The 87,087-nt window shown below is 33.4% G+C and carries 86 protein-coding genes, 2 pseudogenes, 1 riboswitch and 2 other annotated features; of the genes and pseudogenes, 47 read left to right on the forward strand and 41 right to left on the reverse strand.

What is annotated here, in order from left to right; genetic code table 11:
- Both ACO1DI_RS21995 and ACO1DI_RS22000 read right to left on the reverse strand, forming a co-directional pair.
- A partial coding sequence (locus ACO1DI_RS21995; protein ID WP_423145614.1) for a permease prefix domain 1-containing protein occupies window positions 1-773 on the reverse strand: 773 nt, incomplete at its 3' end.
- Entirely contained in the window at window positions 770-1,108 is a 339-nt protein-coding gene (locus ACO1DI_RS22000) for a PadR family transcriptional regulator (RefSeq protein ID WP_423145615.1), read from the reverse strand. The genes ACO1DI_RS22000 and ACO1DI_RS21995, both read right to left, overlap by 4 nt.
- 249 nt (window positions 1,109-1,357) lie before the next feature.
- Here ACO1DI_RS22000 and ACO1DI_RS22005 point away from each other — a divergent pair, with 249 nt between their 5' ends.
- From ACO1DI_RS22005 to ACO1DI_RS22015, 3 genes are all read left to right on the forward strand, one after another.
- A complete protein-coding gene (locus ACO1DI_RS22005) occupies window positions 1,358-2,140 on the forward strand; it encodes a hypothetical protein (protein ID WP_423145616.1) in 783 nt (260 codons plus the stop codon).
- A gap of 324 nt (window positions 2,141-2,464) precedes the next feature.
- Window positions 2,465-2,875: a thiol-disulfide oxidoreductase DCC family protein gene (locus ACO1DI_RS22010; RefSeq protein WP_423145631.1), complete on the forward strand. Its 411-nt coding sequence runs from the start codon at window positions 2,465-2,467 to the stop codon at window positions 2,873-2,875.
- The gene (locus tag ACO1DI_RS22015) at window positions 2,868-3,356 is read left to right on the forward strand and encodes a hypothetical protein (RefSeq protein WP_423145617.1); all 489 of its coding nucleotides are present in this window, start codon (window positions 2,868-2,870) and stop codon (window positions 3,354-3,356) included. The genes ACO1DI_RS22010 and ACO1DI_RS22015 overlap by 8 nt, the downstream gene beginning before the upstream one ends.
- Before the next feature lie 272 nt (window positions 3,357-3,628).
- Here the strand turns inward: ACO1DI_RS22015 and ACO1DI_RS22020 are convergent, their stop codons facing one another.
- Window positions 3,629-4,327 (reverse strand): FadR/GntR family transcriptional regulator, encoded by a 699-nt coding sequence (locus ACO1DI_RS22020; RefSeq protein WP_423145618.1) that lies wholly within the window; start codon window positions 4,325-4,327, stop codon window positions 3,629-3,631.
- A gap of 1,036 nt (window positions 4,328-5,363) precedes the next feature.
- On the opposite strand from ACO1DI_RS22020, the gene ACO1DI_RS22025 reads away from it, so the two are divergent.
- The 3 genes from ACO1DI_RS22025 (at window position 5,364) to ACO1DI_RS22035 (ending at window position 9,709) form a co-directional block, all read left to right on the forward strand.
- On the forward strand, window positions 5,364-6,836 hold the full coding sequence (locus ACO1DI_RS22025; protein ID WP_423145619.1) for a M81 family metallopeptidase: 1,473 nt from the start codon (window positions 5,364-5,366) through the stop codon (window positions 6,834-6,836).
- Between the two features lie 4 nt (window positions 6,837-6,840).
- Complete coding sequence (locus ACO1DI_RS22030; protein ID WP_423145620.1) at window positions 6,841-8,064, forward strand: DUF819 domain-containing protein; 1,224 nt, start codon at window positions 6,841-6,843, stop codon at window positions 8,062-8,064.
- Between the two features lie 853 nt (window positions 8,065-8,917).
- Complete coding sequence (locus ACO1DI_RS22035; RefSeq protein WP_243557679.1) at window positions 8,918-9,709, forward strand: STAS domain-containing protein; 792 nt, start codon at window positions 8,918-8,920, stop codon at window positions 9,707-9,709.
- A gap of 256 nt (window positions 9,710-9,965) precedes the next feature.
- Here the strand turns inward: ACO1DI_RS22035 and ACO1DI_RS22040 are convergent, their stop codons facing one another.
- On the reverse strand, window positions 9,966-11,177 hold the full coding sequence (locus tag ACO1DI_RS22040; RefSeq protein WP_423145621.1) for a macrolide family glycosyltransferase: 1,212 nt from the start codon (window positions 11,175-11,177) through the stop codon (window positions 9,966-9,968).
- 387 nt (window positions 11,178-11,564) lie between these two features.
- Here ACO1DI_RS22040 and ACO1DI_RS22045 point away from each other — a divergent pair, with 387 nt between their 5' ends.
- Window positions 11,565-12,155 (forward strand): TetR/AcrR family transcriptional regulator, encoded by a 591-nt coding sequence (locus ACO1DI_RS22045; RefSeq protein ID WP_098197715.1) that lies wholly within the window; start codon window positions 11,565-11,567, stop codon window positions 12,153-12,155.
- Window positions 12,156-12,221: 66 nt separating this feature from the next.
- Window positions 12,222-13,430 (forward strand): YhgE/Pip domain-containing protein, encoded by a 1,209-nt coding sequence (locus tag ACO1DI_RS22050; protein ID WP_299634211.1) that lies wholly within the window; start codon window positions 12,222-12,224, stop codon window positions 13,428-13,430.
- A 142-nt stretch (window positions 13,431-13,572) separates the two neighbouring features.
- Here ACO1DI_RS22050 and ACO1DI_RS22055 read toward each other — a convergent pair whose 3' ends face one another.
- Both ACO1DI_RS22055 and ltrA read right to left on the reverse strand, forming a co-directional pair.
- Window positions 13,573-14,163, reverse strand: a complete 591-nt coding sequence (locus ACO1DI_RS22055) for a DUF4030 domain-containing protein (RefSeq protein ID WP_299634209.1) — start codon at window positions 14,161-14,163, stop codon at window positions 13,573-13,575.
- 225 nt (window positions 14,164-14,388) lie between these two features.
- Window positions 14,389-16,038 carry a group II intron reverse transcriptase/maturase gene (gene ltrA / locus ACO1DI_RS22060; RefSeq protein ID WP_226556484.1) on the reverse strand — a complete coding sequence of 550 codons (1,650 nt, stop codon included), beginning with the start codon at window positions 16,036-16,038 and terminating at the stop codon, window positions 14,389-14,391.
- Window positions 16,039-16,916: 878 nt separating this feature from the next.
- On the opposite strand from ltrA, the gene ACO1DI_RS22065 reads away from it, so the two are divergent.
- From ACO1DI_RS22065 to ACO1DI_RS22090, 6 genes are all read left to right on the forward strand, one after another.
- Window positions 16,917-17,438 (forward strand): PadR family transcriptional regulator, encoded by a 522-nt coding sequence (locus ACO1DI_RS22065; RefSeq protein ID WP_243557752.1) that lies wholly within the window; start codon window positions 16,917-16,919, stop codon window positions 17,436-17,438.
- A 3-nt stretch (window positions 17,439-17,441) separates the two neighbouring features.
- On the forward strand, window positions 17,442-19,151 hold the full coding sequence (locus ACO1DI_RS22070) for an MFS transporter (protein WP_279400987.1): 1,710 nt from the start codon (window positions 17,442-17,444) through the stop codon (window positions 19,149-19,151).
- Window positions 19,152-19,633: 482 nt separating this feature from the next.
- Entirely contained in the window at window positions 19,634-20,347 is a 714-nt protein-coding gene (locus tag ACO1DI_RS22075) for an MBL fold metallo-hydrolase (RefSeq protein WP_243557748.1), read from the forward strand.
- Window positions 20,348-20,372: 25 nt separating this feature from the next.
- The gene (locus ACO1DI_RS22080; protein WP_243557746.1) at window positions 20,373-20,966 is read left to right on the forward strand and encodes a TetR/AcrR family transcriptional regulator; all 594 of its coding nucleotides are present in this window, start codon (window positions 20,373-20,375) and stop codon (window positions 20,964-20,966) included.
- A 42-nt stretch (window positions 20,967-21,008) separates the two neighbouring features.
- Window positions 21,009-21,320: a YrdB family protein gene (locus tag ACO1DI_RS22085; RefSeq protein ID WP_405105709.1), complete on the forward strand. Its 312-nt coding sequence runs from the start codon at window positions 21,009-21,011 to the stop codon at window positions 21,318-21,320.
- Window positions 21,321-21,668: 348 nt separating this feature from the next.
- On the forward strand, window positions 21,669-22,133 hold the full coding sequence (locus ACO1DI_RS22090) for a MarR family transcriptional regulator (protein WP_243557744.1): 465 nt from the start codon (window positions 21,669-21,671) through the stop codon (window positions 22,131-22,133).
- A 70-nt stretch (window positions 22,134-22,203) separates the two neighbouring features.
- On the opposite strand, the pseudogene ACO1DI_RS22095 reads toward ACO1DI_RS22090, so the two are convergent.
- A pseudogene (locus ACO1DI_RS22095) lies at window positions 22,204-23,428 on the reverse strand (cytochrome P450, cyclodipeptide synthase-associated).
- A gap of 32 nt (window positions 23,429-23,460) precedes the next feature.
- Window positions 23,461-24,174, reverse strand: a complete 714-nt coding sequence (locus tag ACO1DI_RS22100; RefSeq protein WP_243557740.1) for a tRNA-dependent cyclodipeptide synthase — start codon at window positions 24,172-24,174, stop codon at window positions 23,461-23,463.
- A gap of 268 nt (window positions 24,175-24,442) precedes the next feature.
- On the opposite strand from ACO1DI_RS22100, the gene ACO1DI_RS22105 reads away from it, so the two are divergent.
- The 7 genes from ACO1DI_RS22105 (at window position 24,443) to ACO1DI_RS22135 (ending at window position 32,956) form a co-directional block, all read left to right on the forward strand.
- Window positions 24,443-24,928, forward strand: coding sequence for a MarR family transcriptional regulator (locus tag ACO1DI_RS22105; protein WP_098113967.1), 486 nt, complete (start codon window positions 24,443-24,445; stop codon window positions 24,926-24,928).
- Between the two features lie 73 nt (window positions 24,929-25,001).
- Complete coding sequence (locus ACO1DI_RS22110) at window positions 25,002-26,216, forward strand: MFS transporter (RefSeq protein WP_243557738.1); 1,215 nt, start codon at window positions 25,002-25,004, stop codon at window positions 26,214-26,216.
- Window positions 26,217-26,306: 90 nt separating this feature from the next.
- Window positions 26,307-26,534: a binding site (T-box leader), on the forward strand.
- 38 nt (window positions 26,535-26,572) lie between these two features.
- Window positions 26,573-26,799, forward strand: a binding site (T-box leader).
- Window positions 26,800-26,849: 50 nt separating this feature from the next.
- Window positions 26,850-28,775 carry a threonine--tRNA ligase gene (gene thrS / locus ACO1DI_RS22115; protein WP_299634186.1) on the forward strand — a complete coding sequence of 642 codons (1,926 nt, stop codon included), beginning with the start codon at window positions 26,850-26,852 and terminating at the stop codon, window positions 28,773-28,775.
- Between the two features lie 344 nt (window positions 28,776-29,119).
- A complete protein-coding gene (locus ACO1DI_RS22120; RefSeq protein WP_221817024.1) occupies window positions 29,120-30,070 on the forward strand; it encodes an ABC transporter substrate-binding protein in 951 nt (316 codons plus the stop codon).
- Between the two features lie 80 nt (window positions 30,071-30,150).
- Window positions 30,151-31,158, forward strand: coding sequence for a FecCD family ABC transporter permease (locus ACO1DI_RS22125; RefSeq protein WP_299634369.1), 1,008 nt, complete (start codon window positions 30,151-30,153; stop codon window positions 31,156-31,158).
- Entirely contained in the window at window positions 31,155-32,141 is a 987-nt protein-coding gene (locus ACO1DI_RS22130; RefSeq protein WP_299634180.1) for a FecCD family ABC transporter permease, read from the forward strand. The genes ACO1DI_RS22125 and ACO1DI_RS22130 overlap by 4 nt, the downstream gene beginning before the upstream one ends.
- A 14-nt stretch (window positions 32,142-32,155) precedes the next feature.
- Window positions 32,156-32,956, forward strand: a complete 801-nt coding sequence (locus ACO1DI_RS22135) for an ABC transporter ATP-binding protein (RefSeq protein WP_299634178.1) — start codon at window positions 32,156-32,158, stop codon at window positions 32,954-32,956.
- A gap of 132 nt (window positions 32,957-33,088) precedes the next feature.
- Here the strand turns inward: ACO1DI_RS22135 and ACO1DI_RS22140 are convergent, their stop codons facing one another.
- On the reverse strand, window positions 33,089-33,730 hold the full coding sequence (locus ACO1DI_RS22140; RefSeq protein WP_299634175.1) for a hypothetical protein: 642 nt from the start codon (window positions 33,728-33,730) through the stop codon (window positions 33,089-33,091).
- A 587-nt stretch (window positions 33,731-34,317) separates the two neighbouring features.
- Between ACO1DI_RS22140 and ACO1DI_RS22145 the strand changes: the two genes are divergently transcribed.
- Window positions 34,318-34,665 carry a hypothetical protein gene (locus ACO1DI_RS22145; RefSeq protein ID WP_047751948.1) on the forward strand — a complete coding sequence of 116 codons (348 nt, stop codon included), beginning with the start codon at window positions 34,318-34,320 and terminating at the stop codon, window positions 34,663-34,665.
- 381 nt (window positions 34,666-35,046) lie between these two features.
- On the opposite strand, the gene ACO1DI_RS22150 is transcribed toward ACO1DI_RS22145, so the two are convergent.
- Window positions 35,047-35,247, reverse strand: a complete 201-nt coding sequence (locus tag ACO1DI_RS22150) for a hypothetical protein (protein ID WP_299634162.1) — start codon at window positions 35,245-35,247, stop codon at window positions 35,047-35,049.
- Window positions 35,248-35,951: 704 nt separating this feature from the next.
- Between ACO1DI_RS22150 and ACO1DI_RS22155 the strand changes: the two genes are divergently transcribed.
- Entirely contained in the window at window positions 35,952-36,224 is a 273-nt protein-coding gene (locus ACO1DI_RS22155) for an HU family DNA-binding protein (protein WP_025753496.1), read from the forward strand.
- A gap of 105 nt (window positions 36,225-36,329) precedes the next feature.
- Here ACO1DI_RS22155 and ACO1DI_RS22160 read toward each other — a convergent pair whose 3' ends face one another.
- From ACO1DI_RS22160 to ACO1DI_RS22175, 4 genes are all read right to left on the reverse strand, one after another.
- On the reverse strand, window positions 36,330-36,611 hold the full coding sequence (locus ACO1DI_RS22160) for an AbrB/MazE/SpoVT family DNA-binding domain-containing protein (protein ID WP_115653600.1): 282 nt from the start codon (window positions 36,609-36,611) through the stop codon (window positions 36,330-36,332).
- Window positions 36,612-36,875: 264 nt separating this feature from the next.
- Window positions 36,876-37,157: a L,D-transpeptidase gene (locus ACO1DI_RS22165; protein ID WP_279401098.1), complete on the reverse strand. Its 282-nt coding sequence runs from the start codon at window positions 37,155-37,157 to the stop codon at window positions 36,876-36,878.
- Between the two features lie 615 nt (window positions 37,158-37,772).
- Window positions 37,773-38,057 (reverse strand): hypothetical protein, encoded by a 285-nt coding sequence (locus ACO1DI_RS22170; protein WP_141483547.1) that lies wholly within the window; start codon window positions 38,055-38,057, stop codon window positions 37,773-37,775.
- 66 nt (window positions 38,058-38,123) lie between these two features.
- Window positions 38,124-38,411: a hypothetical protein gene (locus ACO1DI_RS22175; RefSeq protein ID WP_098113494.1), complete on the reverse strand. Its 288-nt coding sequence runs from the start codon at window positions 38,409-38,411 to the stop codon at window positions 38,124-38,126.
- Window positions 38,412-39,535: 1,124 nt separating this feature from the next.
- On the opposite strand from ACO1DI_RS22175, the gene ACO1DI_RS22180 reads away from it, so the two are divergent.
- From ACO1DI_RS22180 to ACO1DI_RS22205, 6 genes are all read left to right on the forward strand, one after another.
- A complete protein-coding gene (locus tag ACO1DI_RS22180) occupies window positions 39,536-40,228 on the forward strand; it encodes a MerR family transcriptional regulator (protein WP_048022402.1) in 693 nt (230 codons plus the stop codon).
- 566 nt (window positions 40,229-40,794) lie between these two features.
- Window positions 40,795-42,096 (forward strand): hypothetical protein, encoded by a 1,302-nt coding sequence (locus ACO1DI_RS22185; RefSeq protein ID WP_048021902.1) that lies wholly within the window; start codon window positions 40,795-40,797, stop codon window positions 42,094-42,096.
- Window positions 42,097-42,205: 109 nt separating this feature from the next.
- Window positions 42,206-42,994, forward strand: coding sequence for a plasmid stabilization protein (locus ACO1DI_RS22190; RefSeq protein ID WP_299634359.1), 789 nt, complete (start codon window positions 42,206-42,208; stop codon window positions 42,992-42,994).
- Window positions 42,995-43,077: 83 nt separating this feature from the next.
- Entirely contained in the window at window positions 43,078-43,425 is a 348-nt protein-coding gene (locus ACO1DI_RS22195; RefSeq protein ID WP_299634356.1) for a hypothetical protein, read from the forward strand.
- A gap of 160 nt (window positions 43,426-43,585) precedes the next feature.
- Complete coding sequence (locus ACO1DI_RS22200) at window positions 43,586-44,419, forward strand: hypothetical protein (RefSeq protein ID WP_423145622.1); 834 nt, start codon at window positions 43,586-43,588, stop codon at window positions 44,417-44,419.
- A 269-nt stretch (window positions 44,420-44,688) separates the two neighbouring features.
- Window positions 44,689-44,916: a helix-turn-helix domain-containing protein gene (locus ACO1DI_RS22205; RefSeq protein WP_251440878.1), complete on the forward strand. Its 228-nt coding sequence runs from the start codon at window positions 44,689-44,691 to the stop codon at window positions 44,914-44,916.
- Window positions 44,917-44,984: 68 nt separating this feature from the next.
- Here the strand turns inward: ACO1DI_RS22205 and ACO1DI_RS22210 are convergent, their stop codons facing one another.
- On the reverse strand, window positions 44,985-45,164 hold the full coding sequence (locus ACO1DI_RS22210) for a hypothetical protein (protein WP_423145623.1): 180 nt from the start codon (window positions 45,162-45,164) through the stop codon (window positions 44,985-44,987).
- A gap of 348 nt (window positions 45,165-45,512) precedes the next feature.
- On the opposite strand from ACO1DI_RS22210, the gene ACO1DI_RS22215 reads away from it, so the two are divergent.
- Entirely contained in the window at window positions 45,513-46,058 is a 546-nt protein-coding gene (locus ACO1DI_RS22215; RefSeq protein WP_423145624.1) for a hypothetical protein, read from the forward strand.
- Window positions 46,059-47,186: 1,128 nt separating this feature from the next.
- On the opposite strand, the gene ACO1DI_RS22220 is transcribed toward ACO1DI_RS22215, so the two are convergent.
- The 5 genes from ACO1DI_RS22220 to ACO1DI_RS22240 form a co-directional block, all read right to left on the reverse strand.
- Window positions 47,187-47,342 carry a Spo0E family sporulation regulatory protein-aspartic acid phosphatase gene (locus ACO1DI_RS22220; protein ID WP_299634349.1) on the reverse strand — a complete coding sequence of 52 codons (156 nt, stop codon included), beginning with the start codon at window positions 47,340-47,342 and terminating at the stop codon, window positions 47,187-47,189.
- A 557-nt stretch (window positions 47,343-47,899) separates the two neighbouring features.
- Window positions 47,900-48,220 (reverse strand): hypothetical protein, encoded by a 321-nt coding sequence (locus tag ACO1DI_RS22225; protein WP_299634347.1) that lies wholly within the window; start codon window positions 48,218-48,220, stop codon window positions 47,900-47,902.
- Window positions 48,221-48,509: 289 nt separating this feature from the next.
- Window positions 48,510-49,205 carry a hypothetical protein gene (locus tag ACO1DI_RS22230; protein WP_299634344.1) on the reverse strand — a complete coding sequence of 232 codons (696 nt, stop codon included), beginning with the start codon at window positions 49,203-49,205 and terminating at the stop codon, window positions 48,510-48,512.
- Entirely contained in the window at window positions 49,202-50,335 is a 1,134-nt protein-coding gene (locus ACO1DI_RS22235; RefSeq protein WP_299634342.1) for an FtsK/SpoIIIE domain-containing protein, read from the reverse strand. The genes ACO1DI_RS22230 and ACO1DI_RS22235 overlap by 4 nt, the downstream gene beginning before the upstream one ends.
- Before the next feature lie 12 nt (window positions 50,336-50,347).
- Window positions 50,348-50,647, reverse strand: coding sequence for a hypothetical protein (locus ACO1DI_RS22240; protein WP_299634340.1), 300 nt, complete (start codon window positions 50,645-50,647; stop codon window positions 50,348-50,350).
- A 672-nt stretch (window positions 50,648-51,319) separates the two neighbouring features.
- Here ACO1DI_RS22240 and ACO1DI_RS22245 point away from each other — a divergent pair.
- Window positions 51,320-51,559 (forward strand): MerR family transcriptional regulator, encoded by a 240-nt coding sequence (locus ACO1DI_RS22245; protein ID WP_048022390.1) that lies wholly within the window; start codon window positions 51,320-51,322, stop codon window positions 51,557-51,559.
- Between the two features lie 634 nt (window positions 51,560-52,193).
- On the opposite strand, the gene ACO1DI_RS22250 is transcribed toward ACO1DI_RS22245, so the two are convergent.
- Window positions 52,194-52,403, reverse strand: coding sequence for an alpha/beta-type small acid-soluble spore protein (locus tag ACO1DI_RS22250; RefSeq protein WP_047934289.1), 210 nt, complete (start codon window positions 52,401-52,403; stop codon window positions 52,194-52,196).
- A gap of 528 nt (window positions 52,404-52,931) precedes the next feature.
- Here ACO1DI_RS22250 and ACO1DI_RS22255 point away from each other — a divergent pair.
- The 5 genes from ACO1DI_RS22255 (at window position 52,932) to ACO1DI_RS22275 (ending at window position 58,091) form a co-directional block, all read left to right on the forward strand.
- Window positions 52,932-54,116 carry a membrane protein gene (locus ACO1DI_RS22255; protein ID WP_048022176.1) on the forward strand — a complete coding sequence of 395 codons (1,185 nt, stop codon included), beginning with the start codon at window positions 52,932-52,934 and terminating at the stop codon, window positions 54,114-54,116.
- Between the two features lie 17 nt (window positions 54,117-54,133).
- The gene (locus ACO1DI_RS22260; protein ID WP_048022173.1) at window positions 54,134-54,511 is read left to right on the forward strand and encodes a hypothetical protein; all 378 of its coding nucleotides are present in this window, start codon (window positions 54,134-54,136) and stop codon (window positions 54,509-54,511) included.
- Between the two features lie 403 nt (window positions 54,512-54,914).
- The gene (locus ACO1DI_RS22265; RefSeq protein ID WP_299634327.1) at window positions 54,915-55,751 is read left to right on the forward strand and encodes an STAS domain-containing protein; all 837 of its coding nucleotides are present in this window, start codon (window positions 54,915-54,917) and stop codon (window positions 55,749-55,751) included.
- Window positions 55,752-55,950: 199 nt separating this feature from the next.
- Entirely contained in the window at window positions 55,951-56,283 is a 333-nt protein-coding gene (locus tag ACO1DI_RS22270; protein ID WP_048022170.1) for a hypothetical protein, read from the forward strand.
- A gap of 498 nt (window positions 56,284-56,781) precedes the next feature.
- A riboswitch (SAM riboswitch) is annotated at window positions 56,782-56,882 on the forward strand.
- An 81-nt stretch (window positions 56,883-56,963) separates the two neighbouring features.
- On the forward strand, window positions 56,964-58,091 hold the full coding sequence (locus tag ACO1DI_RS22275) for a 5-methyltetrahydropteroyltriglutamate--homocysteine S-methyltransferase (RefSeq protein WP_048022168.1): 1,128 nt from the start codon (window positions 56,964-56,966) through the stop codon (window positions 58,089-58,091).
- Between the two features lie 135 nt (window positions 58,092-58,226).
- Here the strand turns inward: ACO1DI_RS22275 and ACO1DI_RS22280 are convergent, their stop codons facing one another.
- From ACO1DI_RS22280 to ACO1DI_RS22290, 3 genes are all read right to left on the reverse strand, one after another.
- Window positions 58,227-58,436: an alpha/beta-type small acid-soluble spore protein gene (locus ACO1DI_RS22280; RefSeq protein WP_013084404.1), complete on the reverse strand. Its 210-nt coding sequence runs from the start codon at window positions 58,434-58,436 to the stop codon at window positions 58,227-58,229.
- Window positions 58,437-58,660: 224 nt separating this feature from the next.
- Window positions 58,661-59,527 (reverse strand): Rpn family recombination-promoting nuclease/putative transposase, encoded by an 867-nt coding sequence (locus ACO1DI_RS22285; RefSeq protein ID WP_048022166.1) that lies wholly within the window; start codon window positions 59,525-59,527, stop codon window positions 58,661-58,663.
- Window positions 59,528-60,270: 743 nt separating this feature from the next.
- Complete coding sequence (locus tag ACO1DI_RS22290; RefSeq protein ID WP_048022164.1) at window positions 60,271-60,909, reverse strand: LysE family transporter; 639 nt, start codon at window positions 60,907-60,909, stop codon at window positions 60,271-60,273.
- 224 nt (window positions 60,910-61,133) lie between these two features.
- Between ACO1DI_RS22290 and ACO1DI_RS22295 the strand changes: the two genes are divergently transcribed.
- Together ACO1DI_RS22295 and ACO1DI_RS22300 are read left to right on the forward strand one after the other, a co-directional pair.
- Window positions 61,134-61,451 (forward strand): DUF3243 domain-containing protein, encoded by a 318-nt coding sequence (locus ACO1DI_RS22295; protein ID WP_048022162.1) that lies wholly within the window; start codon window positions 61,134-61,136, stop codon window positions 61,449-61,451.
- A 308-nt stretch (window positions 61,452-61,759) separates the two neighbouring features.
- Window positions 61,760-62,542 carry a PAS domain-containing protein gene (locus ACO1DI_RS22300; protein WP_251441007.1) on the forward strand — a complete coding sequence of 261 codons (783 nt, stop codon included), beginning with the start codon at window positions 61,760-61,762 and terminating at the stop codon, window positions 62,540-62,542.
- Window positions 62,543-62,814: 272 nt separating this feature from the next.
- Here ACO1DI_RS22300 and ACO1DI_RS22305 read toward each other — a convergent pair whose 3' ends face one another.
- Window positions 62,815-63,381, reverse strand: a complete 567-nt coding sequence (locus tag ACO1DI_RS22305; protein WP_299634280.1) for a hypothetical protein — start codon at window positions 63,379-63,381, stop codon at window positions 62,815-62,817.
- Window positions 63,382-63,864: 483 nt separating this feature from the next.
- On the opposite strand from ACO1DI_RS22305, the gene ACO1DI_RS22310 reads away from it, so the two are divergent.
- Window positions 63,865-64,224 carry a DUF5412 family protein gene (locus tag ACO1DI_RS22310; protein WP_299634278.1) on the forward strand — a complete coding sequence of 120 codons (360 nt, stop codon included), beginning with the start codon at window positions 63,865-63,867 and terminating at the stop codon, window positions 64,222-64,224.
- A 591-nt stretch (window positions 64,225-64,815) separates the two neighbouring features.
- On the opposite strand, the gene ACO1DI_RS22315 is transcribed toward ACO1DI_RS22310, so the two are convergent.
- The 6 genes and pseudogenes from ACO1DI_RS22315 to ACO1DI_RS22340 all read right to left on the reverse strand — a co-directional run bounded on the left by ACO1DI_RS22315 (window position 64,816) and on the right by ACO1DI_RS22340 (window position 69,673).
- Complete coding sequence (locus tag ACO1DI_RS22315) at window positions 64,816-65,082, reverse strand: hypothetical protein (RefSeq protein ID WP_252282364.1); 267 nt, start codon at window positions 65,080-65,082, stop codon at window positions 64,816-64,818.
- Window positions 65,083-65,111: 29 nt separating this feature from the next.
- Entirely contained in the window at window positions 65,112-65,855 is a 744-nt protein-coding gene (locus ACO1DI_RS22320; protein ID WP_299634261.1) for an ABC transporter permease, read from the reverse strand.
- A 13-nt stretch (window positions 65,856-65,868) separates the two neighbouring features.
- On the reverse strand, window positions 65,869-66,627 hold the full coding sequence (locus ACO1DI_RS22325) for an ABC transporter permease (protein ID WP_299634259.1): 759 nt from the start codon (window positions 66,625-66,627) through the stop codon (window positions 65,869-65,871).
- Window positions 66,624-67,544, reverse strand: a pseudogene (locus ACO1DI_RS22330) (ABC transporter ATP-binding protein). The gene ACO1DI_RS22325 and the pseudogene ACO1DI_RS22330 overlap by 4 nt, the downstream one beginning before the upstream one ends.
- Window positions 67,545-67,856: 312 nt before the next feature.
- Entirely contained in the window at window positions 67,857-68,867 is a 1,011-nt protein-coding gene (locus ACO1DI_RS22335; RefSeq protein WP_423145625.1) for a sensor histidine kinase, read from the reverse strand.
- Window positions 68,868-68,962: 95 nt separating this feature from the next.
- Window positions 68,963-69,673: a response regulator transcription factor gene (locus tag ACO1DI_RS22340; RefSeq protein ID WP_423145626.1), complete on the reverse strand. Its 711-nt coding sequence runs from the start codon at window positions 69,671-69,673 to the stop codon at window positions 68,963-68,965.
- An 884-nt stretch (window positions 69,674-70,557) separates the two neighbouring features.
- On the opposite strand from ACO1DI_RS22340, the gene ACO1DI_RS22345 reads away from it, so the two are divergent.
- The 6 genes from ACO1DI_RS22345 (at window position 70,558) to ACO1DI_RS22370 (ending at window position 74,290) form a co-directional block, all read left to right on the forward strand.
- Window positions 70,558-70,821 (forward strand): hypothetical protein, encoded by a 264-nt coding sequence (locus tag ACO1DI_RS22345; RefSeq protein WP_299634250.1) that lies wholly within the window; start codon window positions 70,558-70,560, stop codon window positions 70,819-70,821.
- Window positions 70,822-70,966: 145 nt separating this feature from the next.
- Window positions 70,967-71,581, forward strand: a complete 615-nt coding sequence (locus ACO1DI_RS22350; RefSeq protein ID WP_299634248.1) for a VanZ family protein — start codon at window positions 70,967-70,969, stop codon at window positions 71,579-71,581.
- A gap of 326 nt (window positions 71,582-71,907) precedes the next feature.
- Window positions 71,908-72,327, forward strand: a complete 420-nt coding sequence (locus tag ACO1DI_RS22355) for a MarR family winged helix-turn-helix transcriptional regulator (RefSeq protein WP_299634245.1) — start codon at window positions 71,908-71,910, stop codon at window positions 72,325-72,327.
- 20 nt (window positions 72,328-72,347) lie between these two features.
- Window positions 72,348-72,740: a rhodanese-like domain-containing protein gene (locus tag ACO1DI_RS22360; protein ID WP_299634243.1), complete on the forward strand. Its 393-nt coding sequence runs from the start codon at window positions 72,348-72,350 to the stop codon at window positions 72,738-72,740.
- Window positions 72,741-72,897: 157 nt separating this feature from the next.
- Window positions 72,898-73,038 (forward strand): hypothetical protein, encoded by a 141-nt coding sequence (locus tag ACO1DI_RS22365; RefSeq protein WP_423145627.1) that lies wholly within the window; start codon window positions 72,898-72,900, stop codon window positions 73,036-73,038.
- Window positions 73,039-74,104: 1,066 nt separating this feature from the next.
- Window positions 74,105-74,290 (forward strand): hypothetical protein, encoded by a 186-nt coding sequence (locus ACO1DI_RS22370; protein ID WP_299634240.1) that lies wholly within the window; start codon window positions 74,105-74,107, stop codon window positions 74,288-74,290.
- 315 nt (window positions 74,291-74,605) lie between these two features.
- On the opposite strand, the gene ACO1DI_RS22375 is transcribed toward ACO1DI_RS22370, so the two are convergent.
- From ACO1DI_RS22375 to ACO1DI_RS22400, 6 genes are all read right to left on the reverse strand, one after another.
- Window positions 74,606-74,770 carry an IDEAL domain-containing protein gene (locus tag ACO1DI_RS22375; RefSeq protein WP_423145628.1) on the reverse strand — a complete coding sequence of 55 codons (165 nt, stop codon included), beginning with the start codon at window positions 74,768-74,770 and terminating at the stop codon, window positions 74,606-74,608.
- 118 nt (window positions 74,771-74,888) lie between these two features.
- Window positions 74,889-75,260, reverse strand: coding sequence for a DUF1304 domain-containing protein (locus ACO1DI_RS22380; protein WP_257042681.1), 372 nt, complete (start codon window positions 75,258-75,260; stop codon window positions 74,889-74,891).
- A 497-nt stretch (window positions 75,261-75,757) separates the two neighbouring features.
- Window positions 75,758-76,858, reverse strand: coding sequence for a GerAB/ArcD/ProY family transporter (locus ACO1DI_RS22385; protein WP_299634235.1), 1,101 nt, complete (start codon window positions 76,856-76,858; stop codon window positions 75,758-75,760).
- Between the two features lie 12 nt (window positions 76,859-76,870).
- Entirely contained in the window at window positions 76,871-77,989 is a 1,119-nt protein-coding gene (locus tag ACO1DI_RS22390) for a GerAB/ArcD/ProY family transporter (protein ID WP_243557791.1), read from the reverse strand.
- A gap of 21 nt (window positions 77,990-78,010) precedes the next feature.
- Entirely contained in the window at window positions 78,011-79,237 is a 1,227-nt protein-coding gene (locus tag ACO1DI_RS22395) for a Ger(x)C family spore germination protein (protein ID WP_154992576.1), read from the reverse strand.
- Window positions 79,227-80,849 (reverse strand): spore germination protein, encoded by a 1,623-nt coding sequence (locus ACO1DI_RS22400; protein ID WP_154974539.1) that lies wholly within the window; start codon window positions 80,847-80,849, stop codon window positions 79,227-79,229. The genes ACO1DI_RS22395 and ACO1DI_RS22400 overlap by 11 nt, the downstream gene beginning before the upstream one ends.
- A 132-nt stretch (window positions 80,850-80,981) precedes the next feature.
- On the opposite strand from ACO1DI_RS22400, the gene ACO1DI_RS22405 reads away from it, so the two are divergent.
- Window positions 80,982-81,206 (forward strand): hypothetical protein, encoded by a 225-nt coding sequence (locus tag ACO1DI_RS22405; protein ID WP_154992552.1) that lies wholly within the window; start codon window positions 80,982-80,984, stop codon window positions 81,204-81,206.
- A 90-nt stretch (window positions 81,207-81,296) separates the two neighbouring features.
- Here the strand turns inward: ACO1DI_RS22405 and ACO1DI_RS22410 are convergent, their stop codons facing one another.
- The 4 genes from ACO1DI_RS22410 to ACO1DI_RS22425 all read right to left on the reverse strand — a co-directional run bounded on the left by ACO1DI_RS22410 (window position 81,297) and on the right by ACO1DI_RS22425 (window position 86,398).
- A complete protein-coding gene (locus tag ACO1DI_RS22410; RefSeq protein ID WP_154974544.1) occupies window positions 81,297-82,073 on the reverse strand; it encodes a hypothetical protein in 777 nt (258 codons plus the stop codon).
- 169 nt (window positions 82,074-82,242) lie between these two features.
- Window positions 82,243-83,391, reverse strand: a complete 1,149-nt coding sequence (locus ACO1DI_RS22415; protein ID WP_154974547.1) for a tyrosine-type recombinase/integrase — start codon at window positions 83,389-83,391, stop codon at window positions 82,243-82,245.
- Between the two features lie 692 nt (window positions 83,392-84,083).
- A complete protein-coding gene (murJ, locus tag ACO1DI_RS22420) occupies window positions 84,084-85,586 on the reverse strand; it encodes a murein biosynthesis integral membrane protein MurJ (RefSeq protein WP_423145629.1) in 1,503 nt (500 codons plus the stop codon).
- Window positions 85,587-85,726: 140 nt separating this feature from the next.
- A complete protein-coding gene (locus ACO1DI_RS22425; RefSeq protein ID WP_423145630.1) occupies window positions 85,727-86,398 on the reverse strand; it encodes an HAD family hydrolase in 672 nt (223 codons plus the stop codon).
- Between the two features lie 191 nt (window positions 86,399-86,589).
- Between ACO1DI_RS22425 and ACO1DI_RS22430 the strand changes: the two genes are divergently transcribed.
- Window positions 86,590-86,856, forward strand: coding sequence for a YesK family protein (locus tag ACO1DI_RS22430; protein ID WP_224980770.1), 267 nt, complete (start codon window positions 86,590-86,592; stop codon window positions 86,854-86,856).
- The last annotated feature ends 231 nt before the right edge of the window (window positions 86,857-87,087 follow it).

Below are 87,087 nucleotides of genomic sequence, written 5' to 3' on the forward strand. Positions count from 1 at the left end.
AAAACATTAAACAATAAAAATATTAAAATCCATTTAATATGTAACCTTTTTTGATGATAAGCATTGATAATTGCCCAAATTGTAAACAGTGTCCAGTAAATAGCTCCACCCATAAATAATATAATTACCTGTAATTGATCAAAACTTCTACTTTCTATTAGTACAAACCATTGTTCATTTCCATTTCCAGACGCGGAAGAATCAACACCTAGCCATTTTGGAGCCCAAATCGTTCTTTGATATTGAAAATCTGGTTTCTGTGATTTCCAATGATACTCAACAGAATTTTGGCTAACACTTCTTATATCTTTTGAATTATAGATAGTGACTTCAGATATATAATTCGTATCCTCTACTACAGTTTCAATTTTTCTTTTCATACTGAAGGTCATAACGTCTTTATTTTCTAATTCATTAGATATTAATGTGCTGGTTTCAGATATTCCTTGAGCTGTTGAATCATCAATTTTCCAAAGAAAGCTCCCAATTGATATGGTTATAATTAAACATACTATTGCTATGTAAAGCACGCGCTTTGCAAATATTTTTTGTATCTCAAACAATTGTCCAATAACAGCGCGCATTTCTTTTTCTTCACCAAACCGTTCAATCGCAATTGTAATAGCTTGTTGTTCCGTTTTTCCTTCTGCTTTTAACTCCTGAACTGATTCAAACAAATGATTTTTCATTTCTGCTTTTAGTTCGCGAATTTCTTGTTTATCTCCCTCTACATTTAAATACACAGAATCCACAAATGCTTCTATTCTCTTCACTTCGTTCCTCCCCATAAAAATGAATCCATCAGTTTCTTTATAAATTGCCATTCTAAACGCTTATTTTCAAAGCCTTGCTTACCTAATGAGGTGAGCTTATAATACTTTCTTCTTCCACCAGGACCTTGCTCACTCCCCCAGTAAGAAGAAATCCAATTATTCTTTTCTAATCTCTTTAAAGACAGATAAAGAGTTCCTTCTTTCAGCTCAAATTGTTCTTCACTTTTTTCTCGAACAATCTTAGCCAATTCATAACCGTACATGTCCCTTTGATAAAGTAACGACAAGATCAACGTATCAATATGACCCTTTAAAATTTCTCTATTAATTTCCAAATTACCCACCTCTTAGTTGATTATAAAAAATAATACCTTTTATTACAAGGTATTATTTTTTATAATTTATAGTTACCATAGTGTAGTTTCTAGGAACCTAATATCTAAAAACACTTTTTATCTCATGAAGGATTTTTAGGTATTTTAAACGTGTAAAACAGAATAAATATATCAAAGTATGTTAATTATGGATTAAAGATGTAAAAAACGTCTTTTTCACTCCCCTAATAATTCCATAGGAGAACATACATGAAAAACTATACAAACGATAACACAGCAAGACGCTATATAGCTCACGTTAGTATATTTGGAACCACTCAGATTCACTTAAGAAATCCCTACATCATAGCCTGGTGGTCAGCAGCCTTTCCTGGCTTCGGACATTTACTTTTATCTAAATATCTTCGAGGATTTGTTTTATTTATTTGGGAGGTTGTTATTAATCTCCAGTCAAATATAAACGTGGCTATGATTCATTCCTTTCAAGGGGACATAGACATGGCGAAAGAGTCACTAAACACTAGGTGGCTTCTCATTTATATTCCTGTTTATATCTTTGCCATATGGGATAGTTATCGAACGACGGTTGATTTAAATAAAATATATCTCTTAGCTGAAAGAGAAAATCACACCTTTAATTCCTTTAGTATGGGAGCTATGGAGATTAACTACTTGGATAAAAGAAATCCTATGATGTCTATCATATGGTCCTTATTTATGCCAGGTTTAGGTCAGCTTTATATTCATCGAATAATCGTTGCTTTTTTTATTGTTACTTGGACCGTTGTTTTCTTTTACTATTCTCATCTTCTTGAAGCTATTTCTCTTCTCTTTTTAGGCGAAATCCAGAAAGCTACCAACGTATTAAATCCAGAATGGTTACTGTTTTTCCCTTCTCTTTATGGGTTCGCCACTTATGATGCTTATATCAATACAGTTGAAAATAATAAGCTTGCTGAAAAAGAACAAAAGAACTTTCTAAAGAAAACCTATCAAAACCCAGACTTTTATATCGAAAAGGGAAAAAGGTGAAAAGATGACATGCAGATCTTTGCTACATTTGGATGGGTTGAATCATCAAAAAATATGATTGAGTTACAGAAAAGCTACCTTTCCCAGAGGTGGTTTTTCTGTTTTTTACGCTGTATACGATATACAGAAGTAGTTAACATAATCAAAATTCTAGGAACTTTTAACAAAAAATAAAGCTCATCTAACAAAATTGTAAGCCCGTCTTACATTATTGTTAGGTGAGCTTTATTAAATCTCGTATTATAATTGTTTGTAAGAAATATTTACAATTAACTAAAGGGATGAGATATATTGAAGGTGAAAAAAGACAATCAACCTATTATTATGTTTGATGGTATATGTAACGTATGTAATCATTGGGTTCAATTTGTGATAAAAAGAGATCCTAAAGGCATATTTAAATTTTTGTCTCTTCAATCAGATTTGGCACGTTCATTGATAATAAATCACAATCCGAATAATACGCAATTGGATTCCATTATCTTAATTGACAACGGTCAAATATATACGGAATCTACAGCAATCTTACATATCATGAATAAGCTTACCGGACCTATAAGGTTTTTCATTCTCTTTTGGATAATACCTAAAAAAATCCGAGATAGAGCGTACCGTTTTATTGCAAAGAATCGATATCGATTCTTCGGGAAAAAAGAGAGTTGTCTCGTCCCTAGCAAAGAAATACAAAATAGGTTTATTAAAACGAAAATAGAAAGTGGGAAAATCAATGAATAGAAGTACATTTCTAAAAAAGCTTAGAATGACAATTATCACTACATTTAGATGGTCTTTAGCATTAACTTTCTTGATTTACGGCATTTCCAAAATCTATCCAGGCCAGTTCTCTACTGGCGACTTTATATATGACTCGACAAAGGACTCAGCAATGCAATTGGCTTGGCACTTCTTTGGATATTCGGATACATATAATCTTTTTATTGCTTTTGGAGAAATAACAGCAGCCTTATTATTAGTGATTCCAAAGACAGCAACTTTAGGAAACATTATTTATTTACCTATCACAGTAAATATTACTATTCTTGATTTTTGTTTTGAGATACCAGCTCGTTCTGTTACCACGTTGTTAACCTTTATGAGTATAGCTTTACTTTTCTTTGAATATAAAAAATTAAAAAGAGTCTTTTTTGACTCTCCAGTAACAGCTGAAACGTCTACCCCAACAGGTTTTATGAAAAAGAAGGTGAACATACAATGATTGTTCTACCTATTATATTTGTCAGTTTAGGAATTTCTTCTTTTTACTATTTTATTCTTAAAAAAGAAGCTTGAGATGAATACAATATACAAATCCAGTTAACATAATGTCTCATTTCGGAACGCAAAAAAAAAGAAAACCCTTGGGAGGCAAGGATTCTTTCATAACTTTTTTAGCAACTAATTTTCTTTTGATTTTACCTCTCTTTTCCATCATTTGATTAACAATTTAGGAAATGCCATATAATAAATTTTCTGAATGGCTATTAAAAGTTAGTTAATATCTTTATAAAAATTCTTAGACTCTAAATAGATATAATCTAAAACCTCTTGTAGTTGCTTTTTGTCCTTACTCTTAAAAGACTTAACTAATTCCGTCCTCTGCTTAATTGCAAAGTCCCAAGAATCTTCAACTATAATTAATTTTTCATATGTTTCTCTTCTTAAGTGGATAATTGTTTGCATTAATTTAAAAAAGACTTTGTTTTCAGTTATTTCCCCTAGATAAAAGTCCATTTTATCAATTAGGTCAACAAATCCTTTAACGTCAGATCGAGGGTAAGTTTTTAAGTTTTCTATTAGTACATTTAAATCTTTAATATTTTTTACTTCCAATTTATCAATTGCTAGCATATAGACTTCTAATTCAATAAGTTTTCTGGCTCTGTAAACCTCTTCAATGTTGAACTGTTCTTGGTAAAATAGCAAGGTAACAGTCTGGCTAGGCATGATAGAATGATTTCTTCTTACAAAGTTACCTTCTCCGGGTCTAATCTCTATAAAGCCTATAAGTGAAAGAGATCTTAACGCTTCCCTAACTCTACCTCGACTTACATTATACATCTCTGCTAGGCTTCTTTCATTAGGCAATTGCTCTCCTTCTTTTAATTGCCCGGATGTAATGAGGCTTGCTATTCTCTCCATAACCTGTTCTGTAATTGTAGTTTTCTTTATAGGTTGATATAGTGACAAACTTGTTTCCCCCTAGAGAATCATTTAAAGATGTTAACGTTTCTATTCTCCACATTTATTTCGTATAAAGATATCTGACTTTTCTTTAGTTTAATATAGTTACTTGAAGAAATACAAAGATAATTTTGTTTTGTTTACTTTCATATTTAATTTTTAGTTAAATTCTAAACCCTTTTTAACTCTTTAGGTACACTACATCAATAGCATTTTCAACTCAGTAAATTTACGCCTGGTACTAGTCTGAACATACTGCAAAACATCAAATATCACTGTAATAATGCTAATTCATTCGCGGTTATTTTGCCACTAAAAACATTGCGCCATATTAGAGTTAAGAAAAAAATTATATAAGTATGAAGAATAAGAAATATTAAAAGAAGGGGAGGTAAAACAACCAGAGGGAGAGTTGACTAGAAAAGGCACTTATGTTTGTTATCCAAACGGGAACGGTTCTGGCAAACTCGGAAGAAAATAAGAATCATTTATCGTTTAAGACAAAAGACTAACTATATTATAAAAAAGCAAAGCTTACTTTTTTCTTACTAGAAAGGCTGAAGTTTAATAAGGTAAGAAGAAACCTTTTATTAGGAGAGGCGATGTTTCATATTGTGCGTGTATTGAAAAAAAGCCGCCATTAGGTTTATAGAAACGCGAACGCTATATTAATTGTTAAAATAATATTTAGGGAACACTGGTGCCTATAAAACCTGATTTTAATTATCCAAATGACAATCGTCAAATATGTTGTCAGGGAATATGACACGTAATCTTATTTAATTATGTAAGATTTATTAAGTGGCAAATAAACTAGGTGGATTATAGGACTAGGGAAACAGTAAGAATTCATTGTCCTTAGCCGATGCTTATCTCAAGCGTTTTAAAAAAATTGTTGACTTTTTTTAATTTCTTTTGCAATAATTTATGATATGAATATTCTGAAATTTTTAAAACTTGTTTATGCATCTTTGAATTAAAAGGAAGCTATTAATTTCATTGGTACTACCATACTACCTCATAACATTAAAGGAGTGAGATTTTGAGAATAGCTGTAGGACAAGTAACCCACGAAACAAATACATTTAGTCCCATAAAAACAACTATTAATACGTTTAAAGAAACTGAATGGGGAACTGGAAACTATATTTTTGAGAAACATGAAGGGGTAAATGATTATCTAGGTGGAATGATAGACTGCTTTAAAAGTTATAAAGTAGATATATTACCGACATTTAGTGCCTATACTCCTCCTTCGGGAATCATTACATATGATACATATCTATCTTTAAAAAATGACCTTCTTGCTCAGTTAAAGAGAGTAGAGCCTTTTGACGGCATATGTCTTAGTTTGCATGGAGCTGGAGTAGCAGAAAGCGTGGATGATTTAGAGGGAGCACTGCTAAAAGAAATTAGAAATAATTTTGGATATGATATTCCGGTTGTTGTCGCTCTTGATCTACATGCAAACGTAACAGAGCTTATGGTAAATGAAGCAACCATGTTACTTGGTGTGATGGAATACCCCCATATCGATTCATATGAATGTGGATTTAAGGCAGCATTATCTTTAATTAAAATTATTAATCATGAGTTTAATCCAGTCATGAGCATAGAAAAGCTCCCTTTACTTATACCCACATATCCAACAGATATGGAACCAATGAATTTATTAAATGATTTCTGTAAAGAAATAGAGACATTAGATGACGTAGTAGGTTGTACCATTTTTCATGGTTTTCCCTACACGGATATACCAAATCTAGGTGTTTCTGTCCTCACTATTACAAATTCTAATAAAGTAAAAAGTATACAGATTTCAAAATTAGTCTCACAAGAAATATGGAAATATAGAAAGGACTTCAATCTTAAATACCCGTCGCCTGATCAAGGAGTTCAAGAAGCACTAAAAAGGGATACAGCACCGGTTTTAATAAACGAAACGTCAGATAATCCAGGTGCTGGAACACCGGGGGATGGCACGCACCTTTTAAAGGCGCTATTAAATCATGGCGACATAAAAAGTTGTTTTGGCTTCATTAGCGATAAGAAAGTTGTGAATACAGCAATCCACCATGGTATAGGTTCTTACATTGAGGTTTTACTTGGAGGTAATACAGATAATCTTCACGGGGATCCATTAAAGATAAGGGCTTATGTTAAAAGTATTACAGATGGAAAGTTTATACAGAGTTCGCCAATGTGGTCTGGTCTGGAAGTAAATATAGGACCAACTGTAAGACTTCAAGTAGGGAAAACCGACATTATCGTCTCATCTTTACGAAATCAGACTTTTGATGAACAAGTCTTCTTACTGCATGGAATTAATATATTGGATTATAAAATTATAGGGATTAAATCAAGCGTTCACTTCAAAGCATCTTTTAAAGAGAATATTAAAGACATTATCACTGTAGATTCACCAGGACTAAGCACTTGTAATTTACATATCTTTAATTACAAAAAACTAAACAAATCTATTTATTACCCTATATCTGATAATTTGGAGGATTAAGTTGATGATTTACACTATTGTTCAATCTAACGACACATGGACGCTTTGGGGTATATTAGCAATCTGGGCAACTATAAGTATATTTCTAGAACAAAAGTATAAGTGGGCCGCAATGGTTTCTGGAGCTATTATTGCCTTGCTTGGTTCACTAATACTTTCAAATTTAAATGTTATTCCAACTGAATCACCCGTTTATGACGCGGTGTGGACATATCTTCTGCCTCTAGCAATACCTATGCTACTGCTTCAAATAGACATAAGACAGTTGTTCAAAGAAAGTCACAAACTCGTAGTAATTTTTCTAGTGTGTTCTTTTGGAACTATTGTAGGTACTACTTTAGGATTCATGTTATTAAGGGATTACATCCCTGAATTGGACAAAATCGCTGCAGCAATAGGAGCTTCATACGTAGGTGGGGGCGTCAATTTTGCGGCAGTCACTGCGAAATTTCAGCCATCCAGTGATATAGTATCTGCTACTGTTGTTGCTGACAATATGGTCATGGCCGCAATATTTGCACTTTATATGCTAATCCCATCCCTACCCTTTTTCAGAAAGAAGTATAATACACCTTCCATTGATGCCGTGGAAAAACAACAGAAAAATGGATCTAGTTCATCAGCAGATGATTATTGGAACAAAAAAGAGGTATCATTAAAAGACATTGCTGCCACGGTGGGTATTGCCTTCTTTTTGGTTGTAGTATCTTTTAAACTGGCGGACTTCTTTAATGAAGTTATACCCGATACTGAAGGAACTTCCATCTTTCTTGTATTATTAAATAATATATTAGGTGAAAAATACCTGTTACTTTCTACTATTACCTTTTTAGCAATTTATTTATTTCCTACCTTTTTTAAACAAATTAATGGCAGTCAAGAAATTGGAACGTACCTCATTTACATTTTCTTTGTAGTAATCGGTGCGCCAGCTTCAGTTTCATTAATTATCGAAAAAGCACCACTTTTAATCGTTTTTGTACTGATTGTTGGTCTATTCAACCTAGCAACTGGATTGATAGCTGGTAAGCTATTTAAGTTTGATCTTGAACATATTTTATTAGCAAGTAATGCATCTGTAGGTGGTCCTACTACCGCGAGTGCCATGGCTATTGCAAAAGGGTGGGGAAGCTTAGTAGGCCCGATTCTTGTTGTTGGTACTCTTGGCTATATAATTGGAAACTATGTAGGAATTAGCTTAGGTTATTGGTTTATGTCAATGAATTAATCTACGTATCTAACTGTAGTTTAATGGTTAGATACTGAATAAAAGGCACACTACATAGTGATAATAACGGTATAGTGAGTATTTTTTCTAAGGTATACTACTGTAACAATTTGAACAAACTACTCAAGATGCTGCGAAGCTTCTATTTGGCAATCCTTACTACTTTCTTGAGTTCACAACATGCTTCTTGACCGAGCTACTGATCCCCGTTCAGTAGCTTGGTCTTTTTAAATTGTATATGATATAAATCTTTAGTTAACATAAAACAAAATATCGGAAGTGAAATATATTTTATAAAAAATATCATATTCCATGTTTCATTTTAATTAAAACGGGTATGGAAACCAATACGGACTGGAATTTTACAGGAAACAGCCTTAATTGGATCCGTTTGCTTTTTTATTTAAATTTATACAATGAATAACAAGTAGCAACATGAGCAAACTATTCTAGACGCCGTGAGGCGTCAGCGAAAATCCTTAAAGCAATAGAGCAGAAAAAAACTACCTCTTTAGATTGGAAAGAGATAGGTTTTTTTCTGTTTTTAGGCTGTATATGATATACAAAAGTAGTTACCATAATGGATTTTTCAGGTATCACCACATACTTTTAAGTTGCCTTTATATATTGATAAATAGCGCCTTTTCAGCAAGTACGAGTTATGCTATTAACGGAAGAATAGTCAACAAGTTAGGTATGATATGATGACAAAAGCCCTCTGCTTCTAAATAGGTTAGAGGGCTTTTGTATCTTATAGAAAAAATATAGTATTTTCTCCATATAACTAAAAAATAAAGGGAGCTATATGAACATGCAACTTATAAATATAGAGCAATTACAGCCCATTAGAAATATGATTATCCAACGTAGAGAAGAACTAGCAGAAATGAAAAAACAAAACCTCGAGGTTGTTCATGATGTTTATACAGAATTAACCACGTTTAGGCTAAACCTTCTTACTATTTATGCGGATTCTATTCTTGTAGAGAAAGATATTGCTGCTGATATGATTAAAGAATGGGGAGAAAATATTTCTGCGCTACTCGTTAACCGTGGACTTCCTTTAGACCTAGCACTAGAAGAAATCAGTTACTATAGAGATATTATTGGAGAAGTAATTAAAGATGAAGCAAATGATAAAAGGTTCTCTCTTGACGTTTTCTATGAGATTATTTCACATTTTAATACCATTGTAGATGATGCTGTACAATGGGTCAGTAAATCCTATATAGAAGACTATGCTAAACAAATAAAACATGCTCAATACGCAATCGATGAGCTGTTAATACCTATTGTTCGTATGACAAAAGAAACGGGTATCCTTCCTTTAGTAGGCGATTTAGATACCCAAAGAGCCCAAATACTGATGGAAAATGCATTGACCAAAGGCAGTGAGTATCAATTAAAATGGCTCATTATTGATTTGTCAGCTGTTCCTATTATTGATACGATGGTGGCCGATCAACTCTTTAAGGTCATTGCAGGATTACAACTAATAGGCGTACGTGTTGTTCTAAGTGGCATCCGTTCTGAAATTGCCCAAACTATGGTCGGTTTAGGCATAACAATTGATCACATTAAAACGTTTGGTAGCTTACATCAAGCTGTTTCTTATACAAATTCTTTTACCCCATCAGTAGGATAAATTATTTGTATTAAGTATAAAAGACAGGTACACTAGACAAACTACCCAAGACGCCGTGAGGCATCTACCACTACAAAACCATATTTGCTATTTAAAACAAAGCCCCTCTATCCTACATAGAATAAAGGGGCTTTGATAACCTAATGTTTAATATAGACAGTAAGTAAAAGAAGTCTCCCATTGAGACTTCTTTTTTATCTTCATTAATTTTTCTTTTTAGACTGATTTAAATGTTAGGGTTAAAAATCTGATGAAATTAAATAAGACCTTCTATTTTATCTTTCTTTTTAAATTCTAAAATGGCTTCTACTGCCTTTTTGTATCCTCCAGAATCCCTTAACGATTTTCCAATTTCCAAGCTTTTTTCTCTAAATGAAGAGTTCGATAGCACTTGTTCTGTTGCATTTCGTAAGGTAATAGCATCTAATTCTTGACGATTAAGTTGTAGACCAGCTCCTAATTCTTCAATCCAATTAGCCACTATTAGCTGATCGCCCACAACAGGCATAACAACAAGAGGAACTCCAAAATAAAGCCCTTCACTTGTACTATTCATTCCACCATGAGTAATAAAAACATCTGCTTGTTCTAGTATTTCTAACTGAGGTACATAATTACGTATAATGAAATTAGATGGAATATCTTTAAACTGGCTAATGTCCGTTTGTTTTCCTACTGATAATACAACTGTAGCCTGTATTTCTTGAAATGCTTCAAAGCAAGTAGTATATAACTCAGGTTGCTGGTTAAATATTGTTCCCATTGAAATAAAGATAAGCTTATTACCAGAAATATTTTTTAATGAAAGAGTTTCTACATCATTTCGAGGCGCAATAGAAGGACCAACAAAGATAAAAGAGTTATCAAACTTTTCAGCACGAGGTTGATATGATCTTGAAGTATATACAAGAGTAATATTGCCAGGGCAAGACATAAGCTTATGATTATCGTTGATTGTTATACCATATTTTTGTCTCCATTTTTTTAATATCTCTTCAAGTTCTTGATATGTTGGAGATGTCTTATTAATTTCTCCTCGACTTTTCATCACGTTCGAAAAGACCTCTTCATCAATAGCAAACGTTGTACAAGACGATATTTTAGGTATATTCAATATATCAGCAATCATCCATCCTGCGGCGAAATTATTATCATAAATAACGTAGTCGTATTTTTCAGCTCCTATGTCCTCTAGAACACCTTCTATGACTGTATCCGCAGAGCGTACCATATATAATAGCATTTCAAGAGGGTCCATTCTTTTCGCCATTTTTTTCACTAGATCTGCATTGCGTGTAAAATTTTTATAAGGACGAAATGTAGCTCCCGTTTTCTCAATTTTATTTCTATATTCCTCTACACAGTAATAGACAACCTCTTCACCCTTTTTTAGGAGTTCTTCCACTAATGCAATGGTAGGATTGACGTGACCTTCTCCAGGATAATTAAGGAATAAAACTTTTCCCATCTTAATTCCTCCTTTTATAATATAAATAGTTCATGTCATTATACCATTTGTTGTTTTTCTACACATTATTACATCTTTTTTAAGGTCAGTTTACTAAAGAAAAGAATTAGAGGTGTCTAGTATGAAGTATTTTACTTTCATTGTCTCTACACCATCCATTGTAATGGTTAATTTCTTTAGTATATTAGTCGACCCTGCTTATCATATAGTTTCTAATTAACATAATGTAGCTTCTAGGTAGAAGAAATATTAACTAATTGCACTTGATCAAAATTAAATAAATCACCAAAAAATATATTGACAATTTTAATTTGGTAATTTATGCTATAAAAGCAAGTGATTGCTTGCATTTACTGTTTTTAAAACTTTTTCAAGGGTAGGTTGAATATGAATAAAATGAAAGACACATCAGATCGTATTATAGAAGCGTTTTTAGAACTATTCAGTACTCAAGGATATAAAGGAACAACGACACGTGCCGTGGCAGAATTAGCAGGTGTAAACGAAACAACTATTTTCAGGAATTTTGGAAGCAAAAAGAAGATAATGGAAAAATCAATAAGTTATATATCGCGTAATATTGTATTAAACAAATTAATGCATGAGGAAATTACATGGAACTTAGAACATGATTTGTTAGTAATCTCAGATGGTTATCATCAATATATTGAGAACGAGAAAATGAGAAATCTAATTTTCATTAGTTTACAAGAAGCTCGAATGTTTCCAGAGCTCAGTGAAGCTATTGCATTAATTCCCAATCAGTTGAAAGACGAGTTGGTTTCATATTTTACTGAAATGTACAAGAGAGGTAAACTCATTGAAACTAACATGGAAGCTCAAGCCATGAATTTTATTTGGATGAATTTTGGTTACTTTCTCTCTAATTCTCGCTTTAGTAAAAATTCATTTTCTGATTCAAAGGAAAATTTTCTAAAATACAGTATTCAGCTTTTTTCTAGGGGGTTAACTCCCTAATATTTTTTGCAACAAAAGCAAGTGAATACTTGCTTTAGGTAGTTAAATAAAAAGGAGTGTATAATGATGAAAACTTTTAAAAATTTCTTTAAGCACCGCGAGACTTATATTGGAATTGCAACAGCTTTTGCTTTTTTACTAATCTTTTTCTGTGTATGGATGACTGCCTATGATGGTGTTACAGACCGTGTAGACCAATTAAAAGTTGGGTTAGTTAATAATGACACTCAAATGGGAAACAATATTTCAAAGAACCTAGAGAAAAATTTACCTTTCAAAGTTAAAGCTTATAATTCTTTAACATCTGCTAATGGAGATATGAATAAGCGCAATTTAGATATGGTTATAAACATTCCTGCAAATTTCTCCAGTTCATTAAAAGAGAATAACAAAACAGAGATAAAATATTTTATTAACCAAGCAAATTCATCTTTAACAAAACAAATTATGTCTGGAGCAGCAAAAGATATTACACAAACCATTAACAAAGGAGTATATACGTACAAACAAGAACTTATCCTTTCCAATCTATCTACAGGACTAAGTACATCATTGCCATCAGAAGAGTTGGCACAAAAGTTATCAAAAAACATTACAAATGTGCTAAATTCTTTAACTGTTGATCCTGTTCAATCATCTGTTAAGAAAACCAACAATACAGAAGGTTTTGCAGCAACTATGCTTCCATTATTAACTGTTCTCGCTTCATGGGTTGGTGCTATGATTATGAGTTTGAACCTTAATGGTGTTTCAATGCAATTAAAGAAAACCCATGGTAAGTGGCCTATCTTTTTCACAAGACAGTTTATTAATATCGGCGCATCTATTATTTTAGCTTTTGTTACCTTATTATTTATGTACGCATTTGATATAAAACTGAATACAAACTTATTTCAAACTTGGATATTTCAAACTTTAGTAGTTTTCTCTTTCTTATGCCTAACACAGATGTTTGTTGTTATATTTGGCCCAGCTGGTATGGTATTTAATATTATTTCACTTTCATTGCAGCTAGTTACTTTTGGAGTTATTGTTCCAAAAACGATGTTATCAAACTTTTATCAAACTGTAGGTTCCTATTTTCCCGCAACATACGTGGCAGATGGATACTACACAGTAATTTTTGGAGGAACAAGTTTATCACACGACATGAGCATCCTTCTTCTTATGTCACTTGTTACTGTATGTATCGCAATTGGAAAAGTAGCTATACAGCCAGGTGCTAAATTTGAATCAAAACCCTTACCTGCCGAAAAAAATGCTATGGTGCACTAAAATAAACACATATAGATTTGCTTACTTTATCAAATGGATTTAAAGAAGAAACCTTGTTTACATAGTCCACGTTATCGGTAGAAATAAAGCTCCCAGAAGCGTTATATACTTCTGGGAGCTTTATTGTGCCGTTATGTATTTTTTAGCTAATGACCTGATCATCTTGATCATAAATAACAATCTTGTAAGAATCACCTTTAGATTGTTTCTTTATATCTTTAGTTTGGATAAAGGTATTTACTTCTTTTTTAATTTTTTCACTATACTCTTGAGCACCGTCATCAGACTTATTTATAGGAGTAACAATAGCGACTGTAACAGGCTGTTTCAATGTAACGTCAGTCTTTTTATATGTTACATTTTTATACTCTTTATTCTCTTTCAAATCTACAAGAACCTTATTCTCGATATCCAGCCAACGATTCTCTTTTTCTAATTGTTTAACATTTCTCTCGCGAACGTCAACTTTATAAGCACTTAAACCATTTTCTTTTAATTGACGTTTAATATCTGCTTTTACTTTGTTTGCATCTTCAGTGTCCTCTACCTCAACTTTTACATCTTTTGATTTCAAGTCTTGTCCAATACTTAAAACGACGTATTTATCAGATATATCACTAAGGATAGTATCTAAATTCTTATCTTTAATAGTTGAAGTTGTATCAGCATTTTGACAAGCTGCAAGTAGTAATGCAAAACAAATAAAAAATACGATGTTTCTTATTAATTTCATTCTTTCCTCTCCTTATAGATATGATTGTTCTCTCTGAAACGAACCATACAATTATTTCATAAAATAGAAAAAAATAAAAATAAAATCTTCATTTTAAGTTGAATACGATATACAAAGTTAGTTAAGTCGGGTAGGCAGGCACTCTCACGAGCGCCCGCCCCCCTAAGAACCGTACGTGACAGATTTCCCGTCATACGGCTCAAGCCTTCTTTTTATCCGAACAACTTATTTAATACATGGTACATGTACTAATTTAGTCAATTCACCTATAGAAACCTCTAGGTTTCGCACTGTAACTTTCTCTCCATTTTGTAGAGTCTGCTTACACAATGCACAACGATATCCTTGTTTCCTTGCGAGTTTCATCCTATCTAAAGTGTTTTCGCTATTAAAGACCTTTCGGTCTCGCTTTTCCCAATACTCTTTTAGATTCGGATCATCTGGGCTGTTCTTGTAGGCTACCATGACATGTCGTTCTATTTTAATCCAAGACATCTTCAACAATTGAATATTAGTAAGTGGACATGTGAGAATCCATTTATTATTTCCGCCATGGTGGGGTTTCTTAAAATAGCGCTTATTAATCCACTTCCAAGACTTCCTTGGATGCAATTGTCTAAGATGTTTCCTTATTTTCAAGAAGACGTAGTTGTCTATATAACCAAACGTCTTTTTAGAAACGACATGTTTCCAATACTGTCCGTAACCACGAATAATTGGGTTTAAAACACGTATTAGTTCTTTTACTGGTCGTCCTCGCATCACTGCGAACGTATCTTTTATCTTGCTTTTTGCTTTTCTGATACTGTCTTTACTGGGTTTGATTAATAACTTATTGCCTTGTTCCGTTTTGTATTGTCGGAGTGAAAAACCAAGGAAATCAAACCCATTCTCGATATGTGTAACTCTGGTTTTATCTTCACTCAGTTTAATTCCTCGCTTTTGTAAGTAAGGATTGAGTTTCTGATACATACTTTCAGCTTGTTCCTTCGTTTCCGTTACGATGACGAAGTCATCTGCGTAGAGAATACGTCCTATTTTACATTTTGGATCAATTTTATATCCTCCATTTGATTTGTATGTCTTCCTATAGACGATACCAATCTCTTCTTCCATCCCACATAACGCGATATTGGCCAGAAGAGGGGACACAATACTTCCCTGAGGAGTTCCTTCTTTTGTTTTATGAAGCATATCCTGCTCTATGTATCCCATTTTGAGCCATCTTTTAATGAGAGTATTTCCTGAGAACGAAGATGTTTGTTCTACTATCCAATTATGACTAAGATGGTCGAAACATCCTAAGAAGTCTCCTTCAAATACCCACTTTTTCTTACTATTCGTGTTCAGCTTGTTAAAGAGGTTACTTATAGCATCATGGGTGCTTCTTTTAGGACGAAAACCGTAGGAAGTGGCTTCAAATCTAACTTCCCATTGCGGTTCCAGTGCATTCTTTACTACGTTTTGATACACTCGATCTCGTATCGTCGGAATACCGAGAGGTCTTAGCTTCCCATTTTTTTTAGCGATAAATGTTCGTTTCGCTGGCTTTGGGCGATGCTTAAAGACATTATATTTTAGCAGTTGTTGATATAGTGTGATACGTTCATTTGATTTTAAGACCGTACAGCCGTCTACACCAGGTGTTCGCTTTCCGGTATTTTGTTGCGTCACTCTGCGAATAGAGAGTAGTAGATTTGCTTTACTCCTAAGGAGTAAACGTTGAAGTTTTCGTACTCTTCTTCGTTGATTCTGTTGTTCGGCACGATAAATTCTTTGTCGTAACTTCGCTACATATTTTTGTATAATACTCCAATCAATAGAGTACCAATCTTTATGCGAGACGTGCGCCGACGCTCGTAGAGAGGTATTCATAACAGCACGCTCCTTTTCGTTAGAAGATAGCCACAAATTTATTTTCGTGTTGAAGACCCACGAGAAGTGAGCGCTCTTTCGAGCCTGTCATTGTCAATAGAGACGACAGTATCCGTCCAGTTATACGATGTTTCTGCTTTCCTGTTCCTTTTCAGGGTAACGGCTTTCGCTTTTTCTCATATCCCATACCCTCTGCCACATCGTTTGACTTTACAGTCATCCTACTGCTGATGCAGATGACATAGGGCTTACCAAGTTCCACATTCTACAGATACGATAGGGGTAGGTAGGTTCTTTACTCCGGGTAAGATGCGGGACGCATCAGAGTAGCATTATGATTCTACTGTTCCTCTTACCAAGACCCAAGCCAATCTATGCATTATCTTGAGCTAAGAGTAACGAAGCTTACAAACCTTCACTTTCGTTTACCATGCCTATCTTCTCCTAGCAGTATTCTGGACCATGCATTTGTCCTCTGTTTCCGCATTTCCTCATGCAACCGACAAACTCGTTACCAAGAATGCCGTTTTGGATGGAGATCATCTCTACGTCTAGATGAGTAGCGTTAGCTACACTGTAAGAAAGCGACTTCTTGTCGCACCATAATGTCTCTTTCCGGAAGACATCAAAAAAACGAGTCCTTGATACAAAAGGGCTCGTTCGCTTTTTACATTTATCATTTATACACGATTTTATACATCGTTGATTTAGTGACTTTTATAGCTTTCTAAAAAGACAAACAAATGCATAAAAAGGCAGATATTTATACATCAATTACTTTTACTAACTGTGGTGAAAAAATCCATTGACGTCTATATTAACATTGTTTATATTAATATTATACATATAAACAATGTTAATATAAAGGTGGAATGAAAATGAATATACAAAATGTTATTTTAGGTTTTCTAGCTGAAAAACCAATGAGTGGCTATGATATTAAACAAATGATGGAAAATTCGGTTTCATACTTTTTTGAAGCTTCTTATGGGGCCATTTATCCGGCACTTCGAAGAATGGAAAAAGATGAGCTTATTGAAAAGGAAGTTATTCAACAAGAAGGAAAACCTAATAAGAATCTATATGTCATTACCTCAAAAGGAGAAAAAGAATTTCAGGAATATATGAATAGTCCCTTAAATCCTACGTTAATTCGATCGGATTTGCTAATACGTATATTTTTTGGACAATATACAAGCTTCGATAAAATTAAAGAATGGTTAAATACAGAGAAACAAAAAGCTCAAGCACAATTAGACAATTTGACATCTCTTAATGAGAAATATCCTAATATGGAACGTCATAAGAAAATTACACTTCTTTATGGAATTGATGAAGCAAAGTTTACCTTGGTTTGGATAGAAAGAGAATTACAGCAATTAATGAGTAAAGGTAATTAAATGATGAGGAAGAAAAGCCATACAAAAATTTTATTATTAATGTGTTTAGGAATTTTTATATGTATGATTGATTCTACAATAATGAATATTACCTTGCCTGCTATCCAAGAAGACTTACATACTACGTTAGAAACGAGTTCTTGGATGCTTAATGTCTATACAATGACTATTGCAGTCCTTGCCATACCCATGGCTAGGTTTGCAGATATGTTTGGGAGAAATAAGTTTTATTTACTAGGATTAATAGTATTTGGTTTAGGGTCTTTATTATGTGGCTTATCCATGTCTGCAAATTTTCTACTCATAGCTAGATTTACTCAAAGTCTGGGGGCAGCTATCCTTATTCCACTTAGTATGGTTATAGGGGTAGGAATAATGCCTACAGAGAAAAGAATGATTTCACTAACTTTATTAGGTGCAACACAAGGTTTATCTACAGCATTAGGTCCAACAATTGGGGGAATTATAACAGAAAAATTAGACTGGCATTGGGTCTTTTATGTTAATATCCCCATTTGTATGATTGGAGTTATCGCTTGTGTATTCTTACTTCCTTTAAAACAAGAAAAGACAGTTAAAGCTAAGATTGATTGGGGAGGATTAATTTTTTCAACCATTGCCTTGTTCACCGCAACATTAGTATTAATTAAAGGAAACTCTTGGGGCTGGACTAGTCAAGAGGCTCTAATTTGCTATCTCACTAGTATGATCTCGCTCGTTTTATTTATTGTAATAGAAAAAAGAGTACAAGATCCTATGATTAAATTGTCCCTCTTCCAAGACCGCCAGTTTCTAGGATCCGTATTAACTGTATCGGCAGGATATGTCTTTTTAATTGGAGTGATGGTGTTACTACCACAATTTTTGACAAGGTTTCAAGGAAAAACGGAATTAGAGGCAGCTCTTCTTGTTACACCTGTATCAGCAGCAATCTTCTTTTTTTCACAGTTAGCAGGGTTATTGGTTAAAAAAGTTGGCTTTATTGTTCCTGTTATTCTAGGATTTCTTATTATGGGGAGTGCTTACTACCTTCTAGAAAATTTAAGTATTAATAGTACAACAACGGAAATCATTACATTATGTACATTATTAGGGGTTGGATTTAGCTTTATAATTGCTACTGCTACAATAGCAAGCACCTCTTCATTTGAAGGTGAATTATTAACAGCTTCACAAGGGGTATTCTCCATGCTTCGACAAGTTGGTGTTGTTCTAGCAGTCGCCATTTTTGTTGGAGGATTAACCAATAAAATCTATCAAAATCAAGACAAAGTAATGAGATATGCTCAAACACAATTGAATCAACTCAATATAGAGAAAGCTGAACAAACTAGGGTATTACGACATACAAAGAACGCTCTTTATTCCGATAAAGAACATGTGGAAGTAGATAGTCAACTTTCTAAAAAGCAAATAGATAGAATGATTAACCAGAATGCAGAAGATATATTAAAGGACATGCCTTTAAACAAGAGGAAGGTAGCTAAGCCGTTAATATATAAACAAGTATCTGAGAAGATAGAAAAAAAACAAACAGAAATAGATAAATATTCGAAAAAAGTCAATGAGTATGGAACAGATAAAATTGCGAGTAGCTTTAGTAACCTTTATAAATCTACCGTTCCCTTTGTATTTGTTTGTGCCTTTTTAGGATTTACGTTCAGAAAGAAGAATCAGAAAAAAATAGTTACAGAGCAACTGAAAATAAATTAACGTGATAATTGTCTATTAATAGCTAATAATAACTTATATGCAAAAGCCCTAAATAAAGGGCTTTTTTGTGATGTTTCTGGTAGTGTAACTACTTTAAATAGAAAAGAATTAAATGCTTAAAACGTTGAAGCTTACATCGAATAATTTATTATACATAAACAAAAGTTAATTTTCTCAGAGATTATATCTCTGTGTATTAATTACAGCTACTTGGGGTTTTTCTCCCTTAATTCAATATCTTTAATGAACATATAGCCACTTATGTAGATACCTTTTAATAAATTGATTAGTGTTCGTAAAAGTATACGTCTGTGACCTTTTCTTCTGTTTTAACACCTTAAAATATAAAATACCCATCTAATTATTGGGCATTTATCTTAATTTTAACAAATAAAATGTATATTAACTTGCGTTAACTAATGACATTAGTTAATATATAAATGGAAATAGTTTTAAAGCTAATACCAGAAGGAGGTATTCCTATGAGAATCAGTCATGAAGCATACTTGCATCAATTGACTTTTCTACCAGGATTTTTCCCAGTTAATTGTTACTTAGTTGAAGAGAGTGATAGTTTAACTCTAGTTGATGCTGCGCTTCCTTACAGTGCTAAGAAAATATTAAAAGCTGCTAAAAAGATTAACAAACCTATTACACGTATTCTTCTAACCCATGCGCACGACGATCATGTAGGAGCACTTGATAAAATAAAGCAATTACTTCCCAATGTTCCTGTACATATTTCAAGTAGAGATGCCCGATTAATGGGTGGGGATATTACGTTGGATCCTAATGAACCGAATACTCCTATACGTGGCGGAGTACCTAAAAATCTAAAAACCCGAGCAGACATTTTATTACAAGATGGTGACCAGATTGGTTCACTAATTGCGATAGCTGCTCCTGGACATACGCCAGGTTCAATGGCTTTTTTTGATACCCGTACTAATACCTTAATTGCTGGTGATGCCTTTCAAACACGGGGTGGTATGGCAGTAACTGGCCAGCTTCAACCTTTATTTCCCTTTCCAGCAATGGCTACATGGAATAAGGAAGTTGCACTTCAGAGTGCTCACAAGTTATTGAATTACAATCCTTCATTGCTTGCTGTAGGGCATGGAAAAATGATAAAACGACCGGAAAAAGCTATAAACAATGCAATTACAAAAGCTAGGTTAAATTTGGAACAAATTTAACCTATAGTAAGAAAGGAATTTAACTATGGGCACAAGACCGGGACTTGATTTAGACACTATTTTAAAGGCCACTACAGAAATGGCAAATACGCAAGGATTAGATGAAGTAACATTAGCTTCACTTGCTAAAAAATTAAATATTCGTCCACCTTCTTTATATAATCATATAAATGGCTTACCAGCATTACGGAAAAAGTTAGCTGTTTATGGTTACGAACAACTTTATAAAGTATTAATACATGCAACCGTAGGACGTGCAAAAGATAATGCAGTTCGTGCATTAGGCGAAGCTTACATAGTTTTTGTTCGTAATCATCCAGGGTTGTATGAAGCAATGCTCCGTTCTCCTAATTCTGATGACCTGGAACTTAAGCACATACAGAACGAAACCATTAATATCGTCATTCAAGTACTTAACGAATACGGCTTAGGAGAAGAGCAAACTTTACACGCCACACGAGGACTACGAAGTATTTTACATGGCTTTGCTTCACTTGAGCAGAAAAAAGGATTTGGTCTCCCCCATGATCTTGATGTAAGTCTTCTCATGTTAATAGATATTTTTTTAAGAGGAATAAATGCGATGAAACAAGAGAGTAAAAACAATGAAGACGATTAATTTAATATGAATCTTCTTCCTTTCATCAAAACTTTAAATTTGATGTTGCGATTTTCTTTGGAATTGTTCGCACTTGGCTCACTAGCTTACTGGGGATTTCAAACTGGAAAAGGGTCAATGAGAGTGCTTTTATCAATAGGTGCTCCGTTAATAATTGCAGTAGTTTGGGGGATTTTTGGTTCTCCTCGTTCTTACGTTCAACTATCTACCCCTATTCATATTTTGCTCGAACTTCTTATATTTGGGCTTCCTTCTGTTGCCCTATACACTAGTGGTAAGCATTCTCTGGCACTTATTTATATTACAATTGCTATAATAAACCGCATTTTAATGTATATCTGGCAGCAACAATGACACTAAAACGTATAGATGGTTAAAACCCAAAAAACGATTACTCAGATTAGAGTAATCGTTTTTTGGGAAGTTTCTTTTACACCCTATGCGTTACATAAAATAGTTTTTTAATTAGTTCGCAAAGGTTTACTTCTATAGTTAACATAAGACATGTTTCCGGAACCTATTATAAAAAGGCAGCCGTATATATTAATTTTTTTATAAACAAAGAAGGCTAATGTATCCTATCAATCAGTTATATTGTATGCAAAGCCTAAATCAAATAAACTTGACAATATAAACGTTAACCAGTAAACTATTATATATAGTTAACCAGTTAACAATTATATTGAAGAAGGTGTGTTTCTGATGGAAGCTCTTCATAAGCAAGCGTTCCAAGCTATTGAATCTCTAATTATGACTAGAGAAAAAAAGGTTCAAAGTAGGAAAATGCTAGCTAATAAACTAACTCAAAGTGTAAATAGTACGAATAAAAAATGGACAATTACTCAATTACATATTGTTTCATTAATAAATAAAGACCAATATGTAAACAATGCTCTTCTTTCTAAAGAACTTAATATCTCAAAACCTGCTGTATCTAAGGCTATTAATACACTTGTGGGACATGGCATTGTTCTAGCAAACAAGAATATCCATAATAATAGGGAAACCTTTTATTCCTTGACAAAGGAAGGGGAGGAGTTAGCTGAAGTTCATGATAAAATGCATGAAATAGCAGAGAAAAGATATGTAGAATTACTTAATAAATTTTCAGAAGTAGAGTTAAAAATAATTATTAAATTTTTAAATGAGTGGACCAAACAAATATAGAAGTAGGTTTACGACATGCCTAATGAGCATGTCGTAAATCCACTTGCTTAATTGTATACAATTTATTATCTTAGCCTTTAATAGGATTAAACGTTAATGGAAGAGAAACGGGTCCACGTGTATAAAGACCACTTTCCGTGTAATGAAATCCTTCTTCTAATTTCATGTTTTGTAGTTGATCTAAAACAATGTTAGCTACTACTTCAATTTCTGTTCCTGCAAAGGCAGCTCCTACACAGTTGTGTATGCCAGAACCGAAAGCCACATGTTCGAGCAATACCTGTGAAAGCCGTTTTGACGTCAAGGTCAGGACGATGAATGTTAAAAGTATCAGGATTATCAAACGCTTCAGGATCTCGATTGGCAGCCCCAATCATACAGAATACGGTTGAACCTTTAGGTAGTAATCTATCGGCTATTTTCGCATCTTGCGATAATTGCCTTGGTATAAGTTGTACTGGTGGTTTAAACCTTAGAGTTTCGGCAATTGCTCTTGATAATAATGAACGATCTTCCATCACATCTTGCATTTGTAACGGATTATTTAATAAATAATACATTAACAATGCCAATGTCTTGTCTGCAGGTTCGGTAGCTGCTAATAGTATATTAAGGATAAGTGCCAAAATGTTCGTGTCGGACATCTCAACTCCTTCATACTCAGACTGACATAATATTGAAATGAGATCTGATTTTGGGTTTTGTCGACGCTCTTCTATAATGGGTAAAAGGTAGTTTGCTAGTTGTTCACTGCACCATAATGAATGATCACGTTCTTCAGATGACAACTGTATAGTAGTGATAAAGTTAGCAACTCCACTGTGCCAATCTGCGATAAGTTGATGATCTTTTTTGTTAAGTCCTAGCATATCCATCGTGACATATACTGCAAAAGTTTTTCCAAAATCGTTAACTAAATCGATTCTCCCTTTACTTAAGTGTGGTGACAATAAAACTTCTGCGTTTTCTTTAATTAAAGGAATGAGTCTCTTAAGTGAATCACCTATAAAGCTTTTTACTACAATTTTACGTTTTGCTGTATGTTCCTTTCCTTTCATTTGTGCAAGGACAGGTCCACGCATTACAGGTTCAGCACGTTTAGCAAGAGATTTAGTCGTAAAGATTTCTGTATTCTGTAATACATACCTTACGTCTTTATATCGGCTAATAAAATAGCTATCAATATCTTGCTCATAATGGATAGGATCGAAATCGCGAAGTTCTGAAAAATATTGGTATGGATCTTCATGAAACTGTTCTGATAAGATACTAAAGGTTTTAAATGATGTATTCAAGACTGTTCCTCCTAAAATTTAAAGGTGTAAATTTAATGAATTTCATCGACAGTTATATATCCTTGATTTTGTTGCATTCTAATTGAAAATTGCTCATCTTTTATTTGTTCACCTAGTCTCCAAGGTTTATGGTAAGCAAGTACAGTTTCTTGAATACCCAAGATGTTAGGTGCTCCAATAAAGAACGGCAGTTCAGCCAAAACATATTGCACAGCATTATGTAACATTTCTGAAGTAATAACTGAAATATCCATATTTGTCCCAGATGCTCTTCCTACAATTGCTGCATGTGACATTTCTAAACAAGCATTTTGAAAGTTTGGTTGATGTAAAAAACTTTCTTCAATCTTAGTGCGCATATCACAATATACCGGTTGAGTAATAAAGTCTGAAAATGTATAAATAGCTTCAGGGTTACCACCATGAGCTTTGAGAGCTCTTTCGGCAAATCGACGATTTCTGTTTACTTCTTTTCTCACTTTACGCTCAGCTTTCACCCTAGAAGTTCCTAAAGCTTCCAAAAGATTTGCAGCCTCATTTCCAGCTAAGAGAACAGAAACACCCTTAAACTCTTTAATGCTCCACTCAATTAGTCGATAAATATATTCCTCTGAAAATCTACTGTTAAAGGGGCTAATTCCTATTAATATGTGGTTTCTTCTGTCAAAAATGCTCTGGCAATTTTGTGATAAAGGTTCAATAGCAAATAAAGGCTTAGCTATTTTTTCTAAAAGAATTTGTGACATAGCTATTTCAACTCCTATGATTAAACGGTTAATGTTCACTAGTAAACAAAAACTATTTTAAATCCAAATATTTGTAAAAGTCAACGTTTTTTCTTTATTTTGTAAATTTATAAGCGTTTTTTCTGCAAATATAGTAGGTTTTAATTACTATGAAATCTGATTTTATTGTATAAAAAAGAGATTTTACATTCATTTAATAGCTTATTAGTAGTATAATGTTTACTGGTGAACATTAATTATTTATACATTAGAAAGGTAAGGAACTAATATGTCTCTATTATCTAAACAGTTAATATACGAAAATTATTTGCAATTATTACACCTGAACGAACAAAAAGCTGATTCAGTTTCCCAAACTTTTTTTGATTATCTTGATGAAAAAGAACTGAACGAAATAGGAACATTACCCAGTAACATGAGCAGCATCCACGTGATTGAATGCATTGGAAATAATGGACCTATAAATAACATAGGGATTGCGACTAGGATGAATTTATCTAAAGCAAATATCACGAAAATTACCCGAACATTAACGAAAGATGAGTTAATTAAAAGATTCCAATTGGCAGACAATAAAAAAGAGGTCTACTTTAAGTTAACAGCAAAAGGAAAACAAGTTTTCGAACTTCACGAAAAACTACATAGCAGAAGGAAACGACAATTTTATGATTTAATTGATGATTTCTCTGATGACAAACAAAAAATTATATTAGAGTTCCTTGAAACGATGATTAATAAATTAAGACAAGAATAGACACATTAGGTGCTTTTAGAATGTCAAACATACTTTTATATGGAAAAACTTATTTACAAGGTAGGAGATTTATATGGGACATACAAATACAAAACCTATTTTTATCTTATACGTCGTTTGTATAAGTGCATTTTTTGCATCTTTAAATCAAAATATTTATTCGCCTATTATTCCGTTAATTAAGGATTCATTTGATGTAAGCACAACATTAGTTAATTTAACTGTTTCATTGTTCATCTTTATTACAGCTATTATGCAAATAGTCTACGGGACTATTCTTGACTTTAAAGGAAGTCGTCTTATTCTTCTCCCTAGTCTTATACTTACAGTGTTGGCTAGTATTGGGTGTGCTGTTACAAGTAACTTTACATTGTTTCTTGTTTTTCGATCTTTGCAAGCCCTCGGAACCGCAGCCATTCCATTGATTGCAGCTGCTACAATAACGGATCTTTTTGATGGGGAAGAACGTGGTAGTGCTATGGGAACTTATCAAACCTTGTTATCTATTGCTCCTGCAGTAGCTCCTATTTTAGGAGGATTTATAGGAGACCGATACAATTATGATGGTGTTTTCTGGTCATTAGTGGGTATATCTATTCTTTTACTTATTATCAATATGTTGTTTTTTCCTAAAGACCAGAAAAAGCACAAGACAAGCAAGAGGAACGGTCTTCATTTTTACCTTGTAATGGCGAAGGATAAGATGGGAAGTGTATTGTTGTCATTAAGCTTCTTGAACTTTTTGATTTACTTTTCTATCCTGGTTTATCTCCCCGTTTTATTAACAGACCACTATCATCTAAACCTAAAACTTGTTGGCTTGCTTTATCTTCCTATGACGCTAAGCCTTATAGCCGGAAGTCTGTTATTCAAATACATTCAGAAGAAGATTTCTCTTATAAATATATTTACCTTTACTAATTTTTCAATCGCATTTAGTGTTATAGGATTTGGACTCACACATACTGTTTCTTTACTACTTATGTCGCTAAGCCTATTCATTTATGGGGTGGGAATTGGAATCTTAACACCTTCCTATGCAACCATATTAACCCATCAATTTGAACAAAATCGAGCTAGTGCTATGGGAGTATTTAACTTTGTTAGATATACTGGTATGTCTATAGGACCCATTTTGTCAGGTACATTACTAGAATTTTTGAGAAGTGAAACCATGTTCATAATGTTCGGTGTCATGTTTGGCATTATAAGTATCTTTGGTTATTTACTAGTGGACAACCCCAAAAACACAGGTAAAAATAGAACTACCAATAAACCATCTTTTTAAACAAAAACATACAATTAATAACATATTTAGAATTAAGTATTGACATTTACAAATAGTATAAATTATAATTCTATTTATTGGAAATGAACATGTTGAGCGTTGAAAAGGACACGAATTATTTTTATATTTCTTTACAGAGAATAGGGCCTTTGGCTGTGAGCCCTTAAGAAAGAGAAATAATTTACCACCTTGGAGCTATTGTGGGGAAATATGTAGATAGAGTAACCTCAATCGGGAAATCCGTTATCTTTTTGAGAATATAACACTTGTAGTGTTTTATAAAATTAGGGTGGTACCACGACCGCACTCGTCCCTGTTAGAGGGATGAGTGCGTTTTTTTATGTTCAAAAATAAATAGATAAGCAACGAAAAGGACATGAATTATTTTTATACTTCTTTGCAGAGAATAGGGTCTTTGGCTGTGAGCCCTTAAGAAAGAGAAATAATTTACCACCTTGGAGCTTTATTAGTGAACTAGTAGTAATTAATAACGTTTGCGACGTTACAGCACCAGAGCCATCGATATATTTCTATTGATGGGAATTTGGGTGGTACCACGTGTGAAAACATACTCGTCCCTTACTTAGGGATGAGTATGTTTTTTTTGACTTTATTTAAATAGGAGAGGTTATCATGAGTAAAGATTTAATTCAAATTCGCTTTTTAGATGGAAATGAGAAAGAATTTTCAAAAGGTATTACATTACATGCTATTGCAGAATCCATTAGTTCTAGCCTAAAGAAGAAAGCTATTGCGGGTAAAGTAAATGGAGAATTGTATGATTTGCATCGAGCCATTAATCAAAATGCAGAAATCGAAATTTTAACAGTAGATTCTGACGAAGGTCTAGAAATTATGAGGCATACAACAGCTCACATACTTGCTCAGGCAGTAAAAAGAGTACATAAGAATGTGAAGTTAGGGGTAGGACCAGTTATTGAAGATGGATTTTATTACGATATGGATCTTTCTACAACGATTGCTTCTAATGAGTTACTACAACTCGAACATGAAATGAAGAAAATTATTAATGAAAATCATCCTATTGAACGTACTGAAGTGACACGTAGTGAAGCTGAAAGAATATTTAGCGAGATAAACGACGAGTTGAAACTGGAGTTATTACGTGATATTCCTATGAATGAAACAGTTACGATTTATAAACAAGGGGAATTTTTCGATTTATGTCGAGGCCCACATCTTCCTTCTACTGGAATGGTTAAGGCGTTTAAATTAACAAAAGTATCAGGAGCATACTGGAGAGGTAACAGCGACAACCAAATGTTACAACGTGTATATGGCGTAGCTTTTCGTTCTCAAAAACAGTTAAATGAGTATCTGATGTTTCTAGAAGAAGCAGCGAAAAGAGACCATAGAAAATTGGGAAATGAACTAGAATTATTTATGTTTTCTGATGAAGCACCTGGAATGCCTTTTTATCTAGCTAAAGGACAAATGGTTAAAAATCAGCTGGAGCAATTCCTACGATCCGTTCAAGAAAAGCATAATTACGAAGAAGTACGTACTCCTTTTATGATGAATCAACAATTATGGGAAAAGTCTGGTCACTGGGATCATTATAAGGATAATATGTATTTTTCAGAAGTGGATAACGCTAAATTTGCATTAAAGCCCATGAACTGTCCTGGTCATATGCTTATCTTTAAAAATAAGCTCCATTCCTATAGAGATTTACCCATTCGAATGGGAGAATTCGGTCAAGTTCACCGTCACGAATTCAGTGGGGCTCTAAATGGATTATTAAGAGTACGTACGTTTTGTCAGGACGATGCTCATATCTTTGTTACTCCTGAACAAATTGAAAGTGAAATTAAATCGGTCATTGAATTAGTGGATTATATCTACAAGACATTTGGTTTTGAATATAGTATTGAACTTTCAACTCGACCAGAAGACTCCATGGGAGAGGATAGCTTATGGGAACTTGCTGAGAGCTCTTTAGAAAACGTATTAAACAAGTTGAACTTTGATTATAAATTAAATGAAGGCGACGGCGCATTTTACGGCCCTAAAATCGATTTTCATATTAAGGATGCTTTAAAAAGAAGCCATCAATGTGCAACAATTCAATTAGACTTCCAACTGCCTGAGAAGTTTGATTTGAATTATATTAATGAAAAGAACGAAAAACAGCGTCCAGTTGTGATTCACCGTGCTATTTTTGGATCTCTTGACCGTTTCTTTGGGATTTTAATTGAACACTTTGGAGGGGTCTTCCCAACATGGTTGGCACCTGTACAGGTAAAGGTTATTCCGGTATCACTGAAAGCTCACCAGCAATATGCACAACAAGTTAAAGAAGCGTTAGGGCAAAAGGGCATTCGAGTAGAGTTAGATAATCGAGAACAAAAGCTCGGATATAAAATTCGCGAAGCTCAAGTGGCTAAGGTTCCTTATATCTTAGTACTAGGAGATAAAGAAATGGAGAGCAACTCCGTCAATGTACGAAAGCATGGAGAAGAGAAATCCGAAACATGCAACATAACTAGCTTTATTGAAAACCTTCAGGATGAAATTACTTCTAAGAAACTTAAATAATAACAAAGAAGGCTCCTTAACATATAATAAGAAGCCTTCTTTTAATGTCCATAGCATAGCTTTCGTCAATGCTTTTTAAAGTAGGAAAAGACAATGAGTAGACCTTTTATTTAATGAAGAAACTAGGTCTTTTATTCACTTAACGTTTTAAAATGCAAAGTTTGTGAAAGTATTATCCATTTTAAGATAATGAAACTTTACTTTAAAAGGTTCATAACCTATGAAAGAGAGTAAATTATTACTGGAAATCTATTGACTATATAAATACGAAAAGATATGCTTAGAACATTACGTTAATGATAATCATTATCATTTTAGTGGATTTAATAGGAGGAAATGAGAAAATGAAAGCTCGAAAGAAATTGAAAATAGTAAGTGTAATGGCAATCCTTTCTATATTATTAGTGTTAGCAGGATGTGGGGCAAAGCAGGATTCTACTAATGAAAAATCTTCTAACAATCAAAAGGTAGCTGTTAAACATGAATTAGGCACTACTAAGGTTCCTAAAAATCCAAAAAGAATTGTTGTTCTTGAATTGTCGTTTGTTGATGCACTTCACGGTTTAGGTATTAAGCCTGTTGGAATAGCTGATGACAACAAAAAAGATATGATTGAACAGTTGGTAAATGGAAAAATGAAGTATACTTCTGTTGGGACACGTCAACAACCAAACCTGGAAGTAATCAGCTCACTAAAGCCTGACTTAATTATTGCAGATGTTCAACGTCATAAAGCAATTTATAAAGACTTAGAACAAATTGCTCCAACGATTGAGTTGAATAGTCGTGAATCTACATATGAAGAGAATATAGATGCTTTTAAAACAATTGCGAAAGCAACTGGAAAAGATAAAAAAGCAGAAGAGCGATTAAATAAACATGAGGAAACCATTGCGAAATTAAAAAAGGAAGTAAAAGAGGAAAATGGTCAGACAATCTTACCAGCTGTAGTTCGAGACACTTCATTCCAAGCTCATACCTCTGCTTCATATGACGGTGGATTCCTTGAAAAGCTTGGTTTTAAAGATGCTGTACAAAGTAAAGAGGCTTACGCTGAAATGAATTTAGAACAGTTGTCAGACATTAATCCAGATATTTTAATTCTAGCTAATAATGAAGGAAAATTATTAACAGATGAATGGAAATCAAATCCTCTATGGAAGAACTTAAAAGCTGTTAAAAATCATAAGGTATTCGTAGTAGATCGTAACTTATGGACAAGATTCCGAGGTGTTGTTTCTTCAGAAGCAATTGGAAAGGATACAGTTAAGCTTTTACATGATCAACAAAAGTAAAGCTGTAACTATGAAGTGAGAATAGTTTTCTATTCTTGCTTCTATTTGTATAGCAAAGTATATGAGAAAGTGTGTTGTGAATAAACATGAATATCAAGAAACAACGAACAAGTAGATACATAACAGGATTTATTGGTGTTTTTTTATTGATAGCTGGAATATTTATTCACGTTTCTGTAGGTTCTTCTTCTATTAGTATAACTGATGTAATAAGAGCCCTATTGCACCCAGACAATTCCAAACAAACAACGATTATTCAAACTCTGAGACTACCGCGAGCCGTTCTTGCAGCACTAATTGGGGCTAGTCTTGCTGTAGCTGGAGCACTGATGCAAGCTATTACTAGAAACTCTCTAGCTTCTCCTCAAGTATTCGGCGTAAATGCCGGAGCTTCATTAGCTATTGTTGTGGCAACAATCTTATTTCCAGAATTATATTCAAAAACAACTGTTTATTTTTCATTCTTAGGATCTGCATTAGTTGGAATAACCGTCTACTTATTCGCGTCTGGGGGGAAAGTAACACATATTAAGTTAGCTCTTGCTGGTATGGCTGTTCATCTATTTTTATCTTCCCTTACACAGGGAGTAATTGTGTTAAATGAAGATGCTACGGACGTTTTATATTGGCTTGTAGGGTCAATTAATGGAAAGAACTGGTCTCATGTTTTAGTATTACTTCCATGGTCTGTATTTGGACTTTTAGCAGCTTTCATCATGGGGCGCTCAATTTCTATATTAGTTCTAGGGGAAAATATGGCAACCGGTTTAGGTGAAAAAGTACAGTGGATAAGGCTTGTTGCTGGAGTAATTGTTATTATCCTTGCTGGTTCGTCCGTTTCGGTTGCTGGTCCAATAGGCTTTATTGGTCTGATGGTTCCTCATATTGCACGAAAGTTAGTGGGAGGAGATTATCAACGTATCTTACCATTTTCCGCACTTTTAGGTGGGACTCTACTTGTTTATGCAGACATACTTTCACGTTTTATTGCATACCCGTTCGAATCACCGGTAGGGATTGTAACAGCTCTTATTGGGGCACCTTTCTTTTTATATCTTGCTAGAAAGGGGAGGAAGATTAAACAATGAACGCAAAAAAACATCCTTATGGCATACTCAGTATACTCCTCCTCATCCTAGTTATGATGGCATTAATAAGTTTGGGTATTGGAGCTGTATACACTTCACCAGTTGAAGTTTTTACTAATCTTATAGGATCATCACAAAGTAATCATTTTATTTTATTTAATTATCGAATTCCACGAATGCTTCTTGCTGTTATAGTTGGAGCATCTTTAGCTGTCTCTGGAGCTATCTTGCAAGGAATTTTAAAAAATCCATTAGCGTCTCCAGATGTAATCGGTGTAACAAAAGGGTCAGGTTTATTCGCAGTTGCTGTTTTAATTATTTTTCCAGGGGCTTCTATGGTAGCATTACCATTTTCAGCTTTTTTAGGAGCTGCAGTAATTGCAATTGCTCTTATGCTATTCTCATATACACAAGGTACAAAAACTCATTCATTAGCGTTAATAGGCGTTGCTTTAGGGGCTATCTGCCAAGCCGGCATTCAGTATTTTATGATTAAGTTTCCAGATAACGTCAACACAACGCTTTTATGGTTAACTGGAAGCTTATGGGGAAGAGGCTGGAATGAAATGTGGTTTTTAATTCCTTGTCTTGTCCTTATTCCTTTAATTGTTATTTTTACTTCTAAGTTAGATATTTTGAATTTGGGAGATGAAATGGCAGTCGGATTAGGAGAAAGAATAAAATATGTTCGTTATACTTTATTGAGTATAGCCGTGATTTTAATAGGGGCATCAGTAGCCGTTGTTGGATCAATAGGCTTTATTGGACTTATTTCTCCTCACGTAGGGAGAAGGTTAGTAGGTAGTCGTTCAAAATTCTTATTACCTGTATCAGCACTAATTGGATCCTTGTTTTTACTTCTGGCTGACACTGTAGGGAGAGGTATAGTTCCTCCAATCGAAATTCCAGCTGGTATCGTAACAGCGATTATAGGAGCTCCTTATTTCTTATACTTACTGCGACGCGAACAAAAAAATAAGTGAGAGGAAGAGTATGTATGACAAAATTAACTGCAGAGAAGCTTTCGATCTCATACGATTCAACGTCGATCATTAATAATATTGATCTTCATATTCCAGAAGGCAAAATAAGTATCATTATTGGCTCAAATGGTTGTGGAAAATCAACAATTCTTCGATCTTTAGCACGTCTATTAAAACCAACACAAGGTTGTATTTATTTAAATGGAAAAGATATTCACCAGCACTCTTCAAAAGAGGTCGCAAAACAATTAGCTATCTTGCCTCAGTCTCCTGACGTACCTGAAGATCTAACGGTTAAAGAGCTTTGTTATTACGGACGTCATCCCCATAAAGGACTGTTTGCACGTTATTCTAATGAAGATCACAAAACTGTAAGTGACGCTTTGAAATCTACTAAGATGGAATATTTAAGTGACCGAACTTTAGATGCTTTATCTGGAGGGCAGCGTCAACGTGCATGGATTGCTATGGCTTTAGCACAAGGAACGGAATTATTACTTTTGGATGAGCCGACAACATATTTAGACTTGGCTCACCAAATTGAAGTACTCGAATTATTGCGTAACCTAAATAAGCAACAGGACCGAACAATTGTAATGGTTCTACATGATTTGAACCAGGCTGCTCGTTACGCTGATCACTTAATTAGTATCTCAAGTGGAAAGATTTATACAGAAGGATCTCCGAAGCAAGTCTTTACTGAAGAAATGATAGAAGAGGTATTCGGACTTTCATGTAAAATAATAGACAATCCCGTAGATCATTCACCTTTATGTATACCAACAGGGATTTATAAGAAAAATTTCACTAAATAGACAAAATAATATACGTAGAAAGAAGCTACTGTGTCCAATATAGTCATTCAGTAGCTCTTTTTATATAAAAGGGACCTATGGAAATTGTTATGGTTCCTATAACAAATAGGTTACTTAAATTTTCTGTTCCATTTACTGATCCTCTGGATCTAACTCGAGACTTTCAACTTCATCATTCTTCTTTAATTCTAATCGCACAACTTTATTTTTACTATCTCCAGACATATTGTCGTCATCTTGCTCAAAGTCTTTAGATTTTTTATAAGTCTTTTTTCCACTAGACACTTCTATTGTTACATCATTATCGGTTTCATTGATTAATTTTCCAATTATGCTATAATCTCCATCAGCATCTTTTTCGTATATACCATTTGAATCTGCTTTTGCTTGAGGAGTTAACTCTAGACTTTCTGCATTGTTATCTTTAGCATCAATCTCTACGTTTACTTGTTTTCCATCAATATCCTTAGGTGTATCTTCTTCTTTTTTAAACGACTTACTTTTAGGTATCTTTACTTTTTCACCATCAATAACAATTGTTAACTCACTATTCGTTTCTTTGTCTAATGTTCCTATTAAATCAAAATCTTCACCTTGCTGTTTACTATCTGGATCCTTGGAGTACTGTTGTAAATTTAATTTATCTTCCGAAGAGCCATTCTTACTTTGTGATGCATTTTGCGATGAATCATTTTTGTTAGAGCATCCTGCGAGAGAACCTGTAGCTAAAGCACCTGCTAATGAAATACAAAGAACTACCATTTTTTTGTTCATATAGATTATTTCTCCTTTTTATCTGTTTTTATTTATATTGCCTATTCTTTTAAAAAACAAACGAAATTACGATTATAAAATTAAAAGCGTTTTATACCGTAAAGTATTGTTATATTTATATGTGTACAATTATCCAAGCACCTATTTCTCTAAGTTGTTTCTTTTTTATTTAACGATAACTAAATTTCCACTATATAACAACATTTTCCCTGTTAAACCCAATTAAAATCCTAGAATACCTTTTTCAGGGTCTGAATAGCTCATTTTTTATACCTAATACATGTTACAATACGTTTTGTAGATGCGAATAAAAATTCCATTTCTTATTTCATAGGCAAAGGAAGTCCTCATAATTTGAGGGCTTTTCTTGTTTTTAATCTGATGATAGTCAATTTCCAAAGAAGACCGTTAGATTATAACCTAATTTTTCAAGATCATTTATAAGAAATAACCTCCTAACTATTATTTAAGGAGCATAGTTTTTTGTATCAAGGCTACCATTTTTACCTAATGCAATTTTTATAGCATAAAGAAACACTCGTTGGGTAAACTACTAACAAATATGATTATGATGAGAGTGTATATGTATGAGTTATTTTTATGGTGCTACCTTTTTATTTTCGGGTTTATTTCTAATAAACCTGTTATTTTCGTATCAAAGTAAGCATATTGATCCGGCCTTTTGGACGACTTTAAAGTATCAACTTTTTGCCTTCCCACTATTTTTAATAGCCAATATGCTCATCGGATACGGCATCAAATTTGGATTTAAAGCGATTCAGAATTTAACATTTGTTTTAGTTACATCTAAAGGAATAGAGATAGTGATTTCAATATTAATGGGTTATCTATTTTTTAAAGAGGTCCCTACTTGGAAAACAGCATTGGGTTTTTTTATTATGATTGTAGGCATTATTGTTTCGAAAATAAAATAGAACCTTAAACGGTTTTAAAATTTATATTGGTAAACTTAAACAATAGACAACTTCTTTTTAGAGAACATTAGAGTAAAGCTTTAGTTACCATAATCACTCTTTTGGATCATAGTAAAAAAAAATGCCTTTTCGTGCAACTCATGCACAAGGGTGATAAGAAAAATCACTATTATGAGGTGTGCAGCTTTTTATAGATGAAGAACATGCTAATAATTGTTGGTTAAAGAGATTCTTAACAACCAAATCTTTTAATACATATGCTCAGATAGTAGAACTCTACTGTTTATGGTAAGAATATGATATGCTTTATTTTCAGTTATAGATTTTTTGAAAGGGTACCTCCTTCTCCAATGCCATTAGAACGAGGTACCCTTTTCTTATTTAACTGCTAAAGAAACTTCCACTCTTTCCTTTCCTCTTATAATGATGATGTCCATAACTTCCGTGGTGACCACGGCCTTTCCTATAATCATCACTACTGCTATAACTTTTAAAAGGTTTTGATTTCCCTCTCTTGTAATCACTGCTACTGTAACGCTTGTGCTTATTATTCATTAGTGAATCAAACAGTTTCTTAAACATAATTTAATCACTCCTCATAACTATTTTAAATCGATAAAAAACAAAAAGCGCTCTTATCCTTTTAGTAGATAAAAGCGCTTGATGTACAAATACAGACTTTACCTAGCTAAAAAGTAGGCAAAGGTCTTGCTAACAATTAAGATTGCCAACAAAGCCGGAAACATTTTGTTTCGTAGTGACGACTTTTGTTGTACAGCTACTCCCCTTTGGAGTATTAAGTTTGTTTAATGTTAACTTATACCAATTATGTAAGTCAATTAATAACTAATGAGTTATGGCTTTTCTAAACATTATTCGTATTGTTTATCTTCATCTTGCTAGGTGGCTAAATATTGAACGTTTTTCAAGATTAGTTTAGATATAAAATATATGGCCTCTTTAATCTAGCATATAAATCTTATAGTTGTTCTATATTCTTTATAGAAAAAGAGCTAATTTGTCTATAATAAGAGTAAAGGTTAAAACTCAATAAATATTATTAATACTTTAATATTTACATATCTAATTATGCACTTATGGAAAATATCAAAGTTCGTAAACGTATAACTTTACGAACTATAAATTTTAGTTATTTCACATTAAAATATACTATTTTTTAGAATATAGGAGACATACAAGAACATACGTTTGACTTTCTTGATCAGGCTGTGATATATTTCTTGTCTATACACCACTATACATAGTAGAGAATGAGGTAAGTAGATATGAAAAAAGCTGAATTAATTGATGCTGTCGCGTCGAAATCAGAATTAACAAAACAAGACACAAAGAAAGCCATTGATGGACTATTTGCAACGATTTCTGCCACACTAGCAAACGAAGAGAAAATCCAAATTGCTGGATTTGGTACATTCGAAGTACGTGAACGTGGAGAGCGTACAGGACGTAACCCACAAACAGGTGAACAAATTGTTATTCCAGCTACAAAGGCTCCAGCCTTCAAGCCAGGTAAAGAATTTAAAGAAGCTGTAAAATAAAAAAGACTTACATAAACCCTCGAGAACTTTGTTCTGGAGGGTTTACATAGATCGAATTATAAAAGATGAACCTTGGACACTGTATGACAGGAACACACGTCTAAATTACGCTTTAATACCAAATCTAAATTCAATTTCATTCTTTAGAATTTCTGCGCCTCTTGGGCTTAGCACAATTCCTTTTGCATATTCTCTGTTTTGTGAGGTCACTTCACCGGTAATCATACATTCATTTTGAGCTTTGTATTTCTGAAGAATAATGTAATTGCCATCAACAAATATTTCTACAGGATCTTTTTCTTTGATAGTAAGAATCTTCCTTAACTCTATGGGGATAACAATACGGCCCAACTCGTCTACCTTTCGCACAATACCCGTTGTTTTCATATTTTTCCTAACCTCCAAATGTAAAATAAAGAATATGAACTCTAGATATCCTCTTTTATAGGGTTTAATTTTGGCTGAAACAATTATTTATTCTTATAGAAAAACTAAGGAGTTTTGTTGTCTCTTCTTTTTTGAGAAAGTAATTTAGCACGAGAATAAATAGTTGCACAAATTACTTAATACTCTCCCCCTACATTTCACATACTTCCATGATAAGGTCTATATAGTAAGAACACAAAAAATAAGCAGCACCTCGTGTTTTTATCACGAAATGCTGCTTTCATTGTTATTGCCATGAATACCGTATGTATCACCATACGTACCGTTTGCATTTATCCCTAACCAACGTTTTCCTAACGGATTGCGAGGATCACCTCCAGGAATATGTCTTGTATAGTAAGGACAGTTTTTAATCTTGTTTACTACTTTAAAAAAGCCAACAGGTGTTTTATCCCACGTTTTTCCCGTTGCTACTGGATCAACGATTTCAATATAGCCATTGTGAAAATAGGCAAGCTTGTTGTAGTACTTATTGATAATAATCAAATTTTAATTACCCGGTTTACTTGCTACTTCTTTCCTTCTTCTACCTTTCCAGTATGAAAAAAGAAGACTCCTTATCATTCACTTCGCCTCCAAACTTTTGCTTTTTTTAACGTTCCATTTCTTATACTGCGTTTCTTTTGTTGTAGAATGTGCTCCATTATTCCGTGCAAAAAATTACATAAACCCATTTTATAATTTCTATTTTTCACCTTTGTTATAATCTTTTATCTCTCCCAGTATCTCCCCCTTTTCAGGACGAACTTTAAAGAAATCTTGGCAGGAATTCTTTTGTTCTTTTTCTATTTCATCTATTTTTTAAACGGCAATTGGATCTATATTTTATAAAAACATATCCATGATACTCGTTCCTACCCTATAAAGTGTGGTTCCCTACTACAAAAGAGAGAAGAGCATAAGGGGTTTTTGCCCCCACCATAGGTGTGGGGCTAGGCAGAGCCTAGCAAAACCGTGGGTACAAAGAAAATCGCTAAATGTCTCCTTTAAGTCCCCTTTTTTTGGCGTACGTCCCTTTCACGTCCCCCTTTAAAATCCCAATGTCCCCTTTATGTCTCCCTATTTTGAAGCCATGTCCCCTTTGTGTCCCCCTCTGTTTTTTCACTTCATGACCAAATCCTCTTCTTTTTCATTCAACTTTTTTGGCTTTTCTTGAAAAGTTTTTTGTTCATCTTTACAGAGCTGAATGCTTGCATCACTCGATTGAATGGCATCCTTTTTCATCGCAATTTTTGATTCCGTATCAGCTTTTTCCTCCTGTACTTGGTACTTCATATCACGTTGTAATTCGTTCATTTCTTGTTGCGTTTGACGTTTATGTTTGGCTTCTACCTTAATTGCCTTTTCATAGTTTTTCATTTTCTCTTTAACAAAATCTTTTTCCAAATCATTGACTAAAAACACATAATCTTGTTTGGTTTTTATTCCTTTTCCTTCTTCACTTTTTGTTTTTCATTGGTCAGAATAGAGCGTTGTAATTAACGCATGAGCATCTATTTCATCTGTTGAATCTGTTTCTGAATCACTCGTTACATCATCTACGTTTACCGTTTCTTTTTCTTGTGCAACAAAGCTTACTTCTTCTTCATCTGTTTGATCCATTTTGATGACCATATCCAGTGAGCTATTAGCCACATGGTATACACGATTTTCAATGGTTACGGTTCCTGTTATGTTAGAAGAAACCGCCTCGTATAGATTTATAGTTAATTTTTTAGCGCTAGTAAAACTTAAATTCAACTTATTGCTCACTTAATATAGTTTCTTAATAACAGCTCCCTCTTTAGTTAAACTTTAGTTAAACCTAACATTAATTAATCACAGATTTATAGTCAGATTTCTAAAGTGTAGTTGAAGATAAGTTCAACTTAACAGTCACTCACTATAGATTCACAGTTAGATTTCGTCTCTTCAGCCTTCTCCAATCCAAACTTAACAGTCACTTACTATAGATTCACAGTTAGATTTCATCTCTTTAGCCTTCTCTAATCCGAACTTAACAGTCACTTACTATAGATTCACAGTTAGATTTCATCTCTTTAGCCTTCTCTAATCCGAACTTAACAGTCACTTACTATAGATTCACAGTTAGATTTCATCTCTTTAGCCTTCTCTAATCCAAACTTAACAGTCACTTACTATAGATTCACAGTTAGATTTCATCTCTTTAGCCTTCTCTAATCCAAACTTAACAGTCACTTACTATAGATTCACAGTTAGATTTCATCTCTTTAGCCTTCTCTAATCCAAACTTAACAGTCACTTACTATAGATTCACAGTTAGATTTCATCTCTTTAGCCTTCTCTAATCCAAACTTAACAGTCACTTACTATAGATTCACAGTTAGATTTCATCTCTTTAGCCTTCTCTAATCCAAACTTAACAGTCACTTACTATAGATTCACAGTTAGATTTCATCTCTTTAGCCTTCTCTAATCCAAACTTAACAGTCACTTACTATAGATTCACAGTTAGATTTCATCTCTTTAGCCTTCTCTAATCCAAACTTAACAGTCACTTACTATAGATTCACAGTTAGATTTCATCTCTTTAGCCTTCTCTAATCCAAACTTAACAGTCACTTACTATAGATTCACAGTTAGATTTCATCTCTTTAGCCTTCTCTAATCCAAACTTAACAGTCACTTACTATAGATTCACAGTTAGATTTCATCTCTTTAGCCTTCTTAAGAACTTTGTTATAATTAACTATGACTTTGAATTGCCTATTCTATCAAAAATAGCAAAAGAACCTGTAAATCTAACAAAAAATCCATTATTAAATCTCTCAAAATTTGATGTCAGTTCTGTTATAATAACAACAAATTTATTGTTATTATAATCGAGAAGAGGAGGGGTTAATTTGAAACAAACTGAGGAAGAATTCAAATTAAGTGAAGTAATAAAACTTACTGGACTGTCTGATCAAACAATTCGAAGATATCAAGAGGACTTTAATATTCAAGGAATTCGTACTCAAGGTGGTCATCGTCGTTTCAAAAGAGAAGAAATTGATATGTTACTTGAGGCTAAGAGATTAAAAGAAGAACATGGTTATTCTATTAAGCAAATCCGTTCACATTTTAATGGAGAAACAACATCAGAGATGTTAGAAAAGAATGAACCTATGAAAACAGTTTTTGAGAAGAAAATACTGAATTTAGAAGAACAATTAGCAGAGGCAACTGAGAAAATTGATTCTATGGTTCAGGTTTTAACAACATTTATGAATCAAAGTGGACAAACAAATCAAAAAATTTTATCTCAATTTCAAGATGTACTAAAGGCACTTCCTGAAACATCTACAACTACAAACAACCAAAGAATCTTGGAAAAAGAGCAACGTCTAAACGAATTGAAAATTAGGAACAAATTAAAAAAAGAAGCCATTGAAAAATGGGGCATTTTACCTGAAGAGGAACGGACTACTACAGTGAAAACTGGTCTATTTAGTTTTAAAAGGGAAGAAAATCATAATAAAAAACGTGCTTTCATCGAAGATTACATAAGTGAACATTTAGTAGATCGACTTGAAAGAGAGTATGACATGAAATAAAATCAATGATTAACCTAATTTTAGTGAAAGATAAAAAATGAAAGAGGCATTGCCCTTAGTTAAGCTGAATTAACTAAGGGCAATGCCTCTTTCATTTGGAAGATTATTTTTATTGAAACTAAAAATTGCACTTTGCATGCTGGTCAAGAGTAGAGAGAAAGATTTTATTTTTCAGATAAATGATTTTAAAATTATTTATTATCTAAATGAAAAAGATTAGCCTAAAATACTCGTTTTGATATATTTTGCTAATTTTTATTGAATTATGAGACTAGTTAACGCTATAATAAAACTAACAAAAAGGACCGGAATAGAAAAAAGACTTCAACTGTTTAAGAAGTGCTGTCAACACTCTTAAACCGTTCACCCTAATTACAGTAGGGAAAACACTTGTCGAAGTCTCTTGTTAATAGAGTTAGTTTTTCTATAAAATAAAACTTATGTTTTTATTTTATACGAAATTGACATCTATTTCAAGGGCTTAGTTCATCAAAATCAAGGCATTGTTTTCCTTTTTCCAGGGAAACAGTGTCTTTTTTGTGTTCCTTAAAGGAGAAGATGAACAAATGACAAAAATATTAACCTGTTATTTAAAAGATGTAGATACCTTCAATGGACGGTTCAAATGGTTATGGACCAACAAGTCCACGCTTCGTAAAAAGAAAGAAGAGTTTTTAGACATTCTTCGTACCCACTTTAAACAACAACAATCTGCTATACATAAAGAATTTCCTAAAAAGAGAATGGAAATGCTCGATCATGTCATCTATAACCTAGTGGCTACGGGCATTCAAGCGATCCGTTCTGAAACGCTTATGAAGAAATTTAATGTGTCCAAAAGTACCGTTTCTCGTTTTGTACGCTCCTTAAAAGCGACACCGTTTATCATTGTCGCTCGTTACATTAAAGAAGATACAACAGGTACTCATCCGGACAGTTATGTATTTATCCTTAAAAGCCATAAAAACTTTCATCACATTTGCGACGAAATCTTTTTTGCCCATGATACAACAGGGATACAAACGCTTCAACAAGAAGAAATGACCACTCCTGTGACACGTCCTGTGACGCATCCAGAAAGTGCTGAAAACGTTGATACACCAAGCTTAGAGGTCGATAAATCACCGAATGCCTTTATTAACCTTGATTTACCTGTAAATCATATAAATAATCATTTAATGTCTGTTTCACAGGCATTCACCTACATCAAAGGTGTGCCTAAGAAAGTCAATCAAGTCTATGCAGGTAAATATGGACATCAACTACAAGACTTCTATGCTCGCATTCAAAATGCTGCAAAAGCAGTAAAAAAAGATACAGAGATTACGATTGAGAAAGAGCAAGTACATGAAATTGCGTATTCAACCATTGTTGGGTTAGATAAATATGTCCATGAAGCTAATCAACAAGGGAATCCTTTATCCCTACGGGATATGTGTCGACTAATCTATCAGATTGCGAAAAATCAATTCTATGATTTAACAAAGCCTAAAGACCAGGATTATTCATCAGTATACGCAAACCAACAAGAAGTTATACATAACGAAAGTCAAACAATAACATTCGCTACACCAAAACGGATTATCCGTAAGGAGCTAGTTCCAAATTGGTTAAAAGCTGAACAGCAGCAAGAAGAAGCTACAAAAGAAACAGAGATTTCTTTGGAACACCAGCTTGAAATGATTCAGTTAAAGCAAGATTTAGGTCAAGAGCTAACACCGGAAGAAGAGAACTTGCTGCAGGAGCACAGCTCTACGTATAGTTTGTTGGAGATAGCTCAGGTAAAACAAGACTTAGGACAAGCTTTAACGCCAGAGGAACAAGACTGTTTACGTCAACACAATCAGTTAAAAGACACAGCTTCCTAATCAAAAAAAGTAGAAATTCCTTAGAAGCTGATGTTTTAATAGAATATGTTTATTTAGAACTGTGTTCTAAATAAACAGTAACTAATTATCTACGCAGGAGGAGACTATTATGCCACATAAAATTACGTTAACCGGATCAGCCACAGGACCATTAAGAGAATATGATCGCTACGTTGCTTTTGATATGCGTGAAAAAGGTTCACCATCTGCGCCGAAGGGGTTAAAGAAGAGTACCTTTATTTCGTATACGGTGTTTGTTGCGAAGAAAGCTTTTAATAAAACAGGGCTCACGAAGAAAAGCATCATGCATGAAAAGATTTTAATTCAAGGGGAACCAACGTTAGACATTCCAATTGATGAATGTCCTGGTGAAGTAGGGGTCATCTGTTTTCAGATTACCGTTCTCCCGAATAAAAATGACAAAGAGAAGAATGAGTCGGATGTGAAAAAAGAAACCAAACAAGAAGCATCTACACCTTCTGAATCTCAAAATAACACGGAATCTACTGCACAGGGAGAAGTACAAGAACCTATTTCTCAACCTGTAGCAAAAGATGAGAAGACAGAAGTAAAGCCTATTCAGACAGAAGTACAACAAGCGCCTACAGAAGAGAAAAAGGATGAGAAAAAAAAGACACCACTATCCAACCAACCGAAGGGAACTCAGGATCTATTGAACTTTGATGATATTATCGTTCCTGAAGAGTTTTTAAAGACACGCCCAAACCCAGAAAAGACACAAAAGGTCATTGATTTCGTGAAACGTACAGGTCGCTTAGATGAGCCTTTGACAATTGAAAAAGATTCAAAAGTCTTAAAAGATGGCTATCGTCGTTATATTGTGGCCAAAACGGTGAAAATGGATAAAGTTCCTGTTGTCTACGAATATAAAAAGTAAGAATGATAGGCTTCTTCATATGATTCGTTAACCGATATATCAACGATTATTCTAAACTAAACCATGATAAGGGGGAAGCCTATATGAAAACATCAACACCTTGTCCAGGGTGTCAAAAACCTATTACAATCGAGGACTTTGAAGATTTCTCAAGTCCTTTTACGATGAAATGCCCACATTGCCGAGCAAAATTAAAAGAAACAAAGATGACGCCTTGGTTATTGTTACTAGCTGTTATTATCGTTCCTTTATTGATCTACTTAGGTATTACGATAAAAAGCTTTCTAGCCGAACCTTTTCCTGCGGTGGAAAAGGTGCCCACTATGATTGTCTTTATTGCTTTTTGTTACCCAGTGTATGCTCTATACGAGGCTTATAATGCTGTTATTATTTTTAATAAAGGAAATTTACAATTAAAGAAGACTCAGTAATAAAATATGCAACTTTAAATATGTCATTTGAAAAAGCTCCAATTCCTAGTTATAAGCCCATTACACTTTATGCTAGGGATTGATGAATAGAAAAGGTGAATTCGTGAGGAAGAACAAGAAAATACTACTAGCTGTTGCTGTAAGTATCCTTATCTTATTTATGGGTGGAAAATACTTATTTGCAATGGCACAAAAGATTGGATGTAGCGATGATGTCATTCAGAGGATAGAAATGAAGAGTGGCTATGTAGTGAAAGTCCATCAAACAAACTGTGGAGCTACTACTGATTTTGGATATAAATTGACTCTAACCCATCACGGTAAAGATGAAAAAGAAATCCTTTCCTACGGAATGCTTGAAGCTGATTCACATATTGAGGCAGATGTACACAACAACCAGATTAATGTTACGTATTCTCCCGCAACTATCGTTTATAGCAAAGGATCCAATTACAAAGGAGTACCAATTCACTTTGAACGGAATGGCGGAAATAAGTCTCTCCCTAAAAGTTTTAAAGATCAGAGAAAAAGTTTCGATTTAGATATGGCTGACCTTTTTGCTAATTCATTAATCGTATACAGAAATGAAGAAATTCCTGCTGGACAAGTTCATTACGCTGTAAGTGAAAAGGGGATCCCCTCAAAGGCATGGAACAGCAACTGGTTAGTTATTGGGACGATTGAATATACGCTGCCTATCTTTATCCATAGTGACGAAGAAAATTCTCCTGTTTATGTAGGACAAAAGGAAAAGAATAGTTCAACTTGGAAGGAAGTAAAGATAGCATCTACTTATCAAGACTTTCAAAAAGCTTTGAAACTAATAGATGATCCATCAGGAAACCGTTCTTTCCCAGAGGATGTTAAAACAAATCCTCTTCCCGAAAAAGAAATTAAACATAATCTAAAAGTGATAAATAAGGGGAACATTGACCTTTCGTTTTGGAACGATTGGATGATTGGAAAGTCTCTACCCGATAAATATATAGAATAACCACAACAAAGACCGCCCATTATCCATAGTGTATAAGGCGGTCTTAACTGTATTCATGCTATATGATTATGACAAAAATATCGACATTATTCTGAAAGGCTTTAAAAATATATATTAACTTTTTCGTTATGTTTATGCAGTATTTTAATGTCTTATTAGAGGATATGGAATTGGCTTGTCCATTATGACCAAAATAAATCAAAATGAACCAGAATCGTATAAAATAATTCAGAACAGGAAAGGATGTGTATAAAAAGGAGTGGTTGATTGTGTCATGGTGGAAAAATCCGAAGAGAAGTAAATTCGGACGTTTTTTGGACAAGAATGGGATTACTCAAACAGAATTTGCAAAAAAAAGTCACGTATCAAAGACAACCATTTCAACTTTATGTAATGAGAAGAATTATTCTCCATCTCCAAAAGTATTGAAAAAGGTAATGGATGCTATAAAAAAAATTGATGAAAATAAGCAGCCTAATGATTTCTTCAATATATAAATATTTATTTTTATAAAATTAATTTACATAACAAATGTTGTCGATACAAATAAAAAACAGACCTTTAATTACAGATCTGCTTCTTTTCTTTCTTCTCTCTTGAAAATACCAATCATTAACACTATAAGTCCTATTACGAAGATTATGGGAAAGATATACCACATTATTAAGGCTGCCCATCCGTTTTTTGCAATGACTGCGTATGTTAAACCAATTGCGAAAGATAAAAATGGTGCAATAGCCAACATTAACGCTATTCCCCACACAATGTATTTTCGTTTTTTCCTTGCTTAGTTGATAAGCTATGATTGCTCCTATAATTGAAATTCCATAACCTACTACAAATGGCATCCTACCATTCCTCTCTTATTAATCCCTATTATTTTATAATAATGGTAATTAGAGTAATAATAAAGGTTATTACTGGTTTAGAGTTATGATCGTACATCTTATACAATTTCAATTTACATTTACATAATGTATCTGCTAGGTACTATATAAGTTATAAAAAATAAGCAAGCCTGTTGGTTCCATCTCATTACAGATGAACATTGTCAACTTATAGTTGCAATCCTGTTATATAGCTACTTTTAAATATGATTTCTCAAATAACAAACATAAAAATACACTTTCTCTTAGAAAATAAAATAGAGTATTTATTTTTTAAAAATGCTATCATATATAAATTAATAAATTTACTAGGGGATTATATAATGTTTAAAAAAACTATATCAGTGCTTATTTCTTCTCTATGTGGTAGCTCGGTAGCCGTTGTAGCCATGCTTGGTACTTCATATGAACAAATCAGTTTTAGCAATTTAATTGCTGGGTTAATTCTTGGATTAATTTATATTATTCCGGTTGTTATTGTGTTAGGGATACCCTCATCTATTTTGATTGATAAGATAATTAAAGCTATAGATAAGAAATATAAACAATTAATTGAAATAGCACTATACATTATTTTTGGAGTAATAGGCGCAACGATTGTTTCACTTATTATGTCGTTAGATGATGGTATAAACGGTGTAAGTTTTTTGGGATTTGAACCTGTTTGTATTCTTTCTTTAAGTTGTTCTATTCCCTTCGGGATCTGCTCGGTTTTATGGAATTATAAACTAAAAAAGAGGCCTTTACAGTAGATAGATAGTATTTATACTCTATACAATCACAATTAACATAATCATTTTTTTGGTACGTATATCAAAATAGAAAACTAAGCTTCTCACAAGGATTCTATTTTCAAATGATGCAGCTTTTAATCCATACTTGATTTATAAACGATGATTTAAGGAATCATAAGAATCGGCTCATATATGGATACGTATAATAATCTGCCAAAGAGCAAACATTTCTTTAAGTAAGAGGAAGGCTCTTCTACATTTAAATTTGTATGACAATCTTTCAAATAATGTGTTATACTTACTTCAGACATAATTTTTCTTATATCTTTGTATAGAAAACCTAAATTCCTAAGGAGCACCCTTACTCTCCAATGCCAATAACGATGAGGGTGCTTTTTCTTATAAAAAAGTGGATGTTAACGCTTACTTTCTGTTACATCCATAAATTGTTGTTCTAACCAATATCATTTATCTTTAAAACGGTTTACTTAAGGATAAAAATTCCTTTTTTTCTGAAAACATGATAAAATAAATTGAATGGTTCCACTATAAAGCCATTACTTATTCGTAGCGAAGAAGAGCCCTTTCAGTCCTTAACTAATTAAGGGCTTTTCTTAATTTTTGCTTGTAACTGCCTTATGTTAAATTGATTTTAATTCCACTGGAAGAAGGTAAAGACCTTGACCTTGCTTACTATGTATTTTACTGGTCAAATAAAGTCCGTAAATAAAAACATCGTTTAAAAAGGAGAATCCTAAGCTCCTCTTTATAAATTGAACTAGCTAATTACTCCTTACGTTGCTGGTGAGAGATGTATTTATTGTTTATGTGTATATAAATATTGTAGACAGAACAAACTATTTAGAACGCTGAGAAGCGTTGGTTTGGAAATCCTCATTGTGTTTTCGAGTTGACAATATGCATCGCAGAAAAGCCACTGATATATGTCAGTGGCTTTTCTGTGTTTACATTAGGCGTGGTAGATAAAGATAATTTCAGCACACTATATCTTTACTTTATTATCCAAATTATTTATAATTTACAAGTCGATTAGTAAGTTAATCACCACTTACTGAAGAATAATCGCTTTCTCATGCTAGGCCAATGCTATGAGGAAGCGATTGTTTTTTATTTATAAAAAAATAACTAGGGATTTGTTGAAGTTACTTTATGTAATTCATTTAACAGTTGGTCAATGGACTGGATTACTTGCAATGTACTCTCGCTTGTAATACCTTCTTCTTTGGCCTTTTCTATTTCTGTAAGTAACGCGTGTCTTAAACGAATCTTACATTCCTTCAAACCTTCTACCACCTTATTACCAATAATGTAAAATTTTATTAATGTTTTATATTAAATGTATTATTCAGTTATTTCAATACCTAATTTGCAAGGATTTAAATGGATTTTTTATGAAGTGGACTTGCTGCGCTTTATTTTAATGAAAAGGAATGAAAATTCCTTCTAATTTATCTAACTGATAAAAAATAAGGAAAATATAGAGTATTTGCAATAAATTTATTATAGTTAGGTTGCTATGACGTACACATTTTAACAAGTGTGACATCAGTAAGGCTGCCTCATTCCCTGTTTTGAGGCAGATTTTTTATGTTATTTACTTGCGTAATATTAATTTTAAATCGACCAGAAGAAGGCAATGACCTCGACCTTGCTTCTTTCGTTTGTTTCGAAGAACTTTTATACTTCTCCATTAATTCATGAATACTTGTTACTTATATGATGCGAATGTGTTCCAAGGACACTGCATACCGATTAGGCGTAATTACGATAATGGTAGCTTCCAGTCAATTTATCAATATTTAAACAAAAAAAAAGCGACCTTATTGGCCGCCGTAATCCTACTCGTTATTTTCAAATAAATTAAAAGAAAGTTGCTCGGCTCTTTTCCTATGGTAATAAGCATTTTTAACTAGTTTTACTCGTTCTCTATTTTCAATGTAATAATCTCGGTCACGAATAGAAACGCAAGCTTTACAGTATGGTCCAAGGTGACCGAACCCATCGTTTTTATGATGATAGTTCTTTCCATATTTTAATTCGCCGCATTCACGGCAAGTCTTAGCGACAACTTGTCCGTCAGCGTCTGTAAAGTATACGAATCCTCTCGGCTTTTTTCTTTCCTCATATTCCTGCGCCAGTAGTTCTTCTCGTAGACTCATATTCGCTCACCTCCTCGGTTGCCTTGGTATTGCTACTTATTCTCTTTTATTATACGAATTAATTCCATTCGATACTAGTATGCAAATCCATTGCTTTCTCCGCGTATGACAGTTTAGTCTCCTGCAGACGCTTGGATTGATTCAACTTTATCTAATTCTTTCTATGTTAATGATTACGCTATTTCCAGAACCCTTTGCAAATGCTCGGATGAAAGGTGTATAAACAGGCTACCTTTCATTATTTTGAGGTAGCCTGTTTTTGTGTGATTACAAACGCTTTTCTAGTACTCTATGTTAAGTTGATTTTAATTCTTCCAGAAGAGGAGGTGGTTCTTGACCTTACTTCTTTTGTTTGTTTGGAAGCCCCCTTATATTTCTCCATAAGTTCGTGAATGTTTGCTACTTGTATGATACGGATATAATCCGAAGATACTGCATAACAAACAGGTGTAATCAAGATGACAGAGGGGAAGATAGGTGATCGCTCCTCTGGTTGCCAATGCAACGATTTCCACTCATCTGAAAAGAAAAAATCCTCATAAAGGTTTATCTTCTCCTGCATTTTCTGCTCCGAATACTGATTTCGTTGAATTTCAATCCAAAAAGGAGATCCTTTAAAAATACAAAAGAGATCCGGTTCAATTCCTCCTTTTCGTCTGGTGGGCTTATCTTCGACAATGACCTTTTTAGGTGTGCTATACGTACACATTTGCTTATAGACATCCAAAATAGAAAGGAAATGTAATATTTTTTGAGAGTTTTTTTTGATCTTTGCATCCACGGGCAAATAGACGGTAGGAGAATACTGCTGTGTGCGTTCAATGAGTCCTAAACGATATAAACGTACCATGACGCTATTACACGCATTTACGGGCGATTTGAGCTGTTTAAAGAATAGGTCAACTAATGAGTCTCGATCCACGGCTCTAAACTTGTTAACAAACGCTATGATGTCTTTATCACGTTGAGATAAACGGAAACTCATCGCTGCTCCTCCTTCTCTAATAATCCGAAGATGGACTGTGATAGCACTTCTAGTTGTGGTTCAGGATCTTTCACACGTGTTTTATAAGGTGAGAGTATTTCCTTACAAGCTCCTTCATCTAAGAAAAAGGCTTGAAACTCTTTCACCTCATCAATTTTAATTTTCATACGACCCCTGGCCGCGGCATCGATTTCTTCGGCACCGATTACTCCGGCTACTTTCGCATTTATGGCATCGGCTTGCCTTCCAGAGATCCGTACCCGTAAGTTCGCCTTTAACGCTGAATTTAATAAATCTGCATCAGGGCGCTGCATCGCAATAATTGTATGAACCCCTAACGCACGACCTTGACTCGCAAACTGTTGAATCATCTCTACGAGATCCGTTTCTCTCTTCACGATGGACATTTCATCAATGACTACAACGATACGAGGCAGTTTAAAGGGAAGCCTGCTGATATGCGTCACGCCATGATCTAACAATAAATCGCCTCTTCGGTACATTTCAGCTCGTAATAAAGCAAAAGGTTTTCTCATATCCTTTGCTTCAAAGCAAAGCGCATCCACATGCTCAATCCCATGAAACAGCCCCAAATCGGCTCGTTTAAGATCCACCAACACTAAACGCAAGTCTTCAGGAGAGGCATATTTTACCCATGTTGTGAGGATCACACGCATGAGACTACTCTTTCCGGCTCCAATTTCGCCAGAAATCAGTAAGGTTTCTAAATCCGCAAAATCCCATGAAACCGGGTTTCCATAGATATCTTGACCAATGCATACGGGAAGCTCCATTTTCTTAATATGAGGATGAATGGCTTCATACCTATAATGGAGCATCTTAGGGAGGCTTTTGTGATGAACAGTAATACTAAAGTTCTTTAAGCTGCCATTTATCTCGATGTTGCTGCCTAATACTTGGCGTAACGCCCATCTCTTTTTGTTTAAAAGGTCAGGATCAATGCCATTTAGTAAGGAAAAGGCGTACCGGGTGTACGTATGATGGTTCTCGATTTGATGAATTTTTGGAAAGAGATAAGAGGTACGGTCTCCTCGTTTCACCATCCGGTAAATCTCTGCCGTACGAAACGCTTTAATCAGTTGGCCACGCAGTTTTAGTTTTTCAAACATCCATATTCCTCCTCAAAACATAAAGGTCGCAAAAAAGTAAATGAGGGCGCTATAGAAGGTAACTGGCAAGATAAACCGCATCACCTTTTCAAACTGACCGGCAAGATCCATCGCACCCCATCGATTTAATACCTGTTCAATGAAGGCAATTCCTAAAACAATCCCTCCTACGGTTAGAATGGTAGGATCAAGCATAGCAACTGGACTAAAAGGAACAAACGAATAAGCTTTAAAAGGACGAGGTTTTATTGAGGAGCTTAAAGAAGGTTTATGGAGGAAGTTTCGAAATTCAAACCATTGTGTTTTTCTCATGTTGGCACCTACTTCCATTCTTTACTATTTTTTCGCCTTTCATGTCTCAGTTATTTCAGCTCAACCCATCCGGTCGCCCCCTTCGCCTCTTCGGCTCAGCTCCCTTACAGGTTCCCCAATTGGCTTCACTGGGCGTATACAGCTTGTATTAACGCGGTAGCGATACTGAACTAGCTACTGATTAGGTGATGAAGTTAAGATTCTTTAGATACTATGTAACTACTGCGGTAAGCTTGCCTGTCCAGTCGAAAAATAACAAAGAACCCTTACCGCAGTAGGTAAGGGGTAGCTAATTATGTAAGAAGGAATGAGGTTTTATATGCTGATGCTTGTATTAGTCACGAACATTTAATACGGAAAGGACGAGAAGTTAAAAGCGTTTCAGAGGATGGAACGGATCTGAGGATCATCAAAAATTAAAGGATAAGACTTCTTAAGCTTTAAAAAAAGAGCATGGATCCGTTCATAATTGCATTTAGCATGTCAGGTGTTATGACCAAGTTGTAGATGCTTTTATCATATACTGATACTGTAAAATTTAATTATTTGAAAATTTAGATATATTAACTAAATTCCCCACCTATAAGAATTGACGCATCGCGAACTTAGCCAAATAGTATAGAGGAGAGAAACTAATTGAATAAGGATTGTTCATATCGAGAAAAAAAAGTAATGACTATGAAAACTGTATCTGAAATGACTGGGCTTTCTGAAAGACAAATTCGTTATTATGAAGCTCAAAACCTTATCTTTCCTGAAAGGAATTCCTCACTTATCCGTAGGTATTCTTTTTCTGATATTGAAGAGCTAATGGATATTGCAGAAAAAATAGAGGAGGGTGTTCTTACACGAGAAATTCGAGAGGATCTTGATAAGAAAAGAAAAACAACGAACAGAATCAATACTAGGTAAATAAAAGTTCATTATCTGTCCACTCAAACTACTTAAGTTGCTGTTAAAAAGATCGCATTGTCTAAAGTGGAGATCTTTAAATGTAAGCCAATTTGAAAAAATGGCGTATAGAGGAGAGGAGACAATAACATGAAATTATTTGTGAGTGAGGTTTTTAAAAATTGTTTATGTTCACTTGAATTTGTTTACCTTTATATGTTGCTTTCTTTTGTAGAATTACAAGTTGGTATTGTAAAATCGCTATCATTAAAGTAATTTTTCGCCCTAAAAGATGCATAATAAATGTATCTTTAAAGGTGTTTTTATTATACATTATTTTCATTTAAAATGACTATTTTCATAAATTGTATAAAAATAGGTTTTATTGTCTGTTAAGGTGGTATATGATGAGTACAGAGCTAAAGCAGACTTCAATGGTGTGTATGGCTACTGTAAATGGTTCAGGTTTAACGAAATAAACCGGGATACATAACGATAAGGTCTCACAAGGGCAAAGAAGTTATGTTCTACTGAAAAAGCCTCCATCGATATTGATGGAGGCTTTTCATATTATGCATGTGCCTTTTATTATTTAAATCATAGAAAAGAGAAGAAAGATGTTTCTTCTTCCTTTAGTCCCTATTATGAGACCATTTTAGAAGCGTCCGCCGCCAAGTTGTTGCTCAGCCATTTGTACCAAACGTTTTGTAATCTCTCCACCTACAGATCCGTTTGCACGAGCAGTTGCATCAGGACCTAGGTTAACACCAAACTCACTAGCAATTTCATATTTCATCTGATCAATTGCTTGTTGAGCACCATATACTAGTAATTCATTTGTGTTGCTATTTTTATTGTTTGCCATTTTATTCATCTCCTTTATTGGTTGTAACGTTAACATGTGTAGAAGGAGAATCAGTTATTCATAAAATGAAAAAAATTTTAAACTATTCCTTACTTTATAAATTCGTATAGAAAAAGTGACTACTTGATAAGGAAAATTAAATCTCTTTGTTAAATGATATCTAATCGTTATAACTTCTAAAATAAAAAGCAAGCTAATTTATAAAAGAATAGGTTTTAAAGAAAGAGCCAAGATGACATTTAAAGACAAGATTCACTATATATTACCTTATTAAAGAATAAAGTTTCTTGTGTTTCTGAGCGTAAAAAAAAGACAAGTCAGTAGGTTTTGCAGTTGTTGTGTTGCTATTTTTCAGTAAGATAATGGTGGGACATCGTATTTAAATATAATCTCTACTTAATTCCTTCAATTGTTGATAGATGTAAGTTTTTGTAGATAATTAAATTGTTCTCACATCTTGAATGTTTATCCTACATCAAGTACAATAAGTTGAATATAAGTTCAACTTAAAAGATGAGGTGTATAGAAATGAAAATTTCACGTTTTAATAAAGATTGCGGAAACTCTGTTGATATGAACATCATGGATGGATATTTATTTGATTTTCCAACGAATGTAGTTGAACTGCAAAAAGAAGCTGCAGATTCTTTCTTTACAGATGCTGTTACAGCTCCAGAAGAATTTAAAAAGCGTATCTTACTTTCCACAACTATTCAAGGAGACGAGAAAGAGCGCTATTTCTTAGTTGGTGACATTGCTGCAAGTCAATTACTTGCCAACAATCACATTAATAAATTACATAATAAAATTACAAGCCATATTCCATACATTACCTTTTTAGCTGCTATTGCTTATTACCATGCGTTACATGCTAAGGATAAAAAAGATAACACAATTGAAATTGACTACTTTTCTACGATGCTACCAATCTGGCTCCTTAAGAAAGAGAGTACATTTGGTGCAGCTCAAAAAGCGATGGCTAATCGTTTCTTAGGCGACCATACATTTACGGTGCATACGCCTGGGTTCGAAAATACGTTAAAGGTAGTAGTAGAAGAAAGTGCGTGCTTAAAAGAGGGAGAAAGTGCACGTTTTGCCTTAAAAAAAGACTTAACCCTTGAAGATCGTGAAGATGCAAATGAGTATGTAGAATGTGAAACAGTTATGGTGGACATTGGTGGTGGTTCCATTGATGTGGTTATTCTACCAGAAGGGTTGAAAGCTGCCAATAGTCGTGAATCATTCCAAAGCATTGAAGGCATCCCTTATTTAGCGCATATCGATAAATTGCGTAAAGAGAAATTCCTAGAACTGTTTACAGACTTACGTGCGTTTGATCAATTTATTCTTGATAACTACGGCAAACAAAAGTTTGTATTAAAAAACGAAAACACAGGCGAATCCATTGATTTAACAAATACAATCAAGTCTTCTCTTCGAGAATATGTAGAGATCTTATTGGCTAAGTTAAATGATGTTGCACCACCTCCAGCGAACAAAGTGCGTAAATACGTGTACTGTGGAGGGGTAGCTCCTACTTTAGAAGTTGCTATCATGAATAGTATGCGTGAAAAAATTGGAGAAGAACGTACAGACAAGTACCATAAGGTTCCTCAAGATAGCCGTCACTTAAATTTATTTGGTTTAGAGATTCGTAGTATTGGTTACGTTCAGAAGAAGCAAGCAGCAGAGAAAAAAGCCGTTAAATCCTAACAACGTAGGTGATAAGGATGTCAGAACGCCAAAATGCGTTTACCATTAAGACAAATCGATTGAGCGATGAAGTGTATAATCAACTGGCTACATATGCTAAATCGCGTAAGTTAGGAGATTATATTTCGTCTTTAATTCTACGTGATTTAGATGATTCATCTACTGGAAGAAAAGCAAGGGAAGATAAAAAAACCTACGAAATGTTTGAGCATATTAAGAATGAACTATCTGAATTAAAGGTATTAGCCCAAACAACGGGTTTTGTAGGAAGCAATACTTTTAAAGAAGAAGAGCCTTCAAAGGTTCCTCAACTGAAAGAAGGAAAGATTGCAGATTTAGAAAATATATCTGGCTCATTAGACGATGACGACTTAGAAGAATATAGCGACTTTTAAAAAGGAAAACCACTAGAGCCATTCTAGTGGTTTTCTTTTTGTGGTTCACCTAAACCATGATCAAACAGATACTAGCCTTTAATAATAATCAAGGTGAAATGTTTTATATAGGAACAATTATAAATTTTAAAATTTACTTGCTTTTTTTATATTTTAGCATTCATATAAAAAAGCACCTAACAAACAGCAGGATTAATGGATTTCAGTTGAGAATAAACTAACCTCATTTTATTGTTTAACTTAAGCAATTCGTCTATAAAACTAAAGAGGTACCCCAGAAACGCTCCCTCGCATGAACGTACCATACCTTAAAATAAGTATCCGTGTGTTGAATAGTAGTTATGTTTTCTGTGCTCAATAAAAGGGAAAGATAAAGTTATCTATCATCAAAGGGGAAAACGCTATGGATAAAATGACTCAAGAATTACATGATTTTTTATTACAACATGTGAATGAAATGGCTCAAGAGTGGTTAGATTCTCGAGAGATAGAAGAAAATTCTGTTTATACAGCTGATGCTTCTCCAGAGGTAACTGAATACCTTCGAGAACAAAATCACTATTTTACCCGTACAATAGTGAAGGTCCTAAAGGATGGATCTTTTAAAAATCTTAGTGGTTGGGCCCAAGAGATTGCAACCAAACGAGCTCGCTTAGGGAATCCTCTTTACCTGAGTATCCGTCATTTCAAAAAGTTTCGTGCTATTTTTCTTAACAAGGTTGAAGCATTTATAAGCCTCCAACAGTCTAGTATTACACAACAAGATATTATTCTATGGAACAGAACCTTAAACGAAGCCTTTGACCGGATGATTGAACTCTTTACCATGTATTATGGACAAGTAGCAGAGGCGCAAGTATATGCTCAAAAAAAGCTAATTTCAGAACTGAGTACACCAATCATTAGTATTTCAGATACAGTTGGTGTTCTTCCTATAATTGGTCAGATCGATGACTATAAGAGCAATGACTTTGCGGGAAAAATTATGATGCAGGCAAAAGACCTTGAATTGTCTTGCCTAATCATTGATCTATCAGGTGTACCTTCCATTGATACAATGATGACCAATGAATTGTTTCAAGTCGTAAACATGTTAGAATTGCTAGGAATTGATACAACGATTACAGGTATCCGTCCAGAAATTGCTTTAACAGCCGTTCAATTGGGTATAGACTTCAGTAAAATAAGAACCTATGGAAAACTAAAGGACGCAGTAAGTGACCTTTTGCATATAAGGTAAAAGAATTATAGCAGCAGGAAGACTACCAATGGAAGGTAGTCTTCTTATTGTTGGATAGAAATAAAGACGGAATAGCTAGTAACTAAGCATCAATTGAAATTAGTAATTTAACTTATCAAAAGAAGGGTTTATTTTATTGTTATTGAATCTGTACAAGACGTTTTATCTCAAATCTTAATTCCAGAGAGGGGAAATGACAATGGCCATTGGAAGAGAACGAGCTGCAAGGAGTATTTTGGGTCAATCAGGATTGAGGAATAGGAATCCAGAAAACGCTATGCTTGATGAAAAAGATAAAAAATCTCGTACCTCAGATTTTGAAAAAGTTCCCACTCCTCGTCAGGGGTCTACTCGAACAGCAAGGATGGCAGAAGAATATAGGGCTGAATATAAAAGGGTAAAAAGAAGAGAGCAATTTTTGCAAGATACAATAGATTTATTAAACGATTGTAATAACAAGCAATCTGTTGAAGAGTTAAAGGAATTAATTAATTTAGCAAAAGAACGATTAACTATGTATAAAGGCAAATAGAAATTATTTCTTTTTTTATCAATGAAGTGCTGTAATATGAATACGTTCACATTCACATTGATGTGAGTGCATTTTTGCTAGGAGAGAGCAGCCAGTATATGATGGTTGCTCTTTTCGTATTTGTAAGAAGATGTGACTATATGAAAGATTGGTTTAGCGTATTCGCTCTAAGAAATGAATCAAAGAGAGAAATTAGAAGTGAGGAATAGCGCTCCTTGCAAAGTGCAATGAAGAGGCTAGGTATAATGGAGTCAGATATTTTTTTAATACAATTGGTGAAGATAAATAACAATTAGGTAATGGAGCCAAATTCTTTAAATACTATGTAGCTATTGCGATAAGCTTTCCTGTCCAACCCAAAAACAAAGAAGAACCCTTACTGTAGTAGGTAATGAGGAAGTAATGAGATAAGAGATGTGCTATTTCTGATTTTCCAATTTTTTGTTGACAAGCTAAGAAAACAAGTGTAATATTTCTTCTAGTTAAATAAATTGAATATTCTTATCTCGAGAGGTGGAGGGACTGGCCCTAGGAAGCCTCGGCAACAGACTGTTAAAGTACTGTGCCAATTCCAGTAGCAATTTGCTTGAAGATAAGAAGAGAACCCATAACGATTATTAACCTCTTCTTATTTTTAAGAAGAGGTTTTTTATTTTAAAAAGAAAGAAGGAAACAAACTCATGACAAAGACACTAGTGAAGGCTCCATTTAAAGCTGATCACGTAGGCAGCTTTTTACGCACAACTCCCCTTAAAGAAGCAAGAAAAGCGTATGCAAATGGTACAATTAATGAAGCCGATCTAAAATCTGTAGAGGATAAAGAAATTGAAAAGCTTGTCCAGAAGCAAATTGAAGTAGGTCTTAAATCTATCACGGACGGTGAATTTAGACGTTCTTGGTGGCATTTGGACTTCTTATCAGGCTTAGAAGGTGTAGAGCAGTTTGAGACAGAATATATCAGCCAATTCAAGGGTGCAAAAACCAAAAATAACGCGATTAAGGTAGTAGGTAAAGTAGACTTCAATCATCATTATATGGTAGAACATTTCACGTTTTTAAAAGAAGCTGTCGAACGCCATGGTGATGGAAGCCAAGTCGCTAAATTCTCACTTCCAAGCCCAAACATGTTATTTACTCGAATTCAAGAAGATACATATTACAATGGAAACAGAGATCAATTTTATCATGATACTGTGGCTGCTTATCAGAAAGCGATTCAAGCCTTTTACGACGCAGGCTGCCGTTATCTACAATTAGACGATACTTCGTGGATTGATTTTGTTTCTGAAGAACGAATCAATGCGGTTGTTGAGAAGCTGGGTATGGATGTAAAAGACATTATTAATACTCGAGTAAGTTGTTTAAATGATGCTATTTCTAAAAAGCCTGAAGATATGCTCATTACTATGCATATTTGCCGTGGAAACTTTAGATCTACTTATATCACAAGTGGTGGCTATGATACTATATCCGATGCAATCTTTGCTAACTTACATGTAGATGGGCTTTTTCTTGAATATGATGATAACCGTTCAGGAGATTTTGAACCATTAAAAAGCTTTACAGGTAACAATCAAACTGTTGTTTTAGGGTTAGTAACATCTAAATTTCCTACACTAGAAGATACTGAGGTTATTAAGCAAAGAATTCAAGAAGCAAGTCAGTATGTTCCTCTAGCTAACTTGTCATTGAGTCCGCAATGTGGCTTTGCAAGTACAGAAGAAGGAAATGTATTAACAGAAGAGGAACAGTGGAATAAAATTAGTCACATAATTAAAATTGCTCAAGATGTCTGGGGAGCCAACTAAAAAGTGAGAATCGCTTTTTAATTTTACATAAGTAGCATTCTAGATGTGTTGAAATACTATAAATGGGCGGATCTTATAACCGAAAAAAGGAAGAATGAAGTTCATTCTTCCTTCAGCCATTATTATAAAGTTCTATTAGAAACGTCCGCCGCCAAGTTGTTGCTCAGCCATTTGTACAAGACGCTTAGTGATTTCACCACCTACTGATCCGTTTGCACGTGCAGTTGTGTCAGCACCAAGGTTTACACCAAATTCGCTCGCAATTTCATACTTCATTTGATCGATTGCTTGTTCAGCACCATATACTAATAACTCGTTGTTGTTACTGCTTTTGTTGTTTGCCATGTTGTGTCACCTCCTTGTTTCTTTTAAAGTTCCTATCTTAAAAGAAGTACATACATAGTAAATAATGGATGTATTATTTTCTTACGTGCTTCCTATACTATTTTTTAGAAACAAATGACACTGTAAAAAGTGGTATTAGATGTTTCATTTCCTTGTAATGAAAATCAATATTTGCCATGTTCGAAAAAAGAGCCGTACCTTTTAAGTACGGCTCTTTTTTCTATTTATTGATGACGAAGATTTTCGATTTCTTCTACAGAAAGACCTGTCAATTTACTGATTATATTACTCGCTATACCTTCTTGAATCATTCCAATGGCCATTAACTTTATAGCTTCTTCTTTTCCTTTCCTTTCAGCTCTTTTCAAAGCTGATTTCTCATCTAATAATGCTTTTCTTCGGGCTTCATAAGCTAATAATACTTCTGGATCTTGGCTTACGCGTTCCCACTCATCTATCGCTTTTTTTAGCACGTGATCTTCTTGCATTGCAATCTCCTCCAATACTTGAGTGATTTCTTCATCTTCCGATGCTTCAAGCAATAATAACCATCGTACAAGTTGATCTTCTCGTGGATCTACCTCTCTGTTACGCCATTTAATCAATAACTTAGGTAGTTCCATAAAATGAATTTCTATCATATCCGTTAAGAGTAATTTTTGTTCACGTTCGTATAACTGGAAGGTGGAATGATAATGATTAATATGAGATAAATAACGGAAATTTACAATATTGATGGTGATGGTTTTACAAAGCTCTCCGTAGTCCATACCTTCTTTCATTTGACTGCTATACATCTTGGACCAATAATAGAGGGTTCGCTTTTCCATGTCATGTTTGTTATTAAGCTGAATCTCAATATTAACGCGGCTTCCATCTTCTAATTGTGCGTGTACGTCCAGAATGGAACGTTTATCTTCTTGGTTTTCTTTATTAAAATGCGGATCTAACAGCTGAACCGTTTGAATCTTCTTTTCGTCTGGAAAACGAAGCGCAGCATTTAAAAAGGCAGCTAGAATGGATTCATTTCCATGGGTGCCAAATAATGATTTAAATGCAAAGTCAACACGTAAATCTAATCGTTTTGTCATAATGCCCTCCGTCGTATTTATGGTTATTACCAATAGTATATCATGACTAGATTTCTTCTTCCTATAGTACACTTTGTACCCGCAGATATGTACGCTAAAAAAAACTCAGTTAACCTTTCTCTTGCCCCAAGGTTTTATATAAGAAATAATGACTAAAAAAGCCAGAAGGATAAAGCTTATTGAAATACCCCAAAATAGCATTCTTCGACTCTGAAAATAAAGAGGGTTTTGGAAAGGATGTAAATCACTAGAAAGAATTTTGGGGAATAAATTATATACGACATTACCCGTAATTGATGACCCCAGGAGAATTGCAAGCATGTTACCTATCCATTTTGTCAGAACCCAATAATATTTTGTTAGGCCTCCCCAGTGAGTACGCAGAGCTAACCATATCCCTGTGAGTAAAGAGGCTAATGCGCCAGGTATCGTTAGATAATGGTCAAAATAACTAATAAATAGTATTCCCACGTATATCTGCGATTGATCAGAAAAGAAAGTCATTGAACTTGTTACTAAGAGTTGTCCAAAAATGCCGCCAAAATAAATAATTACAGATAGAACGTGTATAATGAGCCACCATTGCTTACTTCTACGTGTTAGTCTCTTTCGTAACTTCTTAGAAATAAACACGCATAATAAAGTTAGAAGGACAAGTGTTACTAGTAATGTAACAGCAAAAATAAACAGTTTTTGGTCACCTCTCAATTTTCTCCTTTACGATATAGATGAGTATCTTTGAATTAGGCAAAATGAAAAATTAGTTTAAAGAAGTGAAAAATAAAACGCACTCCATATAAAATTAAGACAAGCCCAGCTACAACTGAAATAATTCGTAAGAATTTATCAGTAAGAAGATCGCGGCCAAAGTGGACAGTAAAAGCAACATTTAGATTCCAAAGGATAATCCCTACTAGAATAAATAAACTGTAGAGAAAAGAAAGAGAAGAGGACACTTTCTGTGTCAGTTCTTGCAAGGTAGCTCCGTACACCCCAAACCAAAATACAATGTTTAAAGGGTTTAATAAAGCCATCAAAAAGCCAATACAAAATGTTCGATGCCATGAAGACAGTGTTGTTTTCATATCATCTTTCTTTAAGGAAGTCTTCCTAGATAAACTACTTAGTCCCAACTTAATAAGAAAAAACCCGCCTAACATATATGTAGATACAACTATAAACTGATGTTCAAATAAATGCTCAGCACCTAAATAGATGACAACGAGAAAAAGTAAATCTCCTGTAACGCCTCCTAAACCAATAAGCCAGGATGCCCAGAATCCACCCACGATCCCTCGTTTAATCATCTCAATTTTAATCGGCCCTATAGGTGCCGCAAGACTGATTCCTAATACCACCAGATGAATAATTAATAGTGTCATTTTATCACCTCAGCTCTATAGCCTGTCTTTTCACAATATATGAGGACACCTTTTCATTTAGTCTATTTTTACTGCAAATGCATACGAGAGTAATAAGTATCGCGAGATTAAAAGCAATAAATTTTGCTAGAGCACATTCAAATGGCATTAAATGTTTACACACTTGCTATTGGGGGATTTACCTTATAAGAACAATATTATTTAATTGGAAGGAGCATACAAAGATGAATAACAATACGGGGACTGTTGAAAATAAAGTGGAAAATAAATTAAATGAGATGAGTCAAGAAAAGAAAGACCATATTCTTTCTAGCTTTAACGAATTTAAAACATACTTAGGAGATAAAGTAACAAAAGGTGAAAAATTGGGATTGAATGACGAACAACTGGCTCTAGCAGCTAAAAAAATAGCTGATTATTTAGCCACACATGAAGAACCACAAAACGAAGAGCAATATTTACTACATGAGCTGTGGAAAGTTGGAAATGAAGAGGAGCAACATAACCTATCTCATATGCTTGTGAAGATGGTCAAAGAGTAATTATACTTACATGTTGAAAGTTAAAGCTATATGATTCATCTAGTAAAGGAGGAATGACATATTCATTCTTCCTTTTTTATTTGGCCATTACTTTTTGTTTGTAAGATAAAAACCTTAAAAAGGGAGTAGGAGTAACGGGTGTAGTACAAGGTAGATTTTACACGCCCTCATAATAGGTGACGATTATCTTGCAAATGTCTTCCTGTAAACTAGGAGCTCCAAAATTAGGTGTGTGTACACTTAAAATGGTATATTATTTGTTTACTGCTATACTTTACATCATAAATAAAGAAAATATAGGAGTGAATGTGTCGGTGTTATATAGGGATCATATAAATGAACCACAATTTATTCAGAAAGCCCTTGATTATACACGTGCTGGTCTGATTATAACCGATCCATCTTTGCCCGATAACCCCATTATCTATACTAATAAGGGATTCTTAGACTTAACGGGATACGAGCGAGAAGAAGTTCTAGGAAATAACTGTCGGTTTTTACAAGGTAAACAAACGAATCCTACTACGATTAAAGAAATGAGACAAGCAATTGCTGCACGTTCAGCTATCACCGTTCAAATTTTAAATTATACGAAAGACGGGCGTCCTTTTTGGAATGAATTATATATTGACCCTTTATGGATGGAAGATAAATTATATTTTGTAGGTGTCCAAAAGGATATAACAGAAAAAGTAAAACAAGGAAACCTCATTATCGATTATCATGAACAGATGACACAGATGTCTACCCCTATTGTTCCGGTCAAGGATGGCGTTTCAATTTTACCGATTATAGGTGTGTTAAATGAGCAACGTTATGATATGCTGATGGAAAAAGTACCGACGTATATTGAAGAATCAAAAGATGACTACTTTATTGTTGATTTTTCTGGATTACTAGAAATTGATACCTATACTGTTTCGTGTATTTATAACTTAAATCGTTTAATTAGTCTCACAGGAACTGAAGTGATGATTACCGGGATTACGCCCTTGTTAGCTAGGAAAATGGGTGATTTGTATGTTACTTTTAATGACTTAACAACGTTTACTCATGTGAAGAATGCATTAGTTTTTATTGAAAAGAAATAAAGAAATGTCAGCAGAAGTAAAGGTTAGGAAGTTCTCAAAATGGGTAGTTTAAGCTAATGCATTAAGCTTGCCTGTCCAATCGGAAATTAACAAAGCCCCCTTACCGAAGTAGGTAAGGAGGCTTTGTTAATTTTGTAAGGATAAATGGTCTTTATATGAGAAAGGCTGTCCTAATTTTTCAGATCCAGAGTAAACACGATATGATTGACCCTTTGATACTTTTTTAGCTTCTACTAATATATTATTTAATTCATAATATATAATCTGTTAGCTTAATCATAAATATTCAGCAATTTTATTAACTTTATAATTTTTTTATCATCACCCATTTTAACAGACACTAGCTTTTTATTTTTAATAATATCTGCATAAAAGTTTTCTCCAGCAGGGTAAATGCCATCCCAACGTAAAGGAACATTGTATACATTAATGGTTCCATTTCCGTTGCCACTGTAAGTCACCACCCCATCTACCAACCGAGAACCGGTTAATTGAATAACATCTTCTGGATATTTAGCACTGGTGTAATCATCTGGATTTAGTGGTGTGCCTGCTTTAATACGTTGAACATTTAATTCATCTATATGTTGATTTGATCCAAGTTGTAACCAAACCCTTGCGTATTCAATTTCCTTAGAACTATACTGTTTTAAGTTTTCATTCCCCTTCCTACTGCTAGAACTTAAATGGTTAACGTTTAACAACTTATCATTACTCGTATTAAATTTTGATTGTTGCTCTTGTGATGCATAACTAGGTGATGAATAGCCTAGAGAAGCTACCCCGCCTAATATAATGGTCGATAAAGATGCGACAATAAAAATTTTCTCTTTCTTCATTTTTACACTTCCTTATTTCTTCAATTCTAAAGTTAATATATTTACATTTTAACATAATTTTAGAAAAAATTAATAATTTATCCATTTTATGAAAGACTCTTCGTTTATTACGCTCTTTTTAAAAGTAGAAAGGCTGTCCTTAATTAGTTAAAGGACCGCCTTTTCATTTTATTTAGGCCTTAATTTACTTTTTTTCTTCATTTCCATATGTAGAATGAAAAGCATAGTATTTTTTCTCTTCAATAGGAAGACAGGCCTTGTTATTTAATGTAGTATATCCATATAAATTAAATTATGTATATATAGAAAGGATTCACCATGAAAGTATTTATAAAAACAACATGTATCTTGATGAAAGCTGCAGCCTTCGTTATAGCATATTAAAGGAAAATAGTGTTCATATGGAGATAATTCACGTGATTTAAGAAACATTTGTTTAGGTAAAGCTTATTATAAAGGTGATTTATGACAATAAGGTTAACTATGAAAAAGATAATCAGAAGAATTATAGTTTCATTTATTACAATATTAGTATTCCTGTTTGCCTGGGGTTATTATTATCTTGAATATGATTTAAACAGGTTGCCAGGTGGAGAACTAGTCTCTAGTTCAACTTCACCAGATGGTAATTATACTGTTAAAGCTTATAAGTCAAGTGGAGGGGCTACTACCAACTGGACAATAAAAGGCGTAGTCCAGAATAATAATAATTCAAAGAAAAGAGTAATTTACTGGGATGAAGCAAAGTCTGCACATATAGTGTGGAGAGATAAAAATATCGTAAGTATGAATAATAAGAAAATAGATATTATTAAAGGTTCTTACGACTATAGACACGACTAAATCTTATTAATAATTAAAACTGTGTCGGTTTTAATAAAATAAGAAAAAAGAAAGCTTGGCTCTTAAGAGTTAAGCTTTCTTTTTTCTTTATCATAGCTAAAGCAATCTAACGAATGAATGTAAAGGTCACCCAGTTTATGAATCAATAATTTTAGTAGTTGGTACTATTAAAAATTAAAGTGTTTTCTACTTCTTATTCTGAAAAAACGTTCGGAAAACTACATGTATCTTAAAGAACGTTCGGAAATTGCTTTCAAATTTAAACGAACGTCGAGAATGATGATTTTTTTATGCGAACTCATAGTCTGTAAAAGTATACTTTTTTGAACACTCTTCATTCATAGAAGGAATTACCAAAACTTATTTTTTATAATTCAAGCTTTACCTATTATACTCCCCGTACAAAAATGTTCTATTTTTCTATTATTAAACAATGCTCCATAACACCGTTAATTAATAACAATGCAGTTGTAACAGAAATGACCATTTTTGTTACACTAACTTATAAAATAATATAGAGAATAAAAAGAGCCTGCATCAAAATGATGCAGGCTCTCCTTATAAGGCAATTATCAGTTGACTATATTGTATTTATATAAATGTAATGCCTGCTCCAAATAAAAGAACTGAGGCAATTAAATAAATAATAAAAGATTTTTTCTCAAATATAAGTTTTTCAATTGCAATAATAACTAATGAAATAGCAATAGGATATATTATCACGCTTGAGAAACTTTCTTCTCTTACAAAACTCCATATTAAATAATATACTGCTAGCAGAAAAAAGAATACAGCAGCGCTTCTTGTCATTATTTTCAATTTCTTATGATAACCTTCATTTTTTTCTGTGGGTTTCACTTTTATTTTTTTCCCTTCTATGAGTAAGATTAATTTTCTAGATCTGCCCTTTTAAAGCGAAAAGATGTTATGGTTACAAAAATCAAGAAAGTTATAAATACTACACCTATAAATATAGGATACGATGGAACTGGACTCTCATCTGGTGTAGAAATAGCAAATGACGGTTGAGCCCAGGGATAAAACATACCCCACTTAGATGTATACGCTGCAAAAACTAAGAATGATAAGAAGATATTAATACCTAATGGTATCCCAAAGCTTTTAATTTTAAATGATAACCACAATTGAATTGCAGATAAAGAAAAAGTTCCTAGCCAGCTTAGAAGAACTGCGGATAGAATAAAAGTGACAGGAATAGGGTTATTAATATGAATTATAGTACCCCCAATAAGGTAAAATAGAACTAAGAACAGTTGCATTAAAAATATTAGTAATAATATTATAGTTAGTTTAGATAAATAAATAGTGCTTTTAGAGATAGGTAAAGAAAATTGTAATTTCCACCCACCATTTAGGTGATCCGTTCTACAAACCATGGCTGCATAAATACCCGAAGAGATAGGTAGAAGTAACATACCATAAAATAAAGTGATTTGTGTCCAAGATTCTAGCCAGCCATTATCCCCTTTTTCATCCATTAATACATCATAGTTCCCTAAAAAGCTCGCCAATCCCAGGATTACGCTGATAAAAGGAACTACCATTAATAATATCCATACTTTTTGTCTTCTTAATTTAGACCATTCAAACATAAGGCAATTACGAAACATAAGATAGTCCCTCCTAGTCTACTTGTTGTTTATTGAACTTAATTAATCCTATGAGCAAAAATAATAGGCCAAAAATAATACTCAATGTTGTATATAGTACCAACCCATCGTTGGTTACAATGTCCCCTAAAGAATCATTTACAAGTAATAACTTAACTGGCGTCATCATAGCTGGATAAGCCCAGAATAGATATGAAGTACTTTCATTCATTTGTAAAAAAAACGTAGAAATTGCTCCTAAAATACCGATACCAATTGGAAATGCTTGATTTTTAAACTGTATTGACATCCATAATTGAAAAGTAATGAGAGGAAAAGATCCTAAATAGGGTAAAAAAGCAGCTTTAAATAAAAGTAAATAAGGAACTCCGCCACTAAAACCTAAAGTTTTTCCAATTAGAATAAAACCTATAAAGATGATTAATGCTGAAAAAAAACATAATTTCAATAAATAAAAAAGCTTACTAAAATAAAATTGAGATTTACCTACTGGAAGAGCAAATAAAAATTTCCATGAATTTGTTTGGTTCTCTACGTTAATCAAATTCGAACTTATAATAGTGATAGCAAGAGGAATTAATAACATAATAACAAATTGAGTCATCACTACCATTGCATCCCACATATTATAGTTTCTTTCCATAAAATTATTTTTTTGCATCAGTATAAGCAAAAAGGATATCATAACAATTCCAAGAGGATAAATTAAAGTAACCGGTGTGATAAAGGTTCTCTTCAATTTCATTTTCTCTGAATGTATAACATTATTCACGATACTCTTCCACCTTTGTGTGTAATTTGGAGGAAAATATCTTCTAAAGATTGTTTTTCTTCTTGTATTCAATATATGGCTAACTGTTGACGCATTAATTTATCGGCAATGTATGCAATGTTACTATCTTCATTTTCATTAAGCACTATTTCTTTATTCTCATTAAGGAATACATTCCACCCTTCTTTATTCAAGATTGTTTGAGCTAAATTTGGATCGTTAACTCTTATGTTGATTTTTGAAGCACTCTTCTTTCTTAATTCTTGGATATGATCTTGAAAGATTAAATTTCCCTCATTTATAATGCCTACTTTGTTGGCCATTTGATCAACTTCGCTTAGTAAATGACTAGAAATCATAACTGTAATTCCATAACTGGAAGGTAACCCTTTAATTAACTCTCGAACTTCTTGTATACCTGCAGGGTCTAGTCCATTAGTAGGCTCATCAAGGATTAATAATTTGGGCGAATTGAGCAAAGCAAGTCCAATTCCTAAACGTTGTTTCATCCCTAATGAATAGTTTTTTACTAGTTTGTCTTTGGCTTTCGTTAAACCAATAATATTAAGTACTTCATTAATCTGATTTTTATCTTTAATACGTAATAATTTATGGATTGCTTCTAAATTTTCATAACCTGTTAAGTTCCCGTAATATGAAGGATATTCAACTAAAGACCCTACTTCGCTTAAAATACTAATTCTGTTTTCCAACAAATTCTTCCCGAAAATTTTAACGCTCCCTGAAGTAGGCTTAATTAATCCTAATAGCATACGAATGGTTGTTGTCTTTCCAGCACCGTTAGGGCCTAGAAACCCATAGATATCTCCTTGTTCTACAGATAAGTTTAGCTGATTTACTACCTTTGATTTCTTATACTGTTTTACCAAATTAGTGGTTTCAATAATTTTATTCAATTTAATCACCTCAAGGGTATTATAGATTGTGGAGTTAAACAGAGAAGAAAAACAACCTTAACATAACCTTAAAAATTAAATTATGTTGTAATAAATCCAGGAAATAAGAGAAGGGGTAACATAATAGACAAGACCGTTCTAAATTTTAGAACGGTCTTGTCTATTACAAAATAAAAGGTTTTTCAATAAGTCAATACTAACGCTTAATTCTTAGCAAGAGATAAGAGGATTAAAACAGTTATTGCGAGTGATTTTTAAAATTAATATAACTTATATCTTAATGTTCTATCTAAACCCTAAATCTTTATATATTCAAAGTGGTAGACATATTCTTAATGAAGTTCCAGTCTCTACATTGTTTTCAAGTTTTATATTACCTCCGTGCGCCTCTATAAACTGATTAGAAATGTGTAATCCTAATCCTGAGCTTTTCTTAGCTACAGAATTACCTTTATAATAACGATCAAATATATGGTTTCTAATATCTTCTTGAATTCCTACTCCATCGTCTTTAACAATAACCATTAAAATATTTGATTCTACCTTTGTTACAACGCTAATATTCGTTTCTTTAGGATTATGTACAATAGCGTTTCCAAGTAAATTATTTAACACACGTTGAAGTAAAGGAGCACTAAACGAATAATAAAACTCTTCTTCGTCCATTTCATTAAAAAGCTCAATTTTATAATCTGTAGCCAATGGATTATTAGCAAATTCAATAACGATCTTTTTAACAAAAGCTATTATATCCTGTTCTTGTTTAACTATATCTTCATTCTGATACTCAAATTTAAATGTATCATTTAAATCTTGTAATAAAGTCTCCATGTATTCCGTTTTTTCTTCTATTTTCTTTAAAAATAAAATTCGATCTTCTTCAGTCCACTTATCACTAGATAAGAGCATAGAGGAATAACCTTTTATATAAGAAAGTGGAGTTTTCAAATCATGGGCAATATCTGCTACCCACTCTCTCTTCTTCTTCTCAATCTCTTTGTCTTTTCTTTTGCTTTCTTTTAGGGAATTAGTTAAGTACTGTAACTGGTTTAAAATGTTTTTGTATAGAACAAATGTATATTTTATATTTTTTGTCCTTGGAGAAACACTTCTGGATAAACCATTCTTGCCCATTGGCTCTTCATATTTATCCTGAGATAGGTAATTAATCCACTCTAATATATGGAATAAAGGGTTGCTCAATATCCAACCATAGCTAAAGATTACTAAGGTCAGTATTATCAATGTATGATATTTAATAATAAAATTACTAATCTTCTCGTTTAATGTATGATCCTCTATAAAAAAATCAATTAAATCCAAACTAAATGAATTAACTAAAGCAAATCCAAAGTATACAAGGTTTAAAAGTAAGAATAGAGTAATTAGAAATAAAAGGATAAACTTTACTCTTATTTTCAAGCCCGTTCACCCTTAGGGGGTATAAATTTATATCCTAAACCTCTGACATTGATTAATAACTCAGGGTTATTGGGAATTTGTTCAATCTTTTTCCTAATCCGATTAATATAAACCATTACTGTATTAGTATCTCCTAAGCTCTCATTTCCCCAAATCTTCTCGTACAAATCTTGTGTACTAATAATATAATTTGGATTCTTAAAAAAGAAAGTTAATAATTGCAATTCCTTGGCAGTACAGGGCACTTCACAACCTTTAACAAAAAGTTGACCACCAGCTAAATTAAGGGTTAAAAAACCATATTTATACTCTAATCGTTCAGATTTATCTGGTTCTCTATAATTTTGTTCCCTTCTAATTTTCGCTCTAATTCGCGCGATTACTTCTAGTGGTTTAAATGGCTTGGTAATGTAGTCATCACCGCCTACATTTAAGCCGGTGAGAACATCTAAATCAGAGGTTCTAGCTGTAAGAAACATTATAGGTGTATTTGTTACTTCTCTTATTCCGGCGCACAATAAATATCCATCCATATCAGGTAAAGTAACGTCTAATAAAATTACCGAATATTGATGTTGTCGAACATAATTTAAAGCTTCATGAGAAGTAGTAGCTTTATCTACTAAGTGAAAACCTTCAAGATTTAGAGCTGCATCCATCATCTCTAATAGCCCTACTTCATCATCCACTAATAATAATCTTTCCAATTATTTGTTACACTCCCGTTTATTTATTTTAATAACTAATTATACCAAAAAATATCAATAGATTTTAATTAATAATCGTGGCTCACAAATTACAATTATAAAAAAAGACCCTATCTGATTATGGGTAAATAGAAGTCAGATAGGGAAAAGATATATATAAATTAACAGATGTTAACTTTCATAACTTGAAATATAAATTAAAAATCAAAGATGTTTCTCGGTCCTTTTGGCGAGGAAGAGAAGCCTTTTTATAAAGATACTATTTCAGGGGGCTACAGCATATGTATAAAAGACAGCTTTTTTATGCATTCTTTCTTTACCTATTCCTCTAAGAAAGCCTTTCATATCAAGGATGTATAAAAAGCTGTATAAACGATAAATTTAAAAGCGAACGAGCCCTTGTGTATCAAGGACTCGTTTTTGAGTTGTGTTCCGGAAAGAGTGATTATGTAAACTAGATTTGTATACTATATACACAGTTAAAATCCTTTATTTACAGCAATATAAAATGTTAAAGTGACTATATATTGGAATTAAGTGGAGGATAAACATGTATAGTAAAAATTGTTCTAAATGTGATTCAACTTTAACCAAAGCACGTATTCAATCATCCCCTGGAACAGTGGGAATAAACAAAACGCCTAGCAGAGTATTGAATAACAACGGCAATTATAGTGAGTTAGTACCTTATGTTTGCTCAAGCTGCGGTTATGTCGATTTTTATGTAGAGGATCCTGAAAAGTTCTCATAATAGAGCTTTTCAGGATTTTTTATTTCCGATAATTGGTATTATGTAAACTTAATTTGTATATCGTATACAGACCTTTTTTAAGAATATATATGTTAATATGGTATAAAAAGGTATTTTGAAAGGCTGATAGATAATGATGATTGGTGTTCCTTTACTTATTGGTTTATTACCAGGTTTAATTGTATTATTGATGACTTGGCTATTTAGGCGTATGAAATGGAAACTACCTGTTAGAATGATTCCTGCAACCTTAACAGTAATAGCTTCAATCGTTCTTTTTTACATTGGTTATGTCGAAGTAAGAGGTTTTGAAGGTGCTGCTTATTTGTTCTTAGCAGTATTTCTAATACTTTTTGCTGCTATATCCTTTGTAATGGCAAAAAAGCCTTTAAGATAATATTTTCTTAAAGGCTTTTTTGTACCGATAATCTGGATTATGTTGACTAGCTTTTCATTTAGTAGATAGTTATTACCTATTATTTAATTTAATGGTATAATGTGGTCTTGTTATTTTAGAATAGATTGGTGTTGAAATAGCTTTAATGGGTTTAATCACTTTATATGTAGAAGATATGCTTGGGTATATCTTAGCTGCATTACCCTTTTATGTAGGGTTTCGTTTTATCTTTTTAAAAAAGAAAAGAAAGATAACATCTTTTAAAGAGGAACTTATTTTAGGTGTGTTTGTATTATATCTTATTGGTTTGGCATCTCAAACGATTGTTCCAAATTGGAATGCGGGTATTGTTACAGATACTGGAGAACCTTTTTTTGATATTTATTTTACAAATGAGCTTTCTCATGTAAATATCCTACCATTTCATACCCTTTACGAATACTTCTTTCAAACAAATACAAATGTCGATGAATGGAACAGCGTATCGCTTTTAAATTTAACTGCAAATGTTATTTTATTTTTACCTTTAGGCTTTTTTGTAGCCCTTATTTGGAGAAAATATCATTCAATTAAAAAAGTAACAATTTTAGGTTTATCTGTTACATGTTTAATTGAATTTATTCAATACTTTATAGGTCGTAGTTCAGATATTGATGATGTTCTACTCAACACGTTTGGTACAGTTATAGGTTATGTGGTTCTTTTAATCATTCAGTATTTGATAAGTAAACCAGTAAAACAAAAAAAGGCGACTATGTAGCTAGTTGCCTTTTTTTGTTCCTATAATACGTTTTATGTTAACTATAAACGTATATTTTTATGAATGTAATTTTAACTTTTTAGATAAAAAGTTAATTTGCGGATGATAAAGTTATGCTCGTTCATAATAGAAAAAGTTCTAAATTATTATTAATTAATCAGTTTTCTATTTTTAATTTCCTCTAATCAAATTTATGTTAAAATTATCTAAAAAATCCCACTATTGCTATGATAGCAAATCACTATAAGTATTTACTTGTTTTTTAAAATATAGTCAGTTATACTGATTATATACTGTACTGATTATATAAGGAGGTAAGGACTTAGGTGAATAAATGGAATCAATCTTATGGTTTTTTACTTGGAAAGGCTCTTCAACAAATGGAACAAAAATTTGCTGAAGGACTGGCCCCTTTTAATATCAATTCAAGACAATATGGCGTTCTTTTATTTATTGAGGAAAACCCATACTCTTCTCAAAAAGACATATCCGACAACCTACAAATTGATCGAACGACTATGGTCAGTCATATTGATCATTTGGAAACGTTAAGATTTGTAGAAAGAACCAAGAACCCTAATGATCGAAGATCTTATAGTCTTTTAATTACGGAAAAAGGCAAGGAAGTACTGAATTCACGTTGGGAATTCCTGACCGATGTAGAATCAGAAGTTTTAACACCTTTAAACCAACAAGAAAGACAATTGCTGAAAGGTTTTTTGATTAGAATTTGGAAGTCACTATAGAAAATTGGAGGTTATACCAAATGAACGCACTCGATTATTTTAATGCACGTCTTCAAGCGACTATAAGCCCCATGGATTACATAAAAGCAAAGAAAATGAATCCAGAACAATACTATTTAATTGATGTTAGGAATGGTCCTGCTCATGTAAGAAGTATAACGATTAAGGATGCCCATGTTATACCTGAACAAGAATTAGCCAATCGTTTAAATGAGATTCCCAAGAACAAAAAGATTATTCTTTATTGTTGGGATGTTTGGTGCAATACAGCTGCTAAAGTTGCTAAATCTTTATTGGAACAAGGGTATGATGTAAAAGAGTTAACGGGGGGAATTGCCGCATGGCAGGAAATGAACTTTCCAGTTTCAACAGCCACCTCAGATAATCCTCTATCCAATCATTGTGGGTGTTGATTTACATGAAAAAGAATATAAGGTTTGGAATAGACATAAAAAAATTTTTTATATTTTATATTCTCCCTATAAACCCTTGATATGACTCAATTTATAGAGGGAGCTCTGTATACAATATTCATATATTCTTGTTACTCAGAGAGTCTGTTTTTAATTTATGAATAAAGAAACAAAACCAAAAATAAGGGCAATTGGTAAAGAAGATGCCAGCATCCACCAGGCAAACAAACTTATAGGTTTTTTTAAATTCATCGCTTCTTGCCAAGAGACTTTAAAAGATTGTTCATTTAGTTTGTAGCGTTTGATTTGAACGTACTGAAAAATGTTCAGGAATATAGAGAATGTAAATAATATAAGTACGAGAGTTAGTACTTGGTCGTTCATTCTTTTCACCATCCAATATATATTAGCTTTCATATATATTACGGATTTAATTGAAGAATAGTTTCATCTATCAGTCATTCCTTCCAACCAAAAAAGCACCTTCTCTTTAAGGTGCTTTTTTAGCTCTTATCATCAATACTTTACATTGTAATTTTGAAGCTTTAATCATTCTTGAGTAGCTTGCTCTCTACATGATGTTTCTATTCAAAAATAGAAACATCTCTTTAAATCGTTAAAACAAAAAAACTCTCAGTTGAGGATATCCCAAGAGTTTTTTTATTTATAACGAAATACTTTAAGTTACAACGTATAGAGACTTTATGCCATCATAAGTATCAATGAAATTATGTAATAGAGGACTATGATTACACATCGTATTGTTAAATATCAATGTTTATATGAGTGTATTTATACCTTATGTAAGTTGAAGAACAGAAAAACTATTTTAACTAATTGTTTGATTAATTTTTTTAAGTAGTTTTTCTGCTTTACGCTCTTCAGTTTGCAACAGTGAGCATTACTAAATAGACGCTTCACAGCGTCTTTGCCAGTTTTGTCTAGCCAGGCTATTTTCATACTCATACAATAGCAAATCAGTCCATTTGGGGGTCTTTTGCTAGTTCAAAGAATAAATGGTAGACGAACATAGTATCTATACTTTTAGCAATTCTAATCTCTTTTCTATTAATTGATCTGTTTTTAAGAAAGTAAAAAAAGTGCTCGCAGTTTAAATAAAACTGCGAGCGCTTTAGGAATTCTGAATGTTACTTTGCAAAAAAAAGAAAAAGTTAGGTTTAGATCTATTCTCACAAGAAAATAGCTTAGCTAAGTCATTACACCACAATACGCCAAAATTTGTAAGATAAATTATAATAATATATATAATCAAGAAAATAATTCAAAAAGGGTGAATCTACCTCTTTTATATATTCATACTTCGTAGTATAGTTAGGGGAATTTGATTTGAAGGATTGAAACAATTGAAAGAAAAAGAACTTAAAGATGTCACTCAACACATCAATGATCTCTTTACTAAAGTAATTAAGGGAATGATTACGGAAGCAGAGTTCACAGAACTGTCTGATGAACTTTATAAAAAGCAAACAAGATTGAGATATACAATTGAGTTAGAAAAAGGCTTACATCATAGGGAAAATTATCAATAAATATAAAAAGCAGCCTTATCTCTCATGCTATTCACTTGGGGAAAGGTTGCTTTTTTGTAAGGGTTTGTTCATACGTATTCGAAGTATGAAGCATACATAGATTACCACGTTTTATAATGAGACACTATTTATAATGTGTTTCTGCTTATAAATAAAAGTGTTCCTTTTGGAACCCTTACTTTATAAGGGGTGTTTTTTTCGTGTGTTCCAGAAAAAACATTATGTTACCTTCAGTTGTATATGATTCCTTACTTGTAAGGAAATCAAAGCACCCAATTTTAGGCTAACTAGTTTCTTCTATTTATATTGTTTTTATTAAGAGACGGATTTAAGTTCTTCTGTTAAGCGAATAAAAGCTTCTTTATCTTTATTTTTTAAGGACTGATCGATTTCTCCAAGAATTTTACTTTTTTTGAAGTTATTCATCATTTGGTTTAGAAACAATTCAGCCACCATTTCATCACGTATATTATTCTCCACCGAACGTCAACCCCTTTATCTTTTTAAGTAAGGTTAATAAAAGAAGCGAGACATAGAGTTATATGTAATATACATGATTAAGGTCCTATATTCCTTTGTCTCCAACAAAAAAATATGACTATATAACAAACAAAAGAGTAATCAATGCTAAAATAGCTGGAAGTCCCTGCTTTATAATAATTGACTTGTTAGATGTAAAACCACCGTAAATAGCTGCTACTACCACACAAATTATGAAAAACAACTGAACCATATAACCAACTGAATTAAATCCGAGTATGAGTCCCCAAACGAGTCCTGCGGCTAAAAATCCATTATATAATCCTTGATTTGCAAACATAATAGCTACATTCCGATCTCCTTCCAAGTGCTTAGGTAACTGGAATGCTCGCTTTGCTACCTTTGAACGTATAAAAAACATTTCAAGAATCATAATGAATAAATGTTCTAATGCTACAACTCCAACTAAAACTGCTGAAAATATTTCCATGTGTCATTTTCCCCTTATGTTTTCTTATTTTAAAATAAAGTTATTTTTCCATTATTTTCAAAAATGTAACGACACTAAAAGCTAAAAGATGAGAATCATGCCTTTATTTTGCTATTTTCCCCATTGAAATTAGACTTTTGGCGGGCTCTTGGTCTTGCATTATAGGCTGTCCATGCACTAGGAAATAGCTTCTTTTTCACCAGATATAACAATAAACCTTTGTCATCAAAAAATTTGTCTATATTAAAAATGGTCAAAAAAGAGACCCTATTGACATTCAGTTTTTCCTGAATTTAAAGTACGCATATCCACTTAGTGTGATAGCTACTATCACGATAGAACTAAGAGGAAATAGAATTGTATTAATAAAATGATCGTAAAACCAAGTATACAAAAAAGGCACCTCACATAATTTAAATTTATTTTTATCAATCCTAGCCTGTAATAAGTAGTTACGTTGTAAGCTTTTTATATCCAGAAGTTAATAAACAAATTTATTATGCTTTCTGATTCCTTTTATTTTTCAAGAGTGCAACAAGAAAAAGTAGAACAGGAATAATCGCTATGAAAGGAATTTGTATAAAAAACATCTCTATCCCTATGCCTTCATACAGATGCTCCTGAAAGTTACTAGAAATTGTCAGGGACATAAAAAGAACTATTATCCCAATAGGGTAGGAAAGCTGAGATGGTGATTTAATTTTAAATAAATTGGCTGTCCCTATCATAGCAGAATAGAATAATATACTAATTTTAGAGAAGCCACCGATGACTAAAGCAAGCATAAAAAATACATCAAGCCGTTCTAAAAAATCTGCCACCTGAATGCTTTGTACAGTACTAAGAAGTGGGAATTGTGAGCGTGCAGTTAAATCGACTCCTAATACACTAATATTAATAAGCATGGTAATAGTTAGATTAATACCACTCAATCCCGTTGCACATAACATGGTCGCTTTTGCCTTCTTAGGATTGTTTAAGTAAGGTAAAATCATGGAAAATACAATTGCTTCACCAAAAGGGAAATACAAAGTTTGAACAAGAACAACTTTTAGCACTGGAAAAATCCCCTTTTCAAGTACTGGTTGTAAGTTTTTAAAGTCAATTAAACCTGAACATACAATTAGGAAAAATCCTGTGACAGCAAGTACATACATAAATATGAAAAATACTTCTCCTGATCGAGCTACTACTTCAATTCCTTTCCGAACGGTATAAATGATAACTAGAATGAGTAAAGCATTTGCAATAAACAGAGGCGTATCGGAGTAAGAAAATGTTAACAACATCTCTCCAAGGTCTCGTAAAACCCTTGCCATATTATATATGAAATAGAACATATAAAGAAAGGCTAATACGCTTCCTATAGTTTTCCCTAAGATTTTTTGCATATATTCTGTAGGCAAAAGGCTTGGATAATAAGAGTATAGTTTGCAGTAAATTAGAAAAAGAATTAAACTACCCAACATTCCAAGTAAGATAGAAAGCCATGCATCCTGGTTTGCTTGTATTGCGACAGGTAGTAACAAAGAAGTTCCTAGTTCGAATAGAACCATTAAAATAAATAGCTGACTGGCACTAATCCTTGCTTTTTCCATCCAAGCGACCTCCTATTCTGGACTGAAATTGTTTTTAACACGCTTCCTCCTATTTTTAAAGAAAGCTACAATAAGAAGCAAAGGAGGAATAATTGTAAGGAGAGGGATATGTACAACAAACATTGCAATCTTTAATCCTTCATGATTATGTTCTTGCGCATTACTTGCAATGGCAATAGATAAAAAAAGAATGATTAGCCCAAAAGGATAAGATAAACTCGAAGGTGATTTAACCTTAAATAAATTAGCTGCTCCCGTTACAGCTGCATAAAACAATAAGCAGATCTTAAAGAAGATAGTAATAATTAAAGCTAACATAAAAAACACATCAAGACGCTCTAAAAAGTCTGCAACTTGGATGGTCTGGACCGTACTAAGAAGTGGAAACTGTGAGCGTGCAGTCAAATTAACTCCCAGTACACAAACATTAATGAGCATCGTGATAATGAGATTAACCCCACTTAATGCAGTAGCACAAAACATTGTGAGCTTAGCTTTTTTGGGGTTGTTTAAATACGGCAAAATCATTGTAATTACAATGATTTCGGAAAATGGAAAATACAAAGTCTGAGTCATCACTACTTTCAAAACAGGAAATAAGCCGGCCTCCAAAATAGGTTGTAAATTTTTAAAATCAATTAATCCTGAGGATATAATTAGGATAAATCCTGCAATAGCAAGAAAGTACATAAAAATAAAAAGCAACTCTCCTGACCGTGCAATAACCTCAATTCCTTTTCTAACAGTATAAATAATGACGAGGATTAATAAAGCATTCGCAATAAATAAAGGCGTATCTGGATAAGCAAAGGCCAACAACATCTCACCAAAATCACGTAGAACCCTTGAGGCATCGTACATGAAGTAAAGGATATAGACAAATGCCAAGGCGAATCCTAAGGGTTTCCCTAAAATCTTTTGTACGTATTCGGTAAACAAAAGATCAGGGTAATAGAGATACAGTCTATGATAGACTAACAATAGAACAAAGCTGAATATCATTCCTAGTAAAATGGCAAGCCAAGCGTCCTGTTTTGCATCAATTGCAAGAGGTACTAGTAAAGCGCTCCCTAATTCAAATAGGACCATTAAAATAAAGAGCTGAATGGCGCTAATTTTCGCTTTTTCCATTTAACTGGTACCTCCTTTTCTTTACTTTTGATTTTCTTTTACTCCAGAAAGGAAAGATTTATTTCGCAAGCCAGCTCGACGTATGTAAGCTTCTACTGTAATATCCACTTCTAACTTTGGAAAGTACACATCATTCCATTCTTGTTTAAATTTCTTAAATTGATTTGGCCTAGTACGATGAATTACCTCTCCAAATCCTAAGATATCTGTTCTGTTTTTTTTGGCACGTTCAATAGCCATCTTTAGATCTTTTTCGATTTTTTTTCCGATGGATTGTTCCATTTTTCTAATAACCTTTGGATTTTTAATATCAACAGGTACCTCCATATCACCAATATCTCCTTCAACACGTGTATGAACGGAAATATGAGGTTGGCCATTCTTGACTTGGGCAGAGATGCTTGTTTTTTGTCTTACAGTTTGATAAGCAATAGCTTCTTTTTTTCCTTTCCAATCAATATTAATATCAGTGCCTTGAATTTTATCAAGAATCCATACTGTCCCTATTGCTGGTTTTCCATATAACCAATCGACTAGTTTTCCCTCTTTTAATACTGCAATCCCGGAAGCGCGAAGTGTTGCTTCTGGTGCACTTTCCTGAAGATTATCTAGCTTTTGTGCTTGCTGAGGATTACCAACTAGACGAAATCCTGATACAACTGTTCCTCTTCCAGGGGATTCAAGACTCTTCATCACCTCTTGGAGTGATGTCTTTACATTCTCTCCCCATTTTCTTTGCGTAAATTCTAAGGTTTTTAGTATCTTATTTGCTGGAATCTTATCGACTGGTGTTAACGTCTTTATAAGATCAGCTGCAGATGAATGGTTGGCAATTACAAGTGTAGAAGTATTTCGAAATTCTGGATCTCGATCTAGACCATCAATTAATGTGTCAATGCCATCTTCTTTGGCTAACTTCTCTCCAACTACAACTAAGTTTGTATGAGCATAATACAATCGCCGAGAAATCCTTCCTGAAGCTCGTCTACTTGCTTCCACTAGATTGTCTCCTGAAGCCGAATAGATAGTAATGGGAGGGCTTTGTGCTCCTCCTCCTCCTTGCATACCACCAGCCACGTTTCCGGGGTTGATAATTTGGAGCGTTATGTGGTACCTTCCATCTTTTGTTTTATCGATACCCATAGCTGCGACAATAGCAAGGTCTGTTAATTCTTTTTTACTCCAGCAGCTTGTAAGTATTAAAGTCATTGTCATGATCGTTAAAAGAAAAATGCCTTTACGCTTCATCATTGTCACCCTCTTCGAAATCACGATTTACCATGCCACGAGATGCAGGAGGACGTGGTTGTTGATTTGCAGCTTCTCGGACTGTGTTGGTAGTCACTAATCGTGGTCTTTGTCTCAACGTCCACCATGGTAACCTTACAACAGTGTCACCGTTGTCTACCAGGGTAAAAGGGGCAAACGGGGACATGTAAGGAATTCCAAATGATCTTAGACTGCACAAATGGACAACCATCATTAAGAGACATAAAATAATGCCATAGAAACCAAATGTTGCTGCGCCAATCATAAACAAAAAACGAATTAAGCGAGCCGAGATGGCCATATTAAAAGAAGGTGTAGCAAAACTTGCAATGGCTGTAATGGATACGATAATAACCATTGCAGGTGAAACAATGCTTGCCTGAACAGCTGCTTGACCAATTACAAGGGCTCCGACAATAGAAACTGCTGAGCCGATAGCTTTAGGTAAACGTATCCCTGCCTCCCGTAAAATCTCAAAAGTTAATTCCATGAGTAAAGCTTCTATGAACGCAGGGAAGGGGACGGACTCTCTTTGTGCTGCAATTGCTACAATGAGCGTTGTAGGAACCATTTCTTGGTGAAAGGTTGTAACTGCGACATATGTAGCTGGTGCGATAAGCGAAATCATAAACATAAAAATACGTAAAAGCCGAATGGAAGTTGCAATGTCAAACCGCGCATAATAATCTTCAGCCGATTGGAAAAATTGTATAAATACAGCTGGTGCAATGAGTACAAATGGAGTTCCGTCCACGAATATAGCGATTCTTCCTTCTAACAAGTTCCCTGCTACAACGTCAGGTCTTTCTGTATTGTATACAGTTGGAAAAGGAGTAGCTGTTTGATCCTCTATTAGTTGTTCAATGTACCCTGATTCCAAAATACTATCAATATCGATTTTTTGTAATCGCTGACGAACTTCATTAACAACTTTATCGTTAGCAATGCCATGTATGTACATGAATGTTACATCCGTCTTTGTTACACGGCCGACTTTTAAAGACTCCATCCATAAATCCGGAGTCTTAATAATACGACGTACCATGGCTGTATTGGTGCCTAGAGCCTCTGTAAATGCTCCCTTGGGTCCTCGTACTACCATTTCGGTAGTGGATTCCGTAATAGAACGCTTCTCTCCACCTGCTGTGCTAGCACTTAATGCTTGATTTACTCCATCTACTAAGATAAGTGTATCTCCCGCCGTTAAAGAGCAAAATAGATCATCTGAATTAGTGATTGAAGTTATGTTTCCAACTGTCATTATATCTTCAGAAAGTAGGCCCATCGCATTGTACTGATTAATTTCTTCTTTATGATTATCTTTCATCATAGATTGAAGTATATATTCTTGAATTGCCTGATTGTTTACAATTCCTTCTATGTAAACAATCGCCGTATTAATATCAGCTTTGCCGCCTAATTTTATCTCACGAATAATGACATCTGAACTTTTTCCTGTTTTCTGTTTAATCATATTAAGGTTATTTGGTAATGAAACTTCTAGCTGTTCTTTTCCATGATTAGCAGTTTGATACTCTTCATCATGTGATTGTTTATTTTTTTGTTTGCGATTTTTAAAAAACGAAGGCATAAATTTGAGCACCCTTCTTTAAGTTTTTATTACTTTAACCATATAAGAGTTTTTTATGTAAAAATTAACAATTAATATGTACGTATCGTCGTAGAAGAAATAGTAGAACCTATTAAATGGAGCGTGATAGATATGAAAATTCTAGGTATTAGTGTTTTAATGATGGGATGCTTAATGGGCTTTTCTTTAGGGATTGATATTATTCAGGGATTTGATGTTTCTCAGGCGCTTTACAATGCCATCAGTCCTTTTAGAGTAATGGAATTAGCTGAATTATTCGTTCTATTTTTTCTTCTTTTTCTCTTTTTTGCTGAATCTTTATATCTTTTTATGAAGAAAAAGAACCAAAGCAAGTAATCATATATTAATTAATACTTCACTTCTAAAAGTCAAAAATGGAAATCAAATTAGGTTAATTCCGATTTTTTCTTTCAATAAATTCTTTTATTAGTCTAAATCTACGTAGAACAGTTCATTCTCTTTATTGATTAGTTGGTTTTTTATCCATTCCTTCACGTTGTTCATTCTAGAATCGAATGCCATTTGAAAGAGACCAGTTAACTGAAAATCAGTAAAATCCATTTTTTTTAATTGAAGAAAAGCATCCTCATATGAAGAGAAATGTAGTTGTTTGAATAAAAAATTATCCATAGCCCCTCGAATATATTCTTCATTTTTCCAACAATTCATAGGAACATGGGCAAATTGCCAAGGGCTAAAAACACCTGGATAAATAGTTTCAACTATTTGAAAAGGAGAATAGCCTAAAAGAGTAAAAGCGCCACCCAAACCATGCTGTTTAAAAAAATGGAAATTAACCTTGAAGGGTACTTCTTCCATGGGAAGTTTTAACTTCTCCTCTATTACATATTTTACTGCTTCAATAGCTCGTCTTTTTCCTTCTTCTCCATCCCAATATTTATCAGGAGCTTGTTGAAATTGCCATGGTTTAAATTTTCCAGGATAGGCATTATTAATAACTTCATAATAATTCCAACCGTATAGCATAGCAGGCGGCCTTAGACGATGAGACCATAATGTATTTGCGGTTACTTGAGAAGGGATTTCATCGATTGGGACTGTTAAGTGTTGCTCAAGCAAATAACATGTCATATAACGCATATATTTTTTCCCTTCATCCCCTACAAAGAAATAGTTCGGAAAACGTTTTCTTCTCTTGGTTAGAACATCTTGGTAAATTTTAATGACTTCTTCTTTATTCACTACTGAAAGCCCCTTTTGAGAGAGTTTATTTTTATTATTATGTATGATAATGGGAGTTATATACAGATGGGTTTAAAACTAGATAAGATACATATCATAAAGACAAGAAGAGCTTCTGAAAAAAATCAGTAGCTCTTCTTTAAAATATATTGTCAACTCGCAATAATAGTTAAAAATCTTGTTCTTTCCACATCAGCCCAATTTCTTGTTCTCGTTGCAAAACCTTCTCCAGATAACGCTCGGTGGTCTTACGATCACTGTGACCCAGTTCTTTTTGAATTAAAAAGATATCTGCTCCCTGCTGCCTACTGTAGATGGCATAAAAGTGACGAAAATAATGAGGCGTAATTCTGTCAGTCCGTTCTTTTATAAAAGGTAACTCGGTTCGTTCAATAATACGGACAATATAATTACTTAAGTTTTTATATTGATAATAGTCTCCATCTTTAGTTGGAAATAATGGACTTTGATCACTTAAATTTAATGCTGTACTGACATGACGCCGTTCTCGAAAAACAAGAATGCGTTCATATAACGATGGATGAAGTAACTTATCAAATTTCTTTCCACCCTTCCCTACTCCTCTTAGTCGATAATGACCACTTAAACTGTCTAGATATACATCTCCCCACGAAGCTTTAGCTATTTCCTGTACACGTAATCCTGTCATCGCCAACATTGTTAACAATCCATAATTAATAGGATGATCTTTATAGTAATCTAGAAGCTGTTTGACTTCATGGTAATACAAATCTCGATTAGGAATTTCTTGTTCAGATAATGAGGTGCTTAAGATTTCTTTGTGTAATGGATGCTGTATATACTTCGTTTCATGTAACCATTTCATAAAACTTTTTAAAATCGTCATTTTCGCGTCTAAAGTTGCAGGTGAATAAGGTTTACCTCCCTTTCCTAGCAATGCCGTGCTTAAATACGTCTGGTAGTTTCGAATATGCCAAGCACGTAGGTTTTTAAAAATAGTTTCTTCTATATAACAGTCGACATCCTGGCGTAAAAACGACTGACTTTCTACCGCATACTGATAAAACTGCAATAAAATCCGTAAGTATTCGTTTTTTGTATTTTCTTTTCGTTCTCGATCCTTTCGGATATGCTTTCGTTGATGGACATAGTAGTACATCATTTCTTCATCCGTAAAATCACTAAACATATCTTCATTTTTTCGCTGGTGATGCTCATTTCTTTCTTCTAAGGCATCGTAGTATGTAGTGTCCAGCATTAGTGAAACGATTTTATTGAAATCGCCTTTTCTTTCCCTTACTTCTGCTCCTATATGTACTAATGAGAAATCTTGCATAAAACCTCTCCTTTTGAAAAATGTGTTTTCTTATTTATAGTTCTTACTTGTGTTAAGGTATTTTCTTCACTATGTAAGGGTTAAGTTTGTATTTATGTGTACCTATATGATAAAGAACCTTTAAAACGAAATAATAGTTCTAATAATAAGATTTAAACTACTAAGTATCTTCATTAAGTATCTAATATACTTATAATCAAGTATATATTTAAAGTTATTTATTATAGTTATTATTTATTAATTGTAACTTATTTAAAAGCAAAAGTATAAACTTACTTTCTGTAAATATAATTTACTATTTATATAGTTTGTAGAAAAACTCCATATTTGTCGTCATTTAGAGTAAATGATAAAACTTTAATTTTAATAACATACTTTATACATTTACATCTATGTATATAATACGTTGATTTTGTATTAATAGTTAAAATTATCTTATAAAAACATAGCAATAATAAATATTTTATGAACTTTCTGTTACGTTGTTGTAAATAAACCAATTTCTTAAAAGGAAAGTAAGTAATAGGCTGGTTATGGTAAAAAGTAAAATAACCATTTTGTCGTCACTTAGTGTAAATAGTAAAACTTTAATAATATATAAAATAATTTAGTATTTACCTAACTAAAAGTATTTTATTGGACGTAGACAAAAAGACAGCTGCAAAACAAATAGGGCTGTCTTTTGTCATTTTTTATTTTTTCATTCGTACTTTGATTTTTGGATAGATAATATTAAAATTAAAGATTCCTACAAATAAAGTGTAAATAAGTGTTCCTCCAATGATTATAAAACCCAAATAGAAGTACAAGTTAGTAAAATTTAAAAAGTACACTTTCTTTAGATAAATTAAACAAGTAAGCATTACTATCGCTGAAAGTGAAATTTTTATATAATGTACTACTACCCACTTTAGATTAATTCGGTTAACGAGTTTATAAAACGATGAAAAGGTTATCGAACAATAAATTAACCCAACGAGTGAGGAGCTTAATGCTAAACCATAGGCTCCAAAAAACTTAACAAAGATAAAATTGAATCCCATATTTAAAAAAACGGAAAATAGACCAGCTTTTAAAATAACGCTTCCTTTATCTAACGTGTATAACCCTTTAGCAATGACAGCCTGAATACTATAAGCTAAAACTGATCCTAAAAAGAAAATAGCAAAGGTAGAAGTTAGGGCTGCATCAGAATCGCTGAAATTTGTATAAATGACTTTTACAAGCTCAGGCATTAAGTAACACATACCTACTATTGCTGGAGCTAACAAAAGGAACATATATACTAGCCCTTTCTCCATGCTTTTCTTGAACAATACAATATCTTTGTCATGAAAGGCCTTCGCAATAATAGGATAGATCATGGTTGCTACTGTTACACCAAAAATGGCCTGGGGGATATTAACTAGACGAAATGCATAATTAAAACTTGAGACAATTCCTTCATCTAAGTGAGAAGCATAGCTGGCATCAACAGATAAATTAATTTGCCCTACTGCAGCAGTAAGTCCAATTGGAAGGAAAGAAACATAAAATTCCGAAATTTTACTCCAATCTAAACTTACCTTTTCTCTATATCGATAGAAGTATGTAAATCCTGCTTTTTTCAAAAAGAATGAAACAATTGTGCCAATTAAGTAAAAGAGAGGAATAGACAAAATTCCAATTTCTTTGTGAAAAAAGATAAGTCCTGTGATAACAAATAAAACTACGATTAACTGAGAAAGTATCGACCAAGCAAATTTTCTATTTGCCTCTAAATATCCTTCATATATAGAATTTATTCCAACAAACCCTAACGAAAGGAAATAATAAATGGCTGTCCATACTGCAATTTGTTTACCTTGTTGATTAAAACTCGAGAATAAAAGGGGAATTACCATTAAAGAAATAAGAACTCCTATTATTGATCCAATTAGAGCAATATAAAAAGTTCCTCTAATCATCATCGATGTATAGGAAAGTTTCCCGTTTAATTCTTTAAATTGAAAATACTTAGGTAAGAATGTTTCTTTTATTCCTGTCAAAAGGAACAAGATACAGATGTTAGGAATGTTCATAGCCGCAAAATAGGCATCCGAATCACCAGAAAGACCGTAAAACCTTGATATTAAGATATCCCTGAGCATACTTGAAAATTTTAATACGAGAGTAGCAAATAATAAAATTAAAGAAATTACACTTAGTTTCTTCATCATAAAAGTTCCTTAATTTATAACAATGTCGGCGACGAAAATGTTACTAATTAAAACTTGTATCGTCTTAATTATCCTAACAAAAAGAGAAACACCTTTGTTTAAAAGCTGATTTAATGGTTTCTCTTAATAAAGGCCTATTAAATTGACAAGCTATTATTTATTTTAGTTACAATATTTCTTAATTCTATTAGATCGTTTATTACCACATCAGCCTGAGCAAGTTCCCCTGCCTGAGCAAAATCAAAATTGCACCCCACTGCTAGTAAATTATTATCCTTTGCAGCATTGATATCTGATAGGCGATCCCCCACCACTGCTGCGCTTTTGATATCGTATTTCTTTATAATCGTTTTGACTAAATCGCCCTTATCGAGAGTTTGGATTTGCTGAATACTAAATGTCTCTGTGACCCAATTATTTAAATCGTAATAGTCTACAATTGCTTTTAAATAATCTTTTAAACCATTACTTGCTATGTAAATGGAACAATTATTCTCTTTTAAAAAGCTAAAGATTTCTTTTACGTTAGGATATAAAGCACCTTTGCCATTTCGTATATTCTCAACTAACCTGTTTAAGAAATAAGCGTCCGTATACTTTCTGATTTCATCTGAATGATTAGGTAACAAAGCTTCCCATACTTTTGGTAACGGTACACCCATAATTTCACGGTACTTATCAATAGGCGTACTTGCATCCCATTGGTTAAGCGTACGTAAATGGTTAAATGTATCATCGAGTGATATTTCTAAGATCTTATCTGTTTGAAATAGAGTTCCATCCATATCAAAAATTAGTGATTGCAACATTATTTATCTCCTTTTTCTAACAGTATAAAGTAAGCATTTATATATATTACCACAAAAAGGAAATGCAGTGTGTGCTATTCTACTCAATTACAATAAAAAACCATATTGGGCATATTCTGAACACATTTTAGAATATTATGGTAATATTTATAATGCATACGAAGGAGGATTAAAAAATGGCTATAATGTATATGATTGTAATATTCACGGTTACATGCTTACTTCTACTTTCCAGTAGAATGAGTAAAAAGGTATCTTCTTTAAAATATTTTATACCTCTAATTATAGGAGTAATTAGCCTAGGAATTGTAATAATAAGTAGCTTTTATGGAGGGTTAACTGGGTTTGGAATCGGAGTAATCAATTTTGCTATCCTTATAGGATCTATACTGTCCATAGTTATTATATTGGTTAGTGAAATTATAAAAAGCAAAATCCTCAAAAAAACGTATCAATAAAATGATAAAGGCTTTTATGTAGTTTTCTACTGTTTAAACAACGTGGCCCCCAGTCTAATGACTGGGGGCCACGTTATCAACAGAAACTTTACAGTGGTATGTGTCTTTAGTTAACATAAAACGGATTCTAGGAACGAAGAAATAGAACTCAAAAAGGAATTCTAATATAAGTCCTCTTGCTCTTTAGAAGACGGACTCTGTAGACCGGTAAAATAATAAATTAAATAACCT

The organism is Priestia sp. 40, from assembly GCF_049368575.1.
In the GTDB taxonomy this organism is placed as follows: domain Bacteria; phylum Bacillota; class Bacilli; order Bacillales; family Bacillaceae_H; genus Priestia; species Priestia zanthoxyli.

What these genes read in the sequence shown, in the direction of transcription:
- ACO1DI_RS22005 (WP_423145616.1), top strand. Translation starts at nt 1,358, where the DNA reads ATGAAAAACTATACAAACGATAACACAGCAAGACGCTATATAGCTCAC.
- ACO1DI_RS22010 (WP_423145631.1), top strand. Translation starts at nt 2,465, where the DNA reads ATGTTTGATGGTATATGTAACGTATGTAATCATTGGGTTCAATTTGTG.
- ACO1DI_RS22015 (WP_423145617.1), top strand. Translation starts at nt 2,868, where the DNA reads ATGAATAGAAGTACATTTCTAAAAAAGCTTAGAATGACAATTATCACT.
- ACO1DI_RS22030 (WP_423145620.1), top strand. Translation starts at nt 6,841, where the DNA reads ATGATTTACACTATTGTTCAATCTAACGACACATGGACGCTTTGGGGT.
- ACO1DI_RS22035 (WP_243557679.1), top strand. Translation starts at nt 8,918, where the DNA reads ATGATTATCCAACGTAGAGAAGAACTAGCAGAAATGAAAAAACAAAAC.
- ACO1DI_RS22040 (WP_423145621.1), bottom strand. Translation starts at nt 11,177, where the DNA reads ATGGGAAAAGTTTTATTCCTTAATTATCCTGGAGAAGGTCACGTCAAT.
- ACO1DI_RS22045 (WP_098197715.1), top strand. Translation starts at nt 11,565, where the DNA reads ATGAATAAAATGAAAGACACATCAGATCGTATTATAGAAGCGTTTTTA.
- ACO1DI_RS22050 (WP_299634211.1), top strand. Translation starts at nt 12,222, where the DNA reads ATGAAAACTTTTAAAAATTTCTTTAAGCACCGCGAGACTTATATTGGA.
- ACO1DI_RS22055 (WP_299634209.1), bottom strand. Translation starts at nt 14,163, where the DNA reads ATGAAATTAATAAGAAACATCGTATTTTTTATTTGTTTTGCATTACTA.
- ltrA (WP_226556484.1), bottom strand. Translation starts at nt 16,038, where the DNA reads ATGAATACCTCTCTACGAGCGTCGGCGCACGTCTCGCATAAAGATTGG.
- ACO1DI_RS22065 (WP_243557752.1), top strand. Translation starts at nt 16,917, where the DNA reads ATGAATATACAAAATGTTATTTTAGGTTTTCTAGCTGAAAAACCAATG.
- ACO1DI_RS22070 (WP_279400987.1), top strand. Translation starts at nt 17,442, where the DNA reads ATGAGGAAGAAAAGCCATACAAAAATTTTATTATTAATGTGTTTAGGA.
- ACO1DI_RS22075 (WP_243557748.1), top strand. Translation starts at nt 19,634, where the DNA reads ATGAGAATCAGTCATGAAGCATACTTGCATCAATTGACTTTTCTACCA.
- ACO1DI_RS22080 (WP_243557746.1), top strand. Translation starts at nt 20,373, where the DNA reads ATGGGCACAAGACCGGGACTTGATTTAGACACTATTTTAAAGGCCACT.
- ACO1DI_RS22085 (WP_405105709.1), top strand. Translation starts at nt 21,009, where the DNA reads ATGTTGCGATTTTCTTTGGAATTGTTCGCACTTGGCTCACTAGCTTAC.
- ACO1DI_RS22090 (WP_243557744.1), top strand. Translation starts at nt 21,669, where the DNA reads ATGGAAGCTCTTCATAAGCAAGCGTTCCAAGCTATTGAATCTCTAATT.
- ACO1DI_RS22100 (WP_243557740.1), bottom strand. Translation starts at nt 24,174, where the DNA reads ATGTCACAAATTCTTTTAGAAAAAATAGCTAAGCCTTTATTTGCTATT.
- ACO1DI_RS22105 (WP_098113967.1), top strand. Translation starts at nt 24,443, where the DNA reads ATGTCTCTATTATCTAAACAGTTAATATACGAAAATTATTTGCAATTA.
- ACO1DI_RS22110 (WP_243557738.1), top strand. Translation starts at nt 25,002, where the DNA reads ATGGGACATACAAATACAAAACCTATTTTTATCTTATACGTCGTTTGT.
- thrS (WP_299634186.1), top strand. Translation starts at nt 26,850, where the DNA reads ATGAGTAAAGATTTAATTCAAATTCGCTTTTTAGATGGAAATGAGAAA.
- ACO1DI_RS22120 (WP_221817024.1), top strand. Translation starts at nt 29,120, where the DNA reads ATGAAAGCTCGAAAGAAATTGAAAATAGTAAGTGTAATGGCAATCCTT.
- ACO1DI_RS22130 (WP_299634180.1), top strand. Translation starts at nt 31,155, where the DNA reads ATGAACGCAAAAAAACATCCTTATGGCATACTCAGTATACTCCTCCTC.
- ACO1DI_RS22135 (WP_299634178.1), top strand. Translation starts at nt 32,156, where the DNA reads ATGACAAAATTAACTGCAGAGAAGCTTTCGATCTCATACGATTCAACG.
- ACO1DI_RS22140 (WP_299634175.1), bottom strand. Translation starts at nt 33,730, where the DNA reads ATGAACAAAAAAATGGTAGTTCTTTGTATTTCATTAGCAGGTGCTTTA.
- ACO1DI_RS22145 (WP_047751948.1), top strand. Translation starts at nt 34,318, where the DNA reads ATGAGTTATTTTTATGGTGCTACCTTTTTATTTTCGGGTTTATTTCTA.
- ACO1DI_RS22150 (WP_299634162.1), bottom strand. Translation starts at nt 35,247, where the DNA reads ATGTTTAAGAAACTGTTTGATTCACTAATGAATAATAAGCACAAGCGT.
- ACO1DI_RS22155 (WP_025753496.1), top strand. Translation starts at nt 35,952, where the DNA reads ATGAAAAAAGCTGAATTAATTGATGCTGTCGCGTCGAAATCAGAATTA.
- ACO1DI_RS22160 (WP_115653600.1), bottom strand. Translation starts at nt 36,611, where the DNA reads ATGAAAACAACGGGTATTGTGCGAAAGGTAGACGAGTTGGGCCGTATT.
- ACO1DI_RS22185 (WP_048021902.1), top strand. Translation starts at nt 40,795, where the DNA reads ATGACAAAAATATTAACCTGTTATTTAAAAGATGTAGATACCTTCAAT.
- ACO1DI_RS22190 (WP_299634359.1), top strand. Translation starts at nt 42,206, where the DNA reads ATGCCACATAAAATTACGTTAACCGGATCAGCCACAGGACCATTAAGA.
- ACO1DI_RS22195 (WP_299634356.1), top strand. Translation starts at nt 43,078, where the DNA reads ATGAAAACATCAACACCTTGTCCAGGGTGTCAAAAACCTATTACAATC.
- ACO1DI_RS22200 (WP_423145622.1), top strand. Translation starts at nt 43,586, where the DNA reads ATGGGTGGAAAATACTTATTTGCAATGGCACAAAAGATTGGATGTAGC.
- ACO1DI_RS22210 (WP_423145623.1), bottom strand. Translation starts at nt 45,164, where the DNA reads ATGTTGGCTATTGCACCATTTTTATCTTTCGCAATTGGTTTAACATAC.
- ACO1DI_RS22215 (WP_423145624.1), top strand. Translation starts at nt 45,513, where the DNA reads ATGATTTCTCAAATAACAAACATAAAAATACACTTTCTCTTAGAAAAT.
- ACO1DI_RS22225 (WP_299634347.1), bottom strand. Translation starts at nt 48,220, where the DNA reads ATGAGTCTACGAGAAGAACTACTGGCGCAGGAATATGAGGAAAGAAAA.
- ACO1DI_RS22230 (WP_299634344.1), bottom strand. Translation starts at nt 49,205, where the DNA reads ATGAGTTTCCGTTTATCTCAACGTGATAAAGACATCATAGCGTTTGTT.
- ACO1DI_RS22235 (WP_299634342.1), bottom strand. Translation starts at nt 50,335, where the DNA reads ATGTTTGAAAAACTAAAACTGCGTGGCCAACTGATTAAAGCGTTTCGT.
- ACO1DI_RS22240 (WP_299634340.1), bottom strand. Translation starts at nt 50,647, where the DNA reads ATGAGAAAAACACAATGGTTTGAATTTCGAAACTTCCTCCATAAACCT.
- ACO1DI_RS22245 (WP_048022390.1), top strand. Translation starts at nt 51,320, where the DNA reads ATGACTATGAAAACTGTATCTGAAATGACTGGGCTTTCTGAAAGACAA.
- ACO1DI_RS22250 (WP_047934289.1), bottom strand. Translation starts at nt 52,403, where the DNA reads ATGGCAAACAATAAAAATAGCAACACAAATGAATTACTAGTATATGGT.
- ACO1DI_RS22255 (WP_048022176.1), top strand. Translation starts at nt 52,932, where the DNA reads ATGAAAATTTCACGTTTTAATAAAGATTGCGGAAACTCTGTTGATATG.
- ACO1DI_RS22260 (WP_048022173.1), top strand. Translation starts at nt 54,134, where the DNA reads ATGTCAGAACGCCAAAATGCGTTTACCATTAAGACAAATCGATTGAGC.
- ACO1DI_RS22265 (WP_299634327.1), top strand. Translation starts at nt 54,915, where the DNA reads ATGGATAAAATGACTCAAGAATTACATGATTTTTTATTACAACATGTG.
- ACO1DI_RS22270 (WP_048022170.1), top strand. Translation starts at nt 55,951, where the DNA reads ATGGCCATTGGAAGAGAACGAGCTGCAAGGAGTATTTTGGGTCAATCA.
- ACO1DI_RS22275 (WP_048022168.1), top strand. Translation starts at nt 56,964, where the DNA reads ATGACAAAGACACTAGTGAAGGCTCCATTTAAAGCTGATCACGTAGGC.
- ACO1DI_RS22280 (WP_013084404.1), bottom strand. Translation starts at nt 58,436, where the DNA reads ATGGCAAACAACAAAAGCAGTAACAACAACGAGTTATTAGTATATGGT.
- ACO1DI_RS22285 (WP_048022166.1), bottom strand. Translation starts at nt 59,527, where the DNA reads ATGACAAAACGATTAGATTTACGTGTTGACTTTGCATTTAAATCATTA.
- ACO1DI_RS22290 (WP_048022164.1), bottom strand. Translation starts at nt 60,909, where the DNA reads ATGACACTATTAATTATTCATCTGGTGGTATTAGGAATCAGTCTTGCG.
- ACO1DI_RS22295 (WP_048022162.1), top strand. Translation starts at nt 61,134, where the DNA reads ATGAATAACAATACGGGGACTGTTGAAAATAAAGTGGAAAATAAATTA.
- ACO1DI_RS22305 (WP_299634280.1), bottom strand. Translation starts at nt 63,381, where the DNA reads ATGAAGAAAGAGAAAATTTTTATTGTCGCATCTTTATCGACCATTATA.
- ACO1DI_RS22310 (WP_299634278.1), top strand. Translation starts at nt 63,865, where the DNA reads ATGAAAAAGATAATCAGAAGAATTATAGTTTCATTTATTACAATATTA.
- ACO1DI_RS22320 (WP_299634261.1), bottom strand. Translation starts at nt 65,855, where the DNA reads ATGTTTCGTAATTGCCTTATGTTTGAATGGTCTAAATTAAGAAGACAA.
- ACO1DI_RS22345 (WP_299634250.1), top strand. Translation starts at nt 70,558, where the DNA reads ATGATGATTGGTGTTCCTTTACTTATTGGTTTATTACCAGGTTTAATT.
- ACO1DI_RS22350 (WP_299634248.1), top strand. Translation starts at nt 70,967, where the DNA reads ATGGGTTTAATCACTTTATATGTAGAAGATATGCTTGGGTATATCTTA.
- ACO1DI_RS22360 (WP_299634243.1), top strand. Translation starts at nt 72,348, where the DNA reads ATGAACGCACTCGATTATTTTAATGCACGTCTTCAAGCGACTATAAGC.
- ACO1DI_RS22365 (WP_423145627.1), top strand. Translation starts at nt 72,898, where the DNA reads ATGAATAAAGAAACAAAACCAAAAATAAGGGCAATTGGTAAAGAAGAT.
- ACO1DI_RS22380 (WP_257042681.1), bottom strand. Translation starts at nt 75,260, where the DNA reads ATGGAAATATTTTCAGCAGTTTTAGTTGGAGTTGTAGCATTAGAACAT.
- ACO1DI_RS22385 (WP_299634235.1), bottom strand. Translation starts at nt 76,858, where the DNA reads ATGGAAAAAGCAAGGATTAGTGCCAGTCAGCTATTTATTTTAATGGTT.
- ACO1DI_RS22390 (WP_243557791.1), bottom strand. Translation starts at nt 77,989, where the DNA reads ATGGAAAAAGCGAAAATTAGCGCCATTCAGCTCTTTATTTTAATGGTC.
- ACO1DI_RS22395 (WP_154992576.1), bottom strand. Translation starts at nt 79,237, where the DNA reads ATGAAGCGTAAAGGCATTTTTCTTTTAACGATCATGACAATGACTTTA.
- ACO1DI_RS22400 (WP_154974539.1), bottom strand. Translation starts at nt 80,849, where the DNA reads ATGCCTTCGTTTTTTAAAAATCGCAAACAAAAAAATAAACAATCACAT.
- ACO1DI_RS22405 (WP_154992552.1), top strand. Translation starts at nt 80,982, where the DNA reads ATGAAAATTCTAGGTATTAGTGTTTTAATGATGGGATGCTTAATGGGC.
- ACO1DI_RS22415 (WP_154974547.1), bottom strand. Translation starts at nt 83,391, where the DNA reads ATGCAAGATTTCTCATTAGTACATATAGGAGCAGAAGTAAGGGAAAGA.
- murJ (WP_423145629.1), bottom strand. Translation starts at nt 85,586, where the DNA reads ATGAAGAAACTAAGTGTAATTTCTTTAATTTTATTATTTGCTACTCTC.
- ACO1DI_RS22425 (WP_423145630.1), bottom strand. Translation starts at nt 86,398, where the DNA reads ATGTTGCAATCACTAATTTTTGATATGGATGGAACTCTATTTCAAACA.
- ACO1DI_RS22430 (WP_224980770.1), top strand. Translation starts at nt 86,590, where the DNA reads ATGATTGTAATATTCACGGTTACATGCTTACTTCTACTTTCCAGTAGA.